General features: G+C 48.7%; 107 protein-coding genes and 6 tRNA genes (1 of these 113 running past the window's edge). 46 read left to right on the top strand and 67 right to left on the bottom strand.

The annotated features are described in order from the left end of the window. Positions 1-538, top strand: partial view of an alkaline phosphatase gene (locus V7P87_RS11535; RefSeq protein WP_333797564.1) — the end only. 872 nt of this gene lie to the left of the window's left edge; 538 of the gene's 1,410 nt are visible here — the last part of the coding sequence; its start codon lies off the left edge, out of view; its stop codon occupies positions 536-538. Between the two features lie 95 nt (positions 539-633). Here V7P87_RS11535 and V7P87_RS11530 read toward each other — a convergent pair whose 3' ends face one another. From V7P87_RS11530 to V7P87_RS11500, 7 genes are all read right to left on the bottom strand, one after another. Beyond that, a complete protein-coding gene (locus V7P87_RS11530) occupies positions 634-1,197 on the bottom strand; it encodes a chalcone isomerase family protein (RefSeq protein ID WP_333797563.1) in 564 nt (187 codons plus the stop codon). After that, positions 1,157-1,672 carry a DUF2878 domain-containing protein gene (locus tag V7P87_RS11525; RefSeq protein ID WP_333797562.1) on the bottom strand — a complete coding sequence of 172 codons (516 nt, stop codon included), beginning with the start codon at positions 1,670-1,672 and terminating at the stop codon, positions 1,157-1,159. Before V7P87_RS11525 ends, V7P87_RS11530 begins: the two co-directional genes overlap by 41 nt. Continuing rightward, positions 1,669-2,424, bottom strand: a complete 756-nt coding sequence (locus tag V7P87_RS11520; protein ID WP_333797561.1) for an SDR family NAD(P)-dependent oxidoreductase — start codon at positions 2,422-2,424, stop codon at positions 1,669-1,671. Before V7P87_RS11520 ends, V7P87_RS11525 begins: the two co-directional genes overlap by 4 nt. A 200-nt stretch (positions 2,425-2,624) precedes the next feature. Then, positions 2,625-2,939 (bottom strand): hypothetical protein, encoded by a 315-nt coding sequence (locus V7P87_RS11515; RefSeq protein ID WP_333797560.1) that lies wholly within the window; start codon positions 2,937-2,939, stop codon positions 2,625-2,627. A 221-nt stretch (positions 2,940-3,160) separates the two neighbouring features. Further along, the gene (gene tsaB / locus V7P87_RS11510; RefSeq protein WP_333797559.1) at positions 3,161-3,862 is read right to left on the bottom strand and encodes a tRNA (adenosine(37)-N6)-threonylcarbamoyltransferase complex dimerization subunit type 1 TsaB; all 702 of its coding nucleotides are present in this window, start codon (positions 3,860-3,862) and stop codon (positions 3,161-3,163) included. Beyond that, on the bottom strand, positions 3,859-5,805 hold the full coding sequence (locus tag V7P87_RS11505; RefSeq protein WP_333797558.1) for an ATP-dependent DNA helicase: 1,947 nt from the start codon (positions 5,803-5,805) through the stop codon (positions 3,859-3,861). The genes tsaB and V7P87_RS11505 overlap by 4 nt, the downstream gene beginning before the upstream one ends. A gap of 261 nt (positions 5,806-6,066) precedes the next feature. Continuing rightward, positions 6,067-6,399 carry a hypothetical protein gene (locus V7P87_RS11500; RefSeq protein ID WP_333797557.1) on the bottom strand — a complete coding sequence of 111 codons (333 nt, stop codon included), beginning with the start codon at positions 6,397-6,399 and terminating at the stop codon, positions 6,067-6,069. Positions 6,400-6,936: 537 nt separating this feature from the next. On the opposite strand from V7P87_RS11500, the gene hisG reads away from it, so the two are divergent. The 8 genes from hisG (at position 6,937) to hisIE (ending at position 14,368) form a co-directional block, all read left to right on the top strand. Continuing rightward, positions 6,937-7,845, top strand: a complete 909-nt coding sequence (gene hisG / locus V7P87_RS11495) for an ATP phosphoribosyltransferase (RefSeq protein ID WP_333797556.1) — start codon at positions 6,937-6,939, stop codon at positions 7,843-7,845. A 3-nt stretch (positions 7,846-7,848) separates the two neighbouring features. Next, positions 7,849-9,225, top strand: a complete 1,377-nt coding sequence (gene hisD, locus V7P87_RS11490; protein ID WP_333797555.1) for a histidinol dehydrogenase — start codon at positions 7,849-7,851, stop codon at positions 9,223-9,225. Beyond that, complete coding sequence (gene hisC, locus V7P87_RS11485) at positions 9,225-10,403, top strand: histidinol-phosphate transaminase (protein WP_333797554.1); 1,179 nt, start codon at positions 9,225-9,227, stop codon at positions 10,401-10,403. The genes hisD and hisC overlap by 1 nt, the downstream gene beginning before the upstream one ends. Then, a complete protein-coding gene (gene hisB / locus V7P87_RS11480; protein WP_333797553.1) occupies positions 10,403-11,473 on the top strand; it encodes a bifunctional histidinol-phosphatase/imidazoleglycerol-phosphate dehydratase HisB in 1,071 nt (356 codons plus the stop codon). Before hisC ends, hisB begins: the two co-directional genes overlap by 1 nt. A gap of 29 nt (positions 11,474-11,502) precedes the next feature. Then, on the top strand, positions 11,503-12,147 hold the full coding sequence (gene hisH / locus V7P87_RS11475) for an imidazole glycerol phosphate synthase subunit HisH (RefSeq protein ID WP_333797552.1): 645 nt from the start codon (positions 11,503-11,505) through the stop codon (positions 12,145-12,147). 96 nt (positions 12,148-12,243) lie between these two features. Then, the gene (hisA, locus tag V7P87_RS11470) at positions 12,244-12,981 is read left to right on the top strand and encodes a 1-(5-phosphoribosyl)-5-[(5-phosphoribosylamino)methylideneamino]imidazole-4-carboxamide isomerase (RefSeq protein WP_333797551.1); all 738 of its coding nucleotides are present in this window, start codon (positions 12,244-12,246) and stop codon (positions 12,979-12,981) included. Continuing rightward, positions 12,963-13,736 carry an imidazole glycerol phosphate synthase subunit HisF gene (gene hisF, locus V7P87_RS11465; RefSeq protein ID WP_333797550.1) on the top strand — a complete coding sequence of 258 codons (774 nt, stop codon included), beginning with the start codon at positions 12,963-12,965 and terminating at the stop codon, positions 13,734-13,736. Before hisA ends, hisF begins: the two co-directional genes overlap by 19 nt. Further along, a complete protein-coding gene (gene hisIE / locus V7P87_RS11460) occupies positions 13,733-14,368 on the top strand; it encodes a bifunctional phosphoribosyl-AMP cyclohydrolase/phosphoribosyl-ATP diphosphatase HisIE (protein WP_333797549.1) in 636 nt (211 codons plus the stop codon). Before hisF ends, hisIE begins: the two co-directional genes overlap by 4 nt. Before the next feature lie 351 nt (positions 14,369-14,719). Here hisIE and V7P87_RS11455 read toward each other — a convergent pair whose 3' ends face one another. Further along, positions 14,720-16,066 carry a Fic family protein gene (locus V7P87_RS11455; protein WP_333797548.1) on the bottom strand — a complete coding sequence of 449 codons (1,347 nt, stop codon included), beginning with the start codon at positions 16,064-16,066 and terminating at the stop codon, positions 14,720-14,722. 771 nt (positions 16,067-16,837) lie between these two features. Then, the gene (locus tag V7P87_RS11450; RefSeq protein WP_333797547.1) at positions 16,838-17,134 is read right to left on the bottom strand and encodes a DUF6482 family protein; all 297 of its coding nucleotides are present in this window, start codon (positions 17,132-17,134) and stop codon (positions 16,838-16,840) included. Between the two features lie 431 nt (positions 17,135-17,565). On the opposite strand from V7P87_RS11450, the gene V7P87_RS11445 reads away from it, so the two are divergent. Beyond that, positions 17,566-18,390, top strand: a complete 825-nt coding sequence (locus V7P87_RS11445) for a S1 family peptidase (protein ID WP_333797546.1) — start codon at positions 17,566-17,568, stop codon at positions 18,388-18,390. A gap of 101 nt (positions 18,391-18,491) precedes the next feature. On the opposite strand, the gene V7P87_RS11440 is transcribed toward V7P87_RS11445, so the two are convergent. After that, positions 18,492-19,100: a hypothetical protein gene (locus tag V7P87_RS11440; RefSeq protein ID WP_333797545.1), complete on the bottom strand. Its 609-nt coding sequence runs from the start codon at positions 19,098-19,100 to the stop codon at positions 18,492-18,494. Positions 19,101-19,737: 637 nt separating this feature from the next. Between V7P87_RS11440 and V7P87_RS11435 the strand changes: the two genes are divergently transcribed. Next, complete coding sequence (locus tag V7P87_RS11435) at positions 19,738-20,094, top strand: hypothetical protein (protein WP_333797544.1); 357 nt, start codon at positions 19,738-19,740, stop codon at positions 20,092-20,094. A 158-nt stretch (positions 20,095-20,252) separates the two neighbouring features. Here the strand turns inward: V7P87_RS11435 and V7P87_RS11430 are convergent, their stop codons facing one another. The 3 genes from V7P87_RS11430 to V7P87_RS11420 all read right to left on the bottom strand — a co-directional run bounded on the left by V7P87_RS11430 (position 20,253) and on the right by V7P87_RS11420 (position 22,853). After that, entirely contained in the window at positions 20,253-21,446 is a 1,194-nt protein-coding gene (locus V7P87_RS11430) for an HD domain-containing phosphohydrolase (RefSeq protein WP_333797543.1), read from the bottom strand. 243 nt (positions 21,447-21,689) lie between these two features. Next, positions 21,690-22,646: a citrulline utilization hydrolase CtlX gene (gene ctlX / locus V7P87_RS11425; protein WP_333797542.1), complete on the bottom strand. Its 957-nt coding sequence runs from the start codon at positions 22,644-22,646 to the stop codon at positions 21,690-21,692. 27 nt (positions 22,647-22,673) lie between these two features. Beyond that, a complete protein-coding gene (locus V7P87_RS11420; protein WP_333797541.1) occupies positions 22,674-22,853 on the bottom strand; it encodes a hypothetical protein in 180 nt (59 codons plus the stop codon). A 111-nt stretch (positions 22,854-22,964) separates the two neighbouring features. Here V7P87_RS11420 and V7P87_RS11415 point away from each other — a divergent pair, with 111 nt between their 5' ends. Beyond that, positions 22,965-23,396 (top strand): Lrp/AsnC family transcriptional regulator, encoded by a 432-nt coding sequence (locus V7P87_RS11415; protein WP_296296055.1) that lies wholly within the window; start codon positions 22,965-22,967, stop codon positions 23,394-23,396. A 208-nt stretch (positions 23,397-23,604) separates the two neighbouring features. Here V7P87_RS11415 and V7P87_RS11410 read toward each other — a convergent pair whose 3' ends face one another. After that, positions 23,605-26,571 (bottom strand): TonB-dependent receptor, encoded by a 2,967-nt coding sequence (locus V7P87_RS11410; RefSeq protein WP_333797540.1) that lies wholly within the window; start codon positions 26,569-26,571, stop codon positions 23,605-23,607. Between the two features lie 141 nt (positions 26,572-26,712). Continuing rightward, the gene (locus tag V7P87_RS11405; RefSeq protein ID WP_333797539.1) at positions 26,713-29,358 is read right to left on the bottom strand and encodes a family 16 glycosylhydrolase; all 2,646 of its coding nucleotides are present in this window, start codon (positions 29,356-29,358) and stop codon (positions 26,713-26,715) included. A gap of 446 nt (positions 29,359-29,804) precedes the next feature. On the opposite strand from V7P87_RS11405, the gene V7P87_RS11400 reads away from it, so the two are divergent. Then, entirely contained in the window at positions 29,805-30,374 is a 570-nt protein-coding gene (locus V7P87_RS11400) for a YkvA family protein (RefSeq protein ID WP_333797538.1), read from the top strand. Between the two features lie 196 nt (positions 30,375-30,570). On the opposite strand, the gene V7P87_RS11395 is transcribed toward V7P87_RS11400, so the two are convergent. The 4 genes from V7P87_RS11395 to ahpC all read right to left on the bottom strand — a co-directional run bounded on the left by V7P87_RS11395 (position 30,571) and on the right by ahpC (position 36,315). Beyond that, positions 30,571-33,009, bottom strand: coding sequence for a zinc-dependent metalloprotease (locus V7P87_RS11395; protein ID WP_333797537.1), 2,439 nt, complete (start codon positions 33,007-33,009; stop codon positions 30,571-30,573). A gap of 248 nt (positions 33,010-33,257) precedes the next feature. Further along, complete coding sequence (locus V7P87_RS11390) at positions 33,258-33,680, bottom strand: DoxX family protein (RefSeq protein ID WP_333797536.1); 423 nt, start codon at positions 33,678-33,680, stop codon at positions 33,258-33,260. 263 nt (positions 33,681-33,943) lie between these two features. After that, the gene (ahpF, locus tag V7P87_RS11385) at positions 33,944-35,485 is read right to left on the bottom strand and encodes an alkyl hydroperoxide reductase subunit F (protein ID WP_333797535.1); all 1,542 of its coding nucleotides are present in this window, start codon (positions 35,483-35,485) and stop codon (positions 33,944-33,946) included. Between the two features lie 266 nt (positions 35,486-35,751). Then, positions 35,752-36,315 (bottom strand): alkyl hydroperoxide reductase subunit C, encoded by a 564-nt coding sequence (gene ahpC, locus V7P87_RS11380; protein ID WP_333797534.1) that lies wholly within the window; start codon positions 36,313-36,315, stop codon positions 35,752-35,754. A gap of 332 nt (positions 36,316-36,647) precedes the next feature. Here ahpC and V7P87_RS11375 point away from each other — a divergent pair, with 332 nt between their 5' ends. Next, positions 36,648-38,192, top strand: coding sequence for a hypothetical protein (locus tag V7P87_RS11375; RefSeq protein WP_333797533.1), 1,545 nt, complete (start codon positions 36,648-36,650; stop codon positions 38,190-38,192). Positions 38,193-38,231: 39 nt separating this feature from the next. Here V7P87_RS11375 and V7P87_RS11370 read toward each other — a convergent pair whose 3' ends face one another. After that, positions 38,232-38,984, bottom strand: coding sequence for a M24 family metallopeptidase (locus tag V7P87_RS11370; RefSeq protein ID WP_333797532.1), 753 nt, complete (start codon positions 38,982-38,984; stop codon positions 38,232-38,234). A gap of 223 nt (positions 38,985-39,207) precedes the next feature. On the opposite strand from V7P87_RS11370, the gene V7P87_RS11365 reads away from it, so the two are divergent. The 4 genes from V7P87_RS11365 (at position 39,208) to V7P87_RS11350 (ending at position 42,428) form a co-directional block, all read left to right on the top strand. Next, positions 39,208-39,873 carry a lytic transglycosylase domain-containing protein gene (locus V7P87_RS11365; protein WP_333797531.1) on the top strand — a complete coding sequence of 222 codons (666 nt, stop codon included), beginning with the start codon at positions 39,208-39,210 and terminating at the stop codon, positions 39,871-39,873. 178 nt (positions 39,874-40,051) lie between these two features. After that, positions 40,052-40,783, top strand: a complete 732-nt coding sequence (locus V7P87_RS11360; protein WP_333797530.1) for a DUF4097 family beta strand repeat-containing protein — start codon at positions 40,052-40,054, stop codon at positions 40,781-40,783. A 224-nt stretch (positions 40,784-41,007) separates the two neighbouring features. After that, positions 41,008-41,853 carry a hypothetical protein gene (locus V7P87_RS11355; protein WP_333797529.1) on the top strand — a complete coding sequence of 282 codons (846 nt, stop codon included), beginning with the start codon at positions 41,008-41,010 and terminating at the stop codon, positions 41,851-41,853. A 230-nt stretch (positions 41,854-42,083) separates the two neighbouring features. Further along, entirely contained in the window at positions 42,084-42,428 is a 345-nt protein-coding gene (locus tag V7P87_RS11350; RefSeq protein WP_333797528.1) for a flagellar biosynthesis regulator FlaF, read from the top strand. Between the two features lie 68 nt (positions 42,429-42,496). Here the strand turns inward: V7P87_RS11350 and V7P87_RS11345 are convergent, their stop codons facing one another. After that, positions 42,497-43,024 (bottom strand): GAF domain-containing protein, encoded by a 528-nt coding sequence (locus V7P87_RS11345; protein ID WP_333797527.1) that lies wholly within the window; start codon positions 43,022-43,024, stop codon positions 42,497-42,499. 114 nt (positions 43,025-43,138) lie between these two features. Next, positions 43,139-44,155 (bottom strand): tRNA/rRNA methyltransferase, encoded by a 1,017-nt coding sequence (locus tag V7P87_RS11340; RefSeq protein ID WP_333797526.1) that lies wholly within the window; start codon positions 44,153-44,155, stop codon positions 43,139-43,141. A gap of 197 nt (positions 44,156-44,352) precedes the next feature. On the opposite strand from V7P87_RS11340, the gene V7P87_RS11335 reads away from it, so the two are divergent. Together V7P87_RS11335 and V7P87_RS11330 are read left to right on the top strand one after the other, a co-directional pair. Further along, entirely contained in the window at positions 44,353-45,204 is an 852-nt protein-coding gene (locus tag V7P87_RS11335; protein ID WP_333797525.1) for a 23S rRNA (adenine(2030)-N(6))-methyltransferase RlmJ, read from the top strand. Between the two features lie 46 nt (positions 45,205-45,250). Beyond that, positions 45,251-46,099: a S1/P1 nuclease gene (locus tag V7P87_RS11330; protein ID WP_333797524.1), complete on the top strand. Its 849-nt coding sequence runs from the start codon at positions 45,251-45,253 to the stop codon at positions 46,097-46,099. 88 nt (positions 46,100-46,187) lie between these two features. On the opposite strand, the gene V7P87_RS11325 is transcribed toward V7P87_RS11330, so the two are convergent. From V7P87_RS11325 to V7P87_RS11310, 4 genes are all read right to left on the bottom strand, one after another. Continuing rightward, complete coding sequence (locus V7P87_RS11325) at positions 46,188-46,508, bottom strand: cupin domain-containing protein (RefSeq protein WP_333797523.1); 321 nt, start codon at positions 46,506-46,508, stop codon at positions 46,188-46,190. A 101-nt stretch (positions 46,509-46,609) separates the two neighbouring features. Next, positions 46,610-47,284 (bottom strand): HutD/Ves family protein, encoded by a 675-nt coding sequence (locus V7P87_RS11320; protein WP_333797522.1) that lies wholly within the window; start codon positions 47,282-47,284, stop codon positions 46,610-46,612. Between the two features lie 63 nt (positions 47,285-47,347). Further along, on the bottom strand, positions 47,348-47,695 hold the full coding sequence (locus tag V7P87_RS11315) for a DUF440 family protein (RefSeq protein WP_333797521.1): 348 nt from the start codon (positions 47,693-47,695) through the stop codon (positions 47,348-47,350). Between the two features lie 67 nt (positions 47,696-47,762). Continuing rightward, positions 47,763-48,506, bottom strand: a complete 744-nt coding sequence (locus V7P87_RS11310; protein WP_333797520.1) for a hypothetical protein — start codon at positions 48,504-48,506, stop codon at positions 47,763-47,765. 171 nt (positions 48,507-48,677) lie between these two features. Between V7P87_RS11310 and V7P87_RS11305 the strand changes: the two genes are divergently transcribed. The 5 genes from V7P87_RS11305 (at position 48,678) to rlmA (ending at position 52,576) form a co-directional block, all read left to right on the top strand. Beyond that, positions 48,678-49,868, top strand: a complete 1,191-nt coding sequence (locus V7P87_RS11305) for a sensor histidine kinase (protein ID WP_333797519.1) — start codon at positions 48,678-48,680, stop codon at positions 49,866-49,868. Next, the gene (locus tag V7P87_RS11300) at positions 49,865-50,518 is read left to right on the top strand and encodes a response regulator transcription factor (RefSeq protein WP_333797518.1); all 654 of its coding nucleotides are present in this window, start codon (positions 49,865-49,867) and stop codon (positions 50,516-50,518) included. Before V7P87_RS11305 ends, V7P87_RS11300 begins: the two co-directional genes overlap by 4 nt. A 34-nt stretch (positions 50,519-50,552) precedes the next feature. Next, positions 50,553-50,945 (top strand): VOC family protein, encoded by a 393-nt coding sequence (locus V7P87_RS11295; RefSeq protein WP_333797517.1) that lies wholly within the window; start codon positions 50,553-50,555, stop codon positions 50,943-50,945. Positions 50,946-51,193: 248 nt separating this feature from the next. Next, positions 51,194-51,655, top strand: a complete 462-nt coding sequence (locus V7P87_RS11290; RefSeq protein WP_333797516.1) for an SRPBCC family protein — start codon at positions 51,194-51,196, stop codon at positions 51,653-51,655. A gap of 93 nt (positions 51,656-51,748) precedes the next feature. Continuing rightward, positions 51,749-52,576 carry a 23S rRNA (guanine(745)-N(1))-methyltransferase gene (rlmA, locus tag V7P87_RS11285; protein WP_333797515.1) on the top strand — a complete coding sequence of 276 codons (828 nt, stop codon included), beginning with the start codon at positions 51,749-51,751 and terminating at the stop codon, positions 52,574-52,576. A 94-nt stretch (positions 52,577-52,670) separates the two neighbouring features. On the opposite strand, the gene V7P87_RS11280 is transcribed toward rlmA, so the two are convergent. The 6 genes from V7P87_RS11280 to V7P87_RS11255 form a co-directional block, all read right to left on the bottom strand. After that, positions 52,671-54,080: a serine hydrolase domain-containing protein gene (locus V7P87_RS11280; RefSeq protein WP_333797514.1), complete on the bottom strand. Its 1,410-nt coding sequence runs from the start codon at positions 54,078-54,080 to the stop codon at positions 52,671-52,673. Positions 54,081-54,165: 85 nt separating this feature from the next. Further along, the gene (locus V7P87_RS11275; RefSeq protein WP_333797513.1) at positions 54,166-54,624 is read right to left on the bottom strand and encodes a gamma-glutamylcyclotransferase family protein; all 459 of its coding nucleotides are present in this window, start codon (positions 54,622-54,624) and stop codon (positions 54,166-54,168) included. A 41-nt stretch (positions 54,625-54,665) separates the two neighbouring features. Next, positions 54,666-55,163, bottom strand: coding sequence for a M48 metallopeptidase family protein (locus V7P87_RS11270; protein WP_333797512.1), 498 nt, complete (start codon positions 55,161-55,163; stop codon positions 54,666-54,668). Between the two features lie 167 nt (positions 55,164-55,330). Then, on the bottom strand, positions 55,331-56,122 hold the full coding sequence (locus V7P87_RS11265; protein ID WP_333797511.1) for a hypothetical protein: 792 nt from the start codon (positions 56,120-56,122) through the stop codon (positions 55,331-55,333). Further along, positions 56,106-56,717 (bottom strand): sigma-70 family RNA polymerase sigma factor, encoded by a 612-nt coding sequence (locus tag V7P87_RS11260; protein WP_333797510.1) that lies wholly within the window; start codon positions 56,715-56,717, stop codon positions 56,106-56,108. Before V7P87_RS11260 ends, V7P87_RS11265 begins: the two co-directional genes overlap by 17 nt. Before the next feature lie 119 nt (positions 56,718-56,836). Next, complete coding sequence (locus tag V7P87_RS11255) at positions 56,837-57,475, bottom strand: energy transducer TonB (RefSeq protein WP_333797509.1); 639 nt, start codon at positions 57,473-57,475, stop codon at positions 56,837-56,839. A 70-nt stretch (positions 57,476-57,545) separates the two neighbouring features. On the opposite strand from V7P87_RS11255, the gene V7P87_RS11250 reads away from it, so the two are divergent. Next, positions 57,546-58,103, top strand: coding sequence for a SixA phosphatase family protein (locus V7P87_RS11250; protein ID WP_333797508.1), 558 nt, complete (start codon positions 57,546-57,548; stop codon positions 58,101-58,103). Positions 58,104-58,145: 42 nt separating this feature from the next. Here the strand turns inward: V7P87_RS11250 and rlmC are convergent, their stop codons facing one another. The 16 genes from rlmC to V7P87_RS11170 all read right to left on the bottom strand — a co-directional run bounded on the left by rlmC (position 58,146) and on the right by V7P87_RS11170 (position 74,626). Further along, a complete protein-coding gene (gene rlmC / locus V7P87_RS11245; protein ID WP_333797507.1) occupies positions 58,146-59,288 on the bottom strand; it encodes a 23S rRNA (uracil(747)-C(5))-methyltransferase RlmC in 1,143 nt (380 codons plus the stop codon). 331 nt (positions 59,289-59,619) lie between these two features. Next, positions 59,620-59,709, bottom strand: a tRNA-Ser gene (locus tag V7P87_RS11240). Positions 59,710-59,826: 117 nt separating this feature from the next. Next, the gene (gene nadA / locus V7P87_RS11235) at positions 59,827-60,885 is read right to left on the bottom strand and encodes a quinolinate synthase NadA (protein ID WP_333797506.1); all 1,059 of its coding nucleotides are present in this window, start codon (positions 60,883-60,885) and stop codon (positions 59,827-59,829) included. A gap of 69 nt (positions 60,886-60,954) precedes the next feature. Continuing rightward, a tRNA-Lys gene (locus V7P87_RS11230) sits at positions 60,955-61,030 on the bottom strand. 255 nt (positions 61,031-61,285) lie between these two features. Further along, entirely contained in the window at positions 61,286-62,146 is an 861-nt protein-coding gene (gene ybgF, locus V7P87_RS11225; RefSeq protein ID WP_333797505.1) for a tol-pal system protein YbgF, read from the bottom strand. Positions 62,147-62,163: 17 nt separating this feature from the next. Continuing rightward, entirely contained in the window at positions 62,164-62,673 is a 510-nt protein-coding gene (pal, locus tag V7P87_RS11220) for a peptidoglycan-associated lipoprotein Pal (RefSeq protein ID WP_260657150.1), read from the bottom strand. Positions 62,674-62,714: 41 nt separating this feature from the next. Then, positions 62,715-64,028: a Tol-Pal system beta propeller repeat protein TolB gene (tolB, locus tag V7P87_RS11215; RefSeq protein WP_333797585.1), complete on the bottom strand. Its 1,314-nt coding sequence runs from the start codon at positions 64,026-64,028 to the stop codon at positions 62,715-62,717. Between the two features lie 56 nt (positions 64,029-64,084). After that, positions 64,085-65,005 carry a cell envelope integrity protein TolA gene (tolA, locus tag V7P87_RS11210; RefSeq protein WP_333797504.1) on the bottom strand — a complete coding sequence of 307 codons (921 nt, stop codon included), beginning with the start codon at positions 65,003-65,005 and terminating at the stop codon, positions 64,085-64,087. 1 nt (position 65,006) lies between these two features. Continuing rightward, the gene (tolR, locus tag V7P87_RS11205; RefSeq protein WP_333797503.1) at positions 65,007-65,438 is read right to left on the bottom strand and encodes a protein TolR; all 432 of its coding nucleotides are present in this window, start codon (positions 65,436-65,438) and stop codon (positions 65,007-65,009) included. Next, the gene (tolQ, locus tag V7P87_RS11200) at positions 65,438-66,124 is read right to left on the bottom strand and encodes a protein TolQ (RefSeq protein WP_296298988.1); all 687 of its coding nucleotides are present in this window, start codon (positions 66,122-66,124) and stop codon (positions 65,438-65,440) included. The genes tolR and tolQ overlap by 1 nt, the downstream gene beginning before the upstream one ends. A gap of 662 nt (positions 66,125-66,786) precedes the next feature. Next, a complete protein-coding gene (ruvB, locus tag V7P87_RS11195; RefSeq protein ID WP_333797502.1) occupies positions 66,787-67,803 on the bottom strand; it encodes a Holliday junction branch migration DNA helicase RuvB in 1,017 nt (338 codons plus the stop codon). Positions 67,804-67,848: 45 nt separating this feature from the next. Further along, a complete protein-coding gene (ruvA, locus tag V7P87_RS11190; RefSeq protein ID WP_333797501.1) occupies positions 67,849-68,472 on the bottom strand; it encodes a Holliday junction branch migration protein RuvA in 624 nt (207 codons plus the stop codon). A gap of 70 nt (positions 68,473-68,542) precedes the next feature. Continuing rightward, complete coding sequence (ruvC, locus tag V7P87_RS11185) at positions 68,543-69,064, bottom strand: crossover junction endodeoxyribonuclease RuvC (RefSeq protein ID WP_333797500.1); 522 nt, start codon at positions 69,062-69,064, stop codon at positions 68,543-68,545. 2 nt (positions 69,065-69,066) lie between these two features. Further along, positions 69,067-69,810, bottom strand: a complete 744-nt coding sequence (locus V7P87_RS11180) for a YebC/PmpR family DNA-binding transcriptional regulator (protein WP_333797499.1) — start codon at positions 69,808-69,810, stop codon at positions 69,067-69,069. 138 nt (positions 69,811-69,948) lie between these two features. Beyond that, the gene (gene aspS, locus V7P87_RS11175) at positions 69,949-71,736 is read right to left on the bottom strand and encodes an aspartate--tRNA ligase (RefSeq protein ID WP_333797498.1); all 1,788 of its coding nucleotides are present in this window, start codon (positions 71,734-71,736) and stop codon (positions 69,949-69,951) included. Positions 71,737-71,812: 76 nt separating this feature from the next. Then, positions 71,813-74,626 (bottom strand): transporter substrate-binding domain-containing protein, encoded by a 2,814-nt coding sequence (locus tag V7P87_RS11170; protein ID WP_333797497.1) that lies wholly within the window; start codon positions 74,624-74,626, stop codon positions 71,813-71,815. Positions 74,627-74,697: 71 nt separating this feature from the next. Between V7P87_RS11170 and V7P87_RS11165 the strand changes: the two genes are divergently transcribed. From V7P87_RS11165 to V7P87_RS11130, 8 genes are all read left to right on the top strand, one after another. Beyond that, positions 74,698-75,564 (top strand): DUF72 domain-containing protein, encoded by an 867-nt coding sequence (locus V7P87_RS11165; RefSeq protein WP_333797496.1) that lies wholly within the window; start codon positions 74,698-74,700, stop codon positions 75,562-75,564. A 115-nt stretch (positions 75,565-75,679) separates the two neighbouring features. Further along, positions 75,680-76,429, top strand: a complete 750-nt coding sequence (cmoA, locus tag V7P87_RS11160; RefSeq protein ID WP_333797495.1) for a carboxy-S-adenosyl-L-methionine synthase CmoA — start codon at positions 75,680-75,682, stop codon at positions 76,427-76,429. Continuing rightward, positions 76,422-77,387 (top strand): tRNA 5-methoxyuridine(34)/uridine 5-oxyacetic acid(34) synthase CmoB, encoded by a 966-nt coding sequence (cmoB, locus tag V7P87_RS11155; protein WP_333797494.1) that lies wholly within the window; start codon positions 76,422-76,424, stop codon positions 77,385-77,387. Before cmoA ends, cmoB begins: the two co-directional genes overlap by 8 nt. A 17-nt stretch (positions 77,388-77,404) precedes the next feature. Next, positions 77,405-78,316, top strand: coding sequence for a LysR family transcriptional regulator (locus V7P87_RS11150; protein ID WP_333797493.1), 912 nt, complete (start codon positions 77,405-77,407; stop codon positions 78,314-78,316). Next, positions 78,313-78,723, top strand: coding sequence for a hypothetical protein (locus V7P87_RS11145; RefSeq protein WP_333797492.1), 411 nt, complete (start codon positions 78,313-78,315; stop codon positions 78,721-78,723). The genes V7P87_RS11150 and V7P87_RS11145 overlap by 4 nt, the downstream gene beginning before the upstream one ends. Positions 78,724-78,837: 114 nt before the next feature. Next, the gene (purM, locus tag V7P87_RS11140; protein WP_296299006.1) at positions 78,838-79,890 is read left to right on the top strand and encodes a phosphoribosylformylglycinamidine cyclo-ligase; all 1,053 of its coding nucleotides are present in this window, start codon (positions 78,838-78,840) and stop codon (positions 79,888-79,890) included. Positions 79,891-79,895: 5 nt separating this feature from the next. Continuing rightward, a complete protein-coding gene (gene purN, locus V7P87_RS11135; RefSeq protein WP_333797491.1) occupies positions 79,896-80,549 on the top strand; it encodes a phosphoribosylglycinamide formyltransferase in 654 nt (217 codons plus the stop codon). Next, a complete protein-coding gene (locus tag V7P87_RS11130) occupies positions 80,530-81,318 on the top strand; it encodes a DUF3108 domain-containing protein (RefSeq protein ID WP_333797490.1) in 789 nt (262 codons plus the stop codon). The genes purN and V7P87_RS11130 overlap by 20 nt, the downstream gene beginning before the upstream one ends. Positions 81,319-81,373: 55 nt before the next feature. On the opposite strand, the gene V7P87_RS11125 is transcribed toward V7P87_RS11130, so the two are convergent. Next, positions 81,374-82,144, bottom strand: a complete 771-nt coding sequence (locus V7P87_RS11125; RefSeq protein ID WP_333797489.1) for a class II glutamine amidotransferase — start codon at positions 82,142-82,144, stop codon at positions 81,374-81,376. Between the two features lie 229 nt (positions 82,145-82,373). Here V7P87_RS11125 and fadE point away from each other — a divergent pair, with 229 nt between their 5' ends. Further along, positions 82,374-84,836, top strand: coding sequence for an acyl-CoA dehydrogenase FadE (fadE, locus tag V7P87_RS11120; protein ID WP_333797488.1), 2,463 nt, complete (start codon positions 82,374-82,376; stop codon positions 84,834-84,836). Positions 84,837-85,071: 235 nt separating this feature from the next. Then, entirely contained in the window at positions 85,072-85,410 is a 339-nt protein-coding gene (locus V7P87_RS11115) for a 2Fe-2S iron-sulfur cluster-binding protein (protein ID WP_333797487.1), read from the top strand. A gap of 107 nt (positions 85,411-85,517) precedes the next feature. Here V7P87_RS11115 and V7P87_RS11110 read toward each other — a convergent pair. The 4 genes from V7P87_RS11110 to V7P87_RS11095 all read right to left on the bottom strand — a co-directional run bounded on the left by V7P87_RS11110 (position 85,518) and on the right by V7P87_RS11095 (position 85,938). Then, positions 85,518-85,594, bottom strand: a tRNA-Pro gene (locus tag V7P87_RS11110). A gap of 41 nt (positions 85,595-85,635) precedes the next feature. Beyond that, a tRNA-His gene (locus V7P87_RS11105) sits at positions 85,636-85,711 on the bottom strand. 36 nt (positions 85,712-85,747) lie between these two features. Then, positions 85,748-85,824 (bottom strand) — tRNA-Arg (locus tag V7P87_RS11100). Positions 85,825-85,861: 37 nt separating this feature from the next. After that, positions 85,862-85,938: transfer RNA gene (locus V7P87_RS11095), tRNA-Pro, on the bottom strand. Positions 85,939-86,180: 242 nt separating this feature from the next. Between V7P87_RS11095 and folD the strand changes: the two genes are divergently transcribed. Beyond that, positions 86,181-87,041 carry a bifunctional methylenetetrahydrofolate dehydrogenase/methenyltetrahydrofolate cyclohydrolase FolD gene (gene folD, locus V7P87_RS11090; protein ID WP_296299017.1) on the top strand — a complete coding sequence of 287 codons (861 nt, stop codon included), beginning with the start codon at positions 86,181-86,183 and terminating at the stop codon, positions 87,039-87,041. A gap of 155 nt (positions 87,042-87,196) precedes the next feature. On the opposite strand, the gene cysS is transcribed toward folD, so the two are convergent. Further along, positions 87,197-88,576 carry a cysteine--tRNA ligase gene (cysS, locus tag V7P87_RS11085; protein ID WP_296299019.1) on the bottom strand — a complete coding sequence of 460 codons (1,380 nt, stop codon included), beginning with the start codon at positions 88,574-88,576 and terminating at the stop codon, positions 87,197-87,199. 168 nt (positions 88,577-88,744) lie between these two features. On the opposite strand from cysS, the gene V7P87_RS11080 reads away from it, so the two are divergent. Further along, positions 88,745-89,239: a peptidylprolyl isomerase gene (locus tag V7P87_RS11080; RefSeq protein WP_296299021.1), complete on the top strand. Its 495-nt coding sequence runs from the start codon at positions 88,745-88,747 to the stop codon at positions 89,237-89,239. Beyond that, positions 89,232-89,993, top strand: a complete 762-nt coding sequence (lpxH, locus tag V7P87_RS11075) for a UDP-2,3-diacylglucosamine diphosphatase (protein ID WP_333797486.1) — start codon at positions 89,232-89,234, stop codon at positions 89,991-89,993. Before V7P87_RS11080 ends, lpxH begins: the two co-directional genes overlap by 8 nt. Before the next feature lie 110 nt (positions 89,994-90,103). Here lpxH and miaE read toward each other — a convergent pair whose 3' ends face one another. After that, complete coding sequence (miaE, locus tag V7P87_RS11070; protein WP_333797485.1) at positions 90,104-90,880, bottom strand: tRNA isopentenyl-2-thiomethyl-A-37 hydroxylase MiaE; 777 nt, start codon at positions 90,878-90,880, stop codon at positions 90,104-90,106. A gap of 213 nt (positions 90,881-91,093) precedes the next feature. On the opposite strand from miaE, the gene V7P87_RS11065 reads away from it, so the two are divergent. Continuing rightward, on the top strand, positions 91,094-91,693 hold the full coding sequence (locus tag V7P87_RS11065) for a Yip1 family protein (protein ID WP_260657176.1): 600 nt from the start codon (positions 91,094-91,096) through the stop codon (positions 91,691-91,693). A 90-nt stretch (positions 91,694-91,783) separates the two neighbouring features. Here the strand turns inward: V7P87_RS11065 and purF are convergent, their stop codons facing one another. From purF to fabB, 10 genes are all read right to left on the bottom strand, one after another. Next, entirely contained in the window at positions 91,784-93,298 is a 1,515-nt protein-coding gene (purF, locus tag V7P87_RS11060; protein ID WP_333797484.1) for an amidophosphoribosyltransferase, read from the bottom strand. 6 nt (positions 93,299-93,304) lie between these two features. Beyond that, on the bottom strand, positions 93,305-93,808 hold the full coding sequence (locus V7P87_RS11055) for a CvpA family protein (protein ID WP_296299029.1): 504 nt from the start codon (positions 93,806-93,808) through the stop codon (positions 93,305-93,307). 59 nt (positions 93,809-93,867) lie between these two features. Then, positions 93,868-94,065, bottom strand: a complete 198-nt coding sequence (locus V7P87_RS16730; protein ID WP_442967965.1) for an SPOR domain-containing protein — start codon at positions 94,063-94,065, stop codon at positions 93,868-93,870. 548 nt (positions 94,066-94,613) lie between these two features. Then, positions 94,614-95,900: a bifunctional tetrahydrofolate synthase/dihydrofolate synthase gene (folC, locus tag V7P87_RS11045; protein WP_333797482.1), complete on the bottom strand. Its 1,287-nt coding sequence runs from the start codon at positions 95,898-95,900 to the stop codon at positions 94,614-94,616. A gap of 6 nt (positions 95,901-95,906) precedes the next feature. After that, on the bottom strand, positions 95,907-96,779 hold the full coding sequence (gene accD / locus V7P87_RS11040) for an acetyl-CoA carboxylase, carboxyltransferase subunit beta (protein ID WP_260657181.1): 873 nt from the start codon (positions 96,777-96,779) through the stop codon (positions 95,907-95,909). Positions 96,780-97,012: 233 nt separating this feature from the next. Continuing rightward, complete coding sequence (truA, locus tag V7P87_RS11035) at positions 97,013-97,798, bottom strand: tRNA pseudouridine(38-40) synthase TruA (protein WP_333797481.1); 786 nt, start codon at positions 97,796-97,798, stop codon at positions 97,013-97,015. Positions 97,799-98,001: 203 nt separating this feature from the next. Next, a complete protein-coding gene (locus V7P87_RS11030; protein ID WP_333797480.1) occupies positions 98,002-101,019 on the bottom strand; it encodes a FimV/HubP family polar landmark protein in 3,018 nt (1,005 codons plus the stop codon). A 352-nt stretch (positions 101,020-101,371) separates the two neighbouring features. Beyond that, positions 101,372-102,391 (bottom strand): aspartate-semialdehyde dehydrogenase, encoded by a 1,020-nt coding sequence (locus V7P87_RS11025; RefSeq protein WP_333797479.1) that lies wholly within the window; start codon positions 102,389-102,391, stop codon positions 101,372-101,374. 15 nt (positions 102,392-102,406) lie between these two features. After that, the gene (locus tag V7P87_RS11020; RefSeq protein WP_333797478.1) at positions 102,407-103,543 is read right to left on the bottom strand and encodes a 4-phosphoerythronate dehydrogenase; all 1,137 of its coding nucleotides are present in this window, start codon (positions 103,541-103,543) and stop codon (positions 102,407-102,409) included. Positions 103,544-103,723: 180 nt separating this feature from the next. Continuing rightward, positions 103,724-104,941: a beta-ketoacyl-ACP synthase I gene (gene fabB / locus V7P87_RS11015; RefSeq protein WP_333797477.1), complete on the bottom strand. Its 1,218-nt coding sequence runs from the start codon at positions 104,939-104,941 to the stop codon at positions 103,724-103,726. Positions 104,942-105,112: 171 nt separating this feature from the next. On the opposite strand from fabB, the gene mnmC reads away from it, so the two are divergent. After that, the gene (gene mnmC / locus V7P87_RS11010; protein ID WP_333797476.1) at positions 105,113-107,062 is read left to right on the top strand and encodes a bifunctional tRNA (5-methylaminomethyl-2-thiouridine)(34)-methyltransferase MnmD/FAD-dependent 5-carboxymethylaminomethyl-2-thiouridine(34) oxidoreductase MnmC; all 1,950 of its coding nucleotides are present in this window, start codon (positions 105,113-105,115) and stop codon (positions 107,060-107,062) included. Between the two features lie 37 nt (positions 107,063-107,099). Here mnmC and V7P87_RS11005 read toward each other — a convergent pair whose 3' ends face one another. Continuing rightward, positions 107,100-107,999, bottom strand: coding sequence for a flagellar protein MotY (locus V7P87_RS11005; protein WP_333797475.1), 900 nt, complete (start codon positions 107,997-107,999; stop codon positions 107,100-107,102). Positions 108,000-108,151: 152 nt separating this feature from the next. Here V7P87_RS11005 and rnt point away from each other — a divergent pair, with 152 nt between their 5' ends. Next, a complete protein-coding gene (gene rnt, locus V7P87_RS11000) occupies positions 108,152-108,838 on the top strand; it encodes a ribonuclease T (protein ID WP_333797474.1) in 687 nt (228 codons plus the stop codon). A gap of 135 nt (positions 108,839-108,973) precedes the next feature. Here the strand turns inward: rnt and V7P87_RS10995 are convergent, their stop codons facing one another. Then, positions 108,974-109,312 carry a Grx4 family monothiol glutaredoxin gene (locus V7P87_RS10995; protein WP_260657191.1) on the bottom strand — a complete coding sequence of 113 codons (339 nt, stop codon included), beginning with the start codon at positions 109,310-109,312 and terminating at the stop codon, positions 108,974-108,976. 226 nt (positions 109,313-109,538) lie between these two features. Here V7P87_RS10995 and V7P87_RS10990 point away from each other — a divergent pair, with 226 nt between their 5' ends. From V7P87_RS10990 to V7P87_RS10975, 4 genes are all read left to right on the top strand, one after another. Beyond that, positions 109,539-110,123 (top strand): Fe-Mn family superoxide dismutase, encoded by a 585-nt coding sequence (locus V7P87_RS10990; RefSeq protein WP_260657192.1) that lies wholly within the window; start codon positions 109,539-109,541, stop codon positions 110,121-110,123. Positions 110,124-110,374: 251 nt separating this feature from the next. Beyond that, positions 110,375-112,297 carry a PrkA family serine protein kinase gene (locus tag V7P87_RS10985; protein WP_296299056.1) on the top strand — a complete coding sequence of 641 codons (1,923 nt, stop codon included), beginning with the start codon at positions 110,375-110,377 and terminating at the stop codon, positions 112,295-112,297. Between the two features lie 24 nt (positions 112,298-112,321). Further along, positions 112,322-113,602 carry a YeaH/YhbH family protein gene (locus tag V7P87_RS10980; protein WP_333797473.1) on the top strand — a complete coding sequence of 427 codons (1,281 nt, stop codon included), beginning with the start codon at positions 112,322-112,324 and terminating at the stop codon, positions 113,600-113,602. Positions 113,603-113,656: 54 nt separating this feature from the next. Beyond that, complete coding sequence (locus V7P87_RS10975; RefSeq protein WP_333797472.1) at positions 113,657-115,174, top strand: SpoVR family protein; 1,518 nt, start codon at positions 113,657-113,659, stop codon at positions 115,172-115,174. Positions 115,175-115,343 lie beyond the last annotated feature (169 nt).

The following is a 115,343-nucleotide window of genomic DNA, read 5'->3' as shown; positions in this document are numbered from 1 at the left end:
TGACACCCTGCTGGTGATCACGGCCGATCATGAAACCGGCGGTTTATCTTTAGGCGCTGAAGGTGATTACGCCTGGAATAAAGACGTGATTAAAAAGGTAAAAAACACCGCACCTGAAATTGCCAAAGCACTGGTGCAAGCCAAAGAAACCGACCTGAACAAAGTGTGGCTGGAGAAAACTTCTTTGATGCTGACCGATGCGGAACTGAAGCAATTACAACAGGCCCGCAGCACTGCAGCCGCCAGTTTTGCCAAAATTGCCGGTAAAACTATTGCCGACCAGCTGGAAACTGAAGCCGAAGCACTGAAAGCGCTGGCAAAAGTGGTGAAACAGCATATCAACCATTATTCACGCACCGGCTGGACCAGCGGCGCGCACACAGCTATTGATGTGCCTGTACTGGCCTGGGGCAAGTACAGAGCTGATTTTGCCGGTTTTCAGGACAACACTGACATTGCCCGTAAGCTGATCCACTATGTAAGCCCACAAATGGCTAATAATGGCAAAGCAGAAACAACAGCAGCCGGTTCGCACTAAATTTGCTGACAAAAAAACCGGCAGTAATACGACTGCCGGTTTTTTATTTTGTCAGGCTTTATCTGCTGCGGCTTTGGTTGTTCAGCAGGGGCTATTTAACCTGAAGTGTTATCCTGGCCTAAGGCCAATAACTGGCTTCGAAGCTCTGGTGCTGTGGTTTTTTCCGACAACCAGATATCAAAAAAAGCCGAGCCAAAAGCCGGATCACTGGTTCGCCCTAACAGATTGTGATTAAAATAAAAATCAACCAAACCGTCCGGTCTTAACACCGCAGTCAGAGTGTCACCTTTACTGACATCCCGCCATAAAGTCCCCAGCTCACCGGCCCAAACTTTATGCTTTTTATCCAGTTTGCCCTGCTGGATTTTCCACTGCTGCATTGTGGCATCAATAAAATCCTGCTTTTTAATATCGCGCTGATAGGTCAGCTCCAGTTTCAGCGGCACACTTTGCTGATAATCAACAAAACGACCGTCACTGCTAAATAACCTGGCCTCATATAAATCCCAGAACCAATAACTGTATTGACCCTGGCCGATGATTTTAAAACTGCTGTCGCTGTGGTCATTGCTGTTTGCAACAGTCACAGTTGAACAAAGTGCAGCGGCCAGCAGCAGACTAACGACCGGCAGCTTTGGCATCAAAGCGTAAAGTTTCATGTTGATTGCTCCATAAAAACCGGTAGTGCACAAAAACCGCCATCAGTAACGACCAGCACAGCGCCAGCAACAACGACAATTCCAGCACAGGCTGATACAACAGCTCTCCTCCCAGCACACTACCGCCCCAATAAGCCAGAGGCCCGCCAACGGCACCAAACAAAGCGGCCAGCCACCAATAACGCAACAAATCCGCAAGCACCTGTACCAGCATTAGCGCAAAGCAAGCCCAGAGCACCATCATCCAGATGGGCAACAGAGTATTGCCGGCAAAATTTAACCAGCCGCTTGCCACCAGCACAGAATCCAGCAACACGCCACAGAGGGTGAGAAGCAGCACTGCCAGCCTGGCTTTGTGATGCAGCCGCAACATGGCAAAACCCCAATACAATAATACCGGCAACATCAGCAGGTACTGCCAGTACACCAGTGCCAGCCAGCACAGTTTAAAGGCGACAACATAAATAATTTTCATCGTTTGAGCCCCGCCGCCACTTTTTGCCTGAAGCTATAAGGCAACAGATTCAGCAGCTGCAAACTGAAACTCAGCCGAAGCGGAAAACGACAACGTAATTTGCCATCTGCTATTGCTTTACGTACCCGCGCTGCGGCATCCGCTACCGGCAATAAAAACGGCATGGCAAAGTCGTTTTTGCGTGTCAGCGGAGTGTCCACAAAACCGGGTTCAATCAGGCTGACCTGAATGCACTGGCCGGTTAAATCCAGCCGTAAACTGTCGGTAAAATAACTCAATGCCGCCTTGCTGGCGCCATAAGCTTCAGCTCTGGTAAAAGGAAATAACCAGGCCAGACTGCTGACAATAGCCAGCTGCGCTCGGCCTGAATTGCCTGCGGCAGAGTTTTTTAACAGCGGCAGCCAATACTTTACGGCCGCCACTACCGCAAAAAAGTTCACGGCAAAGGTGCGCTCAAAAGCAGCTAACTCCAGATTGTCAGCGTCAACATATTCACAGCTGCCGGCATTTAAAATCAGTAAATCGACCGAAGGTAAGACAGCGGCAATAATACCGGCACTTTTTTCCATCGCCGCACTGTCAGTCAGATCCAACACCAAAGGCTGGATCAGGGCCGACTGCTGACTTAATTGCAACAAACGCTCTTCAGAGCGGGCTATCGTCAACACCCGCCAGCCATCAGCGGCATATTGCAACGCCAGCTCACGGCCAAGACCGGAACTGGCGCCGGTAATTACACAACATTTTTGCATCCGATCACCCGGCGTTATCTGCACAAATACACTTAATAGTGCATACGTTGGCAATGACCAGCCGGATTAGTTGTGGCTAAGCAAGATCAGTAAATAACAGCTAAAAGATTTGTAGATTTGAAGATTTGAAGATTTGAAGGTTTGAAGGTTTGAAGGTTTGAAGGTTTGAAGGTTTGAAGGTTTGCACAAAAAGCAGAAGATCAGGCAAATAAATCCACACTAAACATTTGCTGAATTTCTTCGCGTTTTTGCTGATTGGCCAAACTTTTATACGCATCCAGCGCCCGTTGATTCTGACCAGAAGGATTGTCATAGCCGGTGCGGCCGGCATTTTGGCGTTCATCATCGAGCAAACTTAACACTGCAGCCGAACTTTTAACGCCATTGCCCTGCGGCGATTCAGCAGTTTTGTCCGTTGCCGTTGAATTTGGTGCAAGAGCACGGGACTGCCGGCCGGCAAAGACTTCGGCGACATTCGGGCTTTTGCTGATATTCTGGCTGACTGCAAGGCTCATAACGTAGAATTTTTTGCTGAAATTATCTGCATTATAACGGCAAAACTGCAATTGCCAAGCCGCTGTTTCAGATATTACTGATAAAGCTGCAGGCCTTGTCTGTATTGGCTTACAGCCAAATTAAAAGCGGCAATTTTTTGCCGCTTTTGCACTCTTTTGGCGCTTTAGCCAGCACATCAGGCTAAAAGGCGGTTTATTACAATAAACTGAACTGTTTTTTGTTAACGGCCAGGCAGTTTTTGCCAGGTCACTTCATCCCTTACATAAGTTGGCTCGGCAAGCTCAGGCGCCACAAAAAGCCCTTTGGTTAAAGCAACCTGACTCAACACCAACATATCCTGTGCAGACGGATATAAAATCTGTGGGCAGATGTGTACCTGCTGCCAGGCGGTCAACGCATCAGGGTAAGTCTGAAAACCAGTGCCGACACCAAACACTTTGGCAGCGCCAAAACCAGCGGGTACATCGGCCGCCACCAATTCAGCGGGTTTACGGGCAATTTCTTCACCTGCCAGCTGCATCAGGCCAGCTGCATCGAGCTGATAACAACCCAGATACACTTCCGCCATCCGCGCATCAATGGCCGCCACCACTTTATCAGCGTGATAAAGCCGCTTGGCCGCCTGCGCCATAGCCGCCAAAGTTGACACACCATAAAGCGGCACACCAGCGCCAAAAGCCAGCCCTTGCGCCACACCCACCCCAATCCGCACACCGGTAAAACTGCCGGGGCCACGGCCAAATACAATACCGTCCAGATCTTTCAAAGCAATACCGGCCTGACTTAATAACTGCTGCACCATAGGTAACACTCTTTTGCTGTGTTGCTGCGGGCAGACTTCATCCAGGCTCAGGATCTCAGCACCAATCTGCAGCGCCACAGAGCAGGCTTCAGTTGAGGTATCCAGCGCTAATAATTTCAATCTTGTTCTCCACTACTGTGAATATGTTCTAAAAATTCAATCGCTTGCCCTACATCCCGACTGCGTTTCATCGGCGGAAGCGACTTGATAAAAACTTCACCATAAGGCCTTGTCACTAAACGGCTGTCGCAAATGGCCAGCACGCCCCGGTCGGACACATCACGAATAAGCCGCCCCACCCCTTGTTTTAAGGTGATCACCGCCTGCGGCAGCTGCACCTGAGCAAAAGGATCCTGGCCACGCAGTCTGGCGTCTTCACTACGCGCCTGCAACAAAGGTTCATCCGGGGAGGCAAAAGGCAATTTGTCGATAATGACACAACTTAAAGTGTCACCCCGCACATCCACCCCTTCCCAGAAACTGCCGGTGCCCAGCAGCACTGTGTGTTTGAGCTCCACAAACTGCTCCAGCAAAATACGTTTGCTGGTACTGCCCTGCACCAGAATAGGCAAATTGATATAAAGTGGCAGCTCCTTGGCCATCCACTGCAACATACGGTGGCTGGTAAACAGGAAAAAACAGCGGCCGTCGTTGGCATTGATCAGCTTCACCGCCAGTTCCAGCACAGCTTTGTTAATACGCGGATCTGTTGGCTCAGGCAAATACCGTGGCACCAGCAGCATGGCCTGATTCGGGTAATCAAAAGGGCTGTCCAAAAGCATGGTTTGTGCGTTTTGCAGCCCCATCTGATCGGTAAAATGGTCAAAACCTTCATCCACAGACAAAGTGGCCGAGGTAAAAATCCAGCTGCGTTTTTTTTGTTCAGCCTCGCGGGCAAACACCAGCTCGTTAAATTTGTCGGCGATGCTGAGCGGCGTGTAATGCAAACTGATGGTGCGGGCTGTGGTTTCATACCAGAAGCTGACGCCGGTGCGCTCTACGTCCAGTAGTTTTTCCAGCCTGGCTTTGGCGGTCGCCAGACGTTCATAACAGCTGTCGACCTGATCAGAGCGGCCCAGGCTTGATTTTAATACCAGATACAACATCTGCATCGCGTCCTGAATGCGGCTCATCGCCACTTGCATCTCAGGGCGCTGGTAACAATCGCGCCAGTTGCCTTTTTGTGGATCGCCTGGCAACAGCAAACGCCAGTCGCGCACTAAAGCTGCTAATTTATCGGCAGTTTTTGCCAGTTGTGGGTGATCGCGTAACTGGGTTTTACAGGCGAGCTCAATATCACGGCACAATTCAGCCAGCAATTTTGACGACACCGACTCGCCAAAATATTCGCTGGCGATATCTGGAATTTGGTGCGCTTCATCAAAAATCACCACATCCATATTCGGCAACAGTTCACCAAAACCAGTGTCTTTGAGCGCCATATCAGCAAAAAACAAATGATGATTCACCACCACCAAATCGGCGTTCATGGCTTTTTTACGGGCTTTGAGTAAATAACAGTCTTCAAAATCCGGGCAGTCTTTGCCAAGGCAGTTGTCACTGGTGCTGGTGACATAAGGCAAAGCTTTGGAGTCTTCGGCAATATAAGTCAGCTCACCAATATCACCGCTTTGGGTTTCGCTGGACCACTTTTTAATCAGGCTTAAATCCTGGATCAGCACATCGTCTTTCACCGGTACATGCTGGTAATGCTGGGTAAGCCTGAATAAACATAAATAGTTGGCGCGACCTTTTAATAAGGCCGTTTGCAGCGGCAAAGCCAACGCATTTAATACTTTAGGTAAATCGCGAAAATACAGCTGTTCCTGCAGGTTTTTGGTACCTGTGGATAAAATTACTTTTTTACCGGCAAGCAAAGCAGGCACTAAATAAGCGTAAGTTTTGCCTGTGCCTGTGCCCGCTTCCACCACCAAAGCTGAACCCTGTTCAATACTTTGTGCCACCGCCATCGCCATTTGTTTTTGTGCGTCACGGGCTTTAAAACCGGCAATATTCTGTGCCAGCACGCCATCGTCGGCAAAAGCCGCAGCTACAGCATGCATCAGCGCTGCTCCGGCAGTGGCAATAGGTGTAAGCACAACAAATTCAGCAGAGACAAAAGCACAACCTTGGGCGGGAAAAGGGCCTGCTATTATGCCGTTGCCAGGCGAGCCCTGCAAATCACATCAGGCTTTGTGCTTGATAAAACCAGGTTGCTGAATTTGGGCTAATGACTTTGTGCCGCTGCATTTGCCGTGGCACAGAACACAGTGCTGCTCAGACAGCGGCAAACAAATGCCAATTGCAGCAGTAAAAGGTGCAGTTTAAATATAAATATCCAGATGACCGTCGGCATCCGCATGCTGATCCTGCTCCGGTGTCACGGCATGACCTGTGGGCAATAAATGTAATTCGCTGTTTTGGGTTTGCTCTGCAGCGGCTGAACCCTGTTCATGCGGCATCCCCTGCTGTTGTTGCGGCTGTTGTTGTGGTTCTTGCTGATGACGTCTGGGGTCGCGCATCCCGACTCTGTATTGTTGTTCAGTGGAGGCTTCGCCGTGGATGCGCTGATATTTGCTGACAGGCAAAATCAGCCGGTTGTTTGGTTCTACCGGCGTATTGGTTACCCTTGGCAAATAGGGAAATAACACGTCCATCTTCAATACCTGTATGGTGTGGGCAAGGCAGCGCAGCCATTTACCTCTGTAATTACACCTTATCGGCGGCGACCAGCCAAACTTAAATGCACAACCGGCAAATCAGCAGCAAAAATCCAATCAAACTATACAACCTGACCATTTTTTAAGCTTTATTGTTCATATTTTTTTATGCCAAATAAATATAAGAAAAAACACTCCACTCAACAAAATAGAATCAAACACACAAATATCAATAACTTAATAAGATAAACATCTCAAGAATGTCTGAAAAAATTTTTAATAGCACTCTTGTCAGCCGAAATAAAAGCCGATAACTTGTATAACAACTTTGACGGCCACAGTGGCTATCACCAATACCGAGATTTTTATGATTCAGCGTACAACCCATCATCATCACCATCAGCCGAAATAGCCATTCAGGTTAAGTCGCTGAGGGGCTATTGAAGTAGCTCCGGTGCGGTGAATCATCAGACACAACCCCGGAACTACGCCGGGGTTGTTGTTTTTTAGGGTTTTAATAAAGGAAGTCATCAGATGTCTGCCAGCACCGAAAGCAAAAGATTACGTATCGCCATCCAAAAATCAGGTCGTTTATCTCAGGATTCACAAGCGCTGCTTACCAGCTGCGGCCTGAAAATTAATCTGCGGGAACAACGGCTGATTGCCCATGTGGAAAATATGGCGATTGATTTACTGCGGGTGCGCGACGACGACATTCCGGGTTTAGTGATGGATGGCGTTTGTGATTTAGGCATTATCGGCGAGAACGTGCTGGAAGAAATGTCATTGCAGCGCCAGCTGGACAACGAAAGTTACGACTACACCGTATTAGCACGGCTGGATTTTGGCGGTTGCCGTTTATCCATCGCAGTGCCGCAGGAAGAAGATTATCAGGGGGTGAAAAACCTCGAAGGCAAAACCATTGCCACCACTTACCCAAGACTTTTGAACCGTTATTTAAAACAAAACGGCGTGAATGCCCGTATTGTCAATTTAAAAGGTTCAGTGGAAGTGGCACCACGCGCAGGCTTGGCCGATGCCATTTGTGATTTGGTATCCACCGGCGCCACGCTGGAAGCCAATGGTTTAAAAGAAGTGGAAGTGATTTACCGCTCTAAAGCAGTGCTGATCCAGCGCCGTGATTTAGACGATCAAAACCAGTTAAAACTGATCAACAAACTGATGCCACGTATTGCTGGCGTAATGCAAGCCAATGAAAGCAAATACATTATGCTGCACGCCCCCCGCGCCCGTCTGGCCGATGTAATTGCATTATTGCCAGGCGCCGAGAACCCGACTTTGCTGCCACTGGCCGGCAATGACGACTTGGTGGCTTTGCATGTGGTTAGCAGCGAAACCTTATTCTGGGAAACTATGGAGCAGCTGAAGGCGCTTGGCGCCAGCTCCATTCTGGTACTGCCGATTGAAAAAATGATGGAGTAACAGATGCTGAACCTTCAGATCAACAACTGGAGCAACCTGGATAACAAAGCGCAACAAGCTTTGTTAGCCAGGCCCAAACTTCGTAGCAAAGCCGATTTATCTGCCCAGGTGGCCGCTATTATCGACACAGTGCAGCAACAAGGGGATGAAGCGCTGCGGCTTTTTTGCCAGAAATTTGATGGCATTAGCATCAACAACTTTGCGCTTTCAGAAGCTGTGCAGCAACAAAGACTGGCGCTGTTAAACCCGGACGCCAAAGCCGCCATTGAGCTGGCTTATGCCAATATCCGCACTTTTCACGCTGCGCAAAAGCCGCAAGATATCAAACTGGAAACCAGCCCAGGTGTGGTCTGTGAGCTGAAATACGCCGCTTTTGACAGTGTCGGTTTATATATTCCGGGTGGCAGCGCACCACTGCCTTCCACTGTGTTGATGCTGGGTGTACCGGCGCAGCTCAGTGGCTGTGCGCGCATTGTGCTGGTCACTCCGCCGGGTCAGCCAAACGCAACGGATATAGCACCGGAAATTATTTACGCAGCCAAACTTTGTGGCATCAGTGAAATTTATACCGTCGGCGGCGCTCAGGCCATTGCCGCCCTTGCTTATGGCACTGAAAGTATTCAAAAAGTCAGCAAAATTTATGGCCCGGGCAACAGTTATGTCACCGAAGCTAAACAGCAAGTGAGCGCAACTGCAGAAGGTGCGGCTATTGATATGCCGGCCGGCCCTTCGGAAGTGCTGGTGATTGCCGATGAAAGCGCCAATCCGGCTTTTGTGGCCGCTGATTTATTGTCTCAGGCCGAACATGGCCCTGATTCACAAGTGGTATTGGTGAGCGACAGTGAAACCTTACTCACCAACACCCTGACAGAATTAAATCTGCAGCTTGCTACCCTGCCACGCGCCGACATCGCCCGTCAGGCGCTTGGCAACAGCCGTTTTATTCTGACGCCGGATTTAGCAACAGCTGCTTTGGTGTCCAATTTATATGCACCTGAACACTTAATTATTCAGACCGCTCAGGATGACAAGTTGCTTGGTAAGCTCAGCAACGCCGCCAGCATTTTTGTCGGCGCCTGGACCCCTGAGTCGGCCGGTGATTATGCCAGCGGCACCAACCATGTGTTACCCACCTATGGTTATAGCCGCACCCACTCAAGCCTGGGTTTATTGGATTTTTACCGCCGTTATACGGTGCAGACTTTAACGGCCCAAGGCATGCAGAATATTGGCCCTGCTATTGTCACTTTGGCCAAGGCCGAAGGTTTAGCAGCGCACGCCAATGCGGTGTCACTGCGATTGGCGGCACTTGCTGGCCAAGCTCGCAATGAAACAGACAAAACCAAGCTGGCCAATCCGGCGTTAGAAGGAAATCAATGATGAGCAGTGTGAATCCATTAGCCCGCGATCTGGTAAAACAGCTGACCCCTTATGCCTCAGCGCGCCTCAGCATGAGCGGTGGTTCTGTCTGGCTGAACGCCAACGAAAATGCCTTAGCGCCACAATATCAACTGTCCGGCAGCTACAACAGATACCCGGATTGTCAGCCACCGGCGTTAATTCAGGCTTATGCCGCTTATGCCGGTGTTGAACCCGAACAAGTGTTGGTGAGCCGCGGCGCCGACGAAGGCATTGAGCTGTTGATCCGCAGTTTTTGTGAACCTCAAACTCAGAGCCAGGACCAAAACCAGAACGGCGACAGCGTGCTGATTTGCCCGCCCACTTATGGCATGTATGCCATTAGCGCCGAAAGTAATCAGGTGCGCCGCACTCTTATTCCTTTAAAAACCGGGCCGCTCGCAACAGAATTCACGCTGGACACCGATGCGATTTTTGCCGCGCCAACGCCAAAACTGGTGTTTATCTGTAGCCCGAATAACCCAACAGGTGATTTAATTCCGCGTCAGCAAATTATTGATGTGCTTGAATTTTATAAAGATAAAGCACTGGTGGTGGTGGACGAAGCTTATATTGAGTTTGCACCAGAAGCCACAGTACTAAACCTGCTGAATGACTATCCGAATTTAGTGGTGCTGCGCACTTTATCCAAAGCTTTTGCGCTCGCCGGCCTGCGTTGTGGCTTTACCCTGGCAGCGCCCGATATTATTAACGCGCTGAAAAAAATGATAGCCCCCTACCCGCTGGCCGCACCCGTTGCTGACATTGCCACCCAGGCGTTATCAAGTGAAGGCCAGGCGCGCATGCAACAAAGTGTCAACACCATCAATCAGCTGCGCGATACTTTTATACAATTTGCCAATAACCAACAAGGTGTGCTGAAGGTGTATCCGTCGAACGCTAACTATGTGTTATTGCAGGTGAAAGATGCTGCGGCTTGTGTGGCGGCTTTAGTGAAAGAAGGCATTTTAATTCGTAACCAATCCAGTCAGCTGGGACTGTCGCAAGTGGTGCGGGTGTCTATTGGTAACCCCGAAGAAATGGCCTTGGTACAGGATGCTTTAGCACGGTTTTTCCGGCAGGAAAACAGCAGCGGCACGACCAATACCAACAATACAGCAAATACAAATTCTCAACTTTTTAGCGCAGGAGCAAACTAATGTCGGGCCAGGCTATTTTATTTATCGACCGTGACGGCACTATGGTGGAAGAGCCAGCCATTGATAAGCAGTTGGATTCTTTAGAAAAACTGGCGTACGAACCGGGTTTGGTGCCAGCACTTTTGAAGCTGCAGGATGCGGGTTACAGCCTGGTGATGGTGACCAATCAGGATGGCCTTGGCACCAGCAGTTTCCCGCGCGACACCTTTGATGCACCGCACAACAAAATGATGCAGCTGCTGAACTCACAAGGTATTAAGTTTGCTGACATTCTGATTTGCCCGCACTTTGAGCGCGATAACTGCAGCTGCCGCAAGCCTAAACTCGGGCTGTTAAAAGACTACCTGCAGCAAGGCCGTATCGACTTTACCAATTCTTTTGTGATTGGCGATCGCATCACCGACGTGCAGCTGGCCGACAATATGGGCCTGCCCAGTTTCCAATATGACAGAAACACCCTGGGCTGGGCCGAAATAACCAAACGCATTTTAAGTAAAGGCCGCACCGCCACTGTGGTACGTACAACCCGTGAAACCGACATCAGCGTCAGCGTGGATTTAGACAATAAAGGCGGCAACAGCATCAGCACAGGCGTTGGCTTTTTTGACCACATGCTGGATCAGATTGCCACCCACGGCGGTTTTTCACTGCAAGTGAGCGTGAAAGGTGATTTGCATATTGACGACCACCACAGTGTGGAAGACACAGCGCTGGCGCTCGGTCAGGCACTAAAACAAGCCATTGGCAACAAACGCGGCATTAACCGTTTTGGTTTTGTGTTGCCGATGGATGAATGCCGCGCCGAATGCACTTTAGATTTATCCGGCCGGCCGCTGCTGAAGTTTGACGCCGATTTAGGCACTGGATTAGTGGGCGAGCTAAATCTGGAGATGGTGCCGCATTTTTTCAGAAGTTTAAGTGACGCCATGTTAATGACACTGCATTTATCGGTGAGCCCTGGCAATAAACACCATATGGTAGAAGGTTTATTTAAAGCTTTTGGCCGCGCTTTGGGTCAGGCCATTTTAAAAAGTGGTGACGCGCTGCCAAGCAGCAAGGGTGTTCTATGACCACGGGTTTTATAAAGGGTGTGCTTTAAATGACGGATATTGTGATGAAAAACATCGGCACCTCAGTGGTGATTGTCGACACCGGCTGCGCCAATATCACCTCGGTGTTTTGTGCTTTTGAACGTTTAGGTGCCAGGGTTGCGGTAAGCCGTGACGCTGCAATGATCCAAAGTGCTGACAAAGTAATTATTCCGGGTGTTGGCACTGCCGCTCAGGCCATGGCCAATATTCAAGAGCGCAACTTAACTCAGGTTTTGCAAAACCTGACACAACCCACTTTGGGCATTTGCCTGGGGATGCAGCTGATGACGGATTTTAGCGCCGAAGGCAATGTGCCTTGTTTGGGGCTGATCCCAGGCCAGGTGCTGCCGCTCGAATCGCAAGGTTTACGCCTGCCGCATATGGGCTGGAATACGTTAAATAAGGCGGCAGGCAAAGAACAGCACCCTGTACTTCATGGCTTAACAACCGAGGATTATGTGTATTTTGTGCACAGTTTTGCGGTAGCGCCGTCGGAATTTATGCTGGCAAGCTGTGATTACGGCAGCCGCTTTGCCGCCATCATTGGCAAAGGCAATTACCTTGGTATGCAGTTCCACCCTGAGCGCTCAAGTAACACTGGCCGTAAGCTGCTGCAAAACTTTTTAGCTTTAACAGCAACAGATTTAGCCTGATTGGCACTGCAGTGCTGCTGGCTGTTTTGGTGGCGGTTTTGATGGCAGCGCTGCTGCTTACAGCACAACAACAACAGATTTTGAAAGGACAACAACGTGATTATCCCGGCAATAGATTTAATAGATGGCCAGACAGTGCGGCTTTATCAGGGTAGTTATGACAAAACCACTCAGTATGCACAAACGCCGTTTGAACTCAGAGACTTATACGCCAAAGCAGGCGCTGGTGTTTTGCACCTGGTGGATTTAAGCGGTGCCAAAGATGCCGCCAAACGTCAGTTGCCACTTCTGAAACAACTGATGCAACAATCGCCTTTGCCGATTCAGGTGGGTGGTGGTGTTCGTACAGAACAAGATGTGATTGATTTACTGGAAGCTGGTGCCTCCCGTGTAGTGATTGGCAGTTTGGCGATTCGTGAGCCGGCCTTAGTGCAGCAGTGGCTGCGTAAATACGGTGGCGACCGCATAGTGCTGGCGCTGGATGTATCTATAAACGATAAAGGCGAAAAAACCCTGCCAAGCCACGGCTGGATTGAAGCCTCCAATATTACGCTGGAGCAGGTGCTGGATGGTTTTATTGCCGCTGGTGCGCGCCACGTGCTTTGTACCGACATTAGCCGCGACGGTACACTGCAAGGGCCAAATACGGAACTGTATCAGGAGCTTGCGGTGAAATACCCACAAATTTTATGGCAGGCATCAGGTGGTGTTGGCAACCTGGAGCATATTCGCAGCTTAAGGGGCAGCGGCGTGGCTGGCGTGATTTTAGGCCGCGCTTTGCTGGAAGGAAAATTTAGTATTGAGGAGGCGATTCAATGCTGGCAAAACGGTTAATTCCCTGCCTCGATGTGCGCGATGGTGTGGTAGTCAAAGGGGTACAGTTTCGCAACCACGAAGTAATTGGTGACATAGTGCCGCTGGCCAAACGCTACGCCGAAGAAGGTGCCGACGAGCTGGTGTTTTACGATATTACCGCCTCCAGCGATGGCCGGGTGGTGGATAAAAGCTGGGTGCGCCGGATAGCTGATGTCATCGATATTCCGTTTTGTGTGGCCGGTGGTATTAAGTCGGTGGAAGACGCCGGCCGTATTCTGGAGCTTGGCGCCGATAAAATTTCGGTCAATAGCCCGGCGCTGGCAAGGCCGGAACTCATTGCAGAGCTCAACCGAGCTTATGGCCAACAATGTGTGGTGGTGGGTATCGACAGCTTTTTTGATAAAAGCACCGGCCAGTATCAGGTGTATCAGTTTACCGGTGACGAAAGCCGCACCGCCAAAACCGCCTGGCAGACGCTGGATTGGGTGAAAGAAGTGCAGCGCCTGGGCGCCGGTGAAATTGTTTTAAACTGCATGAATCAGGACGGCGTGCGCCAGGGTTATGATTTAACCCAGTTAAAACTGGTGCGTGCGGCCTGTAACCTGCCGCTGATAGCCTCAGGCGGCGCCGGTGACATTCAGCATTTTATTGACGTATTTTTACAGGCCGATGTAGACGGCGCTTTAGCCGCCAGTGTATTTCACAAAGGCATTATTCAAATCAGCGATTTAAAACAGCAGCTTAGCAAAAGCGGCGTGGAGATCAGGCCATGAGCAGCATTGTCGATAACGACAGCATTGAACAATTAAAGTGGCCAGCCGATGGTTTGTTGCCGTTGATAGTGCAGCACGCTATTTCCGGCAAGGTGCTGATGCAGGGTTACGCCAATAGCGACGCCCTGCGCCACAGCTTAAAAACCGGTCAGGTCACCTTTTTTAGCCGCAGCAAACAACGGCTCTGGACCAAAGGCGAAAGCTCAGGCCACTTTTTAAAACTGCAAAGCCTGAGCGCAGACTGTGACTTAGACAGCCTGTTAGCGCTCGCCCTACCCGACGGCCCAACCTGTCATTTAGGCACCGAAACCTGCTGGGACGCTAAAACAGCAGGCGGCGCAAATAGCCCAAGTTTAAGTTTTTTAACCGATTTAGAAGCAGTGATAGCAGAGCGCCAACACGCCGACCCAAAATCGAGTTATACCGCCAGTTTATTTAACCGTGGGGTAAAACGCATAGCGCAGAAAGTCGGTGAAGAAGGTGTGGAATCAGCGTTAGCGGCCATGGCTGGCGACAGAGAGGAGCTTAAAAACGAAGCGGCTGATTTGATTTTTCACTTGCTGGTGTTGTTACGATCGCAGGATTTGCAGCTCAATGATGTGATTGATGTTTTAAAAAGCCGGCATCAGTAACAGCTATTGCACTGAAGGCTTTAATTAATCACTTGCTGCATATGTGGCAAGTGATTCTCCCAGCACAGATTTTTAGCCAGTACGACACCAGATCCCCGACCTCGCCCAATTACTAAAAACACTGATGTTTTACTCCGCACGAACCACCACCGGCACCTACTGCGTTCGCCCGTTCGCGCCTCCCGCGCTCACTCTTGAATGCTCACTCCGCAGCTCCCGGTGTTGGTTTATTGGCAAAAGAAGGACCTGGCCCATTGTGCGCTTAACTAGTTTGGGGCAATAAGGCCCCGCGCATCCGTGCTAACTTGTTAGCATTGCAAAGGCCGAAGTCTCTATATATAACGCGGATTGTTATGCCTTGTTTGCATTAAGTTTGGATAGCAGTTCAGATGGAGCTATGTAAATTATCGTTCGACCATCTTTTGTACTAAAAAAAAGTTTCATTTCAACTAGCTTTGCGAGATAAGTTCTTGCTGTATTTTCTGAAATTGAGTAAGAACTAGAAATTTCTTTTGCACTAAAAATTCTACCAGGCTCTTTAACCGCCTTTTTAATCAAATCTTTTTGTATGAAATTTAGTTTTGATCCCCAAGATGTTCTTTCTAGTATTTCAGATATTTTTTGAAATTCAGCAGCTTTTTGATTCAAGTATTTTTTTAACTCCTCAAAGGCTTTAAATATTGTATCTAGCTGAAAATAAATAAAATACGTTAGGTCATTACTATCTTTTTCTGTGTACATATAAGACAAACCATACTCCCTTGGTTTCTCTCTAAGAAGCTTACTAATGGAAATGTATTTGAATAGAGTGTAATCACTTTTCAGCATAAACCAATAGAACAGTGCTCTGGCTGTTCTTCCGTTCCCATCCCGAAATGGATGCTCATATCCGATCATGAAATGGAGAGTTATTGCTTTAATCATTGGATGTATAAAGCCACAACCATCTATTCCAGTGTGGTTTTCATTAGCAAAATCACAAAGTTTCATCAACCGACTTTCTATAGTTGTAAAGTCCGGTGGTTGGTGTGCGATATTGCCATCACCATCTTCTATATATATATCATTATCTTGCCGGAACTGACCTGGGATAACATTGTTTTCGGTAGTTCCTGCAGTCGCAATCCGATGAAACTCGAGAATCATATCTAAAGTTAATTTATTTTTACTATTTTGCTCAGCATATTTTAACAAGAGATAGTTATTGAGAATCATCCGTTCATCTTCATCGACCGGCTCTCTCCCTTCCTCCAGCATTTTTTTTGCAACTTCGCGAGTTGTCGAAGCGCCTTCCAATTGAGCACTTGTAATCGCTTCCTCCATTATTAATGAAGAAACTAAAAACCTACTCTGCAGACTATCGCTCGCAACTGAATCAGCTACTGCACCTACGTTCCCACCGGTAACTTTAACAAGTTGATAAAGAATCGCCTCCATAGAGTGAGGAGTACAATAAACAAACGGGGCACCGTTTTCATCAAATAAGCCGATAGGCTTGTACTGAGACATGCGCTTAAATTTGACAGCTTTCCATAAATTTTCTGCATTTTCTTTAGGAACCCTCCATTTGAATTGGCTCCAATGAAGATAACGGCCCTCAGAATCTGTTACATCACATTTCTCTAAAAGCGGAATTACAACCTCAAAATCTTCAGGAATCCTTAGCACTGGTGGTTTTTCGACTCTCGATTTAGCCATAACGCATCTCTGACAAATTTCTTTTCTTCTAATTTCAGATTAAGCCTTTTACAGGTAAAACTCAAATATAAAAATTTGAGTTTTACCTGTAAAAGGCAAAGTTTGGAGAACGATGAGGGTCGAACGATGAGGGTCAGGTCTTGCGTTTTGCCTCAATCGATTCTGGAGTTGCATAAAAAAAATCGGATGGTAGTTAGCTGGATTCTAATGGCCAAAAGCTGAATCAAACTCAAGTCCCAAACATCCTTTTCTGGCAACCTTGGTACTGTAGTACCTTGTTTTTAACTAAGTTAAATCAGCTTTGCTAAAACACCAAGCACTTTTTAGGAACTAATAACGTGGTTAAAAACTGGCGTCGGACAATTTTAGCTTCGCCTGCAAAAGGCAAAGACACCAAAACCAATCCCCAGGCCAGCGCTTTTCCTCCCCTTTAAGCCGAGCCGATAAAAATTGAAAGTTTGAGGTTTTAAGACGCCAACTGTTTGAGGCAAGCGACGCTAGCGCTTGCCGAGTTTTGGCGGCGCCTCAAACTTTTGATTTTTAGCGGGCTTTCGAAGGCTTACCGGGGTGATTTCTTTGGCTACTTTCTTTGTCAGCAAAGAAAGTAGCTCGCCCTTGCGGCGAAACCGCTGTTAAAACACCATGCCGCAGGCATCAAGCAAACCTGTTTAACCGTCTACTAACCGATATGGTTGAACCAAAACTGTCACCCATGTGGTTGAATCAAAGTGTCACCTATGTAGCTAAACAAAACGACATCGGCCGCTGCCGCTACAACACCAGCGGCACTTTTAAAGTGTTATCAACCTTCTCACTGCCGCCGCACATTTCTTCATAAGCCGACTGATGCACCAGATAAGCTTTGTGTACAGTACAGCTGTGCAGCGCGTCTTTCAGTGCGTCGATACTTGGAAATTGCCGTGGTTTGTTATTGTCGTCCACAATAAAACCCTTGCGGCCGTCAAAATCCACTTCAGCCAGATATTTGCCCATTTCGTAAGAATGCACCGTCAGCTCGGTAATACGCACGTCCTGATGGTTTAAATGGCTTGCCCGATGAAAGTTCATAGCTCAGCTCCGTTGGTTCATCTTTAAGCCGTTACGGCAACGTTAGCCTAGTAGATCTGTGTAGCAGCCCCATATTCAGCAGTTCTTTGATACCCGTTAGTCATCAAAAGCGCGTTTGTTAGATGAAACACGACTAATAAGCGTCAACAGCTGTAGGCTAAATTTTCAGCAAAGTTAACCTGGGGTATGGCCGAGGTTAATAACAACCTGTTACCGCAGCACTCCGGCTTACTGAGCTAAAAAACCCTAAAAACCCTGTGTTTGACAGCACTCTGTGCCCCACCCATAGTCTTGCTGCTTACCTTTGTCTGCCAGAGCACAGCGGTTCGCTGCTGCTTGGCGGCAAGTTCCTCTTGGCGGCAGTGAGGCTTGCGGTAGTTCCTCTGAGGTTGTCGGCTTCTCTTTTTGACAATATCGACGGAGTTCGCAGAATGGATATGACAAAACATAAAATGCTGAGCCTTAGCCTGGCTGGTGCTGCGCTTCTGGTCAGCGGTTATACAACAGCCGTCACAGATGGCGAGTTAGATGGTGATGAGCACCCGGCTGTGGTGCTGCTGATTATGGAGGTAAACGGCGCGCCAGCCTGGCGCTGCAGTGGCACCCTGATTGCCCCGCAATATGTGCTGACCGCCGGACACTGCACCGGCAATCCGGGTGAAGTAAGCGGTATTCGCATTTTTACTGAGTCGGATGTGCAAAACGGCGACAATAATTACCCCTTTGGCGGTGGCAATAACACAGTGGAAGCACAAAGCTGGGCGACCCATCCGGATTATCCAAATGCATCTTTTGTGGTAAACGATGTGGGCATGGTAAAACTGTCGTCAGCGGTAAACCTGGACCCGGCACAATATGGCCAGTTGCCCACGCTCAATAGTCTGGATCTGCTTAAACCCGGCCGCAAATCCAGCAGCTTTACCGCTGTGGGTTATGGCCTGCAACGTATTACACCAGACCCAACAGGCAACGCTCCCTACTCCGGCCTGAAAGTAAGAATGCAAGCCAAGCCCTGGCTGTTGCAAGTAAATACTGGTTTTACCGGCAGTTTTTCGCTGCTGTTGTCCAATAATGCCGCCACCGGCGGCACCTGCTTTGGCGACTCCGGCGGCCCTAACTTTATCGGCAACAGCAGGGTTATCGCAGGCGTCACCTCATTTGGCCTGAACGGCGCCTGCGGCGGCACCGGCGGCGTATTCAGAGTCGACCGGCAAAACGTGCTGGACTTTATTAACGACTTTATGGCAAATAATTAAGTCATTACGGATATATTGATGTAAAAAAGAGCGGCTTTGCCGCTCTTTTTTGTGGTGAGGATTATGATGTACTCAAGCAAAAAGCACCACCCAGCAGCTTGTTATGCTTTCCCAAGTGTTGTTCCACAGACAATCCTAAATTCATACATTTCAGAATTTTTACCCAGATAAGAAACCATGCTAGGACCGACTGGAGATAGGAACTTATACTCTTCACCAACGCTTGCATACTTTTTGTCACCATTAAGGTAAATTACGGCATCTCGCCCTGATTCCCTCTCTACACCTAATGTGTTTTCATTGCCACAAATGGTGACAGCTTGCCCATACGCTAGTACAGCATCGGCATTCGCGTTGTAACTAGCAGTAACATTCCTACTTTTTAAGGACAGGGCAAGGCCAGATATATCTCTTGATTTGGTTTCGAAAACAACACTGGTCTGTACGATATTATTTACTCTATTAATTATGTCTCCTATTTCAACTTTTAGTTCTGGTGACATATTTGCTTTTTCTGTAAGTATTCCAATCCTAGAGTTCAATGCCTTTTGTTCAAGAATCAGCTCTTTGCTGATGTGCGAAAGCTCGCTAACCCCTTGAGATAATTGGTCATCTTGCTTGAGGTATTTTTGTTTGAGAGCATCAAATCCCAAAGTGACACCACCACCTATAATTGCGCTTAAGAACGCGATTATTAATTCCTTCTTCATTTTTTCTCCTAACAATAATTCGGTTGAGCGTAAGAACTCTATCAATCGGATGAACAACGCTTTAAATCGTGGTTCGTTCCTTTTTTCTGTTAACTATGCATTGAAGTTACACAGAAATATGATTAGTGACAAGTACTTATAGCTGCAGCTAGTCTTGACTGGCGCGAAAGCGTGGTTAAACCCGCATAGTTAATTGGTAATAAATCACTTACAAAAGAATGCGTACAGTGCAGTGGCTAAATAAGAAAAGGCCAACCCCCAGCCAACGCTTTCCCTCCCCGTTTAGCCGAGCCGATAAGAATTGAAAGTTTGAGGTTTTAAGACGCCAACTGTTTGAGACGGCTGACGCTAGCAGCCGTCGAGTTTTGGCGGCGCCTCAAACTTTTGATTTTTAGCGGGCTTTCGAAGGCTTACCGGGGTGATTTCTTTGGCTACTTTCTTTGTCAGCAAAGAAAGTAGCTCGCCCTTGCGGCGAAACCGCTTTTAAAATGCGATGCCACAGGCTTCTGATGAAAGACAACCCAACTGGCTTGAAGTAAAATCCGCGCCATTAAGCTGCAGTCCCAAAAGCACAGCTATCGCCAATAGCCAAAACCTGCAGTGCCACAATGAAGTCATAAGAAAGGAGAAAACAAACATGTTGCCTTGGTATCTTGCCAGTGCCGTGGTGGTAAAAACCTCTTTGCTGGGTTTAGGCCTGGTGACACTGGGTCTTTGTGTTTTGGCGCTTATCCTGCTGCGGATTTTTGGCAACAACTTAAGCCAGCCGCTGCAACAGCGTATGGGCCAAATTTTCCGTACCGGCATTTACCTGCATCTGGCAGCTTATCTGTTGTTATTACTGAAGTTATTGTTCATTGATGGTTGGCAGGACGTGCCGGCTTTTATTCTGGGCCATTTGCTGATGCACCATGCCAGCAGCGCTTTGATTGCCACAATTTTGATTTTAATGACGATCCGTATTTATAACCACAGAAGTGCCGGTAAGTTGTAACGGCCGACAATTGTGGTTGCAGCCACTGACACAATAAAAAAGCTCACTGATGTGAGCTTTTTTATTCAACCTGGCTGTTCATTAACCCGGATTTCATCAACCGGGCGTTTAATCAACCAGACTTTTCATCAATAAAACCGGACGCCAGTGAAGCGCCATTAGCGCTGAAAATGTTGTTTATGCAGCTTCACCGCTTCGTTCAGCATCGACACCCAAAAGGGATCGAACTTGCTGCCGGCGCCCTGGCTAATGTCCATCAGCGCCTTGATCAACTGCCTGTTATTGGTTTCCTGCGCTTGCCGCTGACTGGTGAGTAAGTCAAATTCATCCACAATGCGCAATAACCGCGCACCGTCGCTGATATCCTCCCCTGCCATCTGATGCGGGAAACCGCTGCCATCCTGATTTTCATGGTGCTGCCAAATCATGGCGGCGGCGTCTTGCCAACGTGGAGAACTCGCCACCAAAGACGCGCCCATTTCAACATGGCGTTGCCAGACACTGAGCTGCGCCGGATCGGCCCTGCCCTGAGCGTCCAGCATCTGCAACGGCAAAAACGCCATGCCAATATCATGCAGCATCACAGCCACCACCAGCTGCAGCTGGTCAACCTTGCCACCGGCAAGCCGGTTCATTTCCAAAGCTAAAAACAGCTGCCGTGCCGCCCGGCCCTGCCAGTTGGGGTGGCGCTCTTCCAGCGCCGGCAATAACTGAATAAAAAACTCAAGGTCGGCGTCCATCCGGATGCGGTAATACTGCAATAACCGCCTGCAGGCATCCACCGCCGATGCACTTTTAGGCCCTTCACTTTCAGGCTCGCCGACAGTGCTAGTCACCAGCGCCGGTACTTCATCTTTTATCGCCAGCGCCTGCGGATGATTGGGCTCCAGCAGCCCAAGCACCTGACGAATACGCACAGTGCGCGAGCGCTCATCCACGCTGGTCAGGCCGGTTAAACGCTGACAAATTTGTTGTAAGGCGGTTGTGGTCATGGGTTTGGCGCTGTCGTGAATGCTGGCCTCTACCCATTGCCTGGTGCGATCCAGCGTCAGCTGAATCACATCACAAAGCGCGCTGTCATACGCCATATGGCCTTTGCGGATATCGTCCAGCACATCTTCCAGACTTTGCAGCAGTGGAATAAGCGAAAACAAACCGATAAAACCCAGGTTGCCTTTAATGGTATGCACCACCCGGAAAATGCCATGCAACAAGTCCGGCTGCTGCGGATGCTGCTCCAGCTCCAGCAAGGTGCTTTCACACTGCTCGTAGGCATCGCGAAAGTCTTCAAAAAAGTCATCCACGCAGTCGCGTTGTAAATCGTCGGGGCGATTGAGGTTTAGCTGGCTCATAAAAGGCCTCCAGGCAGCCAAAAATAGCAGTGTAAACAGATAGCTGCAGGCTGTATAGCCTGTTTATTTTTTAGCGCTCTGCGCTGCTGCTTATTTATTTACGATGTTGTTTTTATTGGACTTTTGGCTGGAACCAGGCGATTTTTCGCCGTATTGGGCTGACTATTTGCTGTGTTGCCATCAGAAGCGCAGCGGCGTTATTGCCACCGCGGCGCTCATCCCATCACGGAGCTAAAACCGCCGCTATGCCGTGGTTTCACTCCGGGGCTGCAGATGAATGCCCGCCAGCATACAACGCACCGAACCGCCGGCCGATTCTATAGTGGGCACAGCAAGCGGCAACAAAGTGGTGAATTGGCTGATTTGTGTTATTTGCTGTGTGCTCAACGCCTGATAAGCGGCTTGTGACAACGCCAATAATGAGCCTTTGCTGCCTGTCAGCTCCAGCGCATTGCCACAAAAATGGCGGATTTGCGATGGGGTTAAATCAATCACCTGCTGCCCGCTTTGGGCAAAATGTTTAAGCAGTACAGCCCGCTGCGTATCAGGCACCATCTCAAGGCTTATCAGCACAAACCGGCTGGCCACACACATCATTACATTGGTGTGGTACACAGCAAGGCCCTGCTCGTCAAAGGCCTGAAACAGCACAGGTGTAAGCTTCAGTTGCTGGCAAATCTCCGGCACCAGAGCGGCATCTGTGCGTTTTGACAGCACCGCATAAGCCAGCTGATGGACATGGTCAATCACCAGCGAGCCAGTGCCTTCAACAAAAAGCCCTTGTTCGGCCAGATAAGCATAATTGTGCACCGCCTGCACCTGATACTCGCGCTGTAAAAACTCAATAATATCAGCGCGATACTCCAGCCGGCGGTTTGGGGCATACATCGGATACACCAGCAGCTGGCCATCGGCATGAGTGGAAAACCAGTTATTTGGAAAGACTGAATCCGGTGTACTGGTGGACTCATCTTCAAATAAATGCACCTTCACCCCATGCGCAGTCAGCTGCTGGGCCACATGGCTGACTTCCTGATAGGCCTGGGCTGCAATAGCCTGCTCTGCTGTGTTGCTATTGCCGGGGCTTGCCGCATGATCTGTCTGATAAGCGTTATCCGGCATGGTTTGCGGATTAGAGCAAAAATGATGGGGCCTTATCATCACCACGGCTGAAGGTGCCTGCGCCGGCCTGTTAAGCATATCGGGTTCCTTGTGTTGTCTCTGTTGTTATTGCTTGGTTTGTGGTTGTGACAGCTGTTGCCCTGTTGGCAGTGTGACATCGGCCACAACCACAAATTTGGTAGCTTTAGTCTGCCGGAGCTGTTGCTGTTGCTGTTGCTGTTGCTGTTGCTGTTGCTGTTGCAGCTGCATCTGCCTTGTTATCAGTGCCGTTATTTTAACTGTCATCGCTGCCAGTCAAAATGGCAAAAAGTTACAATATTTGCGTTACTTTTTGCCTTTTTGCTAGATACAAATATACAATTTGCCAATCATTAAACGATAAAAGCCAGGCTTGTGATGCAAAACTCCCGTTATGATTCGCTCGACAATGCGCTGATCGCTGAATTAAGAAAAGACGGCCGTGCTGCTGTTTCAACGCTGGCCGATACCTTAAAAGTGTCGCGTGGCACTATTCAAAACCGGCTGGACCGGCTGATTGCCAGCGGCGCTATTGTTGGTTTTACCGTCAGGGTGCATCAGCATCTGGATACAGGTGCTGTGCGCGCCATTATGATGATTGAAGTGGTCGGCAAGTCGACTGCCCAGGTCATTAATAAACTGCGTGGTATTGCCGAACTCACCAGGCTGCACACCACCAACGGTGCCTGGGATCTGGTGGCTGAAATTCAGGCGGCTGACCTTCCCACTTTTGACGCTGTGCTGCGTCAGGTGCGGGAAATTGACGGCATTCTGAATAGCGAAACCAGTATTTTATTGTCGACGATTTAACCTTGATGAACCGCCTGCAGCGGCGTTTTTGTTGCTGCAGGGCTGCTGGGCTGCGTAACGCCACTTGCACTGACTTTGTGTTGCTGTGCCAGCGCTGTGCTTGCGGTTCTTGCAACTTCAGGTTCTGCAAAGCGTATTGGCCGGTCATAAAACAAAAAGCCACCAGAAGGTGGCTTTTTTATTTGAAGCTTATCAAGCAGACAGGCTATTACTCCAGTGCGTATCTCATGCCCAGCGTCAGACGCGGACCATATTGACGGGCAAACAGGAACTGCTCTTCGTAACGGCCATAACCGCGTTCGGTTTCATCGTTGAGGTTAATACCTTCAAAGAACACCGTCAGCTCTGGTGTCACATCGTAGTTCACGCTTAAGTCCCACTGGCCATAACTCTTGGCAAATTGTGGTGGCGCATCCGACGAACCCTGTGCCTGACCTACCCCAATCAGGTATTGGTCACGCCAGGTGTAAGTGACTTTGACCGACCAGCCGTAGTTTTCATAAAACAGCTGTAAGTTGGCCGAATCACTTAAGCCAGTCAGCGGCGCCTGTTGTTGCAGACTGGTTACGTCAAACTCCACGTCACCCTGTACAAAAGTGGCGTTGGCACCGACACCAAAACCTGTGTCCCACAGCAGGTGCTGCATCGCCAGTTCAAAACCGTCCACCGATTTGCTGTCGGTATTGGCCGGCTGGCTGATATTCCACACCATCAGCGGGTCATTGGCCGCAGGTTCAATTTTGCCGTCGCTGTTGCCATTGCCGTTGGCCAGCATCTGCTCAAAAATAGCGGTGCTGGTCGGCTGCTCACCACGGGCAGTAATATCAGCCACTGCTTTTAAATAACGTGGGCCATTTAAAATATCACGCAGACCTTCAATGGTGGTTTCGGTAATAGTGGTCTGAATAAAGTTATCCACGTCTTTCTTAAACCAGCCCACAGCGGCATAACTGCCTTCGGCGTAATAATATTCCAGGCTTAAATCCAGGTTGGTGGATTCAAAAGGCAATAAGTTGGTATTGCCCTGGCTGCCACTGCGTGAACCTGGTTTTGGACTGCCGCTTAAACTTCTGCCACCGGCCAAAAAGCCCAGTGGAGCACGGGAGATACTTTTACCCCAGGAAAAACGACCAATCAGATCGTCGGTAATTTCCGCTTTTAAATCAAACATCGGCAGCACAACATCGTGTTCACCCTGTTGTTCCAGGAAGTTGGCTGTGCCACCTTGCTGGTACTGGGTGATCCACTCAGAGGCGCTTTCCCAGTTCACCTGAGTTTCCACACGCTGACGCACTAAACTTGTGACGTCGGTTTTTTCGTAACGAACCCCCACATTCAGCCACATAGGTGTGGCAAGCAGTTCCCCTTCCCACTGCGACTGCAGATACACAGAATCGGTTTTTTCTTCAACACTGCTTTCGCTGTCGATGCCGTCAAAATAAGGGTCGATTGAATACACATCACCGCCCATCACAGCTGAAGTTAAAAACGCCAGCTGGCGTGCGACCGCTTCATCAAAACTGTAGCTGTAATAATAATGCGGTTTCAGTGCACTGCCGCCGCCGTTAAAGGCGTCAAGGAAGTTGCTGGTGCTGTGACGCACAAACATCGAATCCGGGAAAATCTGCGGATAAGCCGGGTTAAAACCAGGGCCACCACGCAGTCCACTCCAGCCACGATGACCGCCCATGGTTTGTTCAGTGCGGGCCACACCAAAATCAACTTTGGTTAACGGCAGGCTAAACACATTGTTGGTCCACTGACCGTCCAGCTGCAGCTGTTTAATGCTGGCTTCACCCGGTGAATGAATAAACTGGCTGAAGTTGGAGTCAATTTCACCGGCTTTTAATTCATCAGTGCCATTTTTCCAGTACACCATGGCATGCGGAATTTCACCCTGGCGAAAGTCGTACACTTTGCTCAGCAGCTGATCTGAACCCAGGATCACCTGACCCTCACTACCGAGGCCCTTGTCAGCACCGTTGTCGGTTTTATTGCTGGAGTCGTGGTAATCCAGACTCAGACTTAAATCGTCATTGAGTTGCCAGTCGAGGTTTAACCCCACAGAGTCGGCTTTGACTTCAGTGCTGCCTTTATTGGCGGTAAAGGAGCCGTCGTTACCACCGATATCGGCATAAAGGGCGGTACCATTGCTGTCGAGCTCATAAGCATTAATATTACCGCCAAATTCGTTCCAAATACCCCAGCCAATACTTTCGCTGCCGGTCATGGCGCGGCTGGCAGTGTAATCCAGCGTGGCGACAAAGTTGTCTACAGGCGCAAACTGGAACGTCAGCTGACCGTTGCTGCGCTCACGCTCAACATCTTCAATGCTGTAGTTCATGTCTTTGGGGAAATAATAATTGCCGCTTGGTTTGCCGCTGGCATCCAGTGGCCTGGCATCCTTGACTTTATCGGCCGCTAAATTATTTGGCAGCGCCACATTGGCTTGCCAGCCCTGAATATTGGCTTGTTGTTTCTGGAAATCACGTTCCTGATGCGACAACGACAAAGACACACCAAATTTGTCATCCAGCAGTGTGTCGCTGACCACCAGCGCCAGCTCAGGGGTGACATCATCACCCTTTTCATTGGATCTGTCGTAAATACCTTTAACCGAAGCTGACGCATGCAAACCAGGGTTATTCAAAGGTTTTGTGGTAATAATATTGACCGTTGCACCCAGGCCACCACTTGGGTTTTCGGCGCGGGCGGTTTTATACACTTCTAAGGCGCTCACACCTTCAGAAGATAAATTTTCCAGATTATAAGAGCGGGTATAACCTGTGCCCGGCATCTGGCGGCCGTTTAAAGTCACCAGGTTAAAGTCGGGGCCAAAACCACGTACTGTGATCTGGCTGCCTTCACCATTGGCGCGGCTGACCGACACACCGGTAATACGCTGCAGCGATTCAGCCAGGTTAGTGTCGGGGAACTTGCCCATTTCTTCAGCAGAAATAGCGTCGACCACACCATTGGCTTCACGTTTAATATCCATTGAACGGATCAAACTGCCACGAATACCTTTAATTTCAATAACTTCTACTTTTTCTTCGGTTTTTGCCGTAGCGGCGGCATCCGTTTGCTGCGCTAAAGCAGGCCAGGACAAGGTGCCAGCCAGTGCCAGCGACAAGGCTGTCGCGATGCGGCTTTTTGTGAAAATTGCTGTATGCATAATTCAACCTGTGATGTTGTTGCTTCCCAAAGCCAATTTTTATCTGGTGCCTATGGCCCTTTGAGCTTTGGTCGCGGATCTCTTCTAACCACAGGCGCAGCCAGTGCCGACCTGTGGTGATAGTGTTATATTCTGCCGCTGTTATTCAGCCGCAATAGCCACATTGTCCAGCCGGTACACGGCGCCGTTGCCCATGCCCCAGGACGGGAATACCATCAGTACGTCAATGGCACTGACATCCAGGCCTTTATCGGCTAAGTCTTTCAGTTTAAAGGTGTAAGTCTGCCACTGACCTGTCACAGGTTTTTTGCCTTCCAGACTGTCACTGAGTTTCAGCTCTACGGCGCTTGCTGCATCAAAAGCTTCAATTTTAAATAACCACTGTGCATCCGGATTGGACGGAGGCGTGATCACTTTCAGCTCAAAACGCACCACTCCCGTTGCCAATAAGGCGGTGGCGTCGTAATACACTTTGTCGTCCGCCAGCAGCCCCATCACTGTAGGCGCAGCGCCAATCACAAACTGAGCAGCTTTACCGTGTGCGGCGTCGTCATCTTCCACTGTTGGGGTTGAACCACCACAACAATCCCAGATTTTCCACTGCGCGGCAGCAGCGTCGCTGAACAGATTCAGGCCCTGTGCCGGCGTTGCTGTTGGGTCATAAAAACGGGCGTTATCAATACGATACACTGCACCATTACCTTCACCCCATGCCGGGAATACCATCACCACGTCTATGGCGCTGACATCCAGGCCTTTGGCGGCTAAGTCGGCAATTTTAAAAGTGTAGGTCTGCCACTGGCCTGTCACTGGCGCTTTACCTTCGGTACTGGCAGTTAAATCCAGCTCAACAGCTTCGGCACCATTGTTCGACTCAACTTTAAATTTCCAGGCTGTGGCCGGATTGGCAGTGCCGCTGACTACTTTCATTTCAAAACGCAGCACACCACCTTGTAAAATGGCTGTGGCATCAAAAGGTTTGTTACCACCACCGTTGGCTGCACGGGTAATAAAGCCCATCACTGTTGGCGCTGCACCAATTTTAAACTCAGCGGTCATGCCGTGTGCTTCATCGTCCATCTCTTCGGTTGGTGTTGAACCACCACAACAATCCCACATAGGCCAGTCGAGGTTTTTCTGATCTTTAAACAGCACCAGCTCAGGTGAAGAGGCACCGGCAATTTTTACGTCATCAACGTGGTAGACAGCACCTTCACCACTGCCCCAGGCAGGGAAAATCATCACCACGTCGATAGCGGATAAATCGAGGCCTGCGTCAGCCAGTTTTTTCAGCGGGAAAGTATAGGTTTGCCACACACCCACCTGTGGTGTTTTGCCTTCGGTGCTGGCAGTAATATCCAGCTCAACGGCAGTAGCGGCATTGTTGCTTTCTACTTTCACTTTCCAGGCGGCGCCCGGGTTATTTGGTGCAGACACCAGTTTCATGGCAAAACTTAAGCTGCCTTTATCTAAAAGTGGCGAGGCGTCAAAAGGTGAAGGAGCACCAGCCGGGTCTTTAATAAATTCAGCGCGGCTGATAAAACCATTCACTGTTGGTGAAGCGCCTACTTTAAATTCCATCACTCCACCACGGCCTGATTCATTCACCACTGTTGGTGTGCTACCACCACAGCAGTCCCAGCCTGGCCAGCTTGGGTTGACGACATTGTCAAAGATGGTCAGGTTACGGGCCACGCCATCTGAAGGCGGTACCGGAATTGGCGCTTTACCTTCGACTAAAGCGTCGTCGGCTTTGTCATAACCAGCTCTGATGGTTTCACAACCCTTGCCTGTTGCCGGGTTAGCTTCACACTGGAATACCCGAACATAATCAATGATATAAGCCTGACCATTGGCAAAAGCTGCCGGGTCTATCCCTTTGTTATTGACGTTTTCCGGCCAGTTACCGCCCACGGCCTGGTTTAAAATCAGGAAAAACTTCTGATCAAAAGGTGCGGTATTCCAGAAGGTGGTCAGTTTACCGGTGATTTGGTCGTAATATTCGGCAAACCAGCCCCGGTGTTTTAAACCCACAGCCTGTTGTTTGCTGTTAAAACGCACTTCTGACTGACGTTGTGTGGCGTACAGATAGTCGTCGACATACCAGCGGATCTCACCCTGTTGCCATTCCACGGCATAAGTGTGGAAGTCATCGGCCGGGTTTTTACCGCCAGGCAGTGCATAAGCTTTGCCTGAGCTGACGTTGTTTGGTGCAGATTTACCATAATGCAAGGTGCCATGCACAAAAGCTTCTGGTTTACCTTCGGCGCCGGGCGTTTTCAGGTTCACAGCTTCCATAATGTCAATTTCGCCCGAACGCGGCCATTCGCCATACACTGAGTCTGTAGGCATCATCCAGAATGCCGGCCAGCTGCCCTGACCTGCAGGCAGTTTGGCGCGCATTTCAAAACGGCCATATTTAAAGTCGGCTTTGTTTTTGGTGGTGAGGCGGGCTGATGTATATGGTTTTTCTGCACCCTCAGGTGCTTTTTTTGCCACTATGTTCAGCATACCTTCTTTGATAAAGGCGTTTTCCGTGCTTGCGGTATAACATTGTTTTTCGTTATTGCCACCGCCGGCACAGTTGACTTCAAAGTTCCACTTTTTATCGTCCACCGTTGGACCATTAAACTCGTCACTCCAGACTAAACTCCAGCCTGTCGCGGGTTTGCTTACATCAACTGCAGTGAGATCGGTGTTGGTTTCGCTGCCACCACCACAACCCCACAACAGCGCAGGCAACAAGCCAGCCCAGCAGGCACCGGCCAAAGGTGTTCGTTTTTTCATGTCGCTTGTCCTGTTAATTTATTTTTTTATGCCACAGCACCGTATGACGGCACTGTTGGTACAACACTGATGTACTTTCAGCGGTTCTTCAGTAGTTCTGTTGCCTGATAATTTTCTGAAAGCGCTTACAGAGAGTATTTGCATAAAGACAGAAGGTCAATAAAACGACGGAATTTTTTCTGAAAATTTGTAAGAGGGAATTGCAGAAAACGGCTTAGATTAAACTTAAGCAGCTGATTATTAATAAATTTATTACTATTTAATTGATTGTTTTTAATGCCCCTGTTGCAGCAACAACTGCAGGGCACGATAAATCCACCACAGATCGCCGACGCCTGAATGATTTTGTTGAATTTATGTAAGGGAATCCACCATAATCGGGCAAGCTTTAAGCGACTTTAGCCTGCAACGGCTGGTTAATCATTCTAAAAATAAGGGAATTTACCATGGCACTGAATATAAGTTTTGAACTGCAGGATCAGGATCTCGAATACTTCCGCGCTATTATGCAAAAAACCCAGCAATCGGTCAGTCAGCTGAGCCAGGCCGAAGTATTGGCTGCCGCCCGTGCGCTTGCCGGTGAAGTTAAACATCAGGTGCCGGACTTTGTCGCCAGCCGTTTGAAACAACTGGAGCTGTTAGTGGCGATGGTGGAAGACAGCGAGTGGGATTTAACGGCGGAAGAAAAACTGGATGTGTTATCCGCCCTGGCCTATTTTGCCAAACCGGAAGATTTGATTGCGGACCATGTGCCTGTATTGGGTTTCCTCGATGATGCCATTATGATTGAACTGGTGGCGCAGGAACTGGCGGAAGATATACAGGCTTACACCGAGTTTTGTCAGTATCGCCACAACGAAACCGAACGCCGCGGCGCAGAAGCCCACACCAGCAAAGCCGACTGGCTGGAAAGTAAACGTCAGGAGTTACAGTCCTGGATGCGCCGTCGCCGCTCGGAAAAACGCTCCAGCCGCAGCAGCAGCGGTTTTCGTTCAGTGTTTTCGTTCCGCGGTTAAGCCACAGCCAACACTGCAATCTATCTCTGAACAACAGCACCCAGGGTGTTGTTGTTCAGAGAGTCCCCCAAGCCTCGCCGCTGTGATGTTTCGATACTCCAGCCAATTACCTCAAGCTGCTTTATTGGTCTGTTCAATCTGAAACATCAAATAAAACAAAGTCCAACATCAAATGACACCAACAGGCTTTTAACCACTAAATCGGCGCTCCTGGCGGTAAAGGTTTAGGGACAAACACCGGCTGCCACTTGCCACTCTCCAGATACTGTTGCCATTGGCTCAGCAGCAACTGCTGGCTGGCATTGGACTGATTTTGCAAAAACACCGCAAGTTGCATCAGCTCTGAGCGCAAAATAGCCCTGGTTTCCGGCGCGGTTTCAGCAGCGGTCAGGCTTTGCATCAGCTGGTAAAAAGCAATGTGCCCCACCCTTTGCCGGATAAGCGCTTGCTGTGATGCCCCTGCCTGCTCCACAGCCGGCCATGGTTGCCTGAGGGTGGCATCCAGCAACTTTGCCAGCATTGGCTGCAGCTGTTGCTGACCGCTTAACCTGTTTAACCGCAGTGGGTGTAACAACAAGCTTAAACTATGATTGGCGGCAGCTTCAGCGGCGCTTATTGGGTCAAAGGCCAGGCCAAAACGGCCTTGAAAACTTTCGCGGCCATTGCTGTCGCCAAAAGCTTTGGGTGGTATAAGCGAAAGCAGCTCAGGTGGCAGCAGCAGATAATCCGGCTTTATCGTGGCTAAAATGGCATCCAGCGCCTGTTGCTGTTTATCAGGTTCAACCCACTGAAATCCTTTGGCATTTTCATAATCACCTTTGAGTTCATACTCATAATAAGCACCACCTATCAGTTTTACCGCGGCTTCCACCTGATAACGGTGCAGTGCATAAATCGGTACTAAAGCTTCCTGCAACGACGAGAGTGCTTGCCCGGCGCGGATATTATTCAGGCCAAACTGTTTCAGCGCCAGCTTGCGCACTTCACCAAGCCGGTTCAGTTCAGCGACAACATCGGCACCGTTGTCCCATAAATGACCTTTGGCACTGACGCCTCCTTCAGGGCGTGCGTCTTCGTCGGCCATATATTCCAGGCCTTGTTGTTTGGCATTTTGCACCAGCGCCAGGCGCTCTGCGTCAGAATGGTCGCCATAACCGTAAGCAATGGCGTAATAATCCCATTCCCCCAGGCCTTCACGATAAGCTTTATCAAGCGCTATGTTGCCATTTTGCAGGCTTAGCTGCGGATGTGGATAATCCATCACGGTAGAACGGCCATTGGCACTACCGGCAAAATTATGTGCTAAACCAAGGGTGTGACCCACTTCGTGCGCCGACAACTGGCGGATGCGTGCCAGCGCCATCTTTTTGGCTTTGCTGGTGTCGGCGCTGGCATTCTGGGTTTGTTGATAAGGCGCCGTCAGGCCTGTCGCTATCAGAAAATCCTGCCGTACCCGCAAAGATCCTAAAGTGACATGGCCTTTGATAATTTCGCCGGTTCTGGGGTCTGTCACACCATAACCGTAAGACCAGCCTCGGGTGGCTCTGTGCACCCACTGAATGACGTTATAACGCACATCCATAGGGTCGGCCTCTTTAGGTAAGTCCTTTACTTGAAACGCATTTTTATAACCAATTTTTTCATAAGCACTGTTCCACCACAAAGCTCCTTCTTTCAGTGCAGTACGCACCGGCTCTGGTACACCAGAGTCCAGATAATAAATAATGGGCTCAACGGCCTCGCTCAGTGGGGCCTTCGGGTCTTTTTTCTCCAGTCTGTGCCTTGGCAATAACCGCTGGGTAATAGGTTCGTCGAATGCCGTGGCGTAGTCCATATACTCCACTTTCCAGAAGCCGGAATAAGGGTGAAAACGCCGTTTTTGGTAACCCTCTTCCGGCAAGGCCACCAGCGAATGATGCAAATGCACGCTGATAGCATCAGGTGCAGGCGTCACCTGAGTGACAAATTCGCCGGCTTTGCTGCCGCTGTAGGTCACCAGGGCTTCCAGTTCAGTGTTGCGGGGAAAAGCTTTACTGCGCGGTAAATACACCCCGCTGCGTTTTGCATCCGGGGCGTAACTGCCCTGATTTTGCGCCGCAAGCCTGCTGCTGATTTGATGAATATCCGACAATAAAAAATCGCTGTAATCGACCAGCAGCTGGCCTTTTTCAGCAGCCACAACCGGAAGGCCAGCTAATACTGAACTGGCAAAAGCTTCTTCCACACTCAAGCGCTCAGCATCATTTGCTGACTCAGCGCGATAATAAGTGTTTAGCTGTTTTAGCATCACTTTATTGCCGAATTGTTCAAACTGTACCAGCCGGGTTTCGCCAAGCTGACCGCGGTCTAAACCGATATCGTTGGAGCCCAGGCCACGCGGCAACGAACTTTGAAAAATAAAGGGTTGATTCAGCTTATCAAGTTTCAGATACACTTTGTCTTTGCGCTCGTCATAATAAAAATCAAAGTAGCCCTGCTGCTGTTTCATGCCTTTGGTAAAAGTTGCCACAGTGGGCAATTGATTTTGCGTGATCGCAGCGCTCGACAGGGCTAGATGACTGAGCGCAACAGCATGGGCATGGCTATAAAAACCTGCTGTCAGCAGCAGCAAGCCGGTTAAAGGCACAAGTTTCATCCGGGTTCCTTTTGATTTGCATATAAGCGATTTGAACATTCGGGTCTGATGCTTCTGTTGTTGTGATTAGCGCTTTATCTATTTGGCATCTGGTCAACAACACAGAGTTTATTTTGTATACAAAACACCATATAACGACAAGGCATGGCTTTAAAGGGCTTTTTTTGCCAATAGGATCAATGCAGTGGTTTTGGCGATAAAAGCAGGATTTTTATCGCCAAAGATAAAGTTGAGGGGCGGACACAAACTTAGTTAAATGAATGTTGCCGGTCTTTTTTCTGCACATAATCACGATAACCAACACAAAATAGCAGCACTATCAACAGCACACTGTATTCCACACCATTGCGCCCCGGCCCCACCACAAACCAGCCAAAAGGGGCATGCACCAGCAGCAGACCAGATGCATAAATCAGCACAAAACCAACACTGAGCTGCCATAACCATTTGCCGGCTGCGTACAGCAATGTAGCGATAATTTCATAGGCTGTGACAAAAGCTGCCAGATAAAACCCAAACGGCAAGCCCTGACTGGTCAGCCAGTCACCAAATGGCAACACGCCGCCGCCCAACCAGCGGGTCCAGCCATGAATGGCCAGTAGCAGCGCTAACGTCAGCCTTAACAGCAACCACAAGCGCTTTTCGGTCCGTCCGACTATATCCGTAAACATGCAGTTCCCCTTGTGTACTGCAGCAAGGCGCCTGGCCTGTCACAGTCAAAATTGTACAGCGCTGATAAAGCGCTGATTTGTATTTATTTTGCCTCTAAGCAAAGCACGTTCAGAGCAGCTATGCCAGCAAAAAAACCACAGTCTATGCTGCAGCAACAGCACTCAGATGCCACCAAGAGTTGCTAAAAATGGCGAACTGCGACCAGATTTATCGCAAAAAAAAACCGCAGCCGAAGCTGCGGTAAAATGGAGATGAACGGAAATTAGTTACGGATCAGGTAGTCAAAAGCACCTAACGAAGCTGTTGCACCAGAGCCCATCGCAATAATAATTTGCTTAAAGGGGCTGTTGGTGGCGTCACCTGCCGCAAACACACCTTTCATCGATGTCTGACCATGAGCGTCGACAATAATTTCACCACGGTTGGTTAACTCTACGGTGCCACGCAGCCATTCGGTATTTGGCACTAAGCCAATCTGGACAAAAATACCGGCCAGCGCCACATGTTTGGCTTCACCTGTGACCCGGTCTGTGTAGTTAATACCTGTCACTTTGTTACCATCACCTAACACTTCAGTGCTTTGTGCATTCAGAATGATGTTTATATTGCCCATCGACTGGGCTTTTTTCACCAGTACAGCGTCAGCACGCAGTTTGCTGTCAAATTCCAGCACTGTGACGTGCTCAACAATACCGGCTAAGTCAATGGCCGCTTCAATACCAGAGTTACCGCCACCAATCACAGCAACACGCTTGCCTTTAAACAGCGGACCATCACAGTGCGGGCAGTACGCCACACCACGGCCACGGTATTCTTTTTCACCTGGCACATTCATTTCTCTCCAGCGTGCACCGGTAGAAAGAATAACGGTTTTGGATTTCAGCACAGCACCATTGGCGAGCTCCACTTCAAACAGTTCATTTTGCGACAGCTTCACCGCTTTTTGGCTGTTCATAATGTCCACTTCATAGTGGCGTACATGGGCTTCTAAGTTGGCAACCAGCTTAGGGCCTTCGGTCTCTTTCACCGAAATAAAGTTTTCAATGCCCACTGTGTCGGCCACCTGACCGCCAAAACGTTCGGCAACCACACCAGTGTTTAAACCTTTACGGGCGGCATAAATAGCGGCTGCAGCACCTGCCGGGCCACCACCAACCACCAGCACATCAAAGTTGCCTTTTTTCGCAAGAATTTCGGCCTGACGGCTGGCAGCATTGGCATCTACTTTATTCAGAATATTGCCAAGACTGATGGCACCCTGGGAAAACTGCTCGCCGTTTAAGAACACTGTTGGCACCGCCATAATATTGCGCCTGCTGACTTCGTCCGGGAATACGGCACCATCAATCATATTGGTTTTGATGTTCGGGTTAACCGCCGCCATCAGGTTCAGCGCCTGCACTACTTCAGGACAAGTCTGGCAGCTCAGCGACACGTAAATTTCAAAGTTCAGATCGCCAGGCAACTGGGCAATTTGTTCAAGCACTGCGGCTTCTTCTTTAATAGGGTGACCGCCAGAGTGCAGCAGCGCCAATACCAGAGATGTAAACTCGTGACCCATAGGCACACCAGCAAATGTAATTTCAGTGCCTTTGGCTTGTGAGCGCACCAGCATAGACGGAATACGTTTGGCTGTTGGGTTGTCGGTGACCACAATCAAGTCAGATAAAGTGGCAATATCCAGTGCCAGGGCTTTCAGTTCCTGCCCTTTTTCGCTTTGATCAACCGCCAGAGACAACTCAACCGGTGTTTTTAAATTTTGCAGGTAGCTACGCAGCGTATTTTTCAGGTTGTTATCTAACATCTTTAAATTCCTTATGACACTGTGACAAATAAGTTGTGGCTTAGCCCCCGAGCGCCGCTGCAGCAGTTATTGCAGCACCACTCCTGAAGTTGATAAAAACATCTTAACCAAAAATCCTGAACTTAAATAACGAATAAAACAAATTCAATCAATCTATAATTGCGATTAAAATAATAATATCCATGGTAAAAAAGCGGTCATCAAACAGCAGTTCGCAAAAAGCAAAAAGCCGGAACAAGTCCGGCTTTTTTTCAGCTTGGGAAAGCTTAGATCTTACCAACCAGGTCCAGAGAAGGAGCCAGAGTCTTTTCACCCGGAGTCCATTTAGCTGGGCAAACTTCGCCGTCGTGGTTTGCAACGTACTGAGCAGCCTGAACTTTACGGAACAGTTCTGCAGCAGAGCGGCCGATACCCAGGTCATGGATTTCAGCAACTTTCACGATACCTTCAGGGTTGATCACAAAAGTACCACGCAGAGCCAGACCTTCTTCTTCGATCATGACGTCGAAGTTACGGGTAATTAAACCTGTTGGGTCAGCAACCATTGGGTAGTTGATTTTTTTGATGGTTTCAGAAGCATCGTGCCATGCTTTGTGCGTGAAGTGAGTGTCAGTCGATACTGAGTACACTTCAACACCTATTTCCTGGAACTTAGGATAAAAATCAGCCAGGTCACCTAATTCAGTTGGGCACACAAAAGTGAAGTCAGCCGGGTAGAAACAAACCACTGACCATTTGCCGATCAGATCTTTGTCAGAAACAGAAATGAATTTACCCTGATGGAAAGCCTGAGCGTTAAAAGGTTTGATTTTGCTGTTGATAATAGACATTCGTCATTCTCCATATTGTGGTTAAAATCCGGACTTTCTGCTTGAAAGTCTTGGCGTTGAGATCATAGTACCGCGGTATGACAATTCGGCATAACGAATAAAATCAATATGCCTAATCGATAAAACTAATTAAAAGCGCAGTTCCTGAGCAAAGACAATGAAGCAGCGACACTTTAGCTTTGTTTGGTGACAAATCATAGTACCCCCTGCTATTTCGCCAGGATGCATTTTGCAGTAATCTTTAATCACAGCTAAGCTTGCATGCAGTTACTCACTGATAAAAATCACTTTTTTCCGAAAAATAACCGTACTTGTTTAGATGAGGTCAAGGCTTGAGCCAACTAAAGTTAGATTTTAGTAAACTGTTTGAACTCCAGGTGCTGGTGATTGAATCCGATCAGGATTTATTGCACCTGATCCGGCAAATGCTGATTGGCCTTGGCATTAAAAAACTGACCAGCAGCCGCAGTGTTGACGAAGTACTGAGTCAGAGTGAAAAACTGCCTTATGACGTGATTTTTCTCGATTATGGCGCTGACGAAAGCAGGACTGGCGCCGAAGTGGTTGAACAAATGATCAGCGCTGGCATTTTACCCAGCCGCACCCGGCTGGTGTTATTGGCTGAACAAAACGACAGAGCCAAGTACGCCATAGAGTACCCTTACCATCAGGTGGAATATCTGGAACGGCCTTTTAACAAGGTGCATCTGGACCACCAACTGAAACAACATGTGATGTTCAGCCACTGGCTCAAACCTATCCTGAGTCTGGCTGGTTTACAAAGATACGCCGACGCCCTGAAATTACTGCTGCATACCCAGCGCCAGCAAGTACCGGCTGCGCTGCTGGCGGTATTACAAAAACTGCGGGTGCAACTACTGCTGGATTTAGGTCAGTTTGACGCTGTGTTGCCGTTATTAAAGGCACCTCTGGCGGAAAAACAAGGCTGGGCTTTGTGGGCTTTATTTAAAATCCGCTATGAACGAGGTGATATCACAGCCTGTGAAGCTTTTTTGCAGGATCCATCTGAGGAGCTGGCCAAGTACGAAGAACGCCGCGAGTTGTGGCAGATCTATCTGGCGATACAACAACACGACTATACCAGAGCCGCTGAAGTGGCCGCTAAAATTCCTAATGTGGGTATGTCAATGAATATGGTGCGTTTGGTACAGCTGGTGCTGGTGCTGGCTGGTAAAACTGAACAGGCTTTTGAGTTTATTGAGCGTAAACAGCGACTTGCGGCAAAAGGTGAAGTGTATTTACAACTGTTGATCGCCCAGGCCCGTTCCATGTTATACCTGCTGATGCTAAACGAAGACGAGTTTAAAGCGCCGGTTTATCAACTACAGTTAAAACAATTACTGCAACAAATCAACGACGACAAAGACCTAGCGCTGGTGCAAAGCCAGTTGTTATTACTTAAAGCGCATTTATGTTGTTTTGAACATCAGGTACAGGAAGCCCGTCGCTTGCTGGAGACTTATCAGACCCAGCTATCTGACAACCCCTCACTGGCTGAACTTTGTCATGCAGCTGTGGTGTATGCCGCTTTACATGACATGCATGCGGTCGTTGATTATCTGTTTTTAGCCAGCAAACAGCTGCATCAGTTACCCGATAACAGCAGCAGGGTTTTTGCCAGCTGTCTGTATCGCCATGCTTTTGATCTGATCATTGCCCCGGATGACAGAGCTGCCACCTACGCTGAACTCGCCAAAAGGTATCTGCAACAGAATGAACTGCGTCTGGCGGCCAAAATGTTTTATTTTGCCCATCAGCTGTCCCCTGAGCTACCGCTTTATTTGCAGTCGTTACAACAACTGCTGCAAAAACTGGATTTACCCCGTTTTCGCACTGTGCTGCGAAGCGCCGGCTAAAGTCGCCGGCCTTAGCCCTGGAGCGGCCGCCTGACGTTGTCAGCACACAACAGGTTCAAAGTCGGTTTCCAGTAATACATCTTCATAAAATGCACCATAAGGCAGACTTGGATGTTTTAGCTGAATTTCCAGCACCCAGACGCCGGGCCTTGGCTGACCGGAAAAATCGCCTAAATTGCCGCCCTGATACAGTTTGTGTGGAAAGTCACTGAGCCTGTGGCCTTTAATCGCCAGATTCAGCTGATAACCCAGCGCACTACAGAGCTGCTCGGCATACTGATACAAAGCTTCGCCGGTCAGGCCAAGATCCAGCCAGCGCTGGCGCACCTGCTGAAAAATCAAAGCAGCGGCGTCAGCACAACGTTGTTTTTCCTCATCCTGCCCAAGCACAAAGGTTGTGCCAACATCCGCTTCATGCCCTTCAAATACAGGGCCTATATCAATAAACACAATGTCGTTCTCAGCTAAGCTGATACTGCGATCTGAGGGTTCATCATAAGTTTTGGTGGTATTGACACCAAAACGGATGATCACCGGATGCCACAACCTTTGTGCACCATGCGCCTGTAAAATCTCTTTGCCAAGCAACACTGCTTCCGCTTCGCTGATGCCGGGTTTTAATGCTTGTTGTATCGCCTGCAGCGCCAGCCAGGCTTTTTGTTGCGCCTGTTGCATTAAAGGCAAGGAAAAAGCCGGCCCGACCCGCTCTTTGCCATCAAACTGCGCGACCGGTTTAGCTGCACTATGAATAAAGTCTGCGCAGTCCAATTCTGTTGTTAATTTACCGCTCATTGCGATCTCCTGCGGTTATGCATCTTGCTACCTTAACCCAGCCCTAGCGCCCTGCAAAGCCCGGCACTTAGACCACAACCTGGCAACAGCAGGTTTTCGGGAACAAACATTCATAAATCAGCACGTTAGCTCAGGTTACTGACCAAATTGCTGTAGGATTTTTACTTGCATTTCACGCCAAAACCAGCTTTGATAACCATAGAATCTTTGTTGTGATGACCCAATGCCGTTGTTAAATGTTGTTACCAACCCCTGCACTGTCAGGCCATCTTTTTGTGGTCTGTTGTTGCTTTGGGCTGCTGGCCTGACTTGTTCTGTCGCCAACGCCGCCAATGTGTATCAGTACACCCAAAAAAACGGGGTAGTCGCATTTTCTGATCGGGCACCGTTAAATCAGCCTTATAAACTACTGAAATTTGATTGTTACGCCTGCAGGCCTGACTCCAATCTGGACTGGCAAAAAACCCGGCTGATTACCGATAAATTTTCGCAAAGTATTGAAGTGGCCGCCAACACCCACCAGCTGGATCCGGCCTTGATCCGCGCAGTGATCCACGCCGAATCCGGTTTTCAGCCAAGAGCCGTTTCCAAACAAGGTGCTCGCGGTTTAATGCAGCTGATGCCGGCAACAGCACGTGAGCTTGGTGTACAAAATAGTTTTGACAGCCACAGCAATATTCTGGCTGGCAGCGCATATCTGGCAAAACTTCTGCAAAATTTTAATGGTGATATCCGCTTAGCCAGCGCCGCTTATAACGCTGGCCCTTCCGCTGTGGCCAAGTATGCCGGCATTCCGCCTTATGCTGAAACCAAAGCTTATGTAAAAAGGGTCGAAATTCTGTTTAAGCGATATCAACAACTCGCCCGACAACAAGCCAGAGCAGGTTAACAGCTGACTGTGACTGGCTATGTCCCTTCAGGTAAAAAAGTGGTGAAAATCACTACTTATTAATCTTATAGCCAGGCCTTCGCCGCGCAAAACAACGCAACTTACTGATTTTAATAGATTTAAATTATGGCACTTAATTTGCCAATCAAGTTGCATCCAAACTCCACAAGGAATTGTTATGACAACTAAAATAAATCGCCTCTCGCTGATAAAACCTGTTGCTTTTGCTGTTGCTGCCGCCGTGTTTTTAAACGGCTGTATTATTCATGTCGGTGGCCCGGGTTCTGCCTCTCTGGATCACTCTGAGCAGGTACTGACGCTGGACGCCCATGGCTTGCAACAACTGCGGGCTGACACTGGCGCCGGAGCTTTAATCATTCAGGGTGAAGCCGGCCGGACTCAGATTGAAGTGGTTGCACAAATTTATAACAACGAAGAATCCGAGTTGATATTAACACTGGAAAAACAAGGAGATGCCGCCAAACTGGTCGCCGACTTTGACCGCAGCTTTTCTTATGGCAACAGCCCTTATATTGATTTAGTGGTCAAAGTGCCGGCCAGTTTTGCGCTGACTTTAGACGACGGCTCTGGTGACGTTGATATTAAAGGCTTACAAGGTGCACTTCGGATTGACGATGGCTCAGGTGACTTATTTGTGGATAACGGCGCCAGCCTTGTGCTTGACGACGGCTCAGGGGATATCCGTATCAGCCATATTCAGGGTGATGTGAAAGTTGACGATGGCTCTGGCGATATAAACATCAGCCAAATCAGTGGCATAGTCACCATTGAGGACGGCTCTGGCGATATCAGGGTTGAACAAAGTTTGGGTTTGACTATTGATGATGACGGCTCAGGTGATTTAAAGATCAGCCAGATTAATGGCCCGGTCAATATTGCCGAAGACTGATGCCAAATCCCGGCAGATTTAAAGCAACAAGCTGAGCGTTACTTGCAGTGCCAAATGCCCTCCCTGGTTATAAACGCTGCCCGTCTCAGCAGCGCAGCAGTTAGCTTTACAATACAGACTAAATAAGCGGCAATTTTTTGCCGCTTATTTGCCTATTTAAGCAGCATATTGCGCCATCCTTAGGTAAACTCTGTAAGTTACCCCTCAGAGCGCGGAGTTTTACCATGGCCCTTACCATTTCCAGTTATGTGCAGTCGGTGCAAAGCAGTCAGCTGAATGCCACCAATGCCAGTCAGAATGTTTCAGCAAGCCAGAGTACAGCCCCGGCCACAACACAGAACACTGCTACAGCCTCCAGCAGCAGCCGTGAAAGCGAACGTTATACCGCAGTACAACAAAGCCAGGCCAACGCAAAAACCGCCATCAGCGCCGCCAGCAGCGCCAATAAAGAAATTGGCAACAGCTTAAAGCAGGTGCGTGAAGTGGTCACTAAGCTGGCCGACGACAGCATCAGCGGTAAAGAACGTGAAAAACTGCAGGCGGATTATCAGAAACTCAGGGAAAACATTGTTGCCAGTCAGGACAAAGCCACTGTTAAAACCGGTGAAAGCAAAACCAATTTGCTGCGGGACGACAAGAATATGACTGTGTCTACCAATACCAGAGGTGGTGAGCTGGAAGTTGCCAGCAGCAAGTCGGCCAAAGCTTTGTTATTACCGGAAAAAATCACCTCAGCCGCTCAGGCCAAAGCCTTGCTGGACGGCAACGAGCAACAGGCCGGTTCGCTGGCCAATGCCGAAAAAGTAACCAGCAGTACCGCCAGCAGGTTAAAAGAAACAGACAAAGATATCAGCAGCCGCCTTGAAACCAGCACAGCTGTAGCCAAGTCGGTACAGCAACTGGAAAACGCCAAAAATGGCGCTGGTTCCCTATCGGCAGAAAAAGAGCAACAAAAAGAAAAAGCACTGGAATTTGCCCGCTCGGCCGCTGAACGTATTAAAAACCAGCTGGAAGGTTTGTCTGGCGGTAACAGCAAAAACAATAACAGTTTATTGTCTTTATTTAATTAAACATCTGGCGCATACACTTGAGCCAGCCAGGGGCACACAACATCAACTGAATACAGAGGCGGCTTTATCAGCCGCCTGGTTTTCAGTCCCGGCTGATAGAACCCTAAACGCCGCTCGCCACACTATAATGTTTTTGGCGCCAAAAGGCGCTAAGTCAGCACATCAGAACATCAGAACATCAGAACATCAGAACATCAGAACATCAGAACATCAGAACATCAGAACATGATATGAAACAAGCCATTGAACGTTATCAACAACACCGTGTGCTGGGGCTACAGAGTAAAACGCTGGAGCAACAAATTTTTGCCAGATTATGTTATCAGCTCAGCCATTGTCTGGCAGGCGACGATGAATTTGCCCGTTTACAGGTGATGGCCGACTGCCGGTTTTTTTGGGTCACGTTAAGGGCAAGGCTGCAGGATGATGAACACCCTTATCCGGAGGAACTTCGCCAGGATCTGACGCTGCTGGCTGACCTTGTCATTCACGAGCTCGTCAAAGAGCCATTTGAAGCGGATTTAAGCCTGGTACTGGCGGTCAGTCAGCAACTGGCTGAAGCTTTAAAAGCCTGACAGCACAATGGCTATCAGGCCTTGGGGTGACGAGCCAGTTAAACAACAGCAGCTTAGCGGTTCAAGGGTTAGAATAAAGCGGAAAACTTTTGCTGCAGCAGCGGTTTTAACGCAAAAGTAATCAACTTACCCGCCTGCTCCAGATACAATTTCTGTTGTTCAGTCCAAACCATCACTTCGCCCACCTGCTCACAACAAAAGACTCCGACCAATTGCCCCTGATAACGGATCCCAACATCCAGTAACGAATAAATATCATTCGGCTCAAAATAAAGCTCATTAAAACAACAGGTTGCTGGATGTTCTGCGGCTACTGCAGCATCAATACCGCCATCCCGGCGCATGGCTTCAAAATAAGGGGCAAAATCATCTTCATGTAAAGCAATGCCCTGATAATGCTCATCTTTAAGCGAGTCATACAGGTCGACCGCAATAATTTCCTGCAGCAGTGCATCTGAATATAACCAGAGACTGGCCCGGCTGCAGTCCAGCGCTGTGGTAATGGTTTGGGTTAATTGACGATAAAATTGATCCTGACTGATCTGCTGATCTTTTAACGATTTAATAAGCAGCAACAAGCTGGTTTGATCGTGCATGGAAAACTCCTCGTGAAGGACTGCGTTTTGATCTGGCCCTGATGAGCACCAGGACCAGCTTCACAAGATAATCAGCAAATGCTGATTCTGTCAGTACAGCAGGACAAAAAATGATCAGCTTTGCTGCTGACGATACCATTCGCCCAAAATCAAACTGGCCGCCACACTGACATTCAGAGACTCGACTTTACCGGTGCCAGGAATTTGCAGCGCCACATCTGTGCTGTTGGCCACCTGTTTGGAGACACCGTCCATCTCTTCGCCAAACACCACCACCACTTTGTTACCAAGTTTGCTGTTATACAAAGAAACACCGGCGTGGCTTGAGGTGGTGATCAGGCTATAACCTGCTTCTTTACACAGTTTCAGCGCCAGAGGCAGATGATCACAGGCGAGGCCAGCCACAAACTCCACGCCACCTTCGGCGGTGCGGGCGGCAGCACCGGATTGTAATAAATCGGGTTGGGTCATAATGACCCCCTGCACACCAAAATGGGCACAGCTGCGCACTATAGCACCAAGGTTATGCGGGTTGCCGACCCCGTCCAGCGCCAATAAACAGTCCTGTTTTTTATGCTTATTGGCGGCCAGATAAGCTGCAAGTGTTTGTTCCGGCTTGCGTTTTACGACAAAAACCACACCACCGTGATGAGAGCTGCCGCTGATTTTTTCAAGCTCGCTACTATCGACCAGATGGTAGGCTTTTTTATTGGCCGCCAGATACTTCATCACATCAGCAAATTTTGCAGCCATGCTCTGTTCCAGATACATTTTGACCACTGCATCCGGCCGCTCGCGAAAACACACCCGACAGGCATTTTCACCCTGTACTTTGCTTTCTTCCATTTTGTGTTGTTTCAGCAGAGCTGTGCTGACAGTTTTGGCGGCTGTAGTCTCGGCTTTTGGCGTTTTGTGGTGATCCGCTACCGGTTTTTTGCTCTGTTTCATCCAGGGTTTTTGCAGCAGGTTTTCGCCGTTTTCTGCATTTTTTTCACGCTGTGGCTTTTGATGCCGGCCCGAAGACCCATGCTCTGCGCGGCTTGCACTCTGTGCTGGCTTGCTGTCCGGCTGAAAACGTTTTGCTGCCGGTTTTTTGCCTTGTGGGCGACCTGATTTTGCTTCTGCTGACACAGCTGATTCCTTCACTCAAAAATGCCGGCTGCATCTAAGCGCCGGCACAACAAGCCGCAGCTGCGGCCAAAATATCCTTTATTCTAACCTAATTGCCGGATACATCGTAGATTCAACTTGAGTTTGTCGCCTGAAGCAGTAAGCTTGCAGGCTTTTTTGTATACTAACGGCCAGTTTTGCGCCCGGAGCCTTATTTTATGCTGAGTTATCGCCACAGCTATCACGCCGGTAATCACGCAGATGTGATTAAACATCTGGTCGAAGTTGCTATCATTTTGTATTTAAAGAAAAAAGACAAACCGTTTTGTTACCACGACAGCCATGCTGGCGCTGGTTTATACAGCCTGGCTTCTGAACAATCACAAAAAACCGGCGAATATAAAGACGGTATTGGCCGCTTAATGGCCAAAGCGCAACAAGGCGCTTTTTTAAGCCCGGCGCTGAATGCCTACCTGGATTTGATTAAAGAGCTCAACCCGGACGGCAATTTAGCTTTTTATCCGGGCTCGCCAGCCATTGCCAAAATGTTGCTGCGGCCAACCGACAGTATTCAGGCCACTGAGCTGCATCCAACGGATTTTCCATTATTGCAGGCGCAGTTTTTACAACGTGGTTTTAGCCGTATCGAACAAATGGACGCTTACGCCGGTTTTAAAGCCATGTTGCCGCCGCTGCATAAACGCGGTCTGGTGCTGATTGACCCGCCCTACGAGCTAAAAACCGAATATCAGGATCTGGTCAAAGGTTTGCAGCTGGCCTATCAGCGTTTTCCACAAGCGACTTATGCCATCTGGTATCCGGTGATTGAGCGCAGCAGTATTGAAGCTGTCATTGACGCTATTAAAAATACCGGCATTCGCAACCAATTGCGTATTGAATATTGCCCCAAAGCTGACAGCGAAGGTTTTGGCATGACAGGCTCAGGCATGCTGGTGATCAACCCGCCTTATACCTTAGCGGCAGATCTCAAAACCGCTTTGGCGGAAATTTCCGATCTGCTGTCGTATGGTGCCGCCAGCTGGCAAGTCACTGAACTGGTCCCGGAATAACCGCAGCTGTTGCTGAAGTTATAGACGCAAACAACCGGAGTTTTTTATGCGTTTTATGTTGATCTGTAGTGCCCTGCTCGCTCTGGCTTATTCATCACAGGCCTTTGCTTTTGGCCGCACCGGCCATCAGCAAATTTGCCAGCTGGCTTATCAGCAGGCAGCAGCACAAACTCAACAACAAATTACAGCTTTGCTGCAATTAAAGCCGGGTGAAACTTTTGCCCGGGGTTGTGTCTGGCCGGATGAAGCGCGCAATGAACCCGCCTTTAGCTACAGCAAACCACACCATTTTATGAATGTAAAACGAGACGCCCGCACAGTTGAACACAAAGATTGTGCCAGTGTAGGTTGTTTGCTTTCGGCCATCCGCCATCACAGTGCAGTACTAAAAACCACTGAACATTCAGTACAAAAACTGCAATCTTTATTGTTTCTAAGCCATTTTGTTGCCGACTTACATCAGCCTCTGCATGTGAGTTATGCCGACGATTTAGGCGGCAATAAAACAGCGGTGTATTTTTTAAAACAGCCAAGCAATTTACATGGGGTCTGGGACAGCGGCCTGTTGCGCGCTCTGGGTTATGACGAAAATGAGCATTTATTACAACAAAAATTTGCAGCTGTAAATAAGCACAAAATCCGCAGCTGGCAACAAGGCGATGCGCTGTTCTGGGCCAATGAATCTCTCAAACAAACACAAAAAGTGTATCAGCAGTATCGCCCCGGCATGTTAATAGACGAGCAGGCCGTACTGCGTGACGGTCCTGTGGTTGAAACCCGGATGTTTCAGGCGGCGGTGCGTCTGGCCTGGTTACTGGATAAGTTATTGGCTGCGCCAGCAGCCAATCAACCATCAGTCGGCAACAGCCAGTCATCAACTGGCACTGAGCAATAACAGCACTTCGGCTTAAAAAACGCTTGATGCAGCTTGTTTACCACAGCGCCGCATCCAGTACAGCCGCAACGACCATGTCGGTGGAAATTTAATCGGCACTTTTAGGCTGAAACCAAAACTCTATCTCGTCGGTTTCCACCTCAAAACGGGCGGCATGTTCGCAAAAAGCCGGCACATGGTACCAGTCGCCCACGCCAAAACGGCGGCTTTCACCCTGCATGGTTAAAATCAGCTCACCGCGGATGATCACCCCATAGTTGTCGGTGTCATGCTGATGTGCCGGAATTTGCATACCCGCCTGATAAGAGGCAAACAGCACCTCGGCGCCCTTCGCTTGGAGCCGGTAAGCATCAAAACGACCATCATAAAGTTCCAACTCGCGGATTTTGTCCGGATATTTCCCTGCCATACCATTTCCCTTTTAGATAAAAATCCATCAATAAAACCAAAACGCTAAAGCTGCCGCAGAGCTCACGTGCTCAATGTGCCGGCGCCAGAGGCTGCGGCCTGTCAAACCTCAGGCTGCTGCGCCTTTAACCAGGCGAGCACCAGCGAAGCTGCAGAGCCTGATGCAGTAGTACGAAACTCAGGGGATTGTACGAGCGGCCAGTGTTCCAGTATTAAAAGATCTCCTGCCGACAGAAGCCAGTGCTGGTCGTCACCTGGTGCTTGGAGCGCCAGCCGCACTTCAAGCTCACACTCGTCGCTCCACAACAATAAAGTGCTGTACTCAGGCCTTGGCATCAAAAACGGCTGCCAGTCCGAGCTGACGGGCAGTGCCTGCATATTGCCCTGATAACCGGCGGCAAGCATCAGATTAATGTCGGTAACAGCGCCTTCGGTTAACTGCGCACTGCTGTGACTTTTACCGGAAAAACGCAAACAATGATAAGGGTTTTGCACCAGCGCCTGCTGGCCGTCAAGCTGCAGGCTAAACCCGGCGCCCTGACGCAGGGCTAATAACCGCTGATGTGCCGGAAACTGTGTAAAATCACCACTTTGCTCCACTGTGGCTGAGCTAAAACGCCAGAGAAAATCCTGTGCTGCTACCGAGCTTTGCGCCGGGTAAATCGCCAGCTGCATAGTGCTGCCGCCGACCCAGCGGCTGATACTCATCTGTGCACGCCTGATGATTTGCGCCCTTGGCACTAAGTGCTGCTGTTGTTCAGGTATCAACATACTCATGCCCTGATAAACCTTATCGCTATTGGCAGTGCTGCTGTAACGAGGCCACTATTGGCCAAGTTGCTATTGACCCCGCCATTGGGCATGGCATAACGCATCATGTTTTTCCCTGCTTAATAAAATCCGCGCCAGCACTATGTCGGCTCCGCCATTTTCACCAGTTAAACCAATCAGGGCTTCAAAGTGCAGTTCAGGCTCCAGTTCAGCCTGGATCAGCTCAACCCAATCATCACTGGGTGGCACTAAATCGACATAAGCACGCTGTTCATACTGGCTTTGATACAGGCTGTAATCTTCAGCCGACAGGTTTTCGGCCGCCAGCTCTTCAAAAATACTAAAAGCATGGTCACACAGCTCGTCGATAGACCAAAGCTCAAGTTCAGTGTGGGGAGTATGGGTTTGATTTGGCATAACAGGCCTCTGCATTGGCGGGAAAACGGCGGCAGTATAACAACAACTGCCGCTGCTGCTCCAGCGCTTAGCGCGCCTGAGGCAAAGAGGATTTTTGCAGCTGATAGCGCCTGTTGTACCAGAGGGTAAAAACAATGCCGATCACCGAAGGCGCCACCCAGCTGATAAATTGCCCTGTGGCATTCAGCTGCAGCACACCACGGCCGCCAAAAGCAGCAAAAGCGGTATAAATGGCGATGGCTGAGCCCAGCATATTGCCAATGTGCTGGCGTAAAACAGCGTTACGGCAAGGTTCTGCACCAAAGATAAACCGCAGGCTGCCGGTGGCGTTGAGCACTGCCACTATGGCAAATACCAGATAAAGCGGCTGTGCTTTGCTCTGACCCAGCCATAACAAATACAAGCCAGAGCCTAATAGCACCACTAAAGTGCCCAAATGCAGCGGGCTTTTTAACACTGCTGAGTTCCGGCCTAGCTGCAGTACCAGCATGCCCTGACGAATAGAGGCCCAGCTTAATAAACTAAGCACCCCGAGGAAAGTGGCCATAGCCCTGACATTGTCGGCCACAACAGCAGGATCAGCGCCTTCGCTTAAATATTTGGCTTTAAAATACAATGGCGCTACCAGCACCATCGCCGACATCAACACACCGCTGAGCGACACGCCATACAATAAATGCGCATAATAACGGCCACTCTGGCGATGCAGCGGACTGCCTTTTGTTGCCAGCATCGGCGCCCAGAACAGCAGTAGCGCAATAGAACCGGCAATAATATGGCCAACAAGTAGCAACTGATGCAGATAAAGCATAATGATTTTTCCATGAGGTTCAGATAAAGCCACTGTAGCTTTAGCCAGATAAGCCCTGTAGTGCCATAAGTCACATTCGCTGGCATGACTTTTGGCCTATTGCCGCCTTTTCACAGCGCAGGCATACTGAAAATCAGATTGACCTAAATAAATCATGAGCTTAAAGCAAAGATGAGTCGCAGTTCCGCCTCCCAGAGTACCAGCACAGCCACAGCTGCGCCCATAGATCCGGTCAAAAACCATGGCTGGCGCACTTTATTGCAAAAAGAAAATCTGGCGGCGCAAATCAGCTGGGCCGCCTTTAGCTGGATCCAGTTAAATGGCGTAAGCCACAACTATGGTGCAGCAAGCTGGCAAACCATCTTGATAGCGGCCAGTTTGCTGCTGTTTTTAGTGTTATTTATTCAAGCGCAGGAAAAAACCACCAATCGCGCCCAGTATATTCGCCTTGGCGTGCTGTGGTTGTTATTGGTACCCAATGCTGTGCTGGTGCCTTATGGTTTTACCCCAGGCCTTGCCGTGCTGTGGGTGGCGTTGTTGCCTTGGTATCTGCCTAAACAATATCTGTACTGGATGATTATTCCGGCGCTGGCGCCGTCAATCCTTACCAGCATTTATCTGAATAGCCACAGCGGTGCTTACCTGATGTTGCTGGTCTGTGGCACTTTCCAGTTTTTTGCCATTTATGCCATGAGTACGGCCCGCGCTGAAACCCTGGCGCGCGAAGCCCTGGCTCAAACCCATCAGCAACTGCTGGATGTGCAGGGTCAACTGGCTGAACAGGCAGCCGACGGCGAAAGGCTCAGAATAGCCAGGGATTTACATGACAGTCTGGGCCATCACCTGACAGCTTTGGTGATTCAGCTGCAGGTGGCGGAATATCAGGCCGATAACAACCACAAGGCGCAGCTGGCGCATTGTCATCAACTGGCAAAACAACTGCTGCAGGACATCCGCCATACGGTGTCTCAGCTGCGTGAACCACAAAAACCCCATCTGGTCAGTCAGTGCCGCGCTTTGGCGCAGAACTTTCCGGCGCTGAAACTGGATTGTCGCATCAGCGCCGATCTGGTGCTGGATCCCTTATCAACCTCGTTATTGTTCCGCGTTTGTCAGGAAGCGCTGACCAACAGTATCCGCCATGGTGCTGCCACCGCCGCCAGCATCGAGGTATGGCGTCATCAGCAACAACTGCATCTGCGTTATCTGGACAACGGCCACTGCACCAGCTGGCCGCTGCAGGAAGGCAATGGCCTGCGCGGCATGCGTGAGCGGATTGAAGAAGCCGGCGGACAGCTGCTGCTCAGTCAGCAGCAACAAGCGCTGCAAATAGATGTCACTTTACCGGAAGCAAAAATATGACCATTAAGGTAGCGGTGATCGACGATCAGACGCTGGTGCGTCAGGGTATTATCAGTTTATTAAGCCTGGCACCCGATATTCAAGTGGTGGCCCAGGCCGCCAATGGCGCCGATATTGTGACGCTGGTCAATCAACATCAGGTCGATCTGGTGCTGATGGATATTCAGATGCCGCAGGTGGACGGTATTGCCGCTTTACAACTGCTGGCCGCTGCAGGCAGCCAGGTGCCAGTGATTATTCTGACCACTTTTGACGACCACGAACGGGTGTTACAGGCGATGCAGGCCGGTGCCCGCGGTTATTTGCTCAAAGATGTCGCCCTTGAAGTGCTGGTGGATGCAATACATCAGGTAAAAAACGGCGGCAGCTTGTTACAACCGGCCATCACAGATAAAATTCTGCAGTCTTTTTTACGCCAATCACAGAGCCCATCCCCCGCCCCGGCGCCTGCGGATGCCCTGTCGGCCAAAGAGCTGGAAATTCTGCGCCTGATGGCGGCTGGTTTTAGCAACAGGGAAATTGCCCAGAGTGTGTTTAAATCAGAAGGCACAGTGAAAAATCAGGTATCGGCCATTTTATTAAAATTAGGGGTGCGTGATCGCACCAAAGCTGTGCTCAAAGCAATAGATTTAGGTTTGCTGGGTAGTTAACCCTGAGCAGGCAAATATCAATAACGGAGTTCCGATGACACAACAACTTAGCCTGGTCAGTCTGCTGGTGGCAGATTATGACGAAGCTATTGCGTTTTACACCGAAAAACTGGGTTTTCAATTGTTAGAAGACAGTCAACTGGGTGATAAACGCTGGGTGGTGGTCAGTCCGGCCGGTGCAAAAGGCTGCGCTTTATTGCTGGCTAAAGCATCCAAAGCAGAGCAGCAGGCACTGATTGGCGGCCAGGGTGCGGGTCGGGTCTGGTTATTTTTACAAACCGATGATTTTTGGGCCGATTATCAGCGTATGCAACAAGCCGGCGTGCAGTTTTTAGAAACGCCGCGCGAAGAAGTGTATGCCACAGTGGTGGTGTTCCAGGATTTATACGGCAATAAATGGGATTTATTGCAAATGAAAAACAACTAAATTCAGACAACCATGCAACCGCACAACACCAGATGTGGTCAGGTTGCAGCCTCTTTCCCCCCTCCACCGCTCGCGGCACTATGTAACCACTTACAAAAACAATACAACACAAGCCACTGGCTAAAATCTGTACAATTTGTGGTTAATTTGCTGAATTCGCGCGAAAAATTTGTAACGCCAACTACAATTTCAGCAACATAGAGACCGCCGGATCCGGCAACAGATCGTTATTCTGGCAAGGAGCTGACATGGATCGTACTTTGCAGCAACTCAGTATCAGCCATTGTTATGAGGCGCCAGCCGAAGTGGTATTTTTATACTGGCTGGATGAACAATACGCTGGCCGCTGGTTATTCACCCACCCCGATGCCAAGTTACAACAGGCAGACATTGACGCCCGTGTCGGCGGCCGTTTTCGTATTGTCGAAAACCGCAACGGCCGCGAGCTGGTGCATTGGGGCGAATATCTGCAAATCAGCCCACCACAGCAGTTGTTATTCAGTTTGTATCCACCCAGACGTCAGGCTGAACCGGATCTGGTCTGGATCACCATTTTACCTATGCCTTTTGGCTGTGAGCTGACGTTAACTTTACAGTTATACGATGATAAAAGAGCCAAAGCCCGGCTGATTGACGACTGGACGCAACTGCTGATGGCACTGGCAGTGGAGTTGAATCACCAGCCGGCGCATTATCAGAAAAACAGCTAGGCCACAGCGTTCAGTTGATAGCCGACCAGTCAAAAGGCGACTTCAGCAACAACAATCTTTATAATGGCGTTTTTGTTTAAGTTCCGGACTGTTATGTACCGCTGCCCGCTTTGCCAACACCCCCTGCTTGCTAATGACACTGGTTTACAGTGCCAAAACCGCCACCAGTTTGATCGCGCCCGTGAAGGTTATTTTCATTTATTGCCGGTACAACAAAAAAAGTCGCTGACACCGGGCGACAGCGCTGAGATGATCCAGGCTAGAAGGGCATTTTTGGAAGCAGGTTTTTATCAACCCCTGTCAGATGCCGTTAATCAGCTGTTTACCACGGCTTTGGCCTCTGACACTACAGCATCAACAGCACCTGTATTGTTGGATATTGGCTGTGGTGAAGGTTATTACAGCAACAGACTGGCACAGGCACTGCCGGAGTTGACTCTTTATGGCATTGATATTTCCAAAGCCGCGGTAAAAGCCGCCAGCAAAAAATATCCGAAGCTGCATTGTGCTGTTGCCAGCAGTTATCAGCTGCCTTTTGCCGATAGCAGTTTTGACCTGGTGCTGCGTATTTATGCGCCATCCGAACCGGCCGAGCTTGCCAGAGTGGCGACACCGGGCGCCTGGTTATTAACAGTCACACCAGCGCCTGAACATTTAGTCGAGCTGAAACAACAGATTTACAGTCAGGTACGGTTACACCCGCAAGCAGTGCAGCAACAACAGGGTTTTCACCATCATAAACGTCAGCAGCTGAGTTGGTTATTTCAGCCCAAAGCCGCTGCTGAGCTGGAACAACTGCTGCAGATGATCCCGCTCGGTTATAAATTTAATGCTGAGCTCAAAGCGCAGTTATGCCGCGACTTGCCGGCCATCACGCTGGATTTTTATCTGGATTTATATCAGCGCGACTCATCTGCCTGAGTAAGCAGTTATTGGACATGCAACTATAGAATGTTGTATTGCAAAAGGCCGGACCAACACATTTGGTCCGGCCTTTATGATCATTCAGATGACATTAGGGCGCGAGCAGCGGTGGCCTGATGTTTTTTAAGTCTGGAGCCTGAGCCAGGTCAACCGTTTGTTTAAGCTCTGATGCTGAAGCAAAATCAGCTTCAATTGCAGACTCAGAGTCCGGACCGGACCCGTACAGACTCTCCAGAGCATCTTGCTGCAACCTTGCCAGCATTTCAGGGCTTAGCGATTCAGTCATCAACTCATCAGTGTCATATTCAAAAGGTGTAAATAACGGCTCAAGCTGCTGCGCTACTTTACGCACTTTCTTTTTGGGCGCCGGCGTGGCTTGTGGCTGGGTATCGAGCATAGTAGCCCAGAAATAACTGGACAGCTCAGCCACCAGATTACTTTGGGCATTTAACAACACGACTAAACCTAAGCCTTTCTCAGGCAAATAGGACATGTCGGTGCGATAACCTTTCACCAGACCACCATGGTAATACAGCTTATGTTTACCAAACTGATAAATGCGGGTACCCAGACCATAGTAGGCATCAGCCACATAAGGACCAAAGGTGCGACCGCTGAGATTGTCGGCGGTCTTGATACGGGGTTTGTGAATATCAGTCAGCATGGCAGGTGACAATACAGTAGGGTTATGCCCAAGTCTTGCAATCAACCATTTGCCCATATCCATAGCACTGGCGTTGACACCGGCAGCCGGATTCACCCGGTAATAAGTCGGTACCACTTTAGCCTCCCCCCAGCCATTGCGTACTTTCACATGGGGCATAGCGCGGTTTTTACTGGCCAGAAATGCCGCGTAACCGACAGAAGCGTTGTGCATTTGCAAGGGTTTAAAGATGCGCTGCTCGATCAGGCGCTCATAGGGCATATTGGTGGTTTTGTGCAGCACGGTCTCAATCAGACTGAACAACACATTCTGGTAGCCGTAACATTTACCTGGCTGACAACGCGGGTTGATGTTGCCAAATTTTGGCAGAATTTGTGCCGGTGTCATATTGGCTTCTATCAGGTCGTCAAAAGCATTTGGGCTTAAGCCGGCGTTTTGTGCCAGTAAATGTTCTACTGTCAATCTGGACGTCATAGCGGGGCTACGAAAGCGAAAACCCGGCACATATTTGGTGACTTTGTCGTTCCAGTTAAAACGCCCTTCGTGCTCCACCTGAGCCGCTAAGCCGCCGGCAAAGGTTTTGGACACAGAAGCCAGACGAAACACAGTGTTGGCATCCACCTTGGCCTTAGTACCGTGCGAGCGCACACCAAAAGCGCCAACCCTGACAATTTTGTCATCTTTGACAATGACATAAACACCACCAGGGATGTTGTTTTTACTCATCTTACGGGTAAATTCACGATGAAATTCTTCAGAAAACTGGGCAACAGATGGCGCCGCCACAACAGAGGTTGTGCACAATAACAAGGCCGCCATCAAACTTTGTTTGATCATAATTCCTTCCGGGCCCAAAACCCTGACTGCGATGCAGCACAAGCCTGCAAAATGCCACTGGTACTCGGAACACAGCTTAAAATTTTTACTGCGAACCCTTTGCCAGTGCAGCCAGCATTTCTGGGATCAATGTTTGAATAAAATACTGTTTGTCCTGCTCTGTCACTTGTTCTGGTGACCAGTCGCCACTGGCATAAGGTGCCAGCGCCGGTCCGGCACAATAACAAAAGGCATCCAGCCACTGACCTTCAACTTCAACCCGGACCGCAGTTTTTACATAATGCCCTGAGTCCAGATCTTCAAAAAAATCTAACTTTTTAACCGCCTGCTCATCCACATTCAACAGCAGCTGTCCGCGCTGCCGATAACCCGGCTCAGCCAATAACACTGGCACCGGGGTTTGGGTTGGGCTCCGGCTTAAACCATATCGGCGAAACCCGCTTAATACTGCAGCTTTCATCTGGATATGTTGGCCGGTAATGGCAGTGACAATCTCGGGAAAAGTTAATAAACCATAGACAAAAATATGTGTTGTCTGAGCCATCTGCTCCTCCGTCCCGCCATCCGGCTTGTTGTTCTGCTGATTCAGCTTTGACTGTCGCGCCAGGTCAGGAACAACCGTAAATCCAGTTCCAGTTGATGATACTGGGGTTCCATGTACTGACACAATTGATAAAACGCCTTGTTGTGATCTTTTTCCCGTAAATGGGCTAATTCATGCACAACTACCATGCGCAGAATAGATAACGGCATTTGTTTTAACAAGCTGGCGACACGGATTTCATTTTTACTTTTCAGCTTGCCGCCCTGCACCCTGCTGATCTGACTGTGGGTCCCCAGGGCGTTATGGATCACATGAATTTTCGGGTCAAACTGCACCTTGCTGATGGGGTCACTACTTTTCATAAACTGTTGTTTTAGTTGTAAAGTCAGCTCATACAAAGCTTTGTCAGTCTGAATATTGTGGTTTTGCTCCGGATAACGGCGGTTGAGGCTCTCACCCAAACTGCCGTTTTGCAGTGCCAGACGCACCTGCTGCAAAATAGACTCAGGGTAAGAACGCAGGTAAATTAAATCAGTCATCGGGGCTCACAACGGCAGAAAATACAAAGGCGCTATATTACCCCAGAGCTGGGGCTGCACGAAGCGCGCCTTGGTTTTTTCTCGAATGCCACAGCCACACCAAAGTCACGGCATGGTACAACCCTTTCAGCATCTTACTGTCGTCTTTTTAACCTATCGAGCTTTGTTCAGGGCGCACAGGAAGGTGGCTGCGCCGATGGTTGCAATGCAATAATTTCACCATGAGTACCAGTTGATACCTGCAGATAACGGCTGCTGGACAGCTGTGCCCACTGTGGTTCAGACCATTGTTGTTGTAATTTAAACTGTTCTAACCAACCTTCACTCAGCTGTAATCTGAGTTTGCTGCAGGCATCAAGCAGCCAGCCACTGTCGGCAGACTGACGCGCCAGCACCTGCTGTTTTATCACATGCCCTGCCGCCACACTTTTTTGGTAGTCCTGATAACGCTGACTGAAAATTTGCTGGCGTTGCTGGGCTGCACTCAAAGATCCTGCGTGAATTTCTTCAGAATTCAGCTGGTGTATTTGCACCGGATAAAGGCTGTTGGTCTGACTGATTTGATAGGACAACTGCTGTTGTTGAATTAAAAACCAGCCTAACCCAAGTGCACAAACTGCGGTTAACGCCTGCAACTTCGGAAAACTAAACCAGCCGACCAGTTGCTGCATGATGATCTTCAACTGTATTAACCTGGATTTTGGCCCAGCTTTGTGTTGCAGCAATTGCCACAGCGCCTGTTTTTGCGGCGGCGGTATTTGATGTTGCTCTGCGCTTTGCCGGTACCAAAGCTCGAGTGCAGCTGTTAACTTTTCCTCTCCCGCTGACGGCTCCGCTGCGGTGGTATCAGCCTTTGCCTGCAATACTTGTTGTTGAAGTTCTGACTGCAGATTAACCTTTTGCTGCACTGGGGTTTGCTCCGCAGCTTTTGGCGTTTGCCCATTATGCTTGGTGGTCATGGTAATGCTCCAGAGCTTGACTGAGGCTGGTTCTTGCATATCTGAGCCGGCTTTTTACCGTTTCGGCTGCACTGCCGCTGATGCTGGCAATGTCTTCCAGCGAAAAACCTTCCAGCTGTAATAACAAAGCTTCTTTTTGTAATAACGGCAAAACTTCTATGGCTTGTTGTAATGCCTGTTGCCGCTCTGCAGCCACCAACAGCTCAAGCTGGCTGACTTGGGTGTCCAACATGGTTTCTTCACTAAGCTCCGGCCCGCTCCAGCGTTGTCGGCGGCGCAGTTCATCAAAAAGTGCATTTCTGGCCAGGGTAAATAACCAGGTTTTAAACTGACAACGCTGTTGAAAATCACCTTTGATACCGGTACCAGCAGCTTGGGATGCTGACTCAGTCTGCCAACTTTGTAACTCCAGTACCTTTAACCAGCTTTGCTGACTGATATCCTGCGCCAGCTCAGCATCACTTTGTTTTAATAAAAAATGATACAAAGCATCGGCATGACTGCGGAACAACCAGCCAAGCTCATCGTGCCCGGTATTGGCAGTCGCCGACGCTGTAAAGCCGGTCAGCCGGATACTGATTTGTTTCCATCCCATAAGCACTCCTGCCGGCTGTTATTCTTGTTGTTGTGCGCCGAAGCTGTTCAGCCACAGCGCCCAAAGCAACTTTGTTTATGCTTTGTATTGCCAACCTGATCAATGTGCCACAGCCCTTTTCAGGGTTCCAGATTAAAATCCAGCTGCACAGTTAAACCTGTGGTTTTAGCAGCTTTGCCTTGTTCGACAGAAGGTTGATATTTCCAGCGTTTTAGCGCCCGGATAGCTGCCTGTTCAAACACTCGTTTTGGCTCTGCATCCAGCACCACAACATCGGTCACAGCCCCTGTAGCATCAATGCTAAAACTCAGCTGCACCCAACCGCTGATCCCATCCCGTGCTGCTGAGGCGGGATATTGTGGTTCAACCCGCACCAAAGGCCTGGCCTGTGCATCAGCCAATTGCTGGTATTGCCCCTGCTGCGCGCTGATGGCAATATCTGGCACCACAGGTGCAACCTCCAGCGCAAAACGCTGCAGCTCTGAACCCAAATCAACAGGTTGTTGTGCCGGGGGTTCAACAGGAGGTGGCGGTGGCTCTAAGATGATTTTCGGCTGTACTGCACTGTCATCTCTGGGGGCAGACAGTTCCACTGCCATCTGTGGAGGTAACGGCGGCGGTGGTGCAATGTCGTTGTCCAGCAAAGCCGCCATCAGCTGAAATAACATCAAAGTGATAAAAATTGCCAACACTACAGTGCCCAACCGAGCCTGCCATGGTGTTTGTGCCGCATAAGATACTGACATAGTGCTGCTCATGTCCTGCTCCTTGTTGATGGTGTTTTTCAGACATTGGACGATTGAGCACAACAAAAGGGGTTAAATAATTTTGAAAATTTTAAAAGTTTTGGCTGTCAGTGTACTGAGTCTCGCCACTTGCACAGCACAAGCTGCACCTTACCAGCTGTACCTGGTGCGCCACGCCCACAAGGCTGAAGTCAATAAAGCTGCCGGTGGAGCGGCAGCGAAAGATCCGCTGTTATCGGCCTGTGGTAAAGCACAGGCGGCAGAACTGGCGACTTTATTGGCTAAGGTGCCGCTGACAAAGCTGTATCACAGCGGATACCAACGCACCCAATTAACAGCAACCGCTTTATTAACCCCAAACCGCCGGTTAGAAACTTATCAGGCAGCCGACATCCAAAACCTTGCCGCTAGCTTGATGCAGCAGCAACAAAACGCGTTGGTAGTAGGCCACAGCAACACTGTGCCGCAACTTGCAGAGCTACTGAGTAAAACACCACAAGCGCCGCTGACGGAACAGGATTACGGTCTGATTTATCAGCTGCAGTTTGATGGCAACAACTTCATCAGCCTGACAACACTGCAGTTACCAATGCCAGCCCTTTGTGAGCCACAAAAGGGGCTGAACAACATAAACGAATAACAAGGCCACAATGAAATACCAGGCTTTTACTGCGGCGAAGCACTATTCAGCGTGACTGTCGCGGCGCTGTAATAAACACAATACTTCGGCATGTTCAGTGTGAGGAAAAAAATCAAACAGCTGCGCTTTCTCAAGCTGATAGTCTGAAAGTGCAGCTAAATCCTGCACCAGACTTTGTGGATTACAGCTTGAATACAACAACCAGGCTGGCTTCAGCTGGCTTACGGTCTGACACAGTGCTGCACCTAAACCCCGCCTAGGTGGGTTGACCACTAATAAATCCGGGCTTTGCTGCTGGGCCTTGGCAAATGCATCAGCATCCAGCGCCTGAAACTGTAATTGCACATCCTGCATCAGTGCGGCCGAGCGATGTGCACAGGCAATAGCAGCCGACGATATTTCAATGCCGGTGATCTGCCGTCCGCTTTTTGCCAGATGCAGCGCAAAACCACCCACACCACAAAACAGATCCCAGACACTTTTTAATGGTAAATCAGCAGTCCAGTCGCGGGCGCTTTGGTACAACTGCGCGGCCAGCCTAGGGTTCGTCTGAAAAAAACTCTGAGGCTGAATAAAAAGCGGCACATCGTTGAACAGCTCTGGCAATTGTTGTTGCTCAGTCAGCACAATTTCCTGCTCGCCCTCTAACACAGCTTTATGTTCGGGCTGTAAATTCACAGAACACACCAAAAGCTCAGGCCATTGTTGCTGCAGCGCCGGCAGATGTTTAACAATAGAGGCCAGATGGTTTTTTGAACGCAGTACAAAACGCAGCATCCACTGCCCTGTTGACTGACTTTGTGTTAACAGCACAAACTTCAGCTCACCTTTTTTTTCAGCAAGCTGATAAGGCTGCAATTTGGCCAGCCGGATAAAACTGCGGATATGCGCAAAAGCTTGCTGAAATGATGTTGGATACAAAGGACAAGCGGTCAGATCGACCTGTTGCTGATGATGATTCACAATACCAAGCACAGGATCATCTATGCTGCCCATCACCACCATTTTGGCTTTATTGCGAAATGCCGCTTCTGAAGATGCAACAGCAGGCAATAACTGATAACCGGCAAAATTGCCAAGCAGTTTTTGCAACTGCTGCTGTTTTGTCTCCAGCTGCACTGCATAAGCCGCATCAAGTGCTGAACAAGAGCGGCAAGTGTCGGCAATAAAATAAGGACATAACATCAAAAGATTCCGGCAGCAAAATGCAAAAAACAGGATTTTAGCAAAAGCGGTTTAGTTTCACAGTGATTTACTTTGGGTGCTTGAGCATAAGGTTTTATCCAGGGTTTAAACCAAAGCCGCTTTCACCAGCAGATATAAACAAAAGCCCCGTACTTTCGTATTCAGGGATTGACTCGGGGCTCCCTGCCCCTCGCCCTTCGGGCCTTGCTCCGCAAGGTCCAAACCGGCAATCCTGCCGGTTTGTCGAACTAAGGCTTCTCACCAATCCGCTTTCACCAGCAGATATAAAACAAAAGCCCCGTACTTTCGTACGGGGCTTTTGTTTTATATCTGGCGGAGAGAGAGGGATTCGAACCCTCGTTAGGGGTTAACCTAAACACACTTTCCAGGCGTGCGCCTTCAGCCACTCAGCCATCTCTCCGGGACTTGCCACAGCAAGCGCGGCTATACTAGGTAAATTCAGCGCTCGGCGCAACAATAAATTGCTGTTATACCGCTTTTCGCTGGAATTTTCAGCAAAGCCGCTATTTGTACAAGTTTAGGCGTTGCCCTTCACTGCAACTCTGTTGCTTTTGGCAAAACTCAACATCCGGTCCAGCGGTAATAAGGCTCTGTCGCGTAGTTTAGCGTCGACAAAAATTTCGTGACCACTGGCGTCAGTTAAAGCCTCTTCAATAGCTTTTAAGCCATTCATCGCCATCCAGGGGCAATGTGCGCAGCTGCGGCAAGTGGCGCCATTACCACCGGTTGGCGCTTCAATAAAGGTTTTATCCGGCATCGCCTGCTGCATTTTATAAAAAATGCCTTTATCCGTCGCGACAATAAAAGTGTCGTTGGCCATGGTCTGGCTGGCTTTAATCAGCTGACTGGTGGAACCCACGGCGTCGGCTAAATCCACCACCGCAGCCGGAGATTCCGGATGCACCAATACTGCTGCAGTTGGATATTGTTTTTTCAGCTCAATCAGTGCATTGGCTTTAAACTCGTCATGCACAATACAGGCGCCCTGCCACAGCAGCATATCGGCACCTGTCTGTTTTTGCACATAAGCGCCTAAGTGTTTATCCGGGCCCCACAGGATTTTTTTACCTTCACTGTCTAAATGTTCAATCACATCCAGCGCAATAGAAGAAGTCACCACCCAATCGGCGCGTGCTTTTACCGCAGCTGACGTATTGGCGTACACGACAACAACTCTGTCCGGATGCGCGTCACAAAAGGCAGAAAACTCCTCAGCCGGGCAACCTAAATCCAGCGAACAGGTGGCTTCCAGCGTTGGCATTAAGATGGTTTTTTCCGGCGTCAGAATTTTTGCGGTTTCGCCCATAAACTTGACTCCGGCGACAATCAGCGTTTTTGCCGGATGCTGATTGCCAAAACGGGCCATTTCTAATGAGTCTGACACACAACCACCGGTTTCCTCGGCGAGCGCCTGAATTTCCGGGTCGGTGTAATAGTGCGCGACCAGAACTGCATCACGTTCAACCAGTAATTTTTTGATCCGGTCTTTATAAGCTTGTTTGTCGTCAGCGCTTAATGGCAACGGCTTTTTTGGGAAGACATATTCAAGTTCATTAAACTGCAGTGCTTGATTCATGCTGACCATCCAACAATAAAGGGTGGCGCATTATACACGGGTTTTGCAGTGAGAAAAACTATCGGGAAGTGGTGGGTCATGATGGATTCGAACCATCGACCAACGGATTAAAAGTCCGCTGCTCTACCAGCTGAGCTAATGACCCCTGTCGCGGAGGCATATCTTACTTATTTACGCGCTCAGTGCAACTTATATTTGCCAAAAACGCGCTTTTGCCATGTTAACTGCTTAATTTCGCAGCATCACAGCAATTCACTGTCGAATAATAAAGCGTTGCCTGTCTGAAATATCAGCAGCATCAATTACAAAGCTTAACTACTACAGCAAAGCCAAAATCGGCAAAAATACAATTTCCCCAATAAAAAAGCCCGCTTAAAGCGGGCTTTTTTATAAAAACGACTTACATAGTCTCAAGTTTTTTGCGCGCTGTTGCTGCAGGCTTGGACTTTGGAAAACTTTTGACCAGCTGGTTGTAATACTTTTTTGCTACCGCAGCTTCGTTCTGCTTTTCAGCCACCATGCCCAGTTTTAATAAAGCGTCAGGAACACGAGTGGTATTCGGGTACTGGGTGACAACACGCTCGAAATGGTTTTTTGCTTTGCCTAACTCATTTTTCTGATAGTAAAGCTGGCCTAACCAATAATGAGAATTAGAGGTGTAGTCTGAATTCGGGTAGTCACGGATAAAACTTTCAAACGCCGGAATAGCCGCAGCGTAGTTGTTATCCTTGATCACATAATTGATAGCTTGTTCATACGCCTGTGCTTCTGTCATATTCACAGAGGCTGGCGCTGGCGCAACATCCGCAGTAGCAACCTGATCGGCTGCTACAACGGCTGCGGGATTGCCCGCCGGCACGTTAACCGGAGTTTGTGCACGCACATTTGCAGAAGACTGCACCTGCGACGCTGCACCACCCTGGCCACCCACACGGCGGTCAATTTCCTGATAGATATCACGTTGTTGTTGCAATATCTCTTCTAATTTATAAGAGTGCATTTCAGTCTTGCCGCTTAACTCGCTGACCTCGTCAAGCAAGGTCTGGAGTTGTTGCTGCATCTGTAGTTGTGCAGCAGCACGAGCTTCAACCACACGTTCCAGCGCAGATAGTCGTTCTTCAACAGAACCACTACGACTACTGGATTGCGCGGCATAACTCTTATTGCTGCTGCGACTTAGGTCAGCAACGGGCGCCGGATCAGCTAATACAGCTACTGCAACTAATGAAAGTGCAGTAATCAGTGACTTTTTAACGTCCATGCACACTCACTAGTAAATTAGTAAACTAAAACAGCACGACGGTTTTTAGCAAACGCGTCTTCAGTGTTACCAGCGTCAACTGGTTTTTCTTCGCCGTAGCTAACTACTGACATTTGGCCAGCAGCAACACCCAGGTTTTCCAGGTAGCTTTGAACTGACTGAGCACGACGCTCACCCAGAGCGATGTTGTACTCTGGAGTACCACGGGCGTCAGTGTGACCTTCAACTGTTACAGAAACAGTAGTACGAGCACGCAGGAAAGCAGCGTGAGCGTCCAGTACTGAAGCGAATTCAGGACGGATAGCTGACTTGTCGAAGTCGAAGTAAATAGTGTTTTGCTGACGCAGAGCTTCTAATTGCTGACGCAGTTGTTCTGCATCGCTCATGCCTTGGTCAACAGCTTGAACAGGAGCGTTGGTGTTTGCGTTTGCATCGCCAGCGTCAGTTTCGTTGTTAGAGCTACATGCAGCTAAAGTCAGCACTGGCACTGCTACTAACAAACCTTTTAAAACTTTATTTAAGTTCATGATTTTTTCCTTAGTAAAACGATTAACCAAATTTTTGTGTTTTATAAAAATGGTGACCACGCCGGGGATTTTACTCTCCCATTAGCAGCAGGTAACCTTGCTTTAAAGCGACCATCCATGGATACCAGTGCCAGTACTTGTGACGAACCGTGCAAAGTACTATAGATAATCATTGAGCCGTTAGGCGCAATGCTTGGTGACTCATCCAAATAAGTGCGAGTCAGCACTTGCATTTGACGGGTAGTCCTATCCATGCGCGCAATATTATACTGACCGTTTGTGCGGTTTACCATAACAATTGCTTGGCCGTTAGGTGTAAATTTACCCGCTAAATTCATTTCACCGTCAAAAGTAACACGAGTTGTTGCTTTTGTATTGATATCCACTGAATATAATTGCGGATTTCCGCCCCGTTCTGAAGTAAAAATAATCGATTGACCATCAGGGCTCCAGTTTGGCTCAGTGTCAATAGCACGGTGATTGGTCAATTTTGTCAGATTTTTACTGGCAATATCCATCATATAAATTTCAGTATTACCATCTTTTGATAAAGTCATCGCCATTTTACGGCCATCTGGTGACCAAACAGGCGCACTGTTAATACCTTTAAATGAAGTCAGAATACTACGACGTGCAGTGTAAACATCCTGTATATAAATCTGAGATTGTTTACGTTCAAAAGTAACGTACGCTAATTTAGTGCCGTCAGGTGACCAGGTAGGTGACATCAAAGGTTCTTTTGCCCTTAACAGAACCTGCTCATTTTCACCATCATAATCGGCGACAACTAATTGATAACGATACTCTTGTTTATCACGCACTAATACATAGGCTATTTTGGTAGAAAATGCACCTCTTTCGCCAGTCAATTTTTCATAAATCACATCACTCATACGATGTGCATATTGACGAAACAATTTTCCGGCGATAGTAATTTCGCTGGAGTGCAGAATATGATTGTTGCCTGCAACTAAACGACCGCTTGATGTCATCATTGGCTGACCAACACCACCGTTGGCTTTGATCACGTCAACCAGTTCATAACTAATGGTATAACGATCGAGCCCAACTTCTTTTACTGTGCCCATCACCACAGCTTCAATGCCCGTTTTACTCCAGGCAGCCGCATTAAATTGACTACTGTTTTGTGGTTGTTGCGGCATCCGCATCACATTAACCGGATTAAACTTACCACTGCGCATTAAATCGGCGGCAACAATCTGGCTGATATTTTGTGTTGGCTGATTCTGCCCGACAAAAGTAAATGGCACTATGGCCACGGGGCGCGCTGTATCCACACCTTCAGTAATCACAATTTCTAAAGATGCATGACTCTTCAGCGACACGATTGCCATCGCCACTATCGCTGCTTTTCCTATCAACTTGAATATCATTGTCGTATCGTCTCAACTTATTTTTTAAATGGTAACTTCAATTGACGGAATTCGGCATTCAACTCAGGATCTTCCGGCATTGGGAACCGGCCGACCCGGTTGATCGCATTGACCGCGGCATTACAAACGCCTGGGTCACCGCCTTCAACATTCATGTTAATCACAAAACCATTACTGGCCAGGCTCAGTGAAATCACACATTCTTTGCCGTTCATGGTGTCATCAGTAAACCAGCTCTGCCGTACCCGCTCTACAATCATGGCCACATAACGCTGTTTCTCAGTGAGTAACTGCCCTTGTCTCGCCAGACGCCGCGCTTCTTCGGCTTCTTCCGCCAGCTCGTCTTCCATCATCTGCTCTTCAGCCTGACGCTCAAGTTCCTGCTGACGTTTTTTCTCTTCGGCTTTTTTCTTCTTTAACTCTTCCGCTTTTTTCTTTTTCTCTAACTCGTCTTTTTTCTTTTTCTCAAGACGGGCGTTTTCTTCAGCCTTTTTCTTTGCTTCTTCTTTTTTCTTCTGTTCCTGTTCTTTCTTCAGCTTCTCTTGCTCTTTTTTCTTTTTGAGCGCGATATCAGCTTCTTTTTTCTTTTTCTCAGCTTCGAGCTTTTTCTTCACGATCAGCTCTTTTTCCTGCTGTAGTTTTTTCTCTTCCTGCCGTTTTATTTCCGGATCTTCTTTCGGCTCTTCTTTGACCGGTTCTGGTTCTTTTTTCGGCGGCTCTTTTTTAGGTTCTGGTTTCTTTTTTGTTGCTTTGTCTGCTTCTTTTATTTTCGGATTTTCAACAACGCTGGCTTGCAGCGGCGCATTACTTGCCGAATACAAAGGCACAACAATCACTTCGTTTTTATTAAAAAAGTTAAAATTGATAAACATCGCCAGAAATAACAGCAGGTGTACCCCTGCCGATATTTGCAGCGCCTTCTTAAACGACGGATCCATGTTATTTGGACTCCACGTCTTCTGTCATCAATCCTACCGACGGAGCGCCAGCTTGTTTCATCAGATTTAATAAATGAATCACAGCATTATAATCAACACGGCCATCCGCTTTAAGAATGACCTGGGTGCCTGGTTCAATGGTCAGCGTATCCATAACTTCAGCCTGCAACTGCTCTGCATTCATAGGCCCTTTGTTGACACCATCTTTTTCGTAATAATATAAACCGGCTTCATCAACAGTTGCCACGATAGGGGTTTTCCCATCTTTCATCTGCTCTATGGGTTCGGCTTTTGATTTAGGCAGTTCTACCTTTACACCCTGAGTGATAATAGGTGTGGTCACCATAAAAATAATCAGCAGCACCAACATCACATCGATATAAGGCACCACATTTATTTCCGCCACCATGCGGCGTTTCTTGCGCACGTACATTATTGATTGTCTCCGGCACTGACCGCCTGACGATGCAGAATATTGGCAAACTCTTCCACAAAGTTGGCATAGGAGTTTTCCAGTTGTTCAACACGGTGTGAAAATCTGTTATAGGCAATAACAGCCGGAATAGCGGCAAACAAACCAATAGCGGTTGCGATCAGGGCTTCAGCAATACCTGGTGCAACCATTGCCAAAGTGGCCTGCTGCACAGCTCCCAAAGCAATAAATGAATTCATAATACCCCAGACGGTGCCAAACAAACCAATATAGGGGCTTATAGAACCGACTGTGGCCAGGAACGGCAAATGGGTTTCCAGCCGTTCAACTTCCCGAGATAAACCGACACGCATCGCACGCTGAGTACCTTCCATCACCGCACTTGGCTGTCTGGCATTGGTTTTGTGTAAACGGGCAAACTCTTTAAAACCGGCTTTAAACAGAGATTCCATACCACTGACATTAGCGCGGGCACTCACTTCGTTATACAGCTTTGATAAATCAATACCGGACCAGAACCGATCTTCAAATTTCCGGGTGTCTTCAATAGCCGCGTTTAAGGCTTTATTACGCTGGATGATCATAGCCCAGGATACAACTGAAGCTGCGACCAGAATAGCCATCACACATTGCACAACAAAGCTTGCATGAAGGATAAGTTCGAGAATTGAAAGTTGACCAGCCACCAGAAAATACCTCTAAAAAAACGCTAAAACAAAGTCACAAATTTGGGCGCTATGATATGGGACACTGCGCCCTAACTCAACAGCGCAGCCCCTGCTATACCGAAAAATAATTCTCCCCTTCCGGTCCGGCAATCAGTTAACTTCTGTATTGAAACGGATGTCGGGTAAAAGTTCATTTTTTACGTTAAAACGGCTAATTTTAGCGACAAAACGGAGAAATCAGATTTTTATGTCGACAATCGATGAAAAAAATAATTGGAAGTATTCATTTCAGGTTCAGCAAAAAACAAGGAGGATTCAGATTTATCAAGGCTTACACAACAAGGCAACCCATTATTCATTATTTATGAATTTTTATTCGCATTACTTTTTTTAATGAAAAGAGGCAATTTTTCTCGTTTGAAGTAATTATTCTAAATCCTTAAGATACGCAGGTGTTCTGAGCTAGCGCAACGGTGTAATACGAGGGTGTTCACTGTAGTTAAGATCACAGAGTGATTGGAACCCTGCTTCAGTGGTTCGGATCACTCAGCATGTTCCCTGGATTTTTTGAAGTTCTACTTCAACTTGTTGCATTGGCCCGCTCCTTAGCGGGCTTTTTTTTATCTGAAAATCAACAATATGGCAGCAAGTCGCCGCAGCAATACTGTGATACCAGGCCTTTATTCCTGCGATGTTGCCGGCAGGTCAAAACCAAAATGGGCATAAGCATGTTTTGACGCAATACGGCCACGTGGCGTGCGCTGGATAAAACCCTGCTGAATTAAAAAAGGTTCGATCACATCTTCTATCGTGTCTTTTTCTTCACCTATGGCTGCAGCCAGGTTATCCAGTCCTACGGGTCCACCCATAAATTTTTCGATAATGGCCAGCATCAGCTTGCGATCCATATAGTCAAACCCTTGTGCATCCACATCCACCATCAATAATGCCTGATTGGCAATATCGGTACTGACCACACCGTTCGATTTCACCTGGGCAAAATCCCGCACTCTTCGCAGCAACCTGTTGGCAATACGGGGGGTGCCCCGGGAACGACGGGCAATTTCAGTGGCGGCCGGCAAATCCAGCTGCAGGTTGAGAAAATGTGCCGAACGCAGAATAATTTGCGCCAGCTCATCGACTTTATAAAACTCCAGCCTTTGTACTATGCCAAATCTGTCCCGCAGCGGGGAGGTTAAAGCACCGGCTCTGGTGGTAGCACCAACCAGCGTAAAAGGGGGTAAATCCAGTTTGATCGAGCGGGCAGCCGGACCTTCGCCAATCATAATATCAAGCTGATAGTCTTCCATCGCCGGATATAATATCTCTTCAACCACCGGGCTTAAGCGATGAATTTCATCGATAAAAAGCACGTCATTGGGTTCGAGATTGGTTAAAAGCGCGGCTAAATCCCCTGCTTTTTCCAGTACTGGCCCTGAGGTTTGTTTAATATTCACGCCCATTTCGTTGGCGACAATCATTGCCAAGGTCGTTTTACCTAAACCTGGTGGGCCAAAAATTAGTAAGTGATCAAGGGGTTCATTTCTGCCACGGGCCGCTTCAATAAAAATAGCCATTTGCTCACGCACATGGCTTTGGCCTGTGTAATCCGCCAGAGATTTAGGACGAATAGCCCGGTCGATAACTTCATCTTCCCGACTGGCCGCAGGGGCTAGTAAACGATCTGCTTCTATCATGGCTGTTTACTCAGTTGAACAACGTTGTGCAACATCATCCATAAATTAAATCATTGATTTTAATGCAGCTTTAATCAGTTGTTCACTGCCAAGCTCGGCTTTAAATACTTTTTTCACCGCCAGAGCGGCTTGCGACTGACTGTAACCCAGGGAAATCAGCGCACTGATAGCATCTGCTTCCGGGCTTTCTTTGAGCTCAAATTTATGCACTTCGTCATCACCCAAAACCAGATGATCAGTGACAGGGGTGGCAATAGACAAGCCCCAGTCTTTAAGTTTATCGCGCATTTCCACCAATAATCGTTCGGCGGTTTTTTTACCAACACCAGGTAATTTTACCAGAGTGCTGATGTCATCCTGTTGTACACAACGCACAAACTGACTGGCCGTTAAACCCGACAAAATGGTCAATGCCATTTTAGGGCCTATACCATTCGCTTTAATTAACTGACGGAACAAACTACGCTCCGTTGGATTGGCAAAACCATATAACAGCTGCGCATCTTCCCGGACCACAAAATGGGTATAAATAGTGGCTTGTTGACCCACAGCGGGCAAAGTGTAAAAACTGGTCAGCGGCAACTGTACTTCGTACCCTACCCCAGCCACTTCTATTAATAAATCCGGCGCTTGTTTTTCGGCAATAATGCCCGTTAATCGACCAATCATAAAAATCCTGCTGCATAAAAATGCGAATTGCTCTTATTTGCGCTTTGGCAACCAGGCCCCGGCAATAGGCTTATCTTAACCGGCCACGCACTGTTTTACTGGCCTGTCCTGCCATACTGATCAAACTTTGTTGGGTATGACCATGACAGAGCGCCACAGCCAATGCATCGGCAGCATCCGCCTGCGGGCTGGCAGGCAGCTTCAGTAGGGTTTTCACCATATGCTGCACCTGGAATTTATCGGCCGCTCCTGTGCCCACCACAGATTGTTTGACCTGACGGGCGGAATATTCAAACACCTCAAGTCCAGCCACTTTAGCTGCAACAATAGCAGCACCACGGGCCTGGCCCAGCTTTAACGCTGAATCCGGGTTGCGTGCCATAAACACCTGCTCTATGGCAAAAACTGTTGGCCGTGTTTGTTCAATAATTTGGCTGACGCCATCAAAAATTTGCTTGAGCCGATCCGGCATTTCACCAAGTGTCATCCGGATACAACCACTGGCGATATACTCAAATTTGGCGCCTTGCTGCCGGATCACCCCGTAACCGGTTAACCTGCTGCCGGGGTCTATACCCAGAATAATATTCAAGCTTATTCCACCAGCGCCAGCACATCATCACTGATGTCGGCATTGTGATAGACGTTTTGCACATCGTCAAAATCTTCAAGCATATCAATAAGTTTGAAAAACTTTACCACAGTGTCAGCGCCAATCTCAGCTTTGGTTGACGGCACTAAACTCACTTCGGCATGTTCCGCCTGTAATCCTGCACTTTCCAGAGCTTCTTTAACATCCAAAAACAACTCAGGGCTGGTAACCACCTCAAAAGAGCCGTCGTCATGCGCCACTACATCATCAGCACCTGCTTCCAGCGCTTGTTCCATCAGTTTGTCTTCATTAACACCTGCGGCAAAACTTAATAAACCCTGGCGCGAGAACAAATAAGAAACAGAGCCGTTGGTGCCGAGGTTACCGCCATATTTGGTAAAGGCACTGCGCACATCCTGTACTGTGCGTTTATGATTGTCGGTGAGTGTTTCAACAATAATAGCCACACCATTGGGGCCATAACCTTCGTACACCAACTCTTCAAAATTTTCACCACCATTTTCACCGGCACCACGTTTTACCGCGCGCTCAATCACATCCCGCGATAAATTATTTAACAGTGCTTTGGCAATGGCAGTTCGTAATCTCGGGTTACCGTCCGGATCTGCACCTTGTTTGGCTGCCACTGTCAGCTCCCGGATCAGTTTGGTAAATATCTTCACCTTTTTGGCATCCTGACGCGCCTTGCGGTGCTTCATGTTGGCCCATTTACTATGACCTGCCATCTTTATACTCCCTCAATAACAAAACTTGTGATCCTCTGCCAGCATGGGCTGAACGCAGAGATAAAAACGGCGACTTAATGTCGCCGTTTTTTGCTGAAGCTACTGCAATCAATGCCACAGTGACAAGCTGTTTTGCTGTTATTTGTCAGCTTCAGCCTTGGCAACAACGGCAATACCCAGATCGGCCAGTTGTTGTGGATTGGCAACACCAGGTGCGTCTGTCAACGGACAAGCGGCAGTAGCGGTTTTCGGGAAGGCCATCACATCACGGATAGAGCTGGCGCCTGTCATCAGCATCACTAACCTATCCAGGCCAAAAGCCAGACCCGCATGTGGTGGTGCACCATAACGTAAAGCTTCTAATAAGAAACCAAATTTTTCCGCCGCTTCTTCATCACTGATGCCCAATAACTGGAACACTTTGGCCTGCACATCCGGCGTATGGATACGCACAGAACCACCGCCTAACTCAGTACCGTTTAAAACCATGTCATAGGCGTTGGATAATAAAGTGCCCAGCTCCAGCTTGTCGGTGTCAGTCGACAGGAAAGCTGCAGTGTCCAGCGGTGAAGTAAAGGGATGGTGTACAGCGGAATAACTGCCGTCATCGTTTTCTTCAAACATTGGGAAATCAACAACCCACAGCGGTTTCCAGCCAGGCTGAGTGATGCCTAAATCTTCACCCAGTTTTAAGCGCAAAGCGCCCATAGCTTCACACACGACTTTGGCCCTGTCAGCACCAAAGAAAATCAGGTCGCCGTTTTGTGCGCCGGTGCGCGCTAAAATTTCACTGACGATTTCCGCAGTTAAAAACTTAGCAACCGGCGACTGAATACCTTCCAGGCCTTGAGCCACGTCGTTCACTTTTAACCAGGCCAGGCCCTTGGCACCATAAATGCCAACAAAAGCGGTGTAGGTGTCGATATCTTTACGGGAAACTTTTTCCGCGGCGCCTGGCACTTTGAGTGCAACCACACGGCCTTTCGGGTCATTGGCCGGGCCTGAGAATACTTTAAAATCAACGTCTTTGAGTAAATCAGCCACATCAACAAACTGCATTGGATTGCGTAAATCCGGTTTGTCTGAACCATACAAACGCATGGCTTCAAAATAGGTCATCCGTGGCAGCTTGCCTAAATCTACATCCAGCATCGATTTAAACATCGACACCACCATTTCTTCAGTGACAGCCATCACTTGTTCGGCGGTCATAAAGCTGGTTTCGATATCAATCTGGGTGAATTCCGGCTGACGGTCAGCACGTAAGTCTTCGTCACGGAAACATTTGACGATCTGATAATACCTGTCCATACCGCCCATCATCAGCAGCTGTTTAAACAGCTGAGGTGATTGTGGCAACGCAAAAAACTGGCCTTTATGGGTGCGGCTAGGTACTAAATAATCGCGGGCACCTTCAGGGGTAGCTTTGGTGAGAATTGGCGTTTCAATATCTAAAAAGCCGTTGCTATCCATAAAGTTACGGACAAAACTGGTGACTTTGGCGCGGAATTTTAATCTGTCGCTCATCACTGGACGACGGATATCTAAATAACGGTATTTGAGGCGCTGCTCTTCTGTGTTGTTCTGGTTAAAGTCCAGTGGCAGGGCCGGTGCTTTGTTCAGAATGGTCAGAGCCGAAGCGTAAACTTCTACTTCACCAGTGGCCATATCTTTATTGACTTGCGAGTCAGGGCGTGCGCGCACTGTGCCTGTGATCTGCACACAAAATTCGTTGCGCAGCTCAGCAGCCTGGGCGAACATTTGTGTTAAATCCGGATCAAAAAACACCTGCACCAGACCTTCACGGTCGCGCAGGTCAACAAATATCAGACCACCGAGGTCGCGACGACGGTTGATCCAACCGCACAGAGAAACTTGTTGCCCGACATGTTGTGCGTTCAACAGACCGCAATAATGACTACGCATGCACTGATCCTTTCTACCGGTACTTGAGCTTTACGCTGAAAAATGAGCGCCAATTATATAGAAAAGATCTCTAAAGTCACTGCCCTTGATGACTAAAACGATAACAGCCTTTACCACTTTGTTTAGCGCGGTACATCAGGCCATCGGCGGTCTTCAGCATCTGCTGGCTATCAATGCCGTTATCCGGATATAACGCAATGCCAATACTGGCCCCTACCCTGGCAGCGCAAGCCGATAACTGCAGCGGGTTGGATAAATGCAACAGAATTTTTTCTGCCACTATGGCAGCATCGTCTTTATCCAGCAGGCCGGTCAGCATAATAACAAACTCATCGCCACCAAAACGGGCCACAGTGTCACTTTTACGCACACAATGCTGCAGTACCTCGGCAACCTTTACCAGGAGCTCGTCCCCCACATGATGGCCATATTGATCATTCACTTCTTTAAAACCATCTAAATCCAGAAACAACAAGGCTAGCTTCTCATGGTGACGGGCATGTTGCAGCAGCGCCTGATTTAACCGCTCTTCCAGCAGATTGCGGTTAGCCAACTTGGTTAAATCGTCATGCGTGGCCATAAAACGCATTTTTTCTTCCATTTGCCGGCGTAAGCTTATTTCACGGCGAAGTGACATATTCCAGAAAAACACCAGCACCAACAAAACAACACCTATGCCAACCACCTGCAGCACCAGACTAATGACTCTTCCTTCATCAACCCCCTGATGAATTTCTACTGAAAACCAGCGGTCCAGAATTTCACTGCGGTCAGATTCATTCAGCGTTTTTAACCCTTTATCCAGAATGTGCAGAAGTTCTGGCCAGTCTTTGCGCACCGCAAATAAAGATGGATATGTAGGCATATCCACCGGCAAATGCATGCGCAAATTGCTGTTTTCTGCCTGCCTTAAAGCGCGGCCGGACGAAATCACAGTGTCAACGACAAAATCAACCTCGCCACTTTGCAGCATGGCAAGTCCCTGAGTCAGATCCTTGCTAAAACGCAGCTGAACTTGCGGATGATTGGCCTGAAAATATTTGACGATTTGATAATCTTGCAGCACCGCCACCTTTTTACCTTTGAGCTGGCTCAGGGCTGTTATTTCTGTCACGGCGTTATGACTGATTAAAGTCCACTGGAAAGGCCAGAAGTTATGACTAAAAGCGGCAAATTTACGGCGCTCCGGCAAATCTGACATATTGGCAACTACATCCAATTTGCCGGCGGCAAAATCAGCTTCCAGATCAGCCCAGTGCTGATAAGGCACAGCGGTAAAACTGGTACCAAGGCGCTGATTCAGCTTTTGCAAAATATCGTCGGTGACACCGCTGAACCGCCCGTTCTGATCCACAAACTCCATCGGCGCCCAGTCCGCCATGACACCCACTTTAAGCAGCCTGTGTTCAGCCAACCATTGTTGCTCCTCTGGCGTTAACGGCACCTGCTGGCGAAAACGTGCGAAGTAAGCCAGTTCCGGTAAGGAAACCCAGCGTTTTTCAATAGTTTCCAGTTGGTCCTGAGTCAGGGCATTAAAACCAAGCCGGATTTTATTGACGAGCTCATTGTTACCTTCGCGCACCAGCACCTGCAAACTGGTTTGATATTTAGGAAAGTCGAGTATTTTATAGCTGTCGGTTTGTTGCAACATCAAGCGCTGTTGCATAATCAGATCAGCCCCAAAAAAACCGGCAATCTCCCTGCGTTCCAGCGCCTGCTGCATATCCTCAAGTTTGTCAAAAGCAATAAATTTCAACGTGGGATAATCCTGACGTAACGCTTTTTGATAAGCAGCAGCGGCAAAAAAACCAATGGGGCTTCGCACCTGATTCAGGTCAGTGAACTGCTGATGTTTTGGATAATAAAAAGACGAACTCAGGTTATAAATAGGATGAACACTTTGCACTTCTGCGCGGCTGTCAGGCAGGTATGGGTAACCCATATGTGCATCCACTCTCCCCTGGCTCAAGCTGGTTAAGCCTGCAGTTGTAGTATCCGGTACTATGGCAATAGGAATGCCGGTTGTTTCCGACCACAAACGCCATAAATCAACCAATAACCCCTGCGGCTGACCATTGCTGGACATGCTCATCAAAGGCTGATTTCCAACGGACATGGCTACCACTATGGTGTCGTCGCTGCTAATGCCACTGAGCCAGCGCCGCTGCAGTTTATCGGGTAAGGTGGCGGGTAATTTGGCGACTAACACTTGTAATTCAGCTGCCAGTGCCGTCGATGTTTTCGGCAAAGCATAGGTCAGCTGCATTTTTTCCAATGGGATCTTTTTAAACAGCGGATACAGCTCGCTTAATTGCTGAATGCGACCATAACGTGGCGTTAACCGGTCCAAACCAATAAAAGCTTTAATGCGCCCTTCAAGCGCAGCATCAAACATAGCGCTGGTGTGATCAAACTGCTGCAACACGAGATCCGGCTGTTTTTGCCTTATTGTTGCCAGATGACCGGAATTACGCACCACCCCAACTAAATGCGGCAACAGCGCAGGGAGATTGTTTACAAAATTTAAATCCCGGTGGATAAATACATTGCTGTGCACTTCAGCAATAGGGTTCCCCAGCAGATAGCTGGCAGCACGCTCTGGGGTTACCGCCAGGCCACCAATCACGTCTGCTTTGCCGTCTGCCAGTGTCTGATAAATGTCAGTCCAGTCCACGGCAACAAATTCAATACGACGGCCATCCACAGCGGCCAAAGCCCGCCACCAGTCAACCACCAAACCGCCCGGCTGATTCTGGCTGTCCAGATACATATAAGGGAAACTGTCATTACTGATGGCGATACGCAGCGGTTTTGAAGGCTCAGCAGCCTGAACTTCCGGCGTAGCAAACAGGCCACACCACAGAATCAACAACACAAGGCATAACTTCATTATGTTACTCTTCTATGATTCACAGTGCCGGCGCATGCCCGACCGGCATCGCGCTTTTACAGGTGAGAGCTATGTATTATTTAGGTTGCCCGGTTTGGGCTCACGCGCCTTGGCAAGGCAGCCTCTATGCCAAAGATAGCCGATCGGCAGATTTTTTAGCGCAATATTGTCGTTTTTTCAATGCAGTAGAGGGTAACACCACCTTTTACGCCAACCCGGCAGCAGACACCATAACACGCTGGCTGGCGCAGAGCACAAGCGATTTTCGCTTTAACCTGAAGGTGCCAAAAGCCGTCAGTCATCAACAGGGCGGACCGCAACTTTTAACACAGTGGCTTGCGCTGATAAGTCCGCTGCGGGAACGGATTGGTTTTATTCATCTGCAGCTACCGGAGCGTTTTAGCCCTGCACAGCTTACTGAACTTTCACCACTGTTAGCGCTTATCCGAGCGCAACATGCCTGCGCCGTCGAAATCCGTCACCCACAATTTTTTGATAAAGCCGACAACGAAAAAGCGCTGCATCAATTGTTGCGGTTTTACCAGTGTGAACGCCTGAGTTTTGACAGCCGCAGTTTGTTTTCAGTGCCGGCTGATACGCCGGCGCTCCTGGACGCGCAGCGCAAAAAACCAAGGTTGCCGGTACATGCTGTGGCATTAACGGATGCCCCGGTGTTTCGTTTTGTTGGCCAGGACGACCTGGCGGCTAACCGGCCTTTTTACCAGCCCTGGCTCAACAAAATGCTGCAGTGGCTTGGGGAAGGCAAAACCCCTTATGCCTTTTTTCATACACCGGACAACACTATGGCGCCGGCTCTTGCCCGGCAATTTGCCGCAGATTTACAACAACTGGGCGGTCCTGCTCATGCCATTCTGGCACCCTGGCCAGGTGAGCTTGCCAAAGAAGCAGAAACACAGCTGGCTCTTTTTGGTGACTAAGTTCAGGCTGCTGTTTTAGCACCTGACCTGCGCTTTTTCTTTGGCCACTAACTTACGGTAACAACGCCAAATCGGGTAAACTAACGGCATTTGGCTTAGTTTGCCGTGGAAGTATATGCAAAAAGATTCAATTTACGCCGAGCCGCTGGCTCAAATTCAGGACTTCTGTTTTGACGCCACTGTGGCCGAAGTTTTCCCCGATATGATCCAGCGCTCTGTGCCTGGTTATCAAACGATCATTCAGACCATCGGCAAATTAACGGCAAAATATCAGCAGGATAACAGCAACTATTACGACCTTGGCTGCTCTTTGGGCGCCGCCAGCCTTGCCATGCGCCGCCAGCTCAGCGACAGCCAAAGTAAAATTGTCGCCATCGACAACAGCCCGGCCATGGTGGAGCGTTGCCAGCGCCATTTACAGTCGTTTCGCTCCGAGGTTCCGGTTGAAGTGCTGATGGCCGATATCCGCGATGTTGACATCAATAATGCCGCAGTGGTGGTCAGCAATTTTACTCTGCAGTTTTTACCCAAGCAGCACAGAGACGAGCTGGTGCAGCGGATTTATCAGGGCTTAAAACCGGGCGGAATTTTTATTCTGTCGGAAAAGTTTGTGCAAAACGATGCGCAAACCCATGAGCTGCTGATTGATTTGCACCACGATTTTAAAAGAGCCAATGGCTACAGTGAGCTCGAAATCAGCCAAAAACGCACAGCGCTGGAAAATGTAATGCGCCCGGACACTATCGAAGAGCACCAGCAGCGCTTTAGCAACGCCGGTTTTGGCAGCAGCACCGTCTGGTTCCAGTGTTTTAATTTCTGCTCTATGGTGGCTATCAAAACTCAGGCAGAGGCCGCATATGCTTAATTTCAATGAGTTTTATGCTGCAATAGCGCAAAACAAACTGGCCGCATGGCTGGACGTGTTACCGGCGCAGTTGTCTGCCTGGAAAAAAGAAGCATTGCACGGCGACTTTAAGCAGTGGCAAAAAGTGCTGGCCAATTTACCAAAAAGCCCAAGTAGCGTGAAAAACATCAGCACTGAAGTCAGTTTTGGCGCGCCGGAGGAACTCAGCGCCGGCGAAAAACAGCGGTTGGAAGTGCTGCTGAAACAACTGATGCCCTGGCGCAAAGGGCCTTTTACATTGCATGGACTGCATATCGACACTGAATGGCGCTCTGACTGGAAATGGGACAGAGTGTTGCCGCATCTGGCACCGCTTCAGCACAGAACTGTGCTGGATGTGGGTTGTGGCAGCGGTTATCACTTATGGCGCATGCGAGGTGCCGGTGCAGACTTTGTGGTAGGCATAGACCCAAGCCAGCTGTTTTACAGCCAATTTTGCGCCATTAAACATTTTAACCCTGACCCCAATGTACATTTGCTGCCAATTGGCATTGACGATATGCCCAAATTGCAGGCGTTTGATACGGTGTTTTCCATGGGGGTGCTATATCACCGCAAATCACCGATAGACTTTTTGCAGCAACTGAAAAATCAGCTGCGCCCTGGTGGTCAGCTGGTGCTGGAAACTCTGGTGGTCGAAGGTGATGAAACCACAGTGTTAGTGCCAGGCGAGCGCTATGCCAAAATGCGTAATGTCTGGTTTATTCCAAGTACCGATGCCCTGCTGGGCTGGCTGGCTCGTGTCGGTTTTCAAGATGCTAAAGTAGTTGATTTAAATCACACTTCACTTGATGAACAACGCAAAACGGCCTGGATGGAAAATGAAAGTCTGGTTGATTTTCTTGATCCGAATGATCATAGTAAAACCATTGAAGGCTATCCGGCGCCTCTGCGTGCCGTTGTTATTGCAACTGCCTGATTGGCAATAGGAAGATTATGCCGTATCGCCCCAAGTCAACGCTGGAACAATGGCGCATTCTGCAAGCCGTGGTTGACGCCGGCGGTTACGCTCAGGCAGCGGAATTACTGAATAAAAGCCAGTCCAGCCTGAACCATGCGGTGGCAAAATTACAGTCCCAGCTCGGTGTTGAGCTGCTGCAGGTGATAGGCCGCAAGGCATTTTTAACCCAGGCCGGCGAAGTGATGCTGCGCCGCTCGCGCATCCTGACTGCCCAAATTGAAGATTTGGAACTGCTCGCCGCCAGCATTGATATGGGCTGGGAGCCGGAGATCCGCATTGCGGTTGAGTTGGTATACCCAAAAAAATATTTATATCAGGCGCTGGCAGAGTTTCACCCGCAAAGTCGCGGCAGCCGTATTCAAATCATCGACACCGTTATTACCGGCACCACTGAAGTTATTCTGGAAGCAAAAGCAGACCTGGTGATTGCTGCCAGTGGTGTGATCCCTAAAGGTTATCTCGGAGAGCCGATTTGTGTAACCCGGATGATCCCCGTGGTTGGCAAACAGCATGTACTGGCACAGCATCAGGCGCTTGATTTGGATGAACTCAGTCAGCATCTGCAGATTGTGATCCGCGATACAGCTAGCAAGCCGATGGATAATATTGGAGGCTGGCTCAAAGCAGAACAACGCTGGACCGTCAGCAACTTTTATGAAGCCATTGAAATTTTAAAAAGTGGCATCGGTTTTTGCTGGTTGCCGGCGCATTTAGTGCAAGATTTAACAGATTCAGGTGAGCTGAAAAGACTGCCGCTGAGTCAAAGTTCCGAGCGACTGGTTCCCATGTCGCTGCTGACACCCAAAGAAGAAAAACTCGGTCCAGGCGGCCGGCAACTACGTCAGTTGCTGCTTGCTGTGCATGGCAAAGGCGGAAACCCATCATGATTAATACGACTGAATTACAACAACTGATGCTCGACAGTGCCAGCGAAGCTGTGCAATACGCGGCAGAACAATATCAGCAACACCTTGATTTCAGCAAAGAAAGCGTGCCTTTATTAGACACTATGCTGGTGAAATTACATCTGCAACACAAAAGGGAAGCCATCAGTAAAGAACATCTGTTTACCTTAAGCCATTTATTCGGTGCTTATCTTGGGCAGATTTTCCAGCAAAAAGTGGGCGGCCAGTGGCAACAACTGCAGCTCGGCGACGACAATCCGGTGATTTGTCTCTGCCACAACGGCAAGGAATTTCCATTTGCATCAGTCTGTTACAACAAGATCGTCAACGATGTAGCACTTAGTGTTGACGCTTATCTGACACAGGCGCTTAATAACGCCACTCAGTAACAAAGCCGGGGAAAAATCAACGGCCCTTGCCATAATCCTTTTGTCTGAACGCAGAACAGGGTAAAATGCGCCGGATTTTTTACCCTGACTTTATTTCAGCCATCGAGGATTACCGTGAGCGAGCAAAAAACTTCGTTAAGTTACAAAGACGCAGGCGTAGACATTGATGCCGGTGAGGCTTTGGTCGACAGGATCAAAGGTGCCGTCAAACGTACGACCCGTAAAGAAGTGATTGGTGGTCTCGGTGGTTTTGGCGCTATGTGCCAGATCCCGGCAGGTTATAAAGAGCCGGTGTTAGTATCAGGCACAGATGGTGTTGGTACTAAATTGCGTCTGGCAATAGATTTAAACCGCCACGACAGCGTTGGTATTGATTTAGTGGCCATGTGTGTCAACGACATCGTAGTGCAAGGCGCTGAACCGTTGTTTTTCCTCGATTATTACGCCACAGGCAAACTGGATGTTGACGTTGCTGCCAGTGTAGTCAATGGTATTGCCAATGGCTGTGAGCTGTCTGGTTGTGCGCTGGTGGGTGGTGAAACGGCCGAAATGCCGGGTATGTACCATGCCGGTGACTACGACATCGCAGGTTTTTGTGTAGGTGTGGTGGAAAAAGCTGACATTATTGACGGCTCTAAAGTAAAAGCCGGCGATCAGATCATCGCCCTTGCCTCTTCAGGCCCACACTCCAATGGTTTTTCACTGATCCGCAAAATTATCGAAGTCAGTGGCCAGACACCAGACACTCTGCTTGAAGGCAAACCTCTGGCCGACCATTTAATGGCGCCAACCCGGATTTATGTAAAAAATCTGCTGAGCCTGATCAAAACTGTACCTGTTCATGCCTTATGCCATATCACCGGTGGTGGTTTCTGGGAAAATATTCCACGGGTACTGCCGGCTAACACCAAAGCTGTCTGTAACGAGCAAAGTTACCAGTGGCCAGCTGTATTTAACTGGTTACAGCAGCAAGGTAATGTCACCCGTCATGAAATGTACCGCACCTTTAACTGTGGTGTTGGCATGATTGTGGTGGTCAGCCCGGACAACCTGAATGCAGCACTGAAATTTCTCAATGATGCCGGCGAAACCGCCTGGCACTTAGGTGAAATTCAGACCGCTGGCGAAGGCGAAGCTCAGGTCATTATTCCTGGTGTGAACGCTTAAGCCTTATGAAATCAATTGTTGTATTGATTTCCGGCAGCGGCTCTAACCTGCAAGCCATTCTGGATGCCTGCAAGACCGGCTTTATTGCCGGTCGTGTCAGCGCTGTGATTTCCAATAAAGCCGGGGTCTATGGCCTGGAGCGCGCGGCGGCTGCTGGTGTGAAAACATTGGTGCTTGACCACAAAGCTTATGCCGACAGAACCAGCTACGACAAAGCGCTGATGGCGGCCATTGACGCCGAACAAGCGGATTTAGTGGTACTGGCTGGTTTTATGCGGATTTTAACACCGGAATTTGTCAGCCATTATCAGGGCCGGCTGTTAAATATTCATCCGTCGTTATTGCCCAAATATCAGGGTTTAAACACCCATCAGCGGGCTATTGACGCCGGCGATACCGAACATGGTTGCAGTGTGCACTTTGTTACGGCGGAGCTGGACGGTGGCCCTGTGGTATTGCAGGCCAAAGTACCAGTGTTCAGTGATGATGACGCAGCTGCCGTTGCTGCCCGTGTGCACGAACAGGAACACCGGATTTATCCCTTGGTAGTGCGTTGGTTTTGTCAGGACCGTTTACAACACCTTGCAGATAAGGCATTGTTAGACGGCCAGATTTTATCAGCTCACGGATACGCCGACGATGATGATGACAACGAATAAAAAATGGCGCCTGTCGGCGTCTTTTTTTTGCCTGACCTCTTTTTTCCTCACCCCGGTTTTCCTGACCACATTCAGCGCCAATAGCCAGGCAGTGGTAATGGAAGAACAGGTATCGTCTGCCAGCGACAAAGCTGCGCTGCAACCATTTGAAGCCAAATATCTGATTTACCGCTCCGGCAAGCAACATGGCGAAGCCAGCCGTTATCTGCAAACGGACGGTCAGAGCTATGAACTGGGTTATCACAGCAAAATCAGCTGGCTGATTTTTAGTGATGAACGCAATGAACGTTCACGTTTTTATTTGCAGGATGGCCGCATTAAACCCACCCAGTACCTGATGAAGAGATCCGGCACCGGGCCAAGCCGTCATTATGAGCTGAATCTGGATTGGGCTGGCAAAAGCCTGAAGGTTGATAAAAACCAAAAACTGAAAAAAGTGAATTGGAACGACAACTGGCTGGATTTACTCAGTTTTCATAGCCAAATTGTGTTGGATCTGAAGGCCGGTAAAACAGATTTTGTGTACGACGTATTAAACCGCCACGGCGAAACCCGCAATTACAAATATAAAGTAGCCACTGAAGAGTGGTTGTCTTTGCCATTTGGCAAAATTAAAGCCATCCGGATTGAACGTTACGGCCAGAGTCCGGATAAACAGGTGTATGCCTGGGTTGCGCCTGAACTGGATTATTTATTGGTGCGGTTATGGCAATCAGAAGACAACGTAGAGCAGTTTGACGTGCAGCTGCAAAGTTACCAACCTAAATAAAGCTATTGTTATCAAGGGCTGCTGTCTGGCAGCCCTACACCTTTAACACTTAACGCTATAGCGGCATCAGCTCTCCAGCTTTAAATAAACAAGCCTGCCCAAGCGTCATCGCCTGCCAGCTTTCATTGGATGTCAGCGGCAACGTAGCCACTATAGTCACCACATCGTTGGGAGTGGTTTCACGGCTAAAATCAATATCCACATCCACATCAGATAAACAGGCTTTACCAAAAGGCGCACGCCTGGTGATCCAGTGCAATTTGGTGCTGCAATAACAAAACAGATAATCACCGTCCGACAACAACAGGTTAAACACCCCGAGCTGACGCAGGCCATGGCTTAATTTCAGCAAATAGCGAAACAGCTGCTTTTTGCTTTTTGGGCCATTGGGGTATTTATCAGCAAGGGCAGAAAGCAGATAACAAAAAGCCTGTTCGCTGTCGGTCGTGCCAACAGGTTTAAAACGGCCAAGGGGCAGTGTTTTATAGTCTTTGAGCTGGCCATTATGGGCATAAGTCCAGTAGCGCCCCCATAACTCCCGGGTAAAAGGATGGGTGTTTTCCAGCGCGACGCGGCCGCGATTGGCCTGACGCACGTGTCCCACCACCACATTACTTTTGATCGGGTAGTCACTGACCAGCCTGGCCACTTCGGACTGATGACTGGCCTGTGCATCTTTAAAGGTCGACACCCCTTTCCCCTGATAAAAAGCGATGCCCCAGCCATCTTTATGTGGGCCTGTGTTGCCGCCCCGCTCTTTTAAACCTTTAAAACTAAAACAAATATCTGTCGGTACATTGGCCGACATGCCAAGCAGTTCACACATAACGGTTCTGGATTCTGGTTATCACCTGAAGATGGTGCGAGGTTAGCAGCACAACCCCTGCCTAAACAACCCAAAGCAGGAAGCCAGCGGCAGAAAAAACCTGCTTACGGTGCTATCCGCATAAGTTGACAGCAGATCAACTAGACTGACAAAGGAATCACTTGCATCTTGCGCCGAACCACTTTACCCTTAGCCAGTTAGTGGTCAGACCTCTTATCTGGAGAAACATATGGATTTATTACTCTTTATCATCGGCTTGCTGTTGGCAATCGGTGTACTGGCCTATCACAGAGCCAGTTTAACTCTGTTTACGGCCGCTATTGCGGTTATCCTTGCCGTTGGTACTGTCAGTGATACAGTCGGCTTGATCAGCTGGATTATTTTTGTGGCCATAGCGCTGCCGCTGAATATTGCCAGCATCCGTCAGCAACATATCACCAAACCTTTGCTGAAACTGTACCGCAAAATTATGCCGGAAATGTCGACTACGGAAAAAGAAGCCATCGATGCCGGTACTACCTGGTGGGAAGGCGATTTATTCCGTGGCAACCCGGACTGGCACAAGCTGCATAATTTCCCAAAACCACGCTTAAGTGCAGAAGAACAGGCATTTTTAGACGGCCCGGTTGAAACTGTATTACGGATGGTTGATGACTGGCATACCACGCATGAGCGTGCTGATTTATCTCCGGAAGTCTACCAATACTTAAAAGATCACGGTTTCTTTGCCATGATCATCAAAAAACAGTACGGTGGTTTAGAGTTTTCTGCTTTTGCCCAGTCCTGTGTACTGCAAAAATTAACCAGTAAAAGCATGGTGTTATCCAGCATCGTTGGTGTACCTAACTCGTTAGGCCCTGGTGAATTATTGCAACACTATGGCACCAAAGAGCAGCAGGACTATTACCTGCCACGCCTGGCCAAAGGTCTGGAAGTTCCTTGTTTTGCTTTAACTTCACCGGAAGCCGGTTCTGATGCTGGCGCTATTCCGGATTTTGGTATTGTTTGTAAAGGTGAGTGGCAGGGCAAAGAAGTGCTGGGTATGCGCTTAACCTGGAACAAACGTTATATCACACTGGCTCCTATCGCTACTGTGCTGGGCCTTGCTTTTAAATTGCAGGACCCGGAAAAATTACTCGGTGATAAAGAAGATTTAGGTATTACCTGTGCCCTGATCCCAACAGATACACCAGGTGTCAAAATTGGCCGTCGTCACTTCCCGCTGAACGTGCCTTTCCAGAATGGTCCAACACAGGGCGACAATATTTTTGTGCCGCTGGACTTTATTATCGGTGGTCCAAAAATGGCCGGTCAGGGCTGGCGTATGCTGGTGGAATGTTTATCAGTAGGCCGTGCTATCACCCTGCCTTCTAACAGCACAGGTGGTATTAAAGCTGTGGCTATGGCCACAGGTGCTTATGCCCGCATCCGTCGTCAGTTCAAACTGCCAATCGGCAAAATGGAAGGTGTGGAAGAAGCAATGGCCCGTATTGGCGGTTATGCCTATATGGCCGATGCGTCAACCACCATGTCGGTGGGCTCTATCGATCTTGGTGAAAAACCTTCTGTGATTTCTGCCATTACCAAATACCATATGACGGAGCGTATGCGTCAGGCCATTATCGACGCGATGGATATTCATGGTGGTAAAGGCATCTGTATGGGCCCGAACAACTATTTAGCCCGTGGATATCAGGGTGCGCCTGTTGCTATTACGGTAGAAGGCGCCAATATTCTGACCCGCAATATGATTATCTACGGTCAGGGCGCAATTCGTTGCCATCCTTATGTACTGGCTGAATTACAGGCGGCACAACTGGACGACGAAGGTGCAGCAGTTACCGCCTTTGATCGTGCCCTCTTTGGCCATATCGGTTTTAGTATCAGTAACTTCTTCCGTACTTTCTGGTTGTCGTTCACCAACGCTGCCTTATCGCATGCGCCGGTGAAAGATGAAACAGCCCGTTATTACAAGCAGATGAACCGCTTCAGCGCTGCTCTGGCACTGATGTCAGATATTGCCATGGCAACTTTAGGCGGAGATTTAAAACGTCGTGAACGTATTTCTGCCCGTTTAGGTGATATTTTGTCGATGCTGTATATCACCTCAACAGTACTGAAAAAATACAATGACGAAGGTCGTCAGGTGCAGGATTTACCACTGGTGCAGTGGGCCTGTGAAGACAACCTGGCCAAAGCCCAGCTGGCTCTGGATGAGTTATTTGATAACTTCCCAAACCGCGCTGTTGCAGTGGTATTAAAACGTGTGGTGTTCCCATGGGGCCGCACATTACGCCGCCCAGCTGATGTACTGGATCACAAAGTTGCCCGCATTATGCAAACACCTTGTGAAGCCCGTTCACGCCTTGGCAGTCATCTTTATCTGACACAAGAGCCGAACAACCAGTTAGGTCTGGTTGAAAAAGCGCTGGCTGACATTCTGGCCGCCGAGCCACTGTTTGATAAAGTGGTGCATGCCGCCAACAAACGTCTGCCTTTCTACCGTTTAGGTGAAGTGGCTGACTTAGGTCTGGAACTGGGTGTGTTAAGTCAGGCAGAAGCAGAAAAACTGCGGGTTGCTGAAGCTGGTCGTTTGCATGTGATTAACGTAGATGACTTTGATCCTCTGGACTTAGCTGCCGATAAATCCTTGTTTAACAGCACAGCCGCTAAACCAGAGCAGGCAGCTTAAATACCATGTCAAAGGCACTGGTGTTCAGAGTTTGCAGCTGAGCCCAGCGCTTGAACTAGCAAAGTAAACGACGCCGGCGATATGCCGGCGTTGTTGTTTTAAGGCCCGGCAAGCTGCCTGTCCTGATGTTCTGCCAAAGCAATACAATCAACTGCCAAAAACTTGCCGCCAACTTGCCATGCCCTGCAATCGCCATCTATGCTGTTACCAAAGTAACGACAAGGAGCGTCCAGTTATGTGGTTTTCATGGCTGAAAAAAACACCTGTGTACCAAATGCACTTGAACGGCAACAACATTCCGGTACGCCAAGGGCAAAGCCTGCTGCAGGCTGCGCTTGCGCACAAGATCCAGATCCAGTCCGGCTGCAAAGTTGGTAATTGTGGTTTATGCAAATGCCGGCTGCTGGCAGGCACTGTGCACCCTCTGCCCGATGCTGACAATGCCGCACTTGATGCAACAGAGCAACATTCCGGTCTGATCCTGGCGTGCCAGAACACGGCGCAAAGTAATTTGTGGTTAGAAGTTGCCGAAACAAAAAGACAAAAACGAAACAGAGATGAGCAGCTGGCTTAGCGGATAAGTAATTACGTTGACTGAACAGCGAGATATCTTGTTGATTTAATGATTTGGAGGCTTTGGAAAAAATTCTGAATAACTGAGGAAATCAAAGCGTTGGGAAATGGTCGGTGATGCAAGATTCGAACTTGCGACCCCTTGGACCCAAACCAAGTGCGCTACCAAGCTGCGCTAATCACCGACAACTATTCCGATATTGACACAACTTGCTTCTGAACTGATTGGGGTGGCTGATGGGGCTCGAACCCACGACAACCGGAATCACAATCCGGGGCTCTACCAACTGAGCTACAGCCACCACGGTATCAATTCACAACACAAGTCTTTAAGCTGATGGCGCGTCCGATAGGACTCGAACCTATGACCCACGGCTTAGAAGGCCGTTGCTCTATCCAGCTGAGCTACGGACGCATTAAGTGCGGTCACAGAGCGCATACCAGCTTAAAGATGGTCGGTGATGCAAGATTCGAACTTGCGACCCCTTGGACCCAAACCAAGTGCGCTACCAAGCTGCGCTAATCACCGACATCGTTACACTACTGCAACGGGGCGCAATATTACAACCCGACCCCGAATGCGTCAAACGTTTTTTTTGCCAATAAATTCGTTTGCTTATATTTTGAACCTTTCGCCACTTTTTTGCTGATAAAGCCAGCAATTTCACTGATTTCAAGCGAATAGCACACAAATAAATCTTTGCGCTTGGCGCATTTGACGCTGCTGTGAGAAAATACGGCAACTTTTAAAAGCTGGATCAGAGGCGCTCAATGGCAGCACAAATTATTGATGGCAAAGCCGTCGCTCAGGCGACACGGGGACAGGTAGCAATCCGGGTACAACAAAGATTGGCAGCAGGCAAAAGGGCGCCAGGTTTAGCCGTAGTACTGGTGGGTGCTGATCCCGCTTCTCAGGTCTATGTAGGCAGTAAACGCAAAGCCTGTGAAGAAGTTGGTTTTGTATCTTTTTCTTATGATTTGCCCGCTGACACCAAACAACAACAATTAATCGACCTGATTGACCAGCTCAATGCCGACACCGCAGTCGATGGTATTCTGGTACAACTGCCTTTACCTGCTGGTTTAGACTCTTCCGCTATTCTGGAGCGCATTAATCCGCTGAAAGATGTTGATGGCTTCCATCCTTACAATATCGGTCGTTTAGCGCAGCGTATGCCTGCCCTGCGCCCTTGCACGCCAAAAGGCATTATCAAGCTGCTGCAAAGCACTGGCGTGCAAATTCGGGGCATGGATGCAGTAGTAGTCGGTGCTTCCAATATTGTTGGCCGTCCTATGGCACTGGAATTGTTACTGGCAGGCTGTACCACTACGGTTTGTCATAAGTTCACTAAAAATCTGGAACAACAGGTGCGCCGTGCCGATTTATTGGTGGTTGCTGTAGGTAAACCTGAGTTTATTCCCGGTGACTGGGTAAAACCTGGTGCTCTGGTAATAGACGTGGGCATTAATCGGCTGGACTCAGGTAAGCTGGTGGGTGATGTGGAATTTGATAAAGCTGTGGAACACGCCCGTTTTATTACGCCAGTGCCTGGTGGTGTTGGCCCTATGACAGTGGCCTGCTTAATTGAAAATACGCTGGAAGCCTGTGAGCAATTTCACGATTTAGTTTAAACACTTAGCAGCGGCCAGCAGCCTTTGATGTTGGTTAAACTGGACTTTCAGTTTAACTCAGCGCAGAAACACCAGAAAACGCTGTTCCCGGCCATAAAAAACGCGACTTGAAGTCGCGTTTTTTATGGTTTAGATCAGACAAAGGATAACGGCGATTAACCGCGGCGCCAGCTGGTCACGCCATTTTTATCTTCAACAATAATACCTTTAGCCGTTAAAGCAGCGCGCGCTGCATCAGCTGCAGCCCAGTCTTTATTGGCTCTGGCTTCATTACGCTGTGCAATCAACGCTTCAATTTCAGCCACGTCATCATCAGAGCCACCGGCCTGCAAGAAAGCTTCAGCATCCCCTTGTAAAATACCCAGCACTTCACCAAGTTTGACCAAAATGGCTGCAAGCTCAGCTGCTTTTTGTGCGTTTTGCTCTTTTTCCTTGTTAATATCACGCGCCAGTTCAAACAATACAGGCAAAGCGAGTGCGGTATTAAAGTCATCGTCCATCGCCTGTTTAAACTGCGCCACATAACTGTTATCCAGCGACACTTCTGCAGCTGGTGTGACGCCACGCAGCGCCGTGTATAAACGGCCTAAGGCCGCATGCGCCTGTTGCAGGTTTTCCGCCGAATAGTTCAGCTGGCTGCGATAATGGCTGGAGATCAGGAAATACCGCACCGACTCCCTGTTGTATTCATTTAATACATCTTTGACGGTGAAAAAGTTGCCCAGCGATTTGGACATTTTTTCTTTATCGACCTGCACCATACCTGTGTGGATCCAGGTATTCACATAAGGGGTGTCATGGGCACAGCAAGATTGCGCAATTTCGTTTTCGTGGTGCGGAAACTGTAAGTCAGAGCCACCACCGTGAATATCAAAATGATTGCCCAGATGTTTGGCACTCATGGCAGAACATTCAATATGCCAGCCCGGACGGCCTGCACCCCATGGCGACTGCCAGCTTGGTTCACCTGGCTTGGCCATTTTCCAGAGCACAAAGTCCAGTGGGTCATCCTTGGCCTGATCAATTTCTACTCTGGCGCCCGCTTGCAGCATGTCAAGGTTTTGCTGGCTCAGTTTGCCGTATTGCGGATAAGTACTGACATCAAACAACACATCACCGTCGGCGGCGATATAAGCATGTTTTTTCGCCAGCAAAGTCTGAATTAATTCAATAATTTCGGACATATGTGTTGTTACACGGGGCTCAATATCGGCCGGCAGCAGGTTTAAGGCTTTAAAATCTGCGTGCATAGCTTCAGTGTAACGGGCAGTTAATGCATCACAACTTTCACCATTTTCATTGGCACGTTTGATAATTTTGTCATCAACGTCGGTGATATTGCGGACATAAGTGACGTCATAACCGGAAAAACGCAAATAGCGGTTCATCACGTCAAAAGCTACATAAGTACGGGCGTGCCCCACGTGACAGAAATCATAAATGGTAATACCACAGACATAGAGGCCCACTTTGCCGGGTTGCCTTGGCACAAAAGTCTCTTTTTGGCGGCTCAGGGTATTATAAATCTGTAACATGGGTTTCCTCTGATAAAAATGCTTGCGGCGAAAGGGTGATAGTGTAACACCGGATCTATAGCGCGGCTACGGCCGGCAAGCCCAATTACAGTGCCTTTGGCTTTGTGTTCAGTCACTTCTGCGTTAAACTAGCGCCACTTTTTACTCTCTCAATTCAGAGGACATTCCATGGTCAGCTTACACACCAATTTCGGCGTCATTAAATTGCAGTTATTTGCCGACAAAGCGCCTGCAACTGTTGAAAACTTTAAGAGTTATGTCAGCGAAGGTTTTTACGACGGCACCATTTTCCACCGCGTGATTGATGGTTTTATGATCCAGGGTGGTGGTTTTACTGTGGATATGGACCAAAAAGAAACCAAAGCGCCAATCAAAAACGAAGCCAACAACAAAGTGCCAAACAAAAAAGGCACTATCGCCATGGCTCGCACCAACGACCCACATTCAGCCACTTGTCAGTTTTTTATTAACGTTGCTGACAACAGCTTCCTGAACTTCAGCTCAGAAACTTCTTCTGGCTGGGGTTATTGTGTATTTGGTGAAGTGGTTGAGGGTATGGACGTTATCGACAAAATTAAAGCTGTGGCCACAGGCCGTAAATTTGGTCATGCCGATGTGCCGGTAGAAAACGTTGTTATTGAAAAAGCAGAACTGCATGGCTAAGGGTTTAACCCTCGTTATTGCTGATTTGCATTTAAGCCAGGAACGCCCGGATATTACCGCGGCGTTTTTGCTTTTTTTGCAGCAAAAAGCTGTTCATGCTGATGCACTTTATATCCTCGGTGACTTATTTGAAGTCTGGATTGGTGATGATAACCCCTCACCTTTGCTCAGTCAGGTTGCTGCAGCGCTTCAGCTGTTAAGCAGCCAAGGTGTGCAGTTATATTTTTGCCATGGCAACCGCGATTTTTTGCTGGGCACAGGTTTTGCCAACAGAGCTGGTTTTCAGTTATTAACCCCGGCCACTGTGGTGGATTTATACGGCACCAAAACACTGCTGATGCACGGCGACAGCCTTTGTACCCTGGATTTGCAATATCAGAAGTTTCGCAAGTGGTGGAACCAACCCTGGTGGCAGTGGCTGATTTTGTCAACGCCACTCTGGTATCGCCAGCATCTGGCGCGCAAAGCCAGGCGTATCAGCAAAGCAGATAAATCCGCCAAAACCGCCATGATTATGGATGTAACCCCGGATGAAGTGCCGAATGTGATGACGGCTCATCAGGTAAAACACTTAATTCACGGCCATACCCACAGGCCTGCGGTGCATCAGCTGGATTTAGCAGACGGCAGCACGGCTTATCGTTATGTGGTTGGTGACTGGTATCAGCAAAGCTCTTATCTGGAAATTACCCCAGAACACTGGCAGCTGCATTTTGCCGCTTTACCTGAGCTTGACGCTCAAACCAGTGGCTGACCAGTTTTAAACGCAATACCTGCTGCAAGCTAAACAAAAAGGAGCTTCAAAGCTCCTTTTTGTTTTTGTATCATGCGGTGATGGCAGGCATCACAATAAGTTCGATGTGGTCAGGCTGGCACACCACTGTGAAAACGGAATTCTGTATCAGGCGTCAGAATTAAATCCCGCTCCACCCCGGCAAAAAAGGCAACACGCTCGTCAATAGGTTTTTTGCTGTAACTTTGTGCCAGCTCCAGATAATCGCTGTAGTGCCGCGCTTCAGAACGTAATAACGAAATATAAAACTTCGCCAGCTCATCATCGAGCAAAGGCGCCAGCGCGGCAAAACGCTCGCAGGAGCGCGCTTCAATAAAAGCACCAATAATCAGCTTGTCGATTAAAGCTTCAGGTTCATAAGTGCGCACATGCGTCAGCATGGCTTTGGCATAACGGCCGGCGGGCATTGGCGTATAAGGAATATCCCGGTTTTTCATCAGTTCTATCACTTGTTCAAAATGATGAATTTCTTCCCGCGCCAGACGAGCCATTTTTGCCAGAATATCGTCGTTGTGCGTTATGTCACTGATGGAATTAAGCGCTGCTGTTAAAGCACGTTTTTCCAGAAAGTCCTGCTCGTGTAAACCGCCCTCTTCCACATCAATACACTGATAAAAATCCAGATTTGGGATCAGCTGTTTTTTGCCCTTAGGCAAACAATAACGGCGGATCATACTGTGTGCTGTCATGGCGGCTTTTACTTCACAGTTTGCATGATCAATCAATAAAGCACTGAGCTGCTCAGCTTCTGCCGCCTTGTTTAACCAGGCTTGTGGTGTCCGGCATGCCAGAAAACCGGCCACAGGTGCAACTAATTCAGCTATTTCTTCAGAAAGGACCACTGCCACAACTTTTACCCCACAAAAAAGACGCGACATTATAACGACGGCGCAGCCTGGTACCAAGGCAGTTTTTCCTGAAGCTGTGGTTAAACTCAGAAAACAGGTGGATATTCAGGGGCAAACTTGACGGGATAAGCTCCGTTAGCCATAACTTAATTATGAGTGTTGGCTAGTCACTCAGACACCATTAGTTCAGCAGTCGACAAGGATAACTAAAATATGATCTTAAATCACTTATGGGGGCTGTACGCCCACCCGAAAGAAGAATGGCAAACCATCGATGCCCGTCACGAGAGCCTGAGATATAGTTTGATCCATATTTTACTGGTGGCACTGATCCCGTCGGTTTGTGCTTATTTTTCCGCGGTACATATCGGCTGGAGTATAGGGGTTGGCGAACCTATCAGTTTAACGTCCGAAAGTGCGCTGATGCTGGCCGTTGCCATGTATATCGCCCTGATCCTGGGCGTTTTTGCGCTGGCTTACCTGGCGCATTGGATGGCACATACCTTTGGCTCAGAACCGACTTACACCCAAACCCTTGAACTGGCGTCTTATACCTCAACACCACTCTTTATGGTTGGTATTGCCGCCCTGTACCCCGAACTTTGGTTTGTGATGTTGGTTGGTTTGGCCGGTTTATCCTACTCAGTGTATTTATTGTACGTTGGCGTGCCTATTCTGATGCACATTCCGGAAGAGCGTGGTTTTATTTACGCCAGTTCAGTGGTGACCTGCGGCTTAGTGCTGTTGGTTTGTGTGTTAACAGCAACGGCAATTTTATGGAGCTCAGGATTCCAGCCGGTATTTACCCATTAGGGCATCGCTAAAATGCTACTCGTCACCAATAACAAAGGGAGCCAAGGCTCCCTTTGTTCTGACCAAAATATCTGCTTTTACAACTACGGCTTAATTGCCTTCGTTATAAGTCTCCAGATTGCCGGCCATTAATGCCGCCTTGCCACCTTTTTTGGCGTCATTGCGCGCTGCGTCTAATCTGTTGAGGTATTCCTGGGTAATGTCATTAGTGACATAAACCCCATCAAATACTGATGTTTCAAACTTTTTAATGTCCGGATTCTGGCTACGCACTGCTTCAACCAAATCGGTTAACGACTGGAAGATCAGGCCGTCAGCACCAATGATTTTGCAGACACTCTCAGCGTCATGACCATGGGCAATCAGCTCATTCGCCGATGGCATATCAATGCCATACACGTTCGGGAAACGGATTTCCGGAGCCGCTGACGCAAAATACACTTTGTTGGCACCAGCTTCGCGCGCCATATCAATAATTTGCTCTGAGGTGGTACCACGCACAATAGAGTCGTCTACCAGCAATACATTCTTGCCTTTAAACTCCTGCCAGATAGCATTGAGTTTGCGTTTCACCGATTTTTTACGCTGGCCCTGACCCGGCATAATAAAAGTACGGCCGATATAACGGTTTTTTACAAAACCCTGACGGTACGGCAGACCCAGCTCAGTGGCAATTTGTAAAGCGGCGTCGTTACTGGTTTCCGGAATTGGGATCACCACATCAATGTCCAGATGCGCCCATTCTTTTTTAATTTTTTCGCCGAGTTTTTTGCCCATAGCCACCCGCGACGCGTATACAGAAACGTTGTCGATAGTGGAGTCCGGACGGGCAAAATACACATACTCAAAAATGCACGGTGTATAAGTTGGGTTTTCAGCACATTGCTGGCTGTACAGCTGACCATCTTCGGTAATATACACGGCTTCACCTGGTGATACGTCACGCAATACGGTAAAACCATCGGCATCCAGGGCCACACTCTCAGATGCCACCATATATTCGGTGCCTTTGTCGGTTTCCCTTTTACCCATCACCAAAGGACGAATGCCATGTGGATCACGAAACGCCACCAAACCATGGCCGATGATCAGCGCCACTACAGCGTAACCACCACGCACTTTACGGTGCAGATTGGCCACGGCATTAAAAATGGCATCCGGCATCAGCTGCATGGCACCATCACCTTGCAGTTCATGCGCCAGCGCGTTTAATAACACCTCAGAATCTGAACTGGTGTTGACATGGCGGCGTGCCACTTTAAAGAGTTCGTTTTTCACTTCTTCAGCATTGGTCAGGTTGCCATTGTGGGCCAAAGCCAGACCAAATGGGCTGTTCACGTAAAAAGGTTGAGCTTCGGCTGTGCTGGAAGAACCTGCCGTTGGGTAACGGACATGGCCAATACCTATGTTACCAGCCAGACGCTCCATATGGCGCTCTTCAAAAACGTCTTTGACCAGACCATTGGCTTTACGCAAGCGCAGCCGGTTTTGATCGACAGTAACAATACCGGCTGCATCCTGACCGCGATGTTGTAACACGGTTAAGCCGTCATATAAGGCTTGATTGACCGGATATTTACCTACGATACCAACAATACCACACATGGAACCTTACCTCGTCAGCGCTGATGTCTGTTGCATAAAACTGGAATTGTCTTTCAGGTAACTGAAAAACCACTCAATAATAAAATCAAATTCTGGGATCAGGACTGAGGCTTTCCACCAGTCGGATCCGGCTGAAGGCGTAAAAGCGTCCAGAAAAAACAACAACGCACTGACCACCAGCACCCCACGCAGGGCACCAAACAGCAGGCCAAGTAACCTGTCGGTACCGCTGAGGCCTGTTGAATGCACCAGCTTACCCACCAGGTAATTAAAAAGACCGCCGAGCAGCAGACAACAAATAAACAAGGCCGCTATAGCCACAGCATTGCGGATCAGCAGATTGTCGATGTTGGAGAAAAAAGGCGAAAGATAAGGATAATAATGACTGGCGACAAAAAATGCCGCGATCCAGACGATCAGAGAAATGGCTTCTTTTACAAAACCGCGGATCAGACTGATAACAGTCGACAATCCGATAATTGCCAGAATGGCATAATCAACCCAGACCATGTGCTTCCAAAGGCTGCTCGATGACGGCGCGCATTCTATCAAAAGGCGCGCCGCTTAGGCTAATTATTTTCAACCGGTTGGAAAGGAACCACTTTCAGTTTTGGCACATCAGCCAAGGTCTGCAGCTGGCTCAGACTATTTTCCAGTTTGTCTTTTTTCAGGTCAGGCCCCACCAGCACACTGATCATGGTCTGGCCTTGGGCATTAACGACCTTGCGGCTGAAGGTGGCAAAACCTGCGGCTCTAAGCTTTGCCATCAGCGCATTGGCATTGGCCTCTTTGCTAAAAGAGCCAACACGCACCACCCAGGCGGCTTTTGTCAGCGCACTGTCAGCAGGTTTTAGTTTTTCATCTGCCTTCGGCTGTAGTTTTACTGCTGTCTCGTCGGCTTTGGCAGGTTCAGCAATAGGCTGCTGCACAGGCTGTGTTTCTGCGGCCTTTGGCACAGGATCGGTCAGCTCTGTTGGTTTAGCTGCTGCGCTGTCGGTGCTGATTGAAGCATAAGTTTGATCAGGTAATGTATCTTGTGCACCTTGTGTGCCTGGCTCACCAGCTGCTGCAGGCTGTGGATCCGGATCTGCATTTTTCTCCTGCGGCAGCGCCATGGCTGCAGCTCTGCTGGCATCATGCTGATCCTGCGCAAACACTTGCTGCTGCGCGACAGATGCAAATTCCGGGCGCTCAGGTATCGCTTTAAAATCGTCTTTACTGACCTGTTTCTGGCCATCGAGTAAATCCGGTAAAAAGACGATGGCAGCAATAATTAAAATAGCACTGCCAATCAGACGGTTTCTAAATACAGCTGTCATACATTTCCTTGCGGCCAGAGTGTCAGAAACTGTGACACTGTGACAAATGAACCAAAAATCAATACCAAATCATCAGCAGCAAGCTCGGGTGCCAATGTTGACCATGCATTGTGCATATTTTCATAACAATGTGAAACTGCTGTAGAAGGTAATTGCTGAGCCAGCTGCTCTGCACTGGCGCCGCGTGGCCCGGGTAAAGTCACCAGATGCCACTGATGCACCAAAGGCACAAAGTCCGCCAGACTCTGGCGCATATCTTTATCTTTTAACATGCCCACCAGCGCATGAACTTTGCGATATGTCGGTGCTATTTCAGCCAATTTGCCAGCGAGGTACGCCGCCGACTGCGGGTTATGCGCCACATCGAGTAAGATGGCAGGCGTTTTACTCAGCCACTGCATCCGCCCTGCCAGCTGAAGTTCAGACAACACTTTAGCCACTAAATCAGCATCCGGTAACAAATTCAGCGCTTCGAGACAGGCAAGGCAAGTTGCCATGTTCTGCAGCGGTAACGAGGCAAGCGGCAATGAATTAAAACTTTGAGCAAGGCCCTGAAAAGACCAGCTGTTGCCTGCTTCGGTCAACTGATAACGATAATCCCGGTTCACCAGCCTGAGTGTGCTGCCAAGTCGTGCTGCTTCCTCCAGCACAGATTGCGGCACTGCCAGATCTCCCACCACTGCGGGTTTGCCGGCGCGAAAAATACCGGCTTTTTCGCGGCCGATTTTTTCTCTGGTATCGCCGAGCCAGTCCTGGTGATCCAAATCTATGGTAGTTAACACACTTAGGTCAGGGTCAATAATATTGGTGGCGTCAAGCCTGCCACCTAAACCTACTTCAATAATACAGACGTCAACCTTGGCTTGTTTTAATACAGAAAAAGCCGCCAGCGTGGTGAACTCAAAATAAGTTAAAGCTGTATCAGCACGCAGTTGATTCACTTTTGCCAAAGCGCTGGCCCAAAGCGCATCACTGACATCAAGATTGTTGATGCGCAGCCGTTCATTAAATTTCAGCAAATGTGGTGAGGTGTACACACCGACCGAATAACCCTGGGCTAACAGCAGCTGTTCCAGACAGCGGGCACTACTGCCCTTGCCATTGGTGCCACCAAGCAGAATTTTAATACCGGGAAGTTGTTGCAGCTGACCACGTTCTGCCACCTGCAGCACCCGCTCCAGGCCGAGCTCGATACGATCAATAGGATGGCTTTGTTCAATAAATGAAAGCCAATCGGCCAGAGTCTGGCACGATTGGCTGGAAGATACCGCTTGAGAGTTCATAACGCCTTAGGCGACGCGATTCTCCGACACCGGAGCTGGCAGCCGCATGAATTTTGCTACTAATCGGGCAATTGTATCGCGCATTTGGCGGCGGTCAACAATCATATCGATAGCACCATGATCCAGCAGGAACTCACTGCGTTGGAAACCTTCAGGTAACTTTTCGCGTACTGTCTGTTCAATCACCCGCGGGCCGGCAAAACCAATCAGCGCTTTTGGCTCACCGATATTGACATCACCGAGCATGGCTAAACTGGCAGAAACACCACCCATAGTAGGGTCTGTTAATACCGAAATATAAGGCAAACCGGCTTCACTGAGCTTGGCAAGGGCAGCCGAGGTTTTGGCCATTTGCATCAGTGAGAACAAGGCTTCCTGCATCCGTGCACCGCCTGAAGCAGAAAAACAGATAAACGGCACTTTATGTTCAAGGGCAAATTCAACACCTTTAACGAACTTGGCGCCGACCACTGAGGCCATAGAGCCACCCATAAAGTTAAACTCAAAGCTGGCCACAACCACCGGCATGCCTTTGAGCGAACCACGCATCACCACCATGGCATCTTTTTCGCCGGTTTCTTTTTGTGCCGCCACAATACGGTCTTTGTATTTTTTTGAATCTTTAAATTTCAGCACGTCCTGAGGTTCTAACTCAGCGGCCATTTCCACACCTGTGTTGGTGTCTAAAAAGCTGGCGAGGCGCTCACGGGCACCAATCCGCATATGGTTGTCACATTTTGGGCAAACACCCAGCTGGCGATCCAGATCGGCCTTATACAACACAGCGTCACAAGCAGTACATTTGGTCCACACCCCTTCCGGAATGTTACGACGTGCCGACGACGAGGTTCTGGGCAGGATTTTTTCTAACCAACTCATAAATATTCCTTAGATCTCACTGTACGATTTTCGCGCACAGATTTAGTGAATTTATGCAAAATTCAGCGAAAATATGGCAAACGGCGGTTATTAAAACACAAAGGTTGCAGAAGCAACATAAAAAACTGGTCTTAGTAGTGCAGGCTGAAACAGGTCTGTCCAGCTACACAAGAAATGCAGGGATCCACTGAAATCTGTGGCACTGCCAGACACAAGCCGGCAGTACCCACTGCTTAGTCTGGCAGGAATAAAGGGCCGAGCGCGCCCTGTGGGATCTCAAACTGCGCCGGATAATCCACCGCTACCAGATATAAACCTTCGGCCTTGGCCGTGGCCGCAGCTAAAGTCCTGTCTTTGGCCGCCAACAGCTCCGCAATCCACTCAGGTGGGCGTTTTTTCATCCCCACTTCCAGCAAACTGCCGGTGATATTACGTACCATATGATGCAAAAACGCATTTGCCTTGATATCAATAACAATAAAGTCCTGAAAACGTTCGATATGCAAATGCATGATATTACGAAACGGCGTATTGGACTGACACTGAATGGCACGAAATGACGAAAAATCCTGCTCACCGAGTAGTACAGGCGCAGCCTGTTGCATCAGGCTGACATCAATATCCTGGTGATAATGACTGAGCCCCTGCCCCAGGATGGCCGGACGGTATTTGCGGTTATAAATCACATAACGGTAACGACGGGCTGTTGCCGAAAAACGGGCATGAAAGTCATCAGAAACAGCTTTTGCCCAGCGCACTGCAATACCCACTGGCAATTTGGAATTTGCACCCATGATCCAGCCGCGCATATCACGGCTGGCCTGGGTATCAAAATGAATCACCTGACCCGTACCATGTACACCTGCGTCGGTGCGGCCTGCGCAAAAAATTTCAATGGGTTCATTGGCAACCTGACTGAGCGCACGCTCGAGCTCACCCTGAATACTTTTGACTTCACGTTGACGCTGCCAGCCAAAATAGCCGGTGCCGTCATATTCGATACCCATTGCAATGCGCATGCATACTCCTTTTTTGTCCGGCGCGAGTATAACAAAGCACAACACAATTCCCAAAGTTCTGTCATCAGCTGCAAAAAACAAAGCCGGTGCTGCATCGCAGATCCGGCTTGGTTAAAACTTTCGGACTGGGTTTAACTTTTACGCCACTGCCACCACAGCTGTTGTAATGACAAAACCCACTTTATTATTTCCGCTGCAAAGGCTCAGGAATTTTGCAGATGAATCGCCTCTTGTTTGACATGAGCCGGCGCGTCTGAAGCCAGAATTTCTTTAATCAGCTGCTGGGCGCTGTCGGTATCACCAATTTCGTTATAAGCACGGATAAGATCAAGCTGACCGGCAAAACCGGCATCAGCCTGATCGACATCGCCCATTTCATCGGCGGCAATTAAATCTTCAAAATCGGCCAGACCCACATCGATATTCAACCCTGGCGCCATTTCGGCTTCGATGTCTTCTTCGGTCGCCGCCAGCAACTTATCAATATGCACATAATCAGGCAGATCGTGCGCCGGCAGCTGGGCTGTTTCTGCTGGCTCTGGCGCTTGAGTGACTGACTCTGCTGCGATTGCGACAGTATCCGATGATGGCTCATCATCTGTTAACAACAGATCAGGCTGCAATTCATCAAGTGCCTGTAACATGTCGTCAAAATTAGTGTCTTCAAGCTCAGATAATTCACTCAGCAGCGCTTTGTCTGCCATTTGCTCAGCCTGCGACAACAGCTCTGGCTCTGTCAGCGCCATATCAGTTAGTTCCGGCTGCGCAGTTAATAGCTGTGCATCATCGGGGAAAATGTCCGCATCAGCAGCAAATTCGTCTTCCAGCGCCAGCTCCGGATATTCATCCAACACCTTGCTGGGCCGTTCTACTGACGAAATAGCATCATAAAGTTTGCTGACAGAATCATCGTCCAGCTCTTCCAGATCTGGCATATTCTGCGCCGCAGCCAGTGCCTCTGCCTGCAGCAGCTCTGCCGCTGTTTCATCAGCAAGGCCCAGCTCTTCATCCAGTAAAATATCATCAGCGCTGAAAGTGTCGTCAGCTTCAGGTACTGTAGACGGCAACCCTATATCATCGAGCTCAGGTTCAACAGCCAGTTCAGACAGAGCAGTAGGTTCAGCCTCAATCGCAACGGCACTTTCGTCAGACTCCTGCAGCATCTGGCTGATATCCGCCACCGACAAATCGGCTTCATCAAAGTCTTGTTGTGCCAGCTCCAGCGCGGCAGAAGGCAGCTCCAGCTCTGTCAGCGCAGCGGCTTGTTGGCTCTGGGCCCTGATTTGTGCCACTTCGGTCAGAATGTCGTCAAGTTCGTTAAAAAGCTCAGTTTCATCGGCTTCCAACAACTCGGTAATAGGCTCTTCGTCGTCCTGTGGCAACGGCTGCTGCTGGCCATTTTCGTCCGGTAACTGCTCTTCGGCCAGCGACTCAGCAAAAGCATCAAGCTCAGAGCTGTCAAATTGCGGTACTTCTGCTTCGGCTTTACTGCTGTCTGCACTATTGGCCGACAACAAAGCATCAATATCAAAATCATCGGTGTCAGTAGCAGTTTGTTGCACCGGAGACTGAGCAACCGGCTCTGCCGCAACAGCTTGTACAGACACAGTTGCCTGTTGTTGCTGTGATTGGGCAACCAGGGCGTCAATATCAAAATCTTCGTCTAAATCAATGTTGTCGTTGCTGCTGTCTTTATCAGCCGGAATATCCAGCTCAATTTCTTCCAGCAACTCGTCAAACTCATCTGCCTGGGCTGCTGCACTTTGTAATGCTTCAGCAGATAAAGGTGTATCCGGCAGTAGATCCTCGTCCATCACTTCGGCCGCCTGCTGAGCTGCCAGAGCGCTGGCAAAAATAGCATCCGGATCTTCATCGTCGCTATTGCTAGATGGAGTTTCAAACAACGAATCTAAATCGTTGTTGGACAGAATATTATTGGGATCAAATTCTGTTTTAGCGCTGAAAGACGGCTCATCTTCGGCACTGGCAAATAACGAATTTAAGTCATCACCGGACAAGATATTGTTCGGGTCAAACTCAGTTTTTGTCGTGCTGCTGGCCGGAGTGTCAAAAGGCTCGTCCAGCAAATCGTCCAGATCAAAGTCTGTTTTATTGTTTGCGGTAGGCGTCGGCGCAAAATCATCCAATAAATCATCATCACCAAAACTGGCCGCTGCTTTGCTGCTGCGCGCAGGCTGATTATCATCATCAAGCCTGATATCCGATTGCATACGAGTATTTAATAATGAGTCGTCCAGATTAATCAGGCTACTCTCATCAAAGTCCAGACTGTCATCCAAAGGTGGCAAAGGTGAACGGTAATTTGGATCGACCGCAGGTGCAGCTGTGGCGGCGCTCACCACAGCGGCGGCCTTTTGACCACGGCGGCGGATCACCGATACTATCACCAATAACAGGATCACGGCAGGTAACGAACCCATAATGGCCCAGCCCACCGGACTTGCGGCAAATTTTTGCCAGAACTCGGCAAAATTAAACCCCTCTTCGGCTTTGCGGATCTGTTCGCGTTGTTGCGCCAGCAATTCCGCCTGTTGTTGTAGTAACTGTTGCAGCTGCAGCTGAATTTCACTGTCCTTATCCAGCTGACTTTTCACTACTGTCAGCTCTTTCACCACAGTATCCAACTGATTTTTTAACTGGGTGTTTTCCTGCACTATGGTTTCAACATTGGTCATAGAAGCGCCCAGTCGCTCGCGCAAATCCGACAAACGTTCGGTTTGCTGAGCTTCCACCCGGCTCAACTCTTCGGTAATTTCGCGGGTGGCTTTGGCGAGATCATCGGCTTTGGCGGTTTTATCCTCGGGTTTAGCCTGGGCCGCCAGACGGATTTTTTCCGCCCACAGTCTGTCGTCATTTTCTGATTTACGCTGCGCTTCAACGGCGTTCACCGCCAGAATTTCACGTAAGCTTGGGATCTCAAGATAAGCCCCTGGTTTTAAATGATTAAAGTTGTCATCCAAAAAAGCGTCAGGGTTTTTTTGATAAAGGGCATACATCACCTGATACATATTCAGGCGTTGATCAGGTCTGGCTTGTTCGGCCAATCGCCACAGGGTGTCACGCGACGACAAAGGCCCCAGCCGTGTGACAACTGGGGCGTCAAATTCTTTAGGTCCACGTAATTTGGCCGTGGTGTCCGCCCAGGCGACCGTCATAAAATTGACAATCAGCAACAGGATCAATAATCGCAGATGATGCATTCCAATATCCTTTACCGCTGCAGTGGCCGTCGCGCCAACTTAAAGATGCGGTGTCATCGCCTCAGCTTTTGAGAATAAATTCTACACTGCAAGCATTGTTCCACATTCGCAGGCAGTTCAAAGCGTCGATCCTAAACCAGTTTGCCGCACAATGCGATCTGCGCTTTGCGCCACTGATGCAATTTTATCTGCCGAACCGATGGAAACTTAACTAAAGACAGGAAATTAATTAAAAAAGCAGTAATTAATAAGGCAGCAGCAGTGGCCATAACAACATCATTCAACATCAATAAAAAGCTCCCGGTGAGGGAGCTTTTTGCCAACCAATAGCTTGCTTTCCAATACTCGCGAATTACAAATAATCGCGGATTAGATGTTCAGCAATCTGAATACTGTTAGTGGCAGCGCCTTTGCGGATATTGTCAGCCACAATCCAAAGATTCAGGCCATTTTCGTAAGACAAGTCTTTGCGGATACGGCCAACAAAAACATCGTCCTGACCCTGAGCATTGCCCACCTGAGTTGGGAAATCAGCATTGTCTTCCAACAGCGTCACACCTGGTGCATTGGCAAGCAAAGCTTTGACCTGCTCCACGCTGATGGGATGGCGGGTTTCCAGATGTACAGCTTCGGCATGGCCATAAAACACCGGTACCCGCACTGCTGTTGCATTGACCGCAATATGGTCATCACCCATGATTTTTTGGGTTTCCCAATGCATTTTCATTTCTTCTTTGGTGTAACCGTTGTCCAGGAACACATCAATTTGCGGAATAACGTTAAACGCGATCTGACGGCTGAACTTGCCTGTACTTTCAATAGGACGGCCGTTTAACAGCTGGGCTGTTTCCTGCGCCAGCGCTTCCACACCCTGCTGACCGGCACCGCTGACAGACTGATAAGTGGCGACGTTGATGCGCGTAATGCCCACAGCATCATGAATAGGTTTTAACGCCACCAGCATCTGAATAGTGGAGCAGTTTGGGTTCGCAATGATGTTGCGGTTGCGATAATCAGCAATAGCATGGGCATTCACTTCAGGCACCACCAGCGGAATATCCGCTTCATAACGGAAGTGTGAGGTGTTGTCGATCACCACACAACCTGCTTCAGCAGCGCGTGGGGCGTAAATGGCTGATACACTGCCACCTGCTGAGAACAAACCAATTTGGGCTTCTGACCAGTCAAAAGTTTCAGCATCCAGCACTTCAATCTGTTTACCCTTAAAGGTGACAAAACCGCCAGCAGAACGACTACTCGCTAAAGGGATCAACCGTTTCACCGGAAAATCGCGTTGTTCAAGAATTTCAATCAGATGCTGACCGACTAAACCGGTTGCGCCTAATACTGCGACGTCGAATTGCTGCGCCATATCGTCTTTCCTCTTTTACTGGCTGCTAAAACCTAACTGCGTTAAATATTCTGGAATTGCGCCCCCGGGGGCCGCTAACCGCAACGAACTGAATTCACGTCGCGGTGGATAATGTTTTCTGAGCCAGTCAAACCCGTTGCCATTCAGATGATATCTGAATAAAGCGTCATCACGGCGCACATCATATAACATACGGCACAGATTTTGGACATCTGAAAGTCCAAAATTTGCAGAAATTTGCAGCATTTCCATCACAGGAGACGGGCAAAAATCATGCAGGCCATGCCCTGGGGTTAAATTCAGCAAACGGCAAAGCGCCTGATACAACATTTCGGTACCTCGGGCCTTGCCTTCGATGCTGTGACCGGCGATATGGGCAGTGGCAATGCGGCAATAAGGCGCCAGCGCCTTCAGCACCAAGGGCTCGTTGTCCCAGACATCCAGCACCAGCGGTCTTTGGCCGCCATTTTGTGCAAGCTTTTGAGCCTCAGCAAGCAGCGCCTGATTACAGGTGACTTCACCGCGCGAGGCATTAATAATGGCCACCTCTGGCGCTAACTGCGCCAACGTCTGGCTGTTCAGCAGTTTGAAGGTGGCATGTTCGCCACTTTTTACGAGCGGAACGTGAAAACTTAACGCATCGACCTGTTTGAGCAAGTCTGCAAATGGCGTATGCGCAAAGTCCGACTCAACAGCCGCACGCAGCGGGTCGCATTGCAACACCTTTACCTGCAAAGCATGTAAAGCTTTGACCAGGCGGGAGCCAATTTGCCCAACACCCACCACACCTATAGTCCATTGCTGCAGCGGTTTTTGTTGTTGCTCGGCCAATAAAAATAAGCTGCTGAGCACGTATTCCACCACCGACTGCGCATTACAGCCTGGCGCGCTGCTAAAATGGATGCCCTGCTGTTGCAAATAAGACTGGTCTATATGGTCAACCCCGATAGTGGCTGTGCCAACAAACTTTAACTTGTTGTTTTGTGACAATAATTCAGCGTTAACTTTGGTGACTGAGCGCACCAGCAACACATCGGCATCAGCCACTTGCGCTGGCGTCAGATTGCGGCCATCCACCAGCTGCACCTGCCCTAGTTCGGCAAAAAACTGCTGCACATAAGGCATATTTTCATCAGCATAAATTTTTAACATCAGCGATCCTGCCAGAGATTTTATCGGCGAGCTGTAGCCACAGAGATTACAAGTCAGGCCGGCATTCTAAAACGCGGCCAAAAACAAAGCCACCTGTTGGTGGCTTTGTTGTTCCGTTTTGCAGCTTAGACATAAGAGCAACGTTGTTAACAGCGGTGCCGTTATTAAGCGCGGTATTTTTTATGAACTGCGATATTTCTGCATCACTAAAGTGGCATTGGTGCCACCAAAACCAAAGCTGTTTGACATCACTGTATTTAAGTCGGCCAGACGGGCTTCGGTCACAATGTTCAGACCTTTGGCCGCTTCATCCAACTCGCTGATGTTAATAGATGGCGCAATAAAACCGTGTTCCATCATCAACAGTGAATAAATAGCTTCATGCACACCAGCAGCGCCTAAGGCGTGGCCTGTCATGGCTTTGGTGGCGCTAATCGCAGGTGATTTACCAGCAAATACTTCCTGAATGGCCCCCAGCTCTTTTACATCCCCCACTGGCGTACTGGTACCATGGGTGTTGACGTAGTCGATCGGTGCATTGACACCCTGCATCGCCATTTGCATACAACGCACAGCGCCTTCACCACTTGGTGCCACCATATCGTAACCGTCTGAGGTCGCGCCATAACCGACGATTTCCGCATAAATTTTTGCGCCGCGGGCTAAAGCGTGTTCCAGCTCTTCAATCACCAGAATACCGCCGCCACCACTGATGACAAAACCATCGCGGTTCGCATCATAAGTACGTGACGCAATTTCCGGCGTGTCGTTATATTTGCTCGACAGTGCGCCCATAGCGTCAAATTCCATCGCTAAGGTCCAGTGCACTTCTTCACCACCACCGGCAAAAATAATGTCTTGTTTGCCCAGCTGAATCAGCTCTACCGCATGGCCAATACAATGAGCACTGGTAGCACAGGCTGAACTGATGGAATAGTTCACGCCTTTAATTTTAAATGGTGTGGCTAAACAGGCTGAACAGGTGCTCGACATGGTTTTTGGCACCACATAAGGGCCTACTCTTTTTACGCCTTTTTCGCGCAGAATGTCAGCGGCTTCCACCTGAGTTTTTGATGAAGCACCACCTGAACCTACTACTAAACCGGTGCGCGGATGTGACACCTGCTCTTCGGTTAAACCAGCATCTTCAATGGCTTGTTGCATGGAGATATAAGCAAAAGCTGCAGCGTCGGCCATAAAACGTAAGGCTTTGCGGTCAATCAGCTCGCTGGTGTCGAGTTTGATATTTCCCCAGACTTGCGAACGCAGGCCCAGATCGGCAAATTCCTGTGAATAGGTGATCCCTGAGCGGCCGGCTTTTAATGACGCCAATACTTCCGCCTGATTGTTACCGATGCTGGAGACTATGCCCAATCCGGTGATCACTGCTCTTTTCATTCTGACTCCTGAAGCTGGTCTGAGACCGAAAAACGTTGGATAAAAAATTAACGAAAAACATTGTACGGACTTTTCATGCCGAACTGGTCCAATTTCAGCGCACAGTTGTACACTATTATCCAAACAAATGACAATCAGGTTAAACTGTGGCGTTTTTTTTGAGAGCCCGTTATGCAACCTATTCAAAGCGCCATTATTCATTACAACGAACAGGGAACCCCGGTTTCTGATTTATTTGATGATGTGTATTTTTCCAACGAAAGCGGGCTGGAAGAAACCCAATACGTGTTTTTGCAGCAAAACGGTTTGCCACAACGTTTTTTAAATCACCAGCGCCGTTATTTTCATATTATCGAAACCGGTTTTGGTACCGGGCTCAATTTCCTGCTGGCCTGGCAAAATTTCCGTGTAGCACAAAAAGAAGCAGCATTGGCCTGTTGTGAACGTCTGTATTTCAGCACCTTTGAAAAATATCCGCTGAAAAAACAAGATCTGGCCAAAGCGCTCGAGAGCTGGCCGCTGCTGGCTGAACTTGCCGCTTTGTTAGTGTCGCAATATCCGGAGCCTGTAGCTGGTTGTCACCGGCTGCAGTTTGACGAAGGCAGAGTCACGCTCGATTTGTGGCTTGGCGATGTACATGATTCGATGCCACAACTAAGCGCGCAAAACAGCGCCGATGCCTGGTTTTTGGATGGTTTTGCGCCCAGTAAAAACCCGCAGATGTGGCAACCTGAATTATTCAGCCAGATGGCGCGCTTAAGCCAAACCGGCACTACAGTGGCCACTTTTACCAGCGCAGGTCTGGTCCGCCGCGGTTTAGCCGACGTAGGTTTTGCCGTAAAAAAAGTCAAAGGTTATGGCCGCAAACGCGAAATGTGTATTGGTATTTTTCAGCCTGATAATCCATCCCAAGCTAATCTGCCGGAACAGCCTGAGCAAGCCGCTGAATCCTCAGCCTCCACCCAAACCGCAGCACAACCAGACATGATCACTATTGTTGGTGGCGGTCTGGCGGCAATCAGTCTGGCACTGACACTGCAACAGCACGGCCGTCAGGTGAGGTTATTGTGTATGGATGATGCTGTAGCACAACAGGCTTCCCATAACAGACAAGGTGCTTTGTATCCGCAGCTGCAGGCCAGCTGGAGCCCTGTGTCTATGCTGCATGCACTGGCCTTTGGTTTTGCGGCTCGGTTTTACCAGAACCTAAAACAACAATTTGATTTTCCTGCGGATTTTTGTGGAGTGCTCACACTCGCCTGCAATCAGACTCTGGCAGTGCGCCAACAGAAAATGGCCGCAGAGCCCGCTTATCAGGGTTGTTTATTTCAACAGCTTGATGCTGAACAAGCGTCCGCTGTCGCAGGTTTATCCCTGCCCTTTGCTGGTTTGTATTATCCGGCCGGGGGCTGGATAGCCCCTCAGGCTTTTTGTCAGGCGGCACTGAAGCATTTACAGCAACAAAGCGGTTTTGAAGTTATTTTTGGCTGCAAGGTCAATCGGTTAGAGTGGCAGGCCAACAGCGCAACCTGGCAGCTTGATGCAGAAGATGTACATCACCATCAACCACAAGTCTGGTCTGCAAAAAACCTGGTGCTGGCTTGTGGCAGCCAAATCCACAATTTTGCCCAAACTCAGTTTTTGCCACTGAACCTGGTGCGGGGCCAGGTGAGTCATGTGAGATCCCAGGCTATGGCGCCTTTAAAAACAGTAATTTGCCATCAGGGTTATCTGACGCCGGCGTTGGATGGTTTACATTGTGTCGGCGCTACTTTTGACCGCAGCAGGCAACAAGCGCTGCTTTTAGACAGCGACAACGAGGCCAACCTGGCACTGGTGCAGCAGGTATTACAACAACCGGCTTGGTTTGACGATGCCAAAGTAGAATCGGCAAAAGCCGGGCTTCGCACCACAGTACCGGATCATCTGCCGGTTGCCGGTTTTATTGCGCCAGGCCTTCACCTCTTTGGCGGGCTGGGCGCCCGCGGCTTGTTGTTTGCACCTTTGCTTGCACAGCAACTGGCGGCACAGTTGTGCAACGAACCCTTGCCGCTTTCGGAAAAGCTTAGTGTGCTGATCCATCCGGCACGGTTTTTAACCAAACAAAAGGCGTCTTTATAAGACGCCTTTTTGATTTGTCTTGTGTGCCCGTATTGGGTTAAAGCCGGGCCAGCTGGATCACCGCTCTGCGGTTAACCGCCCGACCTCTTGGCGTGTCGTTCGGCGCCACATGACGTTTTTCGCCAAAACCTTCAGTATCAATTTTGCTTTCTTCAATACCGGCTTCAACAAAAAAGGCTTTTAAGGTCGCCGCTCTTTTACGCGACAATTCTTCGTTGATCCAGCGCCCGCCATAACTGTCGGTATAGGTATCAATCCGGACCGAAACTATGCTCTTGTCATGCTGCAGATATTCAGCAATTTGTTTTAGCCTTGCTTCTGACTCCCGTGTCAGCTCGTCGCTGTTGGACTGATAGTTCAGCACCGTCATTGCAATATCGTCGAAGGTATAACGTAATAAACCCGCCATACACTGATTAAACTTCTGATAAGGACCGGCAAACTGCACCGGATTTACCGCTGCCGCAATTTGGTCAAAAGGACTGTGCCAGTCGGCAAAATAAAAGGTCGGGCTGAACCCCTGCTCCAGTTCAGTCAGCAAAGTCCAGGCTTCTTTTTTCGCCAGGTCGCCATCAAATTGTTTTAACATTTTAAAATCGGCAATAGCTTTGGCCTGTTCACCAGCACGCCAGGCCGGTGGCACCGACAATACTTTGGCGAGTCCATAATCATCCGGCAGCCGCGTCATCTTTAGCGCAAACAATAAATTCAGTTCTTTGCCGGAATGACTGACAAAACTCACCTCACCAAAATTAGGAATGGTGTGGCTAAGTTCACATTGCAGCGCGGTGGCGGTTTTTACTGACCAGTTTGCCTGTTCAATAGTGGCAACATATTGCCGCACATTTTGCCGCTCTGCCTGCAATGCCGATTGCTCACTGCTGGCCAGAAGCTGCAGTGAACACAGGCTCAGACACAGATAACCAACAAATTTCATTGCACCTCCAGCCGTCACAAGCTGTTCTCCACTTTGGGCTTTGCCAGCATGCGCTGGTCGATAAGATTTTTCCTGCAAAGGCTGTGCCGCAACAAGACGACCGGCATTTTTTTTGGCATACTGCGTGCCCCCATTGTCAGGCTGGTTTGGATATGACACAAACAACATTATTTTCGCAACGATTTCGCGGTTATTATCCTGTAGTTATCGACGTCGAAACCGCAGGCTTTAATGCCCAAACCGATGCGTTACTGGAAATTGCCGCCACACTGCTGACCATGGATGAGAATGGCAATCTGTGCATCGACCGCACTTTGCATTTTCATGTAGAGCCTTTTGAAGGCGCAGTGCTGAACCCAAGCTCACTGGCCTTTAATGGCATAGATCCCTACAACCCGCTGCGTGGCGCTGTTTCTGAGCGCGAAGCGCTGACCGAAATTTTTAAAGCGGTCCGCAAAGCACAAAAAGACGCAGGTTGCCAAAGGTCGGTGATGGTGGCACATAACTCGGCTTTTGATCAGGGTTTCTTAAATGCAGCTGTTGAACGTAATCATATCAAACGTTCGCCATTTCATGCTTTTGTGTCTTTTGACACTACAACTTTGGCGGCACTGGCGTTAGGTCAGACAGTGCTAGCCAAAGCCTGCAAGGCGGCAGGCATTGCCTTTGATAACAAAGAAGCACACAGCGCCTTGTACGACACTGAGCGCACTGCAGAACTATTTTGTTACATCGTTAATCGCTGGCACGCCCTTGGTGGCTGGCCTCCGCCATTATTTGCCGACGACAACAGCGATGACGAAATCTCAGAACAAGACTCAGATACTGACGTTGCCTGAGACGGGCATGTTATTCAGGTTGTAAGCCTGCAGCAAATCCAGGCTCAGACTAAACCGCATAAAAAAAGCAGCTGACGCTGCTTTTTTTATCAGGGTAACCACAGTGATGACTGCAGCAACAACACTTTATGCTGCTTATTCTGCATCCGGCTTTTTGTATTTAGCCGCAGTTTCTTTAATTAACGGCTGTAATTCACCACGCTGAAACATTTCCAGCATAATGTCACAACCACCAATCAGCTCACCTTCCACCCACAATTGCGGGAAAGTTGGCCAGTTGGCAAATTTTGGTAATTCAGCACGGATATCCGGGTTTTGCAGAATATCGACATACGCAAATTGTTCACCACAAGCGATCAGCGCCTGAGAGGCCTGGGCAGAAAAACCACAGCTTGGGAATTTTGGCGACCCTTTCATAAACAGAATAATTGGGTTATCAGCCAGTTGTTGTTTAATTTTGTCGATAGTTTCCATAAAAAACCTCTGCCCTGGGGCACATAAAAAGTTAGCGCATTTTACCAGATGAATTGTGGCCGGCCACTTGAGTTTTCAAGTTTTGCCCCAAAAATTAATGCCAGCAGAAAGAGAGCATCAACAGGCGAAGAAACCGGCAAAACCTCAGGTAAAACTTGAGTATTTTAGTCAGGTTTTGTAGTCTACGCGATGCAGAAACCATAAACAATGTCAGTGGAGAATTACAATGGCCTTTGAATTACCAGCATTACCATACGCAAAAGATGCATTATTACCTCATATCTCCCCAGAAACTCTGGACTACCACCATGGCAAACACCACAACGCTTATGTGGTAAAGCTGAACTCTCTGATTGAAGGCACTGCATTTGCTGGTAAATCACTGGAAGATATCATCAAAACTTCAGAAGGCCCGGTATTTAACAACGCCGCGCAGATCTGGAACCACACTTTCTACTGGCACTGCCTGGCACCAAATGCCGGTGGCGAACCAACAGGTGCTTTAGCTGACGCCATCAACGCCAAATGGGGTTCATTTGCTGCTTTCCAAACTGCATTTAACGACAAAGCAGTGAACAACTTTGGTTCAAGCTGGACCTGGTTAGTGAAAAAAGCTGACGGCACTCTGGATATCGTCAATACCAGCAACGCCGGCACCCCATTAACGGACGCCAGCCTGACGCCGGTTCTGACAGTTGACCTGTGGGAACACGCTTATTACATCGATTTCCGTAACGCCCGTCCTACTTACCTTAACGCCTTCTGGGCGCTGGTGAACTGGAAATTTGCCGCCGAAAACTTCGCTAAGTAATTTTTACTCTGGCGTAACTTCTGGTTGCCAATCACAAAAAACCCGGTTTAAACCGGGTTTTTTTATTGCCTTCTACTCTGCTTTTCTTCAGCTACGCTTGTTGCCAATCAGACCAAACTGAAATAACGCTTTATCGAAAATTGCATAAAATTCTGTGAATTAGCCAAGCAAAGCGAAGTTTTACTGTCTAACCTTGAATTACAGCATCAGTTTCAGTCTCAAGTTTCTTTGACAAGGTTGCGGAGGTGCATATGGGCATTTTTGAGCACTATAAGTCTAGGTATGAAGCGGCCAAAGAAGAGGAATACAGCATTTCTGAATTCCTCGCTTTGTGCAAAAACGATAAAAGCTGTTATGCCAGTGCTGCAGAGCGGTTATTGATGGCGATTGGTCAGCCAGAATTTATTGACACAGCACAAGATCCGAAATTAAGCCGATTATTTTCCAACAGGGTCATTGCCCGTTACCCGGCTTTTTCTGAATTTTACGGCATGGAAGATGCGATAGAACAAATAGTTTCTTACCTGAAACACTCAGCTCAGGGGCTGGAAGAGCGCAAACAAATTTTGTATCTGTTAGGTCCTGTGGGCGGTGGTAAATCGTCACTGGCAGAAAAACTTAAATCGCTGATGCAACAAGTGCCGGTGTATTACCTCAAAGGCTCACCAGTATATGACCACCCGCTGTGCCTGTTTGACGGTCAGGAAGATGGCAATATTCTGGAGCAGGAATACGGCATTCCAAAACGTTATTTAAAAACAATTATGTCGCCCTGGGCCAGTAAAAGACTGCATGAGTTTAACGGGGACATCAGCCAGTTCCGTGTAGTGAAAAAATATCCTTCGATTCTGGATCAAATCGCTATCGCCAAAACTGAACCCGGTGATGAAAACAATCAGGATATCGCCTCTTTGGTGGGCAAAGTGGATATCCGCCAGCTGGAACATTTTGCACAGAATGACCCGGATGCCTACAGTTATTCTGGCGCTTTGTGCCGTGCCAACCAGGGCATTATGGAATTTGTTGAGATGTTTAAAGCACCTATTAAAGTGCTGCATCCACTGCTCACTGCGACTCAGGAAGGCAATTACAACGGCACTGAAGGTTTAGCCGCCCTACCCTTTGAAGGCATTATTCTGGCGCACAGTAACGAATCTGAATGGCAAACCTTTCGCAACAATAAAAACAATGAGGCCTTTTTAGACAGGGTGTATATCGTCAAAGTGCCTTATTGCCTGAGGGTGTCAGAAGAAGTCAAAATTTACGAAAAACTGCTTGAGCACAGTGAGTTAAAAGTAGCCCCTTGTGCCCCGGGCACCCTGACTTCGCTGGCGCAGTTTGCCGTGTTATCCCGATTAAAAATGCCGGAAAACTCCAGCCTGTATTCCAAAATGCGGGTTTATGACGGCGAAAGTTTAAAAGACACAGATCCAAAAGCAAAATCCTATCAGGAATACCGTGACTACGCCGGCGTTGACGAAGGCATGACCGGGCTTTCTACCCGCTTTGCCTTTAAGATTCTGTCCAGGGTCTTTAACTTTGACAGCACTGAAGTGGCCGCCAATCCGGTCCATTTATTTTATGTGCTGGAGCAACAAATTGAACGGGAACAATTTCCGGCCGATGTGGCGGAACGTTACCTTGAACATCTCAAAGGTTATCTGATCCCTAAATATGTTGAATTTATTGGCAAAGAAATTCAGACCGCTTATCTGGAGTCCTATTCTGAATATGGCCAGAACATTTTTGACCGTTATGTGATTTATGCTGACTTCTGGATCCAGGATCAGGAATACCGCGATCCGGAAACAGGCCAGTTATTTGACCGCTCCGCATTAAACGCCGAGCTGGAGAAAATTGAAAAACCGGCAGGCATCAGCAATCCAAAAGATTTCCGCAATGAAATTGTCAATTTTGTGCTGCGTGCCAAAGCCAAAAACAACGGCAAAAATCCAACCTGGACCAGTTATGAAAAATTACGCACTGTCATTGAGAAAAAAATGTTCTCCAGCACCGAAGAGCTGTTGCCGGTGATTTCATTTAATGCCAAAACCTCGACTGATGATCAGAAAAAACATGATGATTTTGTCGATCGGATGATGGAAAAAGGCTACACCCGCAAACAGGTGCGACTGCTGTCAGAATGGTATCTGCGCGTTCGCAAGTCTCAGTGATGCCAGGGGTTAGCCGGAGGTTTTATGGCGCATTTTATCGATCGACGCCTGAACGGAAAAAACAAAAGTGCGGTGAACCGGCAACGGTTCATCCGCCGTTATAAACAGCAGATTAAACAGGCTGTTTCCGATGCCATCAGTAAACGCAGTGTCACCGACATCGATAGCGGTGAATCTGTGTCTATTCCTGGCCGCGACATTACCGAACCGTTTTTTCACCAGGGCAAAGGGGGGCACAGAGAAATGATCCATCCGGGCAATGATCAGTTCAGCCCGGGCGACAGGATCAAAAGACCTTTGGGTGGTCAGGGCGGCGGTTCAGGTCAGGGGGACGCCAGTCAGGATGGTGAAGGTGAAGACGAATTTGTGTTTTCCATTTCAAAAGACGAGTACCTGGATTTATTGTTTGAAGATTTAGAACTGCCAAATCTGAAGAAAAATCAGTTAGATAAGTTGGTGCAATTTAAGAATGTACGCGCTGGTTACCGCTCGGAAGGGGTACCCAGCAATATTGATATTGTCAGGTCGTTGCAAGGTTCGCTGGCTCGTCGTGTTGCCATGAGTGCCGGCAAAAAGAAAGATCTGAAGGCACTGGAGCAACAAATTGCAGAGCTGCAACAAGAAGCTGTGCCGGACGAACACAAGTTGCAGCAACTCAGAGCTGAAGTGGAAGAGCTGAAAAAACGCATCGCCGCCGTGCCTTTTATCGACAGTTTTGATTTGCGTTTTCGCAATTTTGCCAAAAGGCCGGAACCAACCAGCAGAGCGGTGATGTTTTGCCTGATGGACGTATCAGGTTCAATGGATCAAGCCACCAAAGACATGGCCAAACGTTTTTATATTCTGCTTTATATGTTCTTAAGCCGCAGCTACAAAAATGTTGATGTGGTTTATATCCGCCACCACACTCAAGCCAAAGAAGTGGATGAGCAGGAGTTTTTTTATTCGCAGGAAACCGGCGGCACCATAGTGTCCAGCGCACTGAAACTGATGGCTGACATTGTTAAAGAAAGATATGACCCCACTCAGTGGAATATCTACGCAGCTCAGGCGTCGGACGGCGACAACTGGGCCGACGACAGCCCGCAGTGTGCCACTATTCTGACCGAAGAATTGCTGCCCTGGGTGCGTTATTACGCTTATATCGAAATTACACAAAGACCACATCAAAGCCTGTGGCTGGAATATGAAAAACTGCTGCGCAGCTTTGATAATTTTGCCATTCAGCCTATCCGTCAGGTCAGTGATATTTATCCGGTGTTCCGCGAACTGTTTCGAAAAAGTGTGAACAAGCAATCAGCCTGACATGGTGCCAGCTAATCAGAATGCCTGCGGCCCCGTGCTGCTAAGGAGTGCGCTATGACCGCTAAACGAAAAACCACAGCTGCAACAGTGCAGCCGCTGTCGGATGGTCCGGACTGGACTTTTGAACTGCTGCAGCAATATCAGACTGAAATTGAGCGGGTGGCTAAATTTTATCAGCTCGATTATTACCCGAATCAGATTGAAATTATCACCGCAGAACAAATGATGGACGCTTATTCCAGCGTGGGCATGCCTATTGGTTACCACCACTGGTCTTATGGCAAAAAGTTTATTCAGACCGAACAAAACTACAAAAGAGGCCATATGGGACTGGCTTATGAAATTGTCATTAACTCTAATCCCTGTATTGCTTACCTGATGGAAGAAAACACCATTACCATGCAGGCACTGGTAATGGCTCATGCCTGTTATGGACATAACTCTTTTTTTAAAAACAACTATTTATTTAAAACCTGGACAGACGCCTCTTCTATTATCGACTATCTGGTTTTTGCCAAAAAATATATCAGTGACTGTGAAGAAAAATATGGTGTCAGCGAAGTTGAAGATATTCTCGACTCCTGCCATGCCCTGATGAACTACGGTGTTGACCGCTATAAAAGACCACAAAAAATCTCGATGGATGAAGAGCAGCGCCGGCAAAAAGACAGGGAAAGTTATCTGCAGTCTCAGGTGAATCAGCTATGGAAAACCATTCCAAATAAAGAGCAGCATGCTGTCACGCAAGAGCGTCACTTTCCGGCCGAGCCACAGGAAAACATCCTGTATTTTATTGAAAAAAATGCACCTTTATTAAAACCCTGGCAGCGCGAGATAGTGCGGATAGTGCGCAAAATTTCACAGTATTTTTATCCACAAAAACAAACTCAGGTGATGAACGAAGGCTGGGCAACTTTCTGGCATTACACCATTTTGCAGCATCTGTATGGTGAAGGCCTGGTCACCGACAAATTTATGCTGGAAGTGTTACACAACCATACCAATGTGGTGTTCCAGCCTGCCTATAACTCAAAATATTATTCCGGCATCAACCCTTATGCACTTGGTTTTGCCATGTTTACCGACATCCGTCGTATTTGTGAACAGCCAACTGCCGAAGATAAACAATGGTTTCCGGATATTGCGGGCTCCGACTGGGTGCAAACCTTACACTTTGCAATGCAAAACTTTAAAGATGAAAGTTTTATCAGCCAGTATTTATCTCCAAAAGTAATCCGTGATTTTCACCTTTTTGCCATTGTCGATGATGATAAAGACAACTCACTGGAAGTTGCCGCTATTCATAATAACGAGGGATATCAGAAGATCCGGCAAATGCTGTCGGCTCAATATAATTTGAGTAATATCGAACCCAATATTCAGGTGTGGAATGTCGATGTCAGCGGCGACCGCTCACTAACCTTACGTTTTATCCCCAATAACAGGGTGCCGCTTGCCGAAAGTTATCCGTCAGTGCTGAAACATCTGCATCGGCTCTGGGGTTTCACCGTCCGGCTCGAGCAACTCAATGACGATAACTCCATTACCCAACTGATGATGGTGCCGGTGTAACTAAAACCAGGCACTGCTATCGGCAACAGCTGACAGCCCGCACTACACACTTCAGTGCGGCTAATAACAACACTGCATCACACCAGACCCGTTTAAGGGTTTGGTGTGAACCAGATAAAAAACCACCTCCATAGGAGGTGGCTTTGCAAAAGGCCCCCTAGAAGGGGGC

It is taken from the genome of Rheinheimera sp. (assembly GCF_036782235.1).
Classification (GTDB): domain Bacteria; phylum Pseudomonadota; class Gammaproteobacteria; order Enterobacterales; family Alteromonadaceae; genus Pararheinheimera.
Note: the sequence above shows the minus strand (reverse complement) of the source record. Positions and strands in the feature narration are given on the sequence as shown.

Excerpts from the sequence above, each read along its gene's own strand:
- V7P87_RS11530 (WP_333797563.1), bottom strand. The coding sequence starts at position 1,197 with ATGAAACTTTACGCTTTGATGCCAAAGCTGCCGGTCGTTAGTCTGCTG.
- V7P87_RS11525 (WP_333797562.1), bottom strand. The coding sequence starts at position 1,672 with ATGAAAATTATTTATGTTGTCGCCTTTAAACTGTGCTGGCTGGCACTG.
- V7P87_RS11520 (WP_333797561.1), bottom strand. The coding sequence starts at position 2,424 with ATGCAAAAATGTTGTGTAATTACCGGCGCCAGTTCCGGTCTTGGCCGT.
- V7P87_RS11515 (WP_333797560.1), bottom strand. The coding sequence starts at position 2,939 with ATGAGCCTTGCAGTCAGCCAGAATATCAGCAAAAGCCCGAATGTCGCC.
- V7P87_RS11505 (WP_333797558.1), bottom strand. The coding sequence starts at position 5,805 with ATGCATGCTGTAGCTGCGGCTTTTGCCGACGATGGCGTGCTGGCACAG.
- V7P87_RS11500 (WP_333797557.1), bottom strand. The coding sequence starts at position 6,399 with ATGGACGTGTTATTTCCCTATTTGCCAAGGGTAACCAATACGCCGGTA.
- hisG (WP_333797556.1), top strand. The coding sequence starts at position 6,937 with ATGTCTGCCAGCACCGAAAGCAAAAGATTACGTATCGCCATCCAAAAA.
- hisD (WP_333797555.1), top strand. The coding sequence starts at position 7,849 with ATGCTGAACCTTCAGATCAACAACTGGAGCAACCTGGATAACAAAGCG.
- hisC (WP_333797554.1), top strand. The coding sequence starts at position 9,225 with ATGAGCAGTGTGAATCCATTAGCCCGCGATCTGGTAAAACAGCTGACC.
- hisB (WP_333797553.1), top strand. The coding sequence starts at position 10,403 with ATGTCGGGCCAGGCTATTTTATTTATCGACCGTGACGGCACTATGGTG.
- hisH (WP_333797552.1), top strand. The coding sequence starts at position 11,503 with ATGACGGATATTGTGATGAAAAACATCGGCACCTCAGTGGTGATTGTC.
- hisF (WP_333797550.1), top strand. The coding sequence starts at position 12,963 with ATGCTGGCAAAACGGTTAATTCCCTGCCTCGATGTGCGCGATGGTGTG.
- hisIE (WP_333797549.1), top strand. The coding sequence starts at position 13,733 with ATGAGCAGCATTGTCGATAACGACAGCATTGAACAATTAAAGTGGCCA.
- V7P87_RS11455 (WP_333797548.1), bottom strand. The coding sequence starts at position 16,066 with ATGGCTAAATCGAGAGTCGAAAAACCACCAGTGCTAAGGATTCCTGAA.
- V7P87_RS11450 (WP_333797547.1), bottom strand. The coding sequence starts at position 17,134 with ATGAACTTTCATCGGGCAAGCCATTTAAACCATCAGGACGTGCGTATT.
- V7P87_RS11445 (WP_333797546.1), top strand. The coding sequence starts at position 17,566 with ATGGATATGACAAAACATAAAATGCTGAGCCTTAGCCTGGCTGGTGCT.
- V7P87_RS11440 (WP_333797545.1), bottom strand. The coding sequence starts at position 19,100 with ATGAAGAAGGAATTAATAATCGCGTTCTTAAGCGCAATTATAGGTGGT.
- V7P87_RS11435 (WP_333797544.1), top strand. The coding sequence starts at position 19,738 with ATGTTGCCTTGGTATCTTGCCAGTGCCGTGGTGGTAAAAACCTCTTTG.
- V7P87_RS11430 (WP_333797543.1), bottom strand. The coding sequence starts at position 21,446 with ATGAGCCAGCTAAACCTCAATCGCCCCGACGATTTACAACGCGACTGC.
- ctlX (WP_333797542.1), bottom strand. The coding sequence starts at position 22,646 with ATGCTTAACAGGCCGGCGCAGGCACCTTCAGCCGTGGTGATGATAAGG.
- V7P87_RS11420 (WP_333797541.1), bottom strand. The coding sequence starts at position 22,853 with ATGACAGTTAAAATAACGGCACTGATAACAAGGCAGATGCAGCTGCAA.
- V7P87_RS11415 (WP_296296055.1), top strand. The coding sequence starts at position 22,965 with ATGCAAAACTCCCGTTATGATTCGCTCGACAATGCGCTGATCGCTGAA.
- V7P87_RS11410 (WP_333797540.1), bottom strand. The coding sequence starts at position 26,571 with ATGCATACAGCAATTTTCACAAAAAGCCGCATCGCGACAGCCTTGTCG.
- V7P87_RS11405 (WP_333797539.1), bottom strand. The coding sequence starts at position 29,358 with ATGAAAAAACGAACACCTTTGGCCGGTGCCTGCTGGGCTGGCTTGTTG.
- V7P87_RS11400 (WP_333797538.1), top strand. The coding sequence starts at position 29,805 with ATGGCACTGAATATAAGTTTTGAACTGCAGGATCAGGATCTCGAATAC.
- V7P87_RS11395 (WP_333797537.1), bottom strand. The coding sequence starts at position 33,009 with ATGAAACTTGTGCCTTTAACCGGCTTGCTGCTGCTGACAGCAGGTTTT.
- V7P87_RS11390 (WP_333797536.1), bottom strand. The coding sequence starts at position 33,680 with ATGTTTACGGATATAGTCGGACGGACCGAAAAGCGCTTGTGGTTGCTG.
- ahpF (WP_333797535.1), bottom strand. The coding sequence starts at position 35,485 with ATGTTAGATAACAACCTGAAAAATACGCTGCGTAGCTACCTGCAAAAT.
- ahpC (WP_333797534.1), bottom strand. The coding sequence starts at position 36,315 with ATGTCTATTATCAACAGCAAAATCAAACCTTTTAACGCTCAGGCTTTC.
- V7P87_RS11370 (WP_333797532.1), bottom strand. The coding sequence starts at position 38,984 with ATGAGCGGTAAATTAACAACAGAATTGGACTGCGCAGACTTTATTCAT.
- V7P87_RS11365 (WP_333797531.1), top strand. The coding sequence starts at position 39,208 with ATGCCGTTGTTAAATGTTGTTACCAACCCCTGCACTGTCAGGCCATCT.
- V7P87_RS11360 (WP_333797530.1), top strand. The coding sequence starts at position 40,052 with ATGACAACTAAAATAAATCGCCTCTCGCTGATAAAACCTGTTGCTTTT.
- V7P87_RS11355 (WP_333797529.1), top strand. The coding sequence starts at position 41,008 with ATGGCCCTTACCATTTCCAGTTATGTGCAGTCGGTGCAAAGCAGTCAG.
- V7P87_RS11350 (WP_333797528.1), top strand. The coding sequence starts at position 42,084 with ATGAAACAAGCCATTGAACGTTATCAACAACACCGTGTGCTGGGGCTA.
- V7P87_RS11345 (WP_333797527.1), bottom strand. The coding sequence starts at position 43,024 with ATGCACGATCAAACCAGCTTGTTGCTGCTTATTAAATCGTTAAAAGAT.
- V7P87_RS11335 (WP_333797525.1), top strand. The coding sequence starts at position 44,353 with ATGCTGAGTTATCGCCACAGCTATCACGCCGGTAATCACGCAGATGTG.
- V7P87_RS11330 (WP_333797524.1), top strand. The coding sequence starts at position 45,251 with ATGCGTTTTATGTTGATCTGTAGTGCCCTGCTCGCTCTGGCTTATTCA.
- V7P87_RS11325 (WP_333797523.1), bottom strand. The coding sequence starts at position 46,508 with ATGGCAGGGAAATATCCGGACAAAATCCGCGAGTTGGAACTTTATGAT.
- V7P87_RS11320 (WP_333797522.1), bottom strand. The coding sequence starts at position 47,284 with ATGAGTATGTTGATACCTGAACAACAGCAGCACTTAGTGCCAAGGGCG.
- V7P87_RS11315 (WP_333797521.1), bottom strand. The coding sequence starts at position 47,695 with ATGCCAAATCAAACCCATACTCCCCACACTGAACTTGAGCTTTGGTCT.
- V7P87_RS11310 (WP_333797520.1), bottom strand. The coding sequence starts at position 48,506 with ATGCTTTATCTGCATCAGTTGCTACTTGTTGGCCATATTATTGCCGGT.
- V7P87_RS11305 (WP_333797519.1), top strand. The coding sequence starts at position 48,678 with ATGAGTCGCAGTTCCGCCTCCCAGAGTACCAGCACAGCCACAGCTGCG.
- V7P87_RS11300 (WP_333797518.1), top strand. The coding sequence starts at position 49,865 with ATGACCATTAAGGTAGCGGTGATCGACGATCAGACGCTGGTGCGTCAG.
- V7P87_RS11295 (WP_333797517.1), top strand. The coding sequence starts at position 50,553 with ATGACACAACAACTTAGCCTGGTCAGTCTGCTGGTGGCAGATTATGAC.
- V7P87_RS11290 (WP_333797516.1), top strand. The coding sequence starts at position 51,194 with ATGGATCGTACTTTGCAGCAACTCAGTATCAGCCATTGTTATGAGGCG.
- rlmA (WP_333797515.1), top strand. The coding sequence starts at position 51,749 with ATGTACCGCTGCCCGCTTTGCCAACACCCCCTGCTTGCTAATGACACT.
- V7P87_RS11280 (WP_333797514.1), bottom strand. The coding sequence starts at position 54,080 with ATGATCAAACAAAGTTTGATGGCGGCCTTGTTATTGTGCACAACCTCT.
- V7P87_RS11275 (WP_333797513.1), bottom strand. The coding sequence starts at position 54,624 with ATGGCTCAGACAACACATATTTTTGTCTATGGTTTATTAACTTTTCCC.
- V7P87_RS11270 (WP_333797512.1), bottom strand. The coding sequence starts at position 55,163 with ATGACTGATTTAATTTACCTGCGTTCTTACCCTGAGTCTATTTTGCAG.
- V7P87_RS11265 (WP_333797511.1), bottom strand. The coding sequence starts at position 56,122 with ATGACCACCAAGCATAATGGGCAAACGCCAAAAGCTGCGGAGCAAACC.
- V7P87_RS11260 (WP_333797510.1), bottom strand. The coding sequence starts at position 56,717 with ATGGGATGGAAACAAATCAGTATCCGGCTGACCGGCTTTACAGCGTCG.
- V7P87_RS11255 (WP_333797509.1), bottom strand. The coding sequence starts at position 57,475 with ATGAGCAGCACTATGTCAGTATCTTATGCGGCACAAACACCATGGCAG.
- rlmC (WP_333797507.1), bottom strand. The coding sequence starts at position 59,288 with ATGTTATGTCCTTATTTTATTGCCGACACTTGCCGCTCTTGTTCAGCA.
- nadA (WP_333797506.1), bottom strand. The coding sequence starts at position 60,885 with ATGAATCAAGCACTGCAGTTTAATGAACTTGAATATGTCTTCCCAAAA.
- ybgF (WP_333797505.1), bottom strand. The coding sequence starts at position 62,146 with ATGGACGTTAAAAAGTCACTGATTACTGCACTTTCATTAGTTGCAGTA.
- pal (WP_260657150.1), bottom strand. The coding sequence starts at position 62,673 with ATGAACTTAAATAAAGTTTTAAAAGGTTTGTTAGTAGCAGTGCCAGTG.
- tolB (WP_333797585.1), bottom strand. The coding sequence starts at position 64,028 with ATGGCAATCGTGTCGCTGAAGAGTCATGCATCTTTAGAAATTGTGATT.
- tolA (WP_333797504.1), bottom strand. The coding sequence starts at position 65,005 with ATGGATCCGTCGTTTAAGAAGGCGCTGCAAATATCGGCAGGGGTACAC.
- tolR (WP_333797503.1), bottom strand. The coding sequence starts at position 65,438 with ATGTACGTGCGCAAGAAACGCCGCATGGTGGCGGAAATAAATGTGGTG.
- ruvB (WP_333797502.1), bottom strand. The coding sequence starts at position 67,803 with ATGATAGAAGCAGATCGTTTACTAGCCCCTGCGGCCAGTCGGGAAGAT.
- ruvA (WP_333797501.1), bottom strand. The coding sequence starts at position 68,472 with ATGATTGGTCGATTAACGGGCATTATTGCCGAAAAACAAGCGCCGGAT.
- V7P87_RS11180 (WP_333797499.1), bottom strand. The coding sequence starts at position 69,810 with ATGGCAGGTCATAGTAAATGGGCCAACATGAAGCACCGCAAGGCGCGT.
- aspS (WP_333797498.1), bottom strand. The coding sequence starts at position 71,736 with ATGCGTAGTCATTATTGCGGTCTGTTGAACGCACAACATGTCGGGCAA.
- V7P87_RS11170 (WP_333797497.1), bottom strand. The coding sequence starts at position 74,626 with ATGAAGTTATGCCTTGTGTTGTTGATTCTGTGGTGTGGCCTGTTTGCT.
- V7P87_RS11165 (WP_333797496.1), top strand. The coding sequence starts at position 74,698 with ATGTATTATTTAGGTTGCCCGGTTTGGGCTCACGCGCCTTGGCAAGGC.
- cmoA (WP_333797495.1), top strand. The coding sequence starts at position 75,680 with ATGCAAAAAGATTCAATTTACGCCGAGCCGCTGGCTCAAATTCAGGAC.
- cmoB (WP_333797494.1), top strand. The coding sequence starts at position 76,422 with ATGCTTAATTTCAATGAGTTTTATGCTGCAATAGCGCAAAACAAACTG.
- V7P87_RS11150 (WP_333797493.1), top strand. The coding sequence starts at position 77,405 with ATGCCGTATCGCCCCAAGTCAACGCTGGAACAATGGCGCATTCTGCAA.
- V7P87_RS11145 (WP_333797492.1), top strand. The coding sequence starts at position 78,313 with ATGATTAATACGACTGAATTACAACAACTGATGCTCGACAGTGCCAGC.
- purN (WP_333797491.1), top strand. The coding sequence starts at position 79,896 with ATGAAATCAATTGTTGTATTGATTTCCGGCAGCGGCTCTAACCTGCAA.
- V7P87_RS11130 (WP_333797490.1), top strand. The coding sequence starts at position 80,530 with ATGATGATGACAACGAATAAAAAATGGCGCCTGTCGGCGTCTTTTTTT.
- V7P87_RS11125 (WP_333797489.1), bottom strand. The coding sequence starts at position 82,144 with ATGTGTGAACTGCTTGGCATGTCGGCCAATGTACCGACAGATATTTGT.
- fadE (WP_333797488.1), top strand. The coding sequence starts at position 82,374 with ATGGATTTATTACTCTTTATCATCGGCTTGCTGTTGGCAATCGGTGTA.
- V7P87_RS11115 (WP_333797487.1), top strand. The coding sequence starts at position 85,072 with ATGTGGTTTTCATGGCTGAAAAAAACACCTGTGTACCAAATGCACTTG.
- folD (WP_296299017.1), top strand. The coding sequence starts at position 86,181 with ATGGCAGCACAAATTATTGATGGCAAAGCCGTCGCTCAGGCGACACGG.
- cysS (WP_296299019.1), bottom strand. The coding sequence starts at position 88,576 with ATGTTACAGATTTATAATACCCTGAGCCGCCAAAAAGAGACTTTTGTG.
- V7P87_RS11080 (WP_296299021.1), top strand. The coding sequence starts at position 88,745 with ATGGTCAGCTTACACACCAATTTCGGCGTCATTAAATTGCAGTTATTT.
- lpxH (WP_333797486.1), top strand. The coding sequence starts at position 89,232 with ATGGCTAAGGGTTTAACCCTCGTTATTGCTGATTTGCATTTAAGCCAG.
- V7P87_RS11065 (WP_260657176.1), top strand. The coding sequence starts at position 91,094 with ATGATCTTAAATCACTTATGGGGGCTGTACGCCCACCCGAAAGAAGAA.
- purF (WP_333797484.1), bottom strand. The coding sequence starts at position 93,298 with ATGTGTGGTATTGTTGGTATCGTAGGTAAATATCCGGTCAATCAAGCC.
- V7P87_RS11055 (WP_296299029.1), bottom strand. The coding sequence starts at position 93,808 with ATGGTCTGGGTTGATTATGCCATTCTGGCAATTATCGGATTGTCGACT.
- V7P87_RS16730 (WP_442967965.1), bottom strand. The coding sequence starts at position 94,065 with ATGGCAAAGCTTAGAGCCGCAGGTTTTGCCACCTTCAGCCGCAAGGTC.
- folC (WP_333797482.1), bottom strand. The coding sequence starts at position 95,900 with ATGAACTCTCAAGCGGTATCTTCCAGCCAATCGTGCCAGACTCTGGCC.
- accD (WP_260657181.1), bottom strand. The coding sequence starts at position 96,779 with ATGAGTTGGTTAGAAAAAATCCTGCCCAGAACCTCGTCGTCGGCACGT.
- truA (WP_333797481.1), bottom strand. The coding sequence starts at position 97,798 with ATGCGCATTGCAATGGGTATCGAATATGACGGCACCGGCTATTTTGGC.
- V7P87_RS11030 (WP_333797480.1), bottom strand. The coding sequence starts at position 101,019 with ATGCATCATCTGCGATTATTGATCCTGTTGCTGATTGTCAATTTTATG.
- V7P87_RS11025 (WP_333797479.1), bottom strand. The coding sequence starts at position 102,391 with ATGGCGCAGCAATTCGACGTCGCAGTATTAGGCGCAACCGGTTTAGTC.
- V7P87_RS11020 (WP_333797478.1), bottom strand. The coding sequence starts at position 103,543 with ATGTTAAAAATTTATGCTGATGAAAATATGCCTTATGTGCAGCAGTTT.
- fabB (WP_333797477.1), bottom strand. The coding sequence starts at position 104,941 with ATGAAAAGAGCAGTGATCACCGGATTGGGCATAGTCTCCAGCATCGGT.
- mnmC (WP_333797476.1), top strand. The coding sequence starts at position 105,113 with ATGCAACCTATTCAAAGCGCCATTATTCATTACAACGAACAGGGAACC.
- V7P87_RS11005 (WP_333797475.1), bottom strand. The coding sequence starts at position 107,999 with ATGAAATTTGTTGGTTATCTGTGTCTGAGCCTGTGTTCACTGCAGCTT.
- rnt (WP_333797474.1), top strand. The coding sequence starts at position 108,152 with ATGACACAAACAACATTATTTTCGCAACGATTTCGCGGTTATTATCCT.
- V7P87_RS10995 (WP_260657191.1), bottom strand. The coding sequence starts at position 109,312 with ATGGAAACTATCGACAAAATTAAACAACAACTGGCTGATAACCCAATT.
- V7P87_RS10990 (WP_260657192.1), top strand. The coding sequence starts at position 109,539 with ATGGCCTTTGAATTACCAGCATTACCATACGCAAAAGATGCATTATTA.
- V7P87_RS10985 (WP_296299056.1), top strand. The coding sequence starts at position 110,375 with ATGGGCATTTTTGAGCACTATAAGTCTAGGTATGAAGCGGCCAAAGAA.
- V7P87_RS10980 (WP_333797473.1), top strand. The coding sequence starts at position 112,322 with ATGGCGCATTTTATCGATCGACGCCTGAACGGAAAAAACAAAAGTGCG.
- V7P87_RS10975 (WP_333797472.1), top strand. The coding sequence starts at position 113,657 with ATGACCGCTAAACGAAAAACCACAGCTGCAACAGTGCAGCCGCTGTCG.